This is a genomic window from Citrobacter sp. C13 (genome assembly GCF_014596815.2).
GTDB lineage: Bacteria > Pseudomonadota > Gammaproteobacteria > Enterobacterales > Enterobacteriaceae > Citrobacter > Citrobacter portucalensis.
Window position 1 is genome coordinate 570,676 of sequence record NZ_CP115024.1, and the last position, 115,343, is coordinate 686,018.

At 52.5% G+C, this 115,343-nt stretch carries 105 protein-coding genes, 1 tRNA gene, 1 other RNA gene and 1 riboswitch (2 of these 108 only partly in view); of the genes, 47 read left to right on the top strand and 60 right to left on the bottom strand.

The genetic code is table 11. From position 1 onward, the window contains the following. Together IB222_RS02820 and garD are read right to left on the bottom strand one after the other, a co-directional pair. On the bottom strand, positions 1-566 hold the 5' portion of the coding sequence (locus IB222_RS02820) for a tagatose bisphosphate family class II aldolase (protein WP_063941601.1). Its footprint begins 289 nt before the window's first position; 566 of the gene's 855 nt are visible here — the first part of the coding sequence; its start codon is at positions 564-566; its stop codon lies off the left edge, out of view. Between the two features lie 178 nt (positions 567-744). Further along, positions 745-2,316 (bottom strand): galactarate dehydratase, encoded by a 1,572-nt coding sequence (gene garD, locus IB222_RS02825; protein WP_149384974.1) that lies wholly within the window; start codon positions 2,314-2,316, stop codon positions 745-747. A 405-nt stretch (positions 2,317-2,721) separates the two neighbouring features. Between garD and garP the strand changes: the two genes are divergently transcribed. The 7 genes from garP to IB222_RS02860 all read left to right on the top strand — a co-directional run bounded on the left by garP (position 2,722) and on the right by IB222_RS02860 (position 10,088). After that, entirely contained in the window at positions 2,722-4,056 is a 1,335-nt protein-coding gene (gene garP, locus IB222_RS02830; protein WP_003828604.1) for a galactarate/glucarate/glycerate transporter GarP, read from the top strand. Positions 4,057-4,071: 15 nt separating this feature from the next. After that, positions 4,072-4,842, top strand: a complete 771-nt coding sequence (gene garL, locus IB222_RS02835) for a 2-dehydro-3-deoxyglucarate aldolase (protein ID WP_008785889.1) — start codon at positions 4,072-4,074, stop codon at positions 4,840-4,842. A gap of 30 nt (positions 4,843-4,872) precedes the next feature. Next, positions 4,873-5,763 carry a 2-hydroxy-3-oxopropionate reductase gene (gene garR / locus IB222_RS02840; protein ID WP_071696776.1) on the top strand — a complete coding sequence of 297 codons (891 nt, stop codon included), beginning with the start codon at positions 4,873-4,875 and terminating at the stop codon, positions 5,761-5,763. A 65-nt stretch (positions 5,764-5,828) separates the two neighbouring features. Then, positions 5,829-6,974, top strand: a complete 1,146-nt coding sequence (gene garK / locus IB222_RS02845; protein ID WP_079938295.1) for a glycerate 2-kinase — start codon at positions 5,829-5,831, stop codon at positions 6,972-6,974. A 32-nt stretch (positions 6,975-7,006) separates the two neighbouring features. Beyond that, positions 7,007-7,383: RNase P RNA component class A (rnpB, locus tag IB222_RS02850), an RNA gene on the top strand. Positions 7,384-7,672: 289 nt separating this feature from the next. Beyond that, positions 7,673-9,067 carry a tyrosine-type recombinase/integrase gene (locus IB222_RS02855; protein ID WP_223240830.1) on the top strand — a complete coding sequence of 465 codons (1,395 nt, stop codon included), beginning with the start codon at positions 7,673-7,675 and terminating at the stop codon, positions 9,065-9,067. A gap of 319 nt (positions 9,068-9,386) precedes the next feature. Continuing rightward, the gene (locus IB222_RS02860; protein ID WP_137360109.1) at positions 9,387-10,088 is read left to right on the top strand and encodes an inovirus-type Gp2 protein; all 702 of its coding nucleotides are present in this window, start codon (positions 9,387-9,389) and stop codon (positions 10,086-10,088) included. A 259-nt stretch (positions 10,089-10,347) separates the two neighbouring features. Here IB222_RS02860 and IB222_RS02865 read toward each other — a convergent pair. After that, positions 10,348-11,495 (bottom strand): IS3 family transposase gene (locus IB222_RS02865; protein WP_113772681.1). Its coding sequence is split into 2 segments (ribosomal slippage): positions 10,348-11,258 and positions 11,258-11,495, totalling 1,149 coding nucleotides; the frame shifts between segments, so codons are not numbered across the junction. Between the two features lie 1,101 nt (positions 11,496-12,596). Here IB222_RS02865 and tdcA point away from each other — a divergent pair. The 9 genes from tdcA to IB222_RS02910 all read left to right on the top strand — a co-directional run bounded on the left by tdcA (position 12,597) and on the right by IB222_RS02910 (position 24,416). Next, on the top strand, positions 12,597-13,535 hold the full coding sequence (gene tdcA / locus IB222_RS02870) for a transcriptional regulator TdcA (RefSeq protein WP_149384514.1): 939 nt from the start codon (positions 12,597-12,599) through the stop codon (positions 13,533-13,535). A gap of 98 nt (positions 13,536-13,633) precedes the next feature. Further along, the gene (gene tdcB, locus IB222_RS02875; protein ID WP_003828594.1) at positions 13,634-14,623 is read left to right on the top strand and encodes a bifunctional threonine ammonia-lyase/L-serine ammonia-lyase TdcB; all 990 of its coding nucleotides are present in this window, start codon (positions 13,634-13,636) and stop codon (positions 14,621-14,623) included. Between the two features lie 22 nt (positions 14,624-14,645). Next, positions 14,646-15,977 carry a threonine/serine transporter TdcC gene (gene tdcC / locus IB222_RS02880; RefSeq protein ID WP_079938296.1) on the top strand — a complete coding sequence of 444 codons (1,332 nt, stop codon included), beginning with the start codon at positions 14,646-14,648 and terminating at the stop codon, positions 15,975-15,977. 31 nt (positions 15,978-16,008) lie between these two features. Then, positions 16,009-17,217 carry a propionate kinase gene (gene tdcD / locus IB222_RS02885; protein ID WP_100271876.1) on the top strand — a complete coding sequence of 403 codons (1,209 nt, stop codon included), beginning with the start codon at positions 16,009-16,011 and terminating at the stop codon, positions 17,215-17,217. A gap of 28 nt (positions 17,218-17,245) precedes the next feature. Then, complete coding sequence (gene pflB / locus IB222_RS02890; RefSeq protein ID WP_043017750.1) at positions 17,246-19,540, top strand: formate C-acetyltransferase; 2,295 nt, start codon at positions 17,246-17,248, stop codon at positions 19,538-19,540. A 13-nt stretch (positions 19,541-19,553) separates the two neighbouring features. Beyond that, positions 19,554-19,949: an enamine/imine deaminase gene (locus tag IB222_RS02895; RefSeq protein ID WP_003828585.1), complete on the top strand. Its 396-nt coding sequence runs from the start codon at positions 19,554-19,556 to the stop codon at positions 19,947-19,949. Between the two features lie 87 nt (positions 19,950-20,036). Next, positions 20,037-21,401, top strand: coding sequence for an L-serine ammonia-lyase (tdcG, locus tag IB222_RS02900; protein ID WP_003828583.1), 1,365 nt, complete (start codon positions 20,037-20,039; stop codon positions 21,399-21,401). 348 nt (positions 21,402-21,749) lie between these two features. Next, positions 21,750-23,081 (top strand): amino acid permease, encoded by a 1,332-nt coding sequence (locus IB222_RS02905; protein ID WP_003828582.1) that lies wholly within the window; start codon positions 21,750-21,752, stop codon positions 23,079-23,081. 24 nt (positions 23,082-23,105) lie between these two features. Continuing rightward, positions 23,106-24,416 carry a serine dehydratase subunit alpha family protein gene (locus tag IB222_RS02910; protein ID WP_008785880.1) on the top strand — a complete coding sequence of 437 codons (1,311 nt, stop codon included), beginning with the start codon at positions 23,106-23,108 and terminating at the stop codon, positions 24,414-24,416. A gap of 54 nt (positions 24,417-24,470) precedes the next feature. Here the strand turns inward: IB222_RS02910 and IB222_RS02915 are convergent, their stop codons facing one another. Both IB222_RS02915 and IB222_RS02920 read right to left on the bottom strand, forming a co-directional pair. Further along, a complete protein-coding gene (locus tag IB222_RS02915; protein WP_149384515.1) occupies positions 24,471-24,620 on the bottom strand; it encodes a hypothetical protein in 150 nt (49 codons plus the stop codon). Positions 24,621-24,646: 26 nt separating this feature from the next. Then, on the bottom strand, positions 24,647-25,348 hold the full coding sequence (locus tag IB222_RS02920) for a pirin family protein (RefSeq protein WP_003024860.1): 702 nt from the start codon (positions 25,346-25,348) through the stop codon (positions 24,647-24,649). Between the two features lie 104 nt (positions 25,349-25,452). On the opposite strand from IB222_RS02920, the gene yhaJ reads away from it, so the two are divergent. After that, entirely contained in the window at positions 25,453-26,349 is an 897-nt protein-coding gene (gene yhaJ, locus IB222_RS02925) for a DNA-binding transcriptional regulator YhaJ (protein WP_003024855.1), read from the top strand. A gap of 64 nt (positions 26,350-26,413) precedes the next feature. Here yhaJ and IB222_RS02930 read toward each other — a convergent pair whose 3' ends face one another. The 11 genes from IB222_RS02930 to IB222_RS02980 form a co-directional block, all read right to left on the bottom strand. Then, complete coding sequence (locus tag IB222_RS02930) at positions 26,414-26,779, bottom strand: DUF805 domain-containing protein (protein WP_003828575.1); 366 nt, start codon at positions 26,777-26,779, stop codon at positions 26,414-26,416. Between the two features lie 125 nt (positions 26,780-26,904). Then, positions 26,905-27,891, bottom strand: a complete 987-nt coding sequence (gene yqjG, locus IB222_RS02935) for a glutathionyl-hydroquinone reductase YqjG (RefSeq protein WP_008785878.1) — start codon at positions 27,889-27,891, stop codon at positions 26,905-26,907. Between the two features lie 72 nt (positions 27,892-27,963). After that, the gene (locus IB222_RS02940; protein WP_003024847.1) at positions 27,964-28,356 is read right to left on the bottom strand and encodes a DoxX family protein; all 393 of its coding nucleotides are present in this window, start codon (positions 28,354-28,356) and stop codon (positions 27,964-27,966) included. A 173-nt stretch (positions 28,357-28,529) separates the two neighbouring features. After that, a complete protein-coding gene (locus IB222_RS02945; protein ID WP_003828569.1) occupies positions 28,530-28,829 on the bottom strand; it encodes a YqjK-like family protein in 300 nt (99 codons plus the stop codon). Further along, on the bottom strand, positions 28,829-29,224 hold the full coding sequence (locus tag IB222_RS02950; RefSeq protein ID WP_003828567.1) for a phage holin family protein: 396 nt from the start codon (positions 29,222-29,224) through the stop codon (positions 28,829-28,831). The genes IB222_RS02945 and IB222_RS02950 overlap by 1 nt, the downstream gene beginning before the upstream one ends. Positions 29,225-29,226: 2 nt before the next feature. Continuing rightward, entirely contained in the window at positions 29,227-29,532 is a 306-nt protein-coding gene (locus IB222_RS02955; RefSeq protein WP_003024832.1) for a YqjD family protein, read from the bottom strand. 33 nt (positions 29,533-29,565) lie between these two features. Further along, on the bottom strand, positions 29,566-29,934 hold the full coding sequence (locus IB222_RS02960; protein WP_032934183.1) for a DUF1090 domain-containing protein: 369 nt from the start codon (positions 29,932-29,934) through the stop codon (positions 29,566-29,568). 148 nt (positions 29,935-30,082) lie between these two features. Continuing rightward, entirely contained in the window at positions 30,083-30,451 is a 369-nt protein-coding gene (mzrA, locus tag IB222_RS02965) for an EnvZ/OmpR regulon moderator MzrA (RefSeq protein WP_162623447.1), read from the bottom strand. Between the two features lie 18 nt (positions 30,452-30,469). Beyond that, a complete protein-coding gene (gene yqjA, locus IB222_RS02970; protein ID WP_003828561.1) occupies positions 30,470-31,132 on the bottom strand; it encodes a DedA family general envelope maintenance protein YqjA in 663 nt (220 codons plus the stop codon). A 348-nt stretch (positions 31,133-31,480) separates the two neighbouring features. After that, positions 31,481-32,257 carry a transcriptional regulator ExuR gene (gene exuR, locus IB222_RS02975; RefSeq protein WP_003828559.1) on the bottom strand — a complete coding sequence of 259 codons (777 nt, stop codon included), beginning with the start codon at positions 32,255-32,257 and terminating at the stop codon, positions 31,481-31,483. A gap of 134 nt (positions 32,258-32,391) precedes the next feature. Next, a complete protein-coding gene (locus tag IB222_RS02980; RefSeq protein ID WP_003828557.1) occupies positions 32,392-33,693 on the bottom strand; it encodes an MFS transporter in 1,302 nt (433 codons plus the stop codon). 471 nt (positions 33,694-34,164) lie between these two features. Between IB222_RS02980 and uxaC the strand changes: the two genes are divergently transcribed. From uxaC to IB222_RS02995, 3 genes are all read left to right on the top strand, one after another. Beyond that, positions 34,165-35,577 (top strand): glucuronate isomerase, encoded by a 1,413-nt coding sequence (gene uxaC, locus IB222_RS02985; RefSeq protein ID WP_003828556.1) that lies wholly within the window; start codon positions 34,165-34,167, stop codon positions 35,575-35,577. A gap of 15 nt (positions 35,578-35,592) precedes the next feature. Then, the gene (locus IB222_RS02990; RefSeq protein WP_149384516.1) at positions 35,593-37,080 is read left to right on the top strand and encodes an altronate dehydratase family protein; all 1,488 of its coding nucleotides are present in this window, start codon (positions 35,593-35,595) and stop codon (positions 37,078-37,080) included. A gap of 138 nt (positions 37,081-37,218) precedes the next feature. Beyond that, positions 37,219-37,773, top strand: a complete 555-nt coding sequence (locus IB222_RS02995; RefSeq protein WP_149384517.1) for a YgjV family protein — start codon at positions 37,219-37,221, stop codon at positions 37,771-37,773. A gap of 16 nt (positions 37,774-37,789) precedes the next feature. On the opposite strand, the gene sstT is transcribed toward IB222_RS02995, so the two are convergent. The 4 genes from sstT to IB222_RS03015 all read right to left on the bottom strand — a co-directional run bounded on the left by sstT (position 37,790) and on the right by IB222_RS03015 (position 42,088). After that, entirely contained in the window at positions 37,790-39,034 is a 1,245-nt protein-coding gene (sstT, locus tag IB222_RS03000; protein WP_003828553.1) for a serine/threonine transporter SstT, read from the bottom strand. Positions 39,035-39,276: 242 nt separating this feature from the next. Beyond that, on the bottom strand, positions 39,277-40,245 hold the full coding sequence (locus IB222_RS03005; protein ID WP_003828551.1) for a TerC family protein: 969 nt from the start codon (positions 40,243-40,245) through the stop codon (positions 39,277-39,279). A gap of 271 nt (positions 40,246-40,516) precedes the next feature. Further along, positions 40,517-41,515 carry a Gfo/Idh/MocA family oxidoreductase gene (locus tag IB222_RS03010; RefSeq protein ID WP_126956998.1) on the bottom strand — a complete coding sequence of 333 codons (999 nt, stop codon included), beginning with the start codon at positions 41,513-41,515 and terminating at the stop codon, positions 40,517-40,519. 72 nt (positions 41,516-41,587) lie between these two features. Beyond that, positions 41,588-42,088, bottom strand: coding sequence for a M48 family metallopeptidase (locus IB222_RS03015; protein ID WP_003828546.1), 501 nt, complete (start codon positions 42,086-42,088; stop codon positions 41,588-41,590). A gap of 82 nt (positions 42,089-42,170) precedes the next feature. Here IB222_RS03015 and rlmG point away from each other — a divergent pair, with 82 nt between their 5' ends. Continuing rightward, positions 42,171-43,307 carry a 23S rRNA (guanine(1835)-N(2))-methyltransferase RlmG gene (gene rlmG / locus IB222_RS03020; RefSeq protein WP_003828544.1) on the top strand — a complete coding sequence of 379 codons (1,137 nt, stop codon included), beginning with the start codon at positions 42,171-42,173 and terminating at the stop codon, positions 43,305-43,307. Between the two features lie 150 nt (positions 43,308-43,457). Here the strand turns inward: rlmG and IB222_RS03025 are convergent, their stop codons facing one another. The 7 genes from IB222_RS03025 to ebgR all read right to left on the bottom strand — a co-directional run bounded on the left by IB222_RS03025 (position 43,458) and on the right by ebgR (position 55,446). Continuing rightward, the gene (locus IB222_RS03025) at positions 43,458-45,476 is read right to left on the bottom strand and encodes an NADPH-dependent 2,4-dienoyl-CoA reductase (RefSeq protein WP_149384518.1); all 2,019 of its coding nucleotides are present in this window, start codon (positions 45,474-45,476) and stop codon (positions 43,458-43,460) included. A 229-nt stretch (positions 45,477-45,705) separates the two neighbouring features. Continuing rightward, a complete protein-coding gene (ygjK, locus tag IB222_RS03030) occupies positions 45,706-48,057 on the bottom strand; it encodes an alpha-glucosidase (protein ID WP_149384519.1) in 2,352 nt (783 codons plus the stop codon). Positions 48,058-48,073: 16 nt separating this feature from the next. Next, positions 48,074-49,135 (bottom strand): protein YgjJ, encoded by a 1,062-nt coding sequence (gene ygjJ, locus IB222_RS03035; protein WP_149384520.1) that lies wholly within the window; start codon positions 49,133-49,135, stop codon positions 48,074-48,076. Between the two features lie 82 nt (positions 49,136-49,217). Continuing rightward, on the bottom strand, positions 49,218-50,651 hold the full coding sequence (locus tag IB222_RS03040; RefSeq protein ID WP_149384521.1) for an amino acid permease: 1,434 nt from the start codon (positions 50,649-50,651) through the stop codon (positions 49,218-49,220). A 65-nt stretch (positions 50,652-50,716) separates the two neighbouring features. Continuing rightward, a complete protein-coding gene (locus IB222_RS03045) occupies positions 50,717-51,166 on the bottom strand; it encodes a beta-galactosidase subunit beta (protein WP_003828536.1) in 450 nt (149 codons plus the stop codon). After that, a complete protein-coding gene (gene ebgA / locus IB222_RS03050) occupies positions 51,163-54,255 on the bottom strand; it encodes a beta-galactosidase subunit alpha (RefSeq protein WP_149384522.1) in 3,093 nt (1,030 codons plus the stop codon). Before ebgA ends, IB222_RS03045 begins: the two co-directional genes overlap by 4 nt. Before the next feature lie 207 nt (positions 54,256-54,462). Beyond that, the gene (gene ebgR / locus IB222_RS03055) at positions 54,463-55,446 is read right to left on the bottom strand and encodes a transcriptional regulator EbgR (protein WP_032945068.1); all 984 of its coding nucleotides are present in this window, start codon (positions 55,444-55,446) and stop codon (positions 54,463-54,465) included. A 209-nt stretch (positions 55,447-55,655) separates the two neighbouring features. On the opposite strand from ebgR, the gene IB222_RS03060 reads away from it, so the two are divergent. Next, on the top strand, positions 55,656-55,988 hold the full coding sequence (locus IB222_RS03060; protein ID WP_003828529.1) for a tRNA-binding protein: 333 nt from the start codon (positions 55,656-55,658) through the stop codon (positions 55,986-55,988). Positions 55,989-56,065: 77 nt separating this feature from the next. On the opposite strand, the gene ygjG is transcribed toward IB222_RS03060, so the two are convergent. After that, positions 56,066-57,445: a putrescine aminotransferase gene (gene ygjG, locus IB222_RS03065; RefSeq protein WP_057067552.1), complete on the bottom strand. Its 1,380-nt coding sequence runs from the start codon at positions 57,443-57,445 to the stop codon at positions 56,066-56,068. A 430-nt stretch (positions 57,446-57,875) separates the two neighbouring features. Here ygjG and IB222_RS03070 point away from each other — a divergent pair, with 430 nt between their 5' ends. Beyond that, positions 57,876-59,396: a PAS domain-containing methyl-accepting chemotaxis protein gene (locus tag IB222_RS03070; RefSeq protein WP_149384523.1), complete on the top strand. Its 1,521-nt coding sequence runs from the start codon at positions 57,876-57,878 to the stop codon at positions 59,394-59,396. 53 nt (positions 59,397-59,449) lie between these two features. Here IB222_RS03070 and IB222_RS03075 read toward each other — a convergent pair whose 3' ends face one another. Next, the gene (locus IB222_RS03075; RefSeq protein WP_188055355.1) at positions 59,450-60,130 is read right to left on the bottom strand and encodes a PadR family transcriptional regulator; all 681 of its coding nucleotides are present in this window, start codon (positions 60,128-60,130) and stop codon (positions 59,450-59,452) included. A 235-nt stretch (positions 60,131-60,365) separates the two neighbouring features. Here IB222_RS03075 and IB222_RS03080 point away from each other — a divergent pair, with 235 nt between their 5' ends. Further along, complete coding sequence (locus IB222_RS03080) at positions 60,366-61,139, top strand: siderophore-interacting protein (RefSeq protein WP_149384524.1); 774 nt, start codon at positions 60,366-60,368, stop codon at positions 61,137-61,139. Here IB222_RS03080 and IB222_RS03085 read toward each other — a convergent pair whose 3' ends face one another. Next, the gene (locus IB222_RS03085) at positions 61,140-61,988 is read right to left on the bottom strand and encodes a helix-turn-helix transcriptional regulator (RefSeq protein WP_003828520.1); all 849 of its coding nucleotides are present in this window, start codon (positions 61,986-61,988) and stop codon (positions 61,140-61,142) included. Positions 61,989-62,055: 67 nt separating this feature from the next. On the opposite strand from IB222_RS03085, the gene cfa reads away from it, so the two are divergent. Further along, positions 62,056-63,210: a cyclopropane fatty acyl phospholipid synthase gene (gene cfa / locus IB222_RS03090; RefSeq protein WP_032934180.1), complete on the top strand. Its 1,155-nt coding sequence runs from the start codon at positions 62,056-62,058 to the stop codon at positions 63,208-63,210. A gap of 225 nt (positions 63,211-63,435) precedes the next feature. Here cfa and IB222_RS03095 read toward each other — a convergent pair whose 3' ends face one another. Then, entirely contained in the window at positions 63,436-65,094 is a 1,659-nt protein-coding gene (locus IB222_RS03095; RefSeq protein ID WP_149384525.1) for a glycerone kinase, read from the bottom strand. Positions 65,095-65,655: 561 nt separating this feature from the next. Here IB222_RS03095 and IB222_RS03100 point away from each other — a divergent pair. Next, complete coding sequence (locus IB222_RS03100) at positions 65,656-66,753, top strand: glycerol dehydrogenase (protein ID WP_003024745.1); 1,098 nt, start codon at positions 65,656-65,658, stop codon at positions 66,751-66,753. A gap of 90 nt (positions 66,754-66,843) precedes the next feature. Then, complete coding sequence (gene dhaR / locus IB222_RS03105; protein ID WP_043017717.1) at positions 66,844-68,769, top strand: dihydroxyacetone kinase operon transcriptional regulator DhaR; 1,926 nt, start codon at positions 66,844-66,846, stop codon at positions 68,767-68,769. On the opposite strand, the gene IB222_RS03110 is transcribed toward dhaR, so the two are convergent. From IB222_RS03110 to IB222_RS03125, 4 genes are read right to left on the bottom strand one after another with little or no spacing between them, the layout of a single operon-like run. Then, complete coding sequence (locus IB222_RS03110) at positions 68,747-69,277, bottom strand: cob(I)yrinic acid a,c-diamide adenosyltransferase (RefSeq protein WP_149384527.1); 531 nt, start codon at positions 69,275-69,277, stop codon at positions 68,747-68,749. The genes dhaR and IB222_RS03110 overlap by 23 nt on opposite strands. Beyond that, positions 69,278-69,631 carry a glycerol dehydratase reactivase beta/small subunit family protein gene (locus IB222_RS03115; protein ID WP_003828507.1) on the bottom strand — a complete coding sequence of 118 codons (354 nt, stop codon included), beginning with the start codon at positions 69,629-69,631 and terminating at the stop codon, positions 69,278-69,280. A 16-nt stretch (positions 69,632-69,647) separates the two neighbouring features. Beyond that, entirely contained in the window at positions 69,648-70,811 is a 1,164-nt protein-coding gene (gene dhaT / locus IB222_RS03120; protein WP_003024734.1) for a 1,3-propanediol dehydrogenase, read from the bottom strand. 22 nt (positions 70,812-70,833) lie between these two features. Then, positions 70,834-71,262: a heme-binding protein gene (locus tag IB222_RS03125; protein ID WP_149384528.1), complete on the bottom strand. Its 429-nt coding sequence runs from the start codon at positions 71,260-71,262 to the stop codon at positions 70,834-70,836. 392 nt (positions 71,263-71,654) lie between these two features. Between IB222_RS03125 and IB222_RS03130 the strand changes: the two genes are divergently transcribed. From IB222_RS03130 to IB222_RS03150, 5 genes are all read left to right on the top strand, one after another. Further along, complete coding sequence (locus IB222_RS03130) at positions 71,655-73,322, top strand: propanediol/glycerol family dehydratase large subunit (RefSeq protein ID WP_057067396.1); 1,668 nt, start codon at positions 71,655-71,657, stop codon at positions 73,320-73,322. 11 nt (positions 73,323-73,333) lie between these two features. Beyond that, the gene (locus IB222_RS03135; RefSeq protein WP_003828500.1) at positions 73,334-73,918 is read left to right on the top strand and encodes a propanediol/glycerol family dehydratase medium subunit; all 585 of its coding nucleotides are present in this window, start codon (positions 73,334-73,336) and stop codon (positions 73,916-73,918) included. Between the two features lie 2 nt (positions 73,919-73,920). Then, complete coding sequence (locus IB222_RS03140) at positions 73,921-74,349, top strand: diol dehydratase small subunit (protein ID WP_003024721.1); 429 nt, start codon at positions 73,921-73,923, stop codon at positions 74,347-74,349. Positions 74,350-74,359: 10 nt separating this feature from the next. After that, positions 74,360-76,174, top strand: a complete 1,815-nt coding sequence (locus tag IB222_RS03145) for a diol dehydratase reactivase subunit alpha (RefSeq protein WP_149384529.1) — start codon at positions 74,360-74,362, stop codon at positions 76,172-76,174. 109 nt (positions 76,175-76,283) lie between these two features. Next, a complete protein-coding gene (locus IB222_RS03150; RefSeq protein WP_001573898.1) occupies positions 76,284-76,607 on the top strand; it encodes a DUF1889 family protein in 324 nt (107 codons plus the stop codon). 268 nt (positions 76,608-76,875) lie between these two features. Here the strand turns inward: IB222_RS03150 and IB222_RS03155 are convergent. After that, a tRNA-Ile gene (locus IB222_RS03155) sits at positions 76,876-76,951 on the bottom strand. A 125-nt stretch (positions 76,952-77,076) separates the two neighbouring features. Between IB222_RS03155 and mug the strand changes: the two genes are divergently transcribed. Further along, positions 77,077-77,583: a G/U mismatch-specific DNA glycosylase gene (gene mug, locus IB222_RS03160; RefSeq protein ID WP_149281949.1), complete on the top strand. Its 507-nt coding sequence runs from the start codon at positions 77,077-77,079 to the stop codon at positions 77,581-77,583. Between the two features lie 45 nt (positions 77,584-77,628). On the opposite strand, the gene rpoD is transcribed toward mug, so the two are convergent. The 3 genes from rpoD to rpsU form a co-directional block, all read right to left on the bottom strand. After that, a complete protein-coding gene (rpoD, locus tag IB222_RS03165) occupies positions 77,629-79,476 on the bottom strand; it encodes an RNA polymerase sigma factor RpoD (RefSeq protein ID WP_003024699.1) in 1,848 nt (615 codons plus the stop codon). A 359-nt stretch (positions 79,477-79,835) separates the two neighbouring features. Next, the gene (dnaG, locus tag IB222_RS03170; RefSeq protein ID WP_126317393.1) at positions 79,836-81,581 is read right to left on the bottom strand and encodes a DNA primase; all 1,746 of its coding nucleotides are present in this window, start codon (positions 81,579-81,581) and stop codon (positions 79,836-79,838) included. Positions 81,582-81,818: 237 nt separating this feature from the next. Further along, positions 81,819-82,034: a 30S ribosomal protein S21 gene (rpsU, locus tag IB222_RS03175; protein WP_001144069.1), complete on the bottom strand. Its 216-nt coding sequence runs from the start codon at positions 82,032-82,034 to the stop codon at positions 81,819-81,821. A 236-nt stretch (positions 82,035-82,270) separates the two neighbouring features. Here rpsU and tsaD point away from each other — a divergent pair, with 236 nt between their 5' ends. Next, positions 82,271-83,284, top strand: a complete 1,014-nt coding sequence (tsaD, locus tag IB222_RS03180) for a tRNA (adenosine(37)-N6)-threonylcarbamoyltransferase complex transferase subunit TsaD (protein WP_126317394.1) — start codon at positions 82,271-82,273, stop codon at positions 83,282-83,284. A gap of 87 nt (positions 83,285-83,371) precedes the next feature. Here the strand turns inward: tsaD and ureG are convergent, their stop codons facing one another. The 10 genes from ureG to ttdA form a co-directional block, all read right to left on the bottom strand. After that, the gene (ureG, locus tag IB222_RS03185; RefSeq protein ID WP_003828463.1) at positions 83,372-83,989 is read right to left on the bottom strand and encodes an urease accessory protein UreG; all 618 of its coding nucleotides are present in this window, start codon (positions 83,987-83,989) and stop codon (positions 83,372-83,374) included. A 9-nt stretch (positions 83,990-83,998) separates the two neighbouring features. Further along, positions 83,999-84,670, bottom strand: coding sequence for an urease accessory protein UreF (locus IB222_RS03190; protein ID WP_149384530.1), 672 nt, complete (start codon positions 84,668-84,670; stop codon positions 83,999-84,001). Next, a complete protein-coding gene (gene ureE, locus IB222_RS03195) occupies positions 84,670-85,128 on the bottom strand; it encodes an urease accessory protein UreE (RefSeq protein WP_149384531.1) in 459 nt (152 codons plus the stop codon). Before ureE ends, IB222_RS03190 begins: the two co-directional genes overlap by 1 nt. A 9-nt stretch (positions 85,129-85,137) precedes the next feature. Further along, the gene (ureC, locus tag IB222_RS03200; RefSeq protein ID WP_148361461.1) at positions 85,138-86,841 is read right to left on the bottom strand and encodes an urease subunit alpha; all 1,704 of its coding nucleotides are present in this window, start codon (positions 86,839-86,841) and stop codon (positions 85,138-85,140) included. Then, positions 86,834-87,154 (bottom strand): urease subunit beta, encoded by a 321-nt coding sequence (locus tag IB222_RS03205; RefSeq protein WP_003828455.1) that lies wholly within the window; start codon positions 87,152-87,154, stop codon positions 86,834-86,836. The genes ureC and IB222_RS03205 overlap by 8 nt, the downstream gene beginning before the upstream one ends. 9 nt (positions 87,155-87,163) lie before the next feature. Continuing rightward, positions 87,164-87,466, bottom strand: a complete 303-nt coding sequence (locus IB222_RS03210; protein ID WP_003024678.1) for an urease subunit gamma — start codon at positions 87,464-87,466, stop codon at positions 87,164-87,166. Positions 87,467-87,476: 10 nt separating this feature from the next. Beyond that, positions 87,477-88,301, bottom strand: a complete 825-nt coding sequence (locus IB222_RS03215) for an urease accessory protein UreD (RefSeq protein WP_223145829.1) — start codon at positions 88,299-88,301, stop codon at positions 87,477-87,479. 123 nt (positions 88,302-88,424) lie between these two features. Further along, entirely contained in the window at positions 88,425-89,888 is a 1,464-nt protein-coding gene (locus IB222_RS03220; protein WP_149384533.1) for an anion permease, read from the bottom strand. A gap of 48 nt (positions 89,889-89,936) precedes the next feature. Then, complete coding sequence (gene ttdB, locus IB222_RS03225; protein WP_003828447.1) at positions 89,937-90,542, bottom strand: L(+)-tartrate dehydratase subunit beta; 606 nt, start codon at positions 90,540-90,542, stop codon at positions 89,937-89,939. After that, positions 90,539-91,447 carry a L(+)-tartrate dehydratase subunit alpha gene (gene ttdA / locus IB222_RS03230; protein WP_003828445.1) on the bottom strand — a complete coding sequence of 303 codons (909 nt, stop codon included), beginning with the start codon at positions 91,445-91,447 and terminating at the stop codon, positions 90,539-90,541. The genes ttdB and ttdA overlap by 4 nt, the downstream gene beginning before the upstream one ends. A 213-nt stretch (positions 91,448-91,660) precedes the next feature. Here ttdA and IB222_RS03235 point away from each other — a divergent pair, with 213 nt between their 5' ends. After that, positions 91,661-92,602, top strand: coding sequence for a LysR family transcriptional regulator (locus IB222_RS03235; protein ID WP_063941836.1), 942 nt, complete (start codon positions 91,661-91,663; stop codon positions 92,600-92,602). 31 nt (positions 92,603-92,633) lie between these two features. Here IB222_RS03235 and plsY read toward each other — a convergent pair whose 3' ends face one another. Further along, positions 92,634-93,251: a glycerol-3-phosphate 1-O-acyltransferase PlsY gene (plsY, locus tag IB222_RS03240; RefSeq protein WP_003828443.1), complete on the bottom strand. Its 618-nt coding sequence runs from the start codon at positions 93,249-93,251 to the stop codon at positions 92,634-92,636. Between the two features lie 106 nt (positions 93,252-93,357). On the opposite strand from plsY, the gene folB reads away from it, so the two are divergent. Beyond that, a complete protein-coding gene (gene folB, locus IB222_RS03245) occupies positions 93,358-93,726 on the top strand; it encodes a bifunctional dihydroneopterin aldolase/7,8-dihydroneopterin epimerase (RefSeq protein ID WP_003828442.1) in 369 nt (122 codons plus the stop codon). Positions 93,727-93,812: 86 nt separating this feature from the next. After that, complete coding sequence (gene bacA / locus IB222_RS03250; protein WP_003828439.1) at positions 93,813-94,631, top strand: undecaprenyl-diphosphate phosphatase; 819 nt, start codon at positions 93,813-93,815, stop codon at positions 94,629-94,631. Between the two features lie 109 nt (positions 94,632-94,740). Here bacA and IB222_RS03255 read toward each other — a convergent pair whose 3' ends face one another. Together IB222_RS03255 and IB222_RS03260 are read right to left on the bottom strand one after the other, a co-directional pair. After that, a complete protein-coding gene (locus IB222_RS03255) occupies positions 94,741-95,976 on the bottom strand; it encodes a multifunctional CCA addition/repair protein (RefSeq protein WP_126317403.1) in 1,236 nt (411 codons plus the stop codon). A gap of 62 nt (positions 95,977-96,038) precedes the next feature. Then, positions 96,039-96,659, bottom strand: coding sequence for a TIGR04211 family SH3 domain-containing protein (locus IB222_RS03260; RefSeq protein WP_003828434.1), 621 nt, complete (start codon positions 96,657-96,659; stop codon positions 96,039-96,041). Positions 96,660-96,900: 241 nt separating this feature from the next. Between IB222_RS03260 and IB222_RS03265 the strand changes: the two genes are divergently transcribed. From IB222_RS03265 to glgS, 4 genes are all read left to right on the top strand, one after another. Further along, entirely contained in the window at positions 96,901-98,202 is a 1,302-nt protein-coding gene (locus tag IB222_RS03265; RefSeq protein ID WP_149384534.1) for an inorganic triphosphatase, read from the top strand. Positions 98,203-98,327: 125 nt separating this feature from the next. Then, on the top strand, positions 98,328-101,168 hold the full coding sequence (glnE, locus tag IB222_RS03270; RefSeq protein WP_149281957.1) for a bifunctional [glutamate--ammonia ligase]-adenylyl-L-tyrosine phosphorylase/[glutamate--ammonia-ligase] adenylyltransferase: 2,841 nt from the start codon (positions 98,328-98,330) through the stop codon (positions 101,166-101,168). A gap of 59 nt (positions 101,169-101,227) precedes the next feature. Continuing rightward, positions 101,228-102,661 (top strand): bifunctional D-glycero-beta-D-manno-heptose-7-phosphate kinase/D-glycero-beta-D-manno-heptose 1-phosphate adenylyltransferase HldE, encoded by a 1,434-nt coding sequence (gene hldE, locus IB222_RS03275; RefSeq protein WP_003828429.1) that lies wholly within the window; start codon positions 101,228-101,230, stop codon positions 102,659-102,661. Positions 102,662-102,957: 296 nt separating this feature from the next. Beyond that, complete coding sequence (glgS, locus tag IB222_RS03280) at positions 102,958-103,164, top strand: cell surface composition regulator GlgS (RefSeq protein ID WP_008785836.1); 207 nt, start codon at positions 102,958-102,960, stop codon at positions 103,162-103,164. 33 nt (positions 103,165-103,197) lie between these two features. Here the strand turns inward: glgS and ubiK are convergent, their stop codons facing one another. Continuing rightward, positions 103,198-103,494 carry a ubiquinone biosynthesis accessory factor UbiK gene (gene ubiK, locus IB222_RS03285; RefSeq protein ID WP_003828426.1) on the bottom strand — a complete coding sequence of 99 codons (297 nt, stop codon included), beginning with the start codon at positions 103,492-103,494 and terminating at the stop codon, positions 103,198-103,200. 132 nt (positions 103,495-103,626) lie between these two features. Continuing rightward, positions 103,627-103,776: riboswitch (FMN riboswitch) on the top strand. 106 nt (positions 103,777-103,882) lie between these two features. Between ubiK and ribB the strand changes: the two genes are divergently transcribed. Then, a complete protein-coding gene (ribB, locus tag IB222_RS03290) occupies positions 103,883-104,536 on the top strand; it encodes a 3,4-dihydroxy-2-butanone-4-phosphate synthase (protein ID WP_003828424.1) in 654 nt (217 codons plus the stop codon). A gap of 84 nt (positions 104,537-104,620) precedes the next feature. Here the strand turns inward: ribB and dsbI are convergent, their stop codons facing one another. From dsbI to IB222_RS03305, 3 genes are read right to left on the bottom strand one after another with little or no spacing between them, the layout of a single operon-like run. Then, a complete protein-coding gene (dsbI, locus tag IB222_RS03295; protein WP_149384535.1) occupies positions 104,621-105,298 on the bottom strand; it encodes a protein-disulfide oxidoreductase DsbI in 678 nt (225 codons plus the stop codon). A gap of 14 nt (positions 105,299-105,312) precedes the next feature. Next, a complete protein-coding gene (locus tag IB222_RS03300) occupies positions 105,313-105,981 on the bottom strand; it encodes a thiol:disulfide interchange protein DsbA/DsbL (RefSeq protein WP_063941833.1) in 669 nt (222 codons plus the stop codon). 23 nt (positions 105,982-106,004) lie between these two features. Beyond that, complete coding sequence (locus IB222_RS03305) at positions 106,005-107,801, bottom strand: aryl-sulfate sulfotransferase (RefSeq protein ID WP_003828419.1); 1,797 nt, start codon at positions 107,799-107,801, stop codon at positions 106,005-106,007. A gap of 397 nt (positions 107,802-108,198) precedes the next feature. Between IB222_RS03305 and IB222_RS03310 the strand changes: the two genes are divergently transcribed. After that, positions 108,199-108,375, top strand: a complete 177-nt coding sequence (locus IB222_RS03310; protein ID WP_003828416.1) for a hypothetical protein — start codon at positions 108,199-108,201, stop codon at positions 108,373-108,375. A 65-nt stretch (positions 108,376-108,440) separates the two neighbouring features. On the opposite strand, the gene zupT is transcribed toward IB222_RS03310, so the two are convergent. Next, positions 108,441-109,214: a zinc transporter ZupT gene (gene zupT, locus IB222_RS03315; protein ID WP_003024600.1), complete on the bottom strand. Its 774-nt coding sequence runs from the start codon at positions 109,212-109,214 to the stop codon at positions 108,441-108,443. A gap of 147 nt (positions 109,215-109,361) precedes the next feature. Between zupT and ygiD the strand changes: the two genes are divergently transcribed. Continuing rightward, positions 109,362-110,150 (top strand): 4,5-DOPA dioxygenase extradiol, encoded by a 789-nt coding sequence (gene ygiD / locus IB222_RS03320; protein ID WP_003828413.1) that lies wholly within the window; start codon positions 109,362-109,364, stop codon positions 110,148-110,150. Between the two features lie 85 nt (positions 110,151-110,235). Here ygiD and IB222_RS03325 read toward each other — a convergent pair whose 3' ends face one another. The 3 genes from IB222_RS03325 to tolC all read right to left on the bottom strand — a co-directional run bounded on the left by IB222_RS03325 (position 110,236) and on the right by tolC (position 113,711). Continuing rightward, the gene (locus IB222_RS03325) at positions 110,236-111,396 is read right to left on the bottom strand and encodes a glutathionylspermidine synthase family protein (protein WP_149384536.1); all 1,161 of its coding nucleotides are present in this window, start codon (positions 111,394-111,396) and stop codon (positions 110,236-110,238) included. Positions 111,397-111,401: 5 nt separating this feature from the next. Next, a complete protein-coding gene (locus IB222_RS03330; protein ID WP_149384537.1) occupies positions 111,402-112,079 on the bottom strand; it encodes a DUF1190 family protein in 678 nt (225 codons plus the stop codon). Positions 112,080-112,226: 147 nt separating this feature from the next. After that, positions 112,227-113,711 carry an outer membrane channel protein TolC gene (tolC, locus tag IB222_RS03335; RefSeq protein WP_003828407.1) on the bottom strand — a complete coding sequence of 495 codons (1,485 nt, stop codon included), beginning with the start codon at positions 113,709-113,711 and terminating at the stop codon, positions 112,227-112,229. Between the two features lie 205 nt (positions 113,712-113,916). Here tolC and nudF point away from each other — a divergent pair, with 205 nt between their 5' ends. The 3 genes in view from nudF to cpdA are tightly spaced (at most 24 nt apart) and all read left to right on the top strand, a layout consistent with a single transcriptional unit that may run on beyond the window. Continuing rightward, positions 113,917-114,549 carry an ADP-ribose diphosphatase gene (nudF, locus tag IB222_RS03340; RefSeq protein ID WP_048225550.1) on the top strand — a complete coding sequence of 211 codons (633 nt, stop codon included), beginning with the start codon at positions 113,917-113,919 and terminating at the stop codon, positions 114,547-114,549. Further along, positions 114,546-114,968, top strand: a complete 423-nt coding sequence (locus IB222_RS03345) for a DUF1249 family protein (protein WP_003024582.1) — start codon at positions 114,546-114,548, stop codon at positions 114,966-114,968. The genes nudF and IB222_RS03345 overlap by 4 nt, the downstream gene beginning before the upstream one ends. Before the next feature lie 24 nt (positions 114,969-114,992). Continuing rightward, positions 114,993-115,343, top strand: the 5' end (the start) of a protein-coding gene (gene cpdA / locus IB222_RS03350; RefSeq protein ID WP_008785825.1) for a 3',5'-cyclic-AMP phosphodiesterase. It continues 477 nt past the right edge of the window; only the first 351 of its 828 coding nucleotides appear in the window; the start codon lies at positions 114,993-114,995; its stop codon lies off the right edge, out of view.

A 115,343-nucleotide genomic window follows, 5' to 3' on the forward strand; every position in this document is an offset into this window, starting at 1 on the left:
AGTTTAGGTTCAGCGTTATACAGACCATGAGCTGTGCCAATCGCGACAGCCAGTGAGTCGATACCCGTTTTTTCCACGAACTCCCGAGCCTGTTCTGGGTGGGTATATAGCGCGTCTTTTCCGTCCACGATCAGGTCATCTTCTTGCCCACCCAGCCGTCCCAGCTCAGCTTCAACGCTAACGTCATAGCGGTGGCAGTAGTCTGTTACGTGTTTAACTAATGCAATGTTGTCGGCAAACGGCAGATGGGAACCATCGATCATCACGGAGCGAATGCCTGTAGTGACTTTCGCTTCAATATCGGTGGCGCTTTCATGGTGATCGAGATGGACGGCGAGAGGATGGTTCCAGCTTCTTGCCAGTTCACTGGCGATTGCAACGATGTTACCGACCCCGGCATAACTAAAAGTGCCAGGTGTGCCGGCGACGATCAACGGAGAGCGTAGTTCGGCTGCTGTTTCCACGACAACCTGTAAGGTCTCCAGGTTGTGAATGTTAAACGCCGGTACGGCATAGCCTTCTTGCTGCGCCTTCTTCAGCATCATTTTGCTTGAGATGATAAACATACTTCCTCCGAAGTCTTTCGATTTCTTTCTTCGAAATAAAGTATAGGGTTTCGTAACGTTTTTTTGTGATTTCGATCTGATAAATGAAAGTTTCGAAAGAAATGGGAGGTTTACGAAAGGTTGCGGCGAAAAAAAAGCATGCCCGAAGGCATGCTCATTAAGAAAATACGGTAGATAATCAGGTCACTGGCGCCGGGTTAAACACCGCCAGCTGGTTATGCAGTCCCCACTGATCCGAGAAGGTTTTCTTACGCCCGCTGGCAACGTCGAGAATAAATTCGAACAGTTTCAGACCCACGTCTTCAATGGTTTCTTCTCCGGTGGCGATGGTGCCCGCGTTAATGTCCATCAGGTCAAACCAACGGTTGGCCAGCTCGGTGCGTGTCGCCATTTTAATCACCGGTACGGCCATCAAGCCATACGGCGTAGCGCGACCGGTGGTGAACACCTGCACGGTGATCCCGGAAGCGACCTGCTGTGTACCGCAAACAAAATCACTGGCGGGGGTTGCAGCGTAAATCAGGCCACGTTTGGTTGGACGCTGACCCGGCGACAATACTTCGACAATCGCGCTCTTGCCAGACTTGGCAATCGAACCTAGCGCCTTTTCCACCACGTTTGCCAGACCGCCTTTCTTGTTGCCCGGAGAAGGGTTGGCACTGCGATCCGTTTTGCCCATATCAAGGTAGTTATCGTACCAGGCCATCTCTTCGAGCAGGCGTTTACCGACTTCTTCGTTAATCGCACGTGGGGTCAGAAGGTGGATGGCATCGCGCACTTCTGTTACTTCAGAGAACATTACGGTCGCGCCGCAGCGTACTAACAGGTCGGAGGCATAGCCCACCGCCGGGTTGGCCGTCACGCCGGAAAACGCATCGCTACCGCCGCACTGCATGCCGACCACCAGTTCTGAAGCCGGGCAAGTTTCACGTTGGCGCTGATTGAGCTTTGCCAGATGATGTTCGGCCACTTGCAGAATATCGGTGACCATTGATTGAAAGCCGACGTGCTTTTCATCCTGCAGGCTGACGATACTGGCGCTGTCGACCGGAATACTTTTCACATCGTGCGTGCCTTCCAGCAGCCGCTCTGGCTGCAGTTTTTCACAACCGAGGCCGATGACCATCACTTCGCCGCCAAAGTTCGGATTTAGCGCAATATTGTGAATGGTACGAATCGGAACGATGGCAGCTGGGGCATTAATCGCCACACCGCAGCCGTACAGATGATTGAGCCCCACCACACCGTCAACGTTCGGGTATTTGGGCAACAGATCGCGTTCAATGATTTTCACCACATAGTCCACCACGCCCGCCACACAGTGCACGCTGGTGGAGATGCCGAGCAGATTTTTGGTGCCGACGCTACCGTCTGCATTGCGGTAACCTTCAAAGGTGTAGCCCTCAAGAGGCGGCAGCGGCTCTGGCACTTTAGTTGCCAGCGGCAGCGTCTCCAGCGGCGGGGCTTTGGGCAGCTCAACCATTGATTCATCAATCCAGCTGCCACGTGGGATATGGCGAACGGCATAGCCTATCACTTCGCCATAGCGCACGATTTCGCCATGAACAGGAATATCCAATAGCGCCACTTTATGACCCTGGGGAATATGTTCAATGAGTTCCAGTCCGTCCGGAAAACGCGTTCCGGCTTTCAGACCATTGTCATTGACAATTATCGCCACATTATCTGTTTCGTGAACTTTAATATAAAACGCCGTTGGCGATTCTTGTCTGATTTCGATGTCGGCCATTGTCCAGTATTCTCCAACAAGGTGGTGATAATAGTGTGGATATTTATATTTTGAATCTAATTGTAAGTAATAAAGATTCGGTATCGTGAAATAAGAATGTCAGGAGTTTAACGTGAAGAATGTGATGATGATCACTTAAACTCAGCAAGGCCACGTCGCCAGGGGTAGCAATACGTAAATGTGTGCATTAGCGCCCAGGCATGTGTGCATATGCCCAAAACATTAATTAAATAACGCTAGTTTAATGAGCGTTTGAACAATGATTAACGTTGTGTTGATGATTATACTAAATCACGGTTTCATAACGCCTGATAAATTATTATCTATTTCTATTATCGGTAATTTATCACGAGAAATACCCACAAAATAATAATAAAAACCTTTTATGTGCCCGAGGTAAATAGAATGATATTGGATACAGTTGTCGAGAAAAAGAAAGGTACGCACACCCGTTATTTAATATTGCTGATAATATTTATTGTTACAGCCGTTAACTATGCGGACCGTGCGACGCTGTCTATTGCCGGAACTGAAGTGGCGAAAGAGTTACATCTCAGCGCCATCTCAATGGGTTACATTTTCTCCGCCTTCGGCTGGGCTTACCTGTTGATGCAAATCCCCGGCGGCTGGCTGCTGGATAAATTCGGCTCTAAGAAAGTCTACACCTACAGTTTGTTCTTCTGGTCACTGTTTACCTTCCTGCAGGGCTTTGTGGACATGTTCCCGCTGGCCTGGGCGGGTATTTCAATGTTCATCATGCGCTTTATGCTGGGCTTCTCGGAAGCGCCATCCTTCCCGGCTAATGCCCGTATCGTGGCGGCCTGGTTCCCAACGAAAGAGCGCGGTACGGCATCTGCGATTTTTAACTCTGCACAGTATTTTTCCCTGGCGCTGTTTTCCCCGCTGCTGGGCTGGCTGACCTTCGCCTGGGGCTGGGAGCACGTCTTTACCGTAATGGGCGTGATTGGTTTTGTGCTTACCGGACTGTGGGTAAAGTTTATTCATAACCCAACCGATCACCCGCGCATGTCGCAAGAAGAGTTGAAGTTTATCTCTGAAAACGGCGCGGTCGTGGATATGGACCATAAAAAGCCGGGCGATGTGAAGTCAGGTGGTCCTAAACTGCATTATATCAAGCAGTTGCTCACGAACCGTATGATGCTTGGTGTGTTCTTTGGCCAGTATTTTATCAACACAATTACCTGGTTTTTTCTCACCTGGTTCCCGATTTACCTGGTTCAGGAAAAAGGTATGTCGATCCTGAAAGTGGGCATGGTGGCTTCGATTCCGGCACTGTGCGGGTTTTTCGGTGGCGTGCTCGGCGGCGTGTTCTCTGATTATCTGATTAAACGTGGTTTCAGCATTACCCTGGCGCGAAAGCTGCCGATAGTGCTCGGCATGTTGCTCGCATCGACCATTATTCTGTGTAACTACACCGATAATACCGCTCTTGTGGTGGCGCTGATGGCGCTGGCTTTCTTCGGTAAAGGTTTCGGCGCGCTGGGTTGGCCGGTGATTTCCGATACCGCGCCGAAAGAGATTGTCGGTCTGTGCGGTGGGGTATTTAACGTATTTGGCAACGTGGCTTCCATCGTCACCCCGCTGGTGATTGGGTATCTGGTGAGCGAGCTGCACTCATTTAATGCTGCGCTGATGTTTGTAGGGTGCTCGGCGCTGATGGCAATGGTTTGCTACCTGTTTATTGTCGGTGACATTAAACGTATGGAATTGCAGAAATAAACAAAGGTATAGGCGATGAATAACACGATTTTCCCGAATAAGTTTAAAGCGGCCCTCGCGGCGCAACAAATTCAGATTGGCTGCTGGTCTGCATTGGCCAGCCCAATCAGTACCGAAGTTTTAGGTCTGGCAGGTTTTGACTGGCTGGTACTGGATGGCGAACATGCGCCGAATGATATCTCGACGTTTATTCCGCAATTAATGGCGCTGAAAGGCAGCGACAGCGCGGCGGTAGTGCGTGTACCAACCAACGAGCCAGTGATTATCAAGCGCCTGCTGGATATCGGGTTTTACAACTTCCTGATCCCGTTCGTTGAGACGGAAGAAGAAGCGGTTAACGCTGTGGCGTCGACCCGCTATCCGCCGGAAGGTATTCGTGGCGTGTCCGTATCCCATCGCGCCAATATGTTTGGCACCGTACCGGACTACTTTGCGCAGTCGAATAAGAACATCACCATCATCGTGCAGATCGAAAGTCAGCAGGGCGTTGATAACGTTGATGCAATCGCGGCGACAGAAGGCGTTGACGGTGTCTTCGTCGGACCAAGCGATCTGGCCGCGGCGCTAGGCCACCTCGGCAATGCGTCACATCCTGATGTGCAGAAAGCTATCCAGCACATTTTTGCCCGCGCGAAAGCACACGGCAAACCAAGCGGCATTCTGGCCCCGGTAGAGGCGGATGCGCGTCGTTATCTGGAGTGGGGCGCGACGTTTGTTGCCGTGGGCAGCGACCTTGGCGTGTTCCGTTCAGCCACGCAGAAACTGGCTGATTCTTTTAAGAAATAACCACCATCGACAGTAGAGAGAGATAAAGACATGACAATGAAAGTTGGTTTTATTGGCCTCGGTATTATGGGTAAACCAATGAGTAAAAACCTCCTCAAGGCAGGTTACTCGCTGGTGGTTGCTGACCGTAACCCGGAATCCATTGCGGAAGTGATTGCCGCAGGCGCTGAAACCGCCGCCACGGCGAAAGATATCGCTGAACAGTGCGACGTGATCATCACCATGCTGCCGAACTCTCCGCATGTTAAGGAAGTGGCACTGGGTGAAGGCGGCATTATTGAAGGGGCAAAACCGGGTACAGTGCTTATCGATATGAGCTCCATTGCACCGTTGGCCAGCCGTGAAATCAGCGAAGCGCTGAAAGCGAAAGGCGTGGATATGCTGGATGCGCCGGTCAGCGGCGGCGAGCCAAAAGCGATTGACGGCACGTTGTCGGTGATGGTCGGCGGTGATAAAGCGATTTTTGACAAGTATTACGATTTGCTGAAAGCGATGGCCGGATCCGTGGTACATACCGGTGAAATTGGCGCGGGTAACGTCACCAAGCTGGCGAACCAGGTGATTGTGGCGCTGAACATTGCCGCGATGTCTGAAGCGCTGACGCTGGCGACCAAAGCGGGTGTGAATCCGGATCTGGTGTATCAGGCGATTCGTGGCGGGCTGGCGGGAAGCACCGTTCTGGACGCGAAAGCGCCGATGGTGATGGACCGTAACTTTAAGCCGGGTTTCCGTATTGACCTGCATATCAAAGATCTGGCGAATGCGCTGGACACTTCTCATGGCGTTGGCGCTCAGTTGCCGCTGACTGCTGCAGTCATGGAGATGATGCAGGCGCTACGCGCAGATGGATTGGGTACTGCCGATCACAGCGCGCTCGCATGCTACTACGAAAAACTGGCGAAAGTGGAAGTCACTCGCTAACAAGAAGGGCGCGGATGCGCGCCCTGTATTTCTTGCCTTGCGCGGCACAGTCAGGCTACATAACTATGAAAATCGTAATTGCCCCAGACTCTTATAAAGAAAGCCTTTCTGCCACCGAGGTAGCTCAGGCAATAGAAAAAGGATTTCGGGAAATTTTCCCCGATGCGCAATATGTTTCTGTTCCGGTTGCCGATGGTGGCGAAGGAACGGTCGAAGCCATGATTGCCGCGACGCAAGGGAGTGAACATTCAGCGCAAGTAACGGGGCCGCTGGGCGAAAAAGTGAATGCCTGCTGGGGCATGTCCGGAGATGGTAAAACCGCGTTTATCGAAATGGCGGCAGCCAGCGGTCTGGCGTTAGTGCCTCCTGAAAAGCGCAACCCTTTAGTCACTACGTCGCGTGGCACCGGAGAGCTGATTTTGCAGGCACTGGATAGCGGTGCGCAGAGCATCATTATTGGCATCGGCGGCAGTGCGACCAACGACGGTGGCGCGGGTATGGTGCAGGCGCTGGGGGCAAAACTTTGCGACGCCAACGGGACAGAGATTGGCTACGGTGGTGGAAGCCTGATGAGTCTGAACACTATCGATATCTCGGGCCTGGATCCGCGCTTAAAAACCTGTTCCATTCGTGTGGCCTGCGATGTGACTAATCCTCTCATCGGCGATTCTGGCGCTTCGCGCATTTTTGGCCCGCAGAAAGGGGCGACGGAAGAACGCATTCTCGAACTGGACCGTAATCTGTCTCATTATGCCGACATCATTAAAAAATCGCTGCGGGTCGATGTGAAAGATGTGCCAGGCTCCGGTGCGGCAGGCGGAATGGGCGCGGCGTTAATGGCTTTTTTAGGCGCCGAGCTGCGCAGCGGTATCGAGATTGTGACCCAGGCGCTCAATCTGGAAGAGCATATTCACGACTGTACGCTGGTGGTGACCGGCGAAGGGCGGATCGACAGCCAGAGCATTCACGGCAAAGTGCCGGTCGGCGTGGCGAATGTCGCGAAGAAGTACCACAAGCCGGTCATTGGTATTGGCGGCAGCCTGACGCGCGATGTGGAGGTAGTGCATCAATATGGTATCGATGCGGTGTTTAGCGTATTGACCAGCATCAGCACGCTGGAAGAGGCCTTCCGTGGGGCATTTGATAATATTTATCGCGCCTCAAGAAACATCGCTGCCACGTTAGCGATAGGAATGCGCAGTGCGGGGTGACATTGCCCCGCAAACCCTCTATACTGCGCGCCGAAGCTGACCAGACAGTCGCCGCTTCGTCGTCGTCCTCTTCGGGGGAGACGGGCGGAGGGGAGGAAAGTCCGGGCTCCATAGGGCAGGGTGCCAGGTAACGCCTGGGGGGGAAACCCACGACCAGTGCAACAGAGAGCAAACCGCCGATGGCCCACGCAAGTGGGATCAGGTAAGGGTGAAAGGGTGCGGTAAGAGCGCACCGCGCGGCTGGTAACAGTCCGTGGCACGGTAAACTCCACCCGGAGCAAGGCCAAATAGGGGTTCACAAGGTACGGCCCGTACTGAACCCGGGTAGGCTGCTTGAGCCAGTGAGCGATTGCTGGCCTAGATGAATGACTGTCCACGACAGAACCCGGCTTATCGGTCAGCTTCAACTTCTTCTAAAACAATACGTTGGTGTGTCTCAGGCCTTAATAGGTGAAAATGTGACACAGACTGTGATACAAACGAGACATACCAACGGTTGTTCCATCCCGAATATTATTAAGCGTGGCAATCGCTACTGCCTTCATTTCAGGCTATCTACAGGCCGATTCTTTCGCATGTCTTTGGGTAGCGATTCAGCCAACAGAGCAAGATTTATATCTTCTCGCCTCTCTATGTTTATTTCTCTTGTAAAATCGTCCAAGATGGAACCAACGCTATTAATGGATATAGTGCAGAAAATGAAGAAGTTAGAACAAGACGATATTGATAAGTATTTGCTTGAAATTCAGGCAGGTTTTTATGCCGCAGCGAAAAAAATCCCCTCTACTGTACGTAGTACCTTGCGAAAATCAGGTTCATTGGCCCGTGAAAAACGTATTGCGCTTGATGTTGGATTGCTACTTGATGGAACCTTCAAACAAGATGTTGAGCCGCTATCGACAGATTCAGTTATAGAACAACTTGGTAGCCAGTTTGATCTTACGGGCATGGAGGATGAACTCGATAATGTGGCTTCACAGTATGACCTCCTCTGGAGACACTATTGCGATGCACATATAGCCTTTATGGATCAGCGACATTCTGATTACCAACAGATTGTTAACTCCATGCGCCCAGACAACCACTATGCGCCTACCGTAGCCGATAAACCTGAAGAATCATTGGCCTCTGGGATTACTTTATCTAAGGCATGGCAGGGATTTCTCGCATTTAAGTCTGATTGGGTGCCTAAGATTCGACAGGGTAATGAGAAATATTATGAAGTGATAGAGATGGTTCTTGGTGCTGATACGTTAGTTACTGAAATCACTCGGCGCGATATTAAACACTTGCTTGAAGTCGTTGAAGGTCTTCCTCGCCAAAACAAGAGGCCATACAACAGGATGACTATCCAGCAATGTTTAGATTTGGATGAAGTTCCAGAAGAAGACTTAGTTTCATCAAAAACGGTCAAAGATTATCTGAAACTTTGTCAGGGGTTATTTTCAACCTACCTGACTAAAGAAGAGGATATTCTTGAATTACCGCCTACAAACAACGTCAAGTATGAAGCAAAAAGTCACAGCTACGGCCATTACAATCGTACAGAAATGAGAAAGATGGTAGAACACTTCGCGACATTAGATGGTTGGAATAAATGGGGTTTTTTGTTGCTAGCGTATACAGGGGCCCGTCGTTCTGAAATCGCAAAACTGAGGGTTTCAGATGTGCGCTTGGACGACGATAGCCAACGGTATTACATAATGATCGGAGATAGTAAGACTGAGGCGGGGATTCGACAGGTTCCTATCTCACAACGTTTGATCAATATGGGTTTTTTGGATTATTTGGATAGCAAAAAGGCAGATACCAACTTGTTCCCAGAAATCACTAATACAAGTCAGGTAACGCGGCTTTTCCATGCGATACGTGAGCAATTGGGTATTGATTATCTTGATGATTATAAAAATAGACGTATTGTGCACAGCTTACGTCACACTTTCGTAACTGAGATTCAGGCAAAGCACACCCTCACACTTGTTCAGCAAACGATAGGCCACGAACATTCAAACCAAGGGCAAACCAAGGTTTACACGGGCAAGATGAAAGTTTCGGATTTGCTTCCAGTTGTTGATAGTGTTGATTGGTTTTAGTGATAGTCATTCTAATTCAATGGGGTTGCTGGACCGTAGCCAAGAACTTATCGCTTGTGAAGCATTGAATTAGGCTATAGCAAAAGCGGAAAAATGGCAGAAACAAACCTGAAAAATGCCGACGAAGAAAATAATCATTGAATTGGAATAAAAAAAACAATATGATTCTTGGTTAATTTCTGTTTGTGGCATGTTTTCTGAGTAAAATAAACAAACATTTCTGTCCGTAAAAGCCAGCGCCGGTGCCTGCTCGGGGGTCATCCATTATGCTCGCCGCGTACTGGTTTTTATTATTATCTTAAAGAGATATACCTGGTAAGTGGGGGTTGCTATTTCTGTTCTTAGTAAATTGTCCTTAACTCAATACATCTCACATCACCGTGACAGGGATGGTCGTTACTCTCTGATCCATAGCCCCGTTTACTCACTTGATGGTCTCGAATACCAGCTCAACCACGACCCGGATGACAAAAACAGCAACCCCATCCGTAAAGAGATCATAGATAAATTTATTACTCAGCTTCGCGCCATGCAGTCACACTACCGTGAAGTCTATGGTTTTCGCTTTGACCTATCAGTGCCGGAAGGAATGAGCGCTGAGGAAAGCAATAAATTAATCAGCGAACTGTTCGCCCGCCTGCGTGGCGAGTTTACAGCGAAAGCGTGGAGTAATCAGCCAATCAGGAAATTTGCCTACGGCTGGGTTCGCGAAAAAGAAAAGGCGAAACAGGTACACTATCACTGCTGGATTGCCCTGCCTTACTTCCAGGTCAGAACGGCAGGCTTTGGTGATGATGGAATGATCGGGCGTATCAGCCGGATATGGACTGACCTGACAAACGGAGTTTCAAGGGTTCATCTTCCACATGGCAGATATATAATCAGGCAATGTGACCATGCTTCACTGGTGGAGATGGTTAAGCGAATTTCTTATCTTGCCAAGAATCGCGGAAAATCATCTGATCAGAAAGGACAACCAAAAATGTTTTCCGGTTCCAGATTACAAATGAAAGCATCCTGAATACCATAATCGCTAAATCCTTCGTGTAACGCTCTCTACGGCCTTCAAATCAGGAAGCAGTACCTTCGCATTACCTACACCACAAAAACCGCTCACGATAGCGCTCATTGCGTTTAACGACGCCTTCTCTCATATGCTACAGCTTAACTTTTAAATATAGCACCCCATCACTATCTTTTCCACGTAGATTTAAGCTGGTGTGCGGCTCCGCTGGATTTACTGTCGCCGGAATATTTCGGATTGAATCGCCACAGATAATCTAGACACTTCCGAGCCGTTGATAATACTGGTTTTCATATTCTGTCGGTGACATCTGATCGCTAGAACCATGCCGACGCTTACTGTTATAAAACATTTCGATGTAATCAAAAATATCACTGCGGGCTTCTTCCCGCGTTCCGTAGATCTTTTTCTTTATCCGTTCGCGTTTCAACAACTGGAAAAAGCTTTCTGCAACCGCATTATCATGGCAGTTACCGCGACGGCTCATGCTGCCCTCCAGGCCGTGTGATTTCAGGAACGACTGCCACTCATGGCTTGTGTACTGACTGCCCTGATCCGAATGAACCAGCACCTGTTTTTGGGGATTACGCCGCCATACAGCCATCAGCAGTGCGTTCAGGACAATGTCCTTTGTCATCCGGGATTGCATGGACCAGCCGATAATTTTGCGTGAGAACAGATCAACAACCACAGCAAGATACAGCCAGCCTTCGTGGGTCCTGATGTAGGTTATGTCTGTTACCCAACGCTCATCAGGAGCATCCGGATTGAACTGTCGCTGGAGCCTGTTGGGCGACACGATACTGGCCTCGCCTTTACGTGCCCGCGGGCTCCGGTATCCGACCTGAGCCTTTATCCCGACACGTTTCATCAGTCGCCAGACTCTGTTCACTCCGCACTGTTGCCCGCTGTCCCGCAGATCCAGATGGATTTTGCGATAACCATAGACGCATCCCGATTCCAGCCAGAACTGTTTAATCTGTCCTGTCAGTCTCAGGTCTGCCTGATGGCGTTGAGAATGCGGCTGCTGAAGCCAGGCGTAAAAACCACTGGGATGAACATCCAGCACCCGACAGAGCAGGCGAACAGGCCAGCAACAGGTGTTGTCACGGATAAAGGCGTACCTCAGTCGGACAGCTTTGCGAAGTACGCCGCGGCTTTTTTTAATATGTCCCGTTCGTCGGTAACCCGCTTCAGCTCTTTCTGGAGACGACGGATCTCGGCCTGAGCATCTGACTGTTCTTTATTAGTGGAAGAATCCGGACCGTACTTCTTTATCCAGGCGTAAAGGCTGTGGGTGGTGATATCGAGACGTGTTGCCACGCTGGCAACAGAATAACCGCGATCAACAACCTGTTTGACTGCTTCAGTTTTAAACTCTTCGGGATAACGCTTACCGCTCATGGGCACCTCTCTTTAAGCCATCTTAAATGACTCTGAGGTGTCTGTTAAACCCGTGGCGATTCACATTGCCCGTACAGCAAAAGCTTCAATACGGCTGATAGCGAGTAAATTTCAGGACTATCGTTGTGATACAAAGTGGGATACAGTCTGTGATACAAGACAACACAAACGCCACAGATGCCTGATGTATGGTTGATTTTTCCTGACTTATCGGTCAGCTTCACTCTTTATAAAACCCCGCTTCGGCGGGGTTTTTGCTTTGTAGGTTTTGAATCACCGCACTGGTTGTTATGCCTGATGGCGCTGCGCTTATCAGGCCTACAAGGATGGCAGGAACGGGTTTTGTAGGCCGGATAAGGTGTTTACACCGCCATCCGGCAGACGTTTTCCCTGTCGCGTTATGATTGGTTTAACACGATTCTGGCGTTTATTTTCTCTTCATCTACTCTTTATTTGACCTTTATTTATGCGCTGAACGTCTTTTATTTGAGGGAATACGTTGTGGGATATTTCTAATTTTGTGACGACCAACACAAAACGCTGCGCGATACGTTTTTATCGAGAATAATCGAACGCAATCGATCGCCATCACAAAATTACTTGCTAATAAATCGCACAAAATCAGTGTTAATGTGATGTTACATATGATAATTGTTTGTGTTTTTTAGATTGAATTTTAATAAATGTAATGTTTCTTTACAAACAAATATGGCGAAAAAATGTGATGCATAACGTTATTTAATCGCCATAATCATTAAAATATAATTAAATTTGATAAGTTGTTTATTAAATTTAAGCGCCATCTTGCCTGATAATTGTTCTGTAATTGATTGAAATATAGCCTTTCATGGTTTTAAAAAATAGTGGAAAAAATGGAGGTGTTATAGCCATAAAAAATCGTTATCCCCCCATCTTTTTTTGATTAAAGTCAGGATAAAGCGAGATCGATAATTCATATCTATATGATTATTAAGTGATTTAAATTTTAACGATAGTCTTACAAAATGTAAGTCAAGGGGATTTGTGAGGGGTAGCACATATCCTTGTTCGCTTAATTTGGTACACTTCCTGCCGTCAACAAAGTAATTAACGCAGGTCGATATGAATACTATTACACTCCCTAAAACACAGCACTTAGTGGTCTTTCAGGAAGTCATTAGAAGCGGTTCTATCGGCTCAGCTGCAAAAGAATTAGGTTTAACTCAACCCGCTGTCAGTAAAATCATCAATGATGTTGAGGCTTATTTTGGTATTGAGTTGGTAGTACGTAAAAATACTGGTGTGACATTGACTCAGGCAGGTCAGGTGATGCTCTCATGGTCTGAATCTATTACCCGTGAAATGAAAAACATGGTTGATGAGATGAACAGCATGACGAGCAACGCGGTCGTTGATGTGTCGTTTGGCTTTCCTTCACTGATTGCCTTCACCATCATGTCCGGCATGATTAAAAAATTCAAAGAAGTGTTCCCGAAGGCGCAGGTTTCTATGTATGAAGCTCAGCTCTCCTCCTTCTTACCGGCGATTCGTGACGGACGTCTGGATTTCGCCATCGGTACGCTGAGTGATGAGATGAAACTGCATGATCTGCACGTTGAGCCGCTCTTTGAGTCAGACTTTATCCTGGTTGCCAGCAAGTCCCGAACATGCACCGGCATCACCTTGCTGAGCGCGTTGAAAAACGAACAGTGGGTGTTGCCACAAACGAATATGGGGTACTACAGCGAACTTCTTACCACGTTACAGAATAATGGCATCAGCAGTGAAAACATCGTTAAAACAGACTCTGTCGTTACGATTTATAATCTTGTTCTCAATGCTGATTTCTTAACAGTAATTCCCTGCGATATGACCACACCGTTTGGCTCAAACCAGTTTATTACTATCCCGGTAGAAGAAACTTTACCCGTCGCGCGTTATGCCGCCGTGTGGTCGAAAAATTATCGAATTAAAAAAGCAGCATCTATTTTGGTGGAATTAGCCAAAGAGTATTCATCATATAATTGTCGGAGACGAAGGCAATTAATTGAAATTGATTAAAAATTGAATTTGTTTTAACACGAAATAAACGCCATCTGTCTATATCTGACAATGGTCACGGCTATCTATTTACTTTAATACCCAGGTAAGAGGTTCTAATGCACATTACATACGATCTCCCAGTTGCAATTGAAGATATCCTCGAAGCGAAAAAAAGACTTGCGGGGAAAATTTATAAAACGGGAATGCCTCGCTCTAACTATTTTAGTGAACGTTGCAAAGGGGAAATTTTCCTCAAATTTGAAAACATGCAGCGTACCGGTTCATTTAAAATCCGTGGTGCTTTTAACAAGCTCAGTTCATTAACCGAAGCTGAAAGATGTAAGGGCGTGGTGGCTTGCTCTGCAGGTAACCATGCGCAAGGCGTTTCTCTCTCCTGCGCTATGCTCGGAATCGACGGCAAAGTGGTGATGCCGAAAGGCGCTCCGAAGTCTAAAGTAGCGGCAACCTGCGATTATTCTGCAGAAGTTGTACTGCACGGCGACAACTTCAACGACACCATCGCTAAGGTTAGCGAGATTGTGGAAACTGAAGGCCGTATCTTTATTCCACCCTATGATGACCCGAAAGTTATTGCTGGTCAGGGCACTATTGGTCTGGAAATTCTGGAAGATCTGTACGATGTCGATAACGTGATTGTGCCAATTGGCGGTGGCGGACTGATTGCTGGTATTGCGGTGGCAATTAAATCTATTAACCCGACCATTAAAATTATTGGCGTGCAGTCTGAAAACGTTCACGGCATGGCGGCTTCTTTCCACGCTGGAGAAATAACCACGCACCGAACGACCGGCACCCTGGCGGATGGTTGTGACGTTTCCCGCCCGGGTACTTTAACGTATGAAATTGTTCGTGAGTTGGTGGATGACATTGTCCTGGTCAGCGAAGACGAAATTCGCAACAGCATGGTGGCATTAATTCAGCGAAATAAAGTTGTGACTGAAGGTGCCGGCGCGCTGGCATGCGCAGCATTATTAAGCGGGAAATTAGATAGCTATATCCAGAACAGAAAAACAGTCAGCATTATTTCTGGCGGTAATATCGACCTTTCTCGTGTATCTCAAATTACTGGTTTAGTTGACGCTTAATATACTTCGTTGAGGATAGGATATGAGTACTACTGATAGCATTGTATCCAGCCAGACAAAACAGTCGTCCTGGCGCAAATCGGACACCACCTGGACACTGGGTTTATTTGGTACAGCCATCGGCGCTGGGGTGCTGTTCTTCCCTATCCGCGCAGGTTTTGGCGGACTGATCCCCATTCTGATCATGCTGGTGCTAGCATACCCCATCGCCTTCTATTGCCACCGTGCGCTGGCACGCCTGTGTCTTTCCGGTTCTAACCCTTCCGGCAACATCACAGAAACGGTTGAAGAGCATTTTGGTAAAACGGGTGGCGTGGTTATCACGTTCCTCTACTTCTTTGCGATTTGTCCGCTGCTGTGGATTTATGGCGTCACCATTACCAACACCTTTATGACCTTCTGGGAAAACCAGCTGCAGATGCCAGCGTTAAACCGTGGCTTCGTGGCACTCTTCCTGCTGCTGTTGATGGCATTCGTCATCTGGTTTGGTAAAGATCTGATGGTTAAAGTGATGAGCTACCTGGTATGGCCGTTCATTGCCAGCCTGGTGCTTATTTCTCTGTCCCTGATCCCATACTGGAACTCTGCGGTTATCGATCAGGTTGATCTCAGCAATATCGCACTGACCGGCCATGACGGTATCCTGGTTACCGTGTGGCTGGGTATTTCCATCATGGTGTTCTCTTTCAACTTCTCACCGATTGTTTCTTCCTTCGTGGTCTCCAAACGTGAAGAGTATGAGAAAGATTTTGGTCGCGAGTTCACCGAGCAGAAGTGTTCTAAAATCATCTCTCGCGCCAGTATGCTGATGGTTGCCGTGGTTATGTTCTTCGCCTTTAGCTGCCTGTTCACGCTGTCTCCGGCAAACATGGCGGATGCGAAAGCACAGAACATTCCAGTACTGTCTTACCTGGCAAACCACTTCGCTTCACTGTCCGGTACGAAGTCCACCTTCGCGACCGTGCTGGAGTACGGTGCTTCAATCATCGCCCTGGTTGCTATCTTCAAATCTTTCTTCGGCCACTATCTGGGCACGCTGGAAGGTCTGAACGGTCTGGTGCTGAAGTTTGGTTACAAAGGCGATAAAACGAAAGTTTCTGCCGGCAAACTTAATACCATCAGCATGATCTTCATCATGGGCTCCACCTGGGTAGTGGCTTACGCCAACCCGAACATCCTGGACCTGATTGAAGCAATGGGCGCGCCGATTATTGCCTCTCTGCTCTGCCTGCTGCCGATGTATGCCATCCGTAAAACGCCATCACTGGCGAAATACCGTGGCCGTCTGGATAACGTGTTTGTTACCGCGATTGGTCTGCTGACCATCCTGAACATCGTCTACAAACTGTTCTAATCCTTAAGCTCAGGATGAGCGGAGTAGTGAAATGAATGAGTTTCCGGTAGTACTGGTTATTAACTGTGGTTCGTCTTCTATTAAATTCTCAGTGCTGGATGCAGCAAACTGTGAAGTTTTAATGGCGGGGATCGCAGACGGTATTAACTCTGAAAATGCGTTCATAGCAATTAATGGAGGAGAGCCAGCTAAGCTGGCTCACCACAGCTACGAAGATGCATTAAAAGCAATTGCCGTTGAACTAGAGAAACGTAATTTAATGGACAGCGTGGCCTTAATTGGCCACCGCATTGCCCACGGCGGAAATATCTTTACTGAATCAGCAATTATTACTGACGAAGTTATCGATAATATTCGCCGGGTATCACCATTAGCACCGCTACATAATTATGCGAACCTGAGTGGGATCGAATCCGCTCAGCACCTTTTCCCGGGTGTGCAGCAGGTTGCGGTATTTGATACCAGCTTCCACCAGACGATGGCTCCTGAGGCCTATCTGTACGGTTTACCGTGGAAATATTTTGAGGAGTTGGGCGTTCGTCGTTATGGCTTCCACGGCACGTCGCATCGCTATGTTTCTCAGCGAGCGCATGAGCTTCTCGACCTGCAGAGTGATGACTCCGGTCTGGTTGTGGCGCACCTGGGCAACGGCGCGTCAATCTGTGCGGTACGTAATGGACAGAGCGTTGATACCTCAATGGGCATGACGCCGCTGGAAGGGCTGATGATGGGCACACGCAGCGGCGACGTCGATTTCGGCGCCATGGCGTGGATTGCCAGCGAAACCAACCAGACGCTGAGCGACCTTGAGCGCGTAGTGAATAAAGAGTCCGGTTTACTGGGTATTTCCGGTTTGTCCTCTGACTTACGTACGTTAGAAAAAGCCTGGCACGAGGGACATGAGCGTGCGCAGCTGGCGATTAAAACGTTTGTGCATCGTATTGCACGCCATATCGCCGGACATGCCGCATCGCTGCATCGTCTTGATGGGATTATTTTCACCGGCGGAATTGGTGAGAACTCGGTATTAATTCGTCGTCTGGTTATTGAACACCTTGCCGTTTTAGGTGTGAATATCGACAGCGAGATGAATAGCCTGCCAAATTCCCATGGCGAAAGAATTATCTCTAATAAAGATGCTCGTGTTATTTGTGCGGTAATTCCCACAAATGAAGAGAAAATGATTGCACGTGATGCCATTGCCTTAGGCAAAATTAATACACCAGTAGAATTTGCATAATTAATTTTCAGCAGAGAGATTATTTTTCATGAAGGTAAATATCGATACCAGCGATATGCTGTATGCCGAAGCCTGGAATGGCTTTAAAGGTACGGACTGGAAAGAAGAAATTAATGTCCGTGATTTTATTCAGCACAACTATACGCCTTATGAAGGGGATGAATCTTTCCTCGCCGAAGCAACGCCTGCGACCACTGCATTGTGGGAAAAAGTTATGGCGGGCATCCGTATTGAAAACTCGACGCACGCGCCGGTTGATTTCGATACCAATATTGCTACCACGATAACCGCGCATGATGCGGGTTACATTGAACAAGAACTGGAAAAAATCGTCGGTCTGCAAACGGATAAGCCGCTCAAGCGTGCTCTGCATCCGTTTGGTGGCATCAACATGATCAAAAGCTCTTTTGATGCTTATGGTCGCGAGATGGATGCTGATTTTGAATACCAGTTTACTGAACTGCGTAAAACCCATAACCAGGGCGTATTCGACGCCTACTCTCCGGATATGCTGCGCTGCCGTAAATCCGGGGTGCTGACCGGCCTGCCGGATGGTTACGGTCGTGGTCGTATCATCGGTGACTATCGCCGCGTCGCGCTGTACGGTATCCGCTATCTGGTGCGTGAGCGTGAACTGCAGTTTGCCGATCTCCAGTCGAACCTGGAGTGGGGCCAGAATCTTGAAGCCACGATTCGTCTGCGCGAAGAGCTGTCTGAACACCGTCGCGCCCTGCTGCAAATGCAGGAAATGGCGGCGAAATACGGCTGCGATATCTCCCGTCCGGCGCGTAATGCGCAGGAAGCGGTGCAGTGGGTGTACTTTGCTTACCTGGCTGCGGTGAAATCTCAGAACGGTGGCGCTATGTCGCTGGGCCGTACCGCATCGTTCCTCGACATCTACATTGAGCGCGATTTCAAAGCGGGAATTTTAAACGAGCAGCAGGCGCAGGAGCTGATCGACCACTTCATTATGAAGATCCGTATGGTGCGCTTCCTGCGTACGCCGGAATTCGACACCTTGTTCTCAGGCGACCCTATCTGGGCGACCGAAGTTATCGGCGGTATGGGGTTGGATGGCCGCACGCTGGTGACGAAAAACTCGTTCCGCTATCTGCATACGCTGCACACCATGGGCCCGGCACCTGAGCCGAACCTGACGGTGCTTTGGTCTGAGCAGCTACCGATTGCCTTCAAAAAGTACGCTGCCCAGGTGTCTATCATCACTTCGTCTTTGCAGTATGAAAACGACGATCTGATGCGTGCCGACTTTGACAGCGATGACTATGCCATTGCCTGCTGCGTCAGCCCGATGGTTATCGGCAAGCAAATGCAGTTCTTCGGGGCGCGTGCCAACCTCGCCAAAACGTTGCTGTATGCAATCAACGGCGGCGTGGATGAGAAGCTGAAAATCCAGGTCGGGCCGAAAACGGCACCGCTGATGGATGACGTGTTGGACTACGACACGGTGATGGAGAGCCTGGACCACTTTATGGACTGGCTGGCGGTGCAGTACATCAGCGCGCTGAACATCATCCACTATATGCACGACAAGTACAGCTACGAAGCTTCGCTGATGGCGCTGCACGATCGTGATGTCTATCGCACGATGGCCTGTGGTATGGCGGGTCTGTCCGTGGCGGCGGATTCTCTGTCGGCTATCAAATACGCTCGCGTGAAACCGATTCGCGATGAAAATGGTCTGGCGGTTGATTTCGAAATCGAAGGCGACTATCCGCAATACGGTAACAACGACGAGCGCGTAGACAGCATTGCCTGCGACTTGGTCGAACGCTTTATGAAGAAAATTAAGGTGTTGCCAACCTACCGTAACGCGGTGCCGACGCAGTCCATTCTGACCATTACCTCCAACGTGGTGTACGGACAGAAAACCGGTAACACGCCGGATGGACGTCGCGCAGGTACGCCGTTTGCGCCAGGGGCGAACCCGATGCACGGCCGCGATCGCAAAGGTGCGGTAGCGTCGTTAACCTCGGTTGCCAAACTGCCGTTCACCTATGCCAAAGACGGTATCTCGTACACCTTCTCCATTGTGCCGGCAGCGCTGGGCAAAGAGGATGGAGTGCGTAAAACCAACCTGGTCGGTCTGCTGGACGGTTACTTCCACCATGAAGCACATGTGGAAGGTGGCCAGCATCTGAACGTTAACGTTATGAACCGTGAAATGTTGATGGATGCCATTGAGCACCCGGAAAACTATCCGAACCTGACGATCCGCGTGTCTGGCTATGCGGTGCGCTTCAACGCGCTGACCCGCGAACAGCAGCAGGATGTTATTTCACGTACTTTCACCCAGGCGCTTTGACGCCGGAGGGGCTATGAGAAAAGTAATTGCAACCGAATGTGCGCCAGGGGCGATTGGGCCTTACGTACAGGGTGTGGATCTGGGCAGCATGGTGTTGACGTCAGGTCAAATCCCGGTGTGTCCACAGACCGGTGAAGTGGCAGAAAACGTGGCGGATCAGGCACGTCAAAGCCTGGAGAACGTGAAAGCGATCGTCGAGTCTGCAGGTTTGAAAGTGAGCGATATCGTGAAGACGACCGTTTTCGTTTCTGACCTGAACGACTTCGCCACCATTAACCAGGTGTACCAGCAGTTCTTTGATGAGCATAAGGCAATCTACCCCACGCGCAGCTGCGTGCAAGTCGCCCGCTTACCCAAGGATGTGAAGCTGGAGATTGAAGCCATCGCCGTACGTGGCGACACGCTGTAATCCCTTGCGGGGCGATCTCAGGATCGCCCCGATCCTTAATGAGTGTGAAACCTGGTCTTCACTGAACGGCAATCCGAGGGTGTGGATATGATTAGCGCATTCGATATTTTTAAGATTGGCATTGGACCTTCCAGCTCCCATACCGTGGGGCCAATGAACGCAGGTAAAAGCTTTATCGATCTGTTGGTCAGCAGCGGGGAACTTCCCAAAGCTACGCATATTGTGGTCGATCTTTATGGATCGCTTTCCCTGACCGGAAAAGGTCATGCGACAGATGTCGCCATCATGATGGGACTGGCCGGTAACAGTCCGCAAAACGTTAATATAGATTCTATCGCTGGTTTTACTCAGGAAGTGGCCCGTACCGGACGTTTACCGGTTGCAGAGGGCACGCATATTGTCGATTTCTCCCCAGACAAAAATATCCTCTTTCACGCCGAAACGCTGCCGCGCCATGAAAATGGCATGCGTATCACCGCATGGAACGACACCGAGACGCTATTAAGCAAAACCTATTACTCCGTCGGCGGTGGTTTTATCGTTGAAGAGGAGCAATTTGGTCAGGCGCATGATGTTGAAGCACACGTGCCCTACAATTTTCATTCCGCCAGCGAACTGCTGAAATTGTGCGAGCGCAACGGGCTATCCGTTTCCGGTCTGATGATGCAGAACGAACTGGCGATGCGTAGCAAAGAAGAAATCGATGCTGGTTTTGCCGCCATCTGGGATGTCATGCACGCCGGAATCGAGCGCGGCATGAACACCGAAGGCGTCCTGCCGGGTCCATTGAACGTCCCGCGCCGCGCCGTGGCATTACGCCGGTTGCTGGTTTCCAGCGATAATCTGTCCAGCGACCCGATGAACGTTATCGACTGGATCAACATGTTCGCGCTGGCCGTGAGCGAAGAAAACGCTGCCGGATGCCGGGTTGTGACGGCACCGACCAACGGCGCATGTGGGATTATCCCTGCCGTATTGGCCTATTACGACAAGTTCCGCCGTCCGGTAAATGCAAACTCCATTGCTCGTTATTTGCTGGCCGCTGGGGCGATAGGCGCGCTGTATAAGATGAACGCCTCTATTTCTGGTGCTGAAGTCGGCTGCCAGGGTGAAATTGGCGTAGCCTGTTCAATGGCGGCTGCCGGGCTGACCGAGTTGCTCGGCGGTAGCCCGTCGCAGGTTTGTATTGCGGCGGAAATCGCCATGGAGCATAACCTGGGGCTGACCTGCGATCCGGTTGCTGGACAGGTGCAAATACCGTGTATTGAACGCAATGCGATCAACGCGGTAAAAGCCGTCAACGCCGCACGTATGGCGCTACGTCGCACATCTGAGCCACGCGTTTCGCTCGATAAAGTGATCGAGACCATGTATGAAACGGGCAAAGATATGAACGACAAATACCGCGAAACGTCACGCGGTGGCCTGGCGATTAAAGTGGTTTGTACCTGAAGTTAAAAGCCGAGCCTGGGTTTGTAGGCCGGATAAGGCGTAAGCGCCGCCATCCGGCAATTAATGATTTAATCAACATAGCAGAATAAAAAAGGTGCACTTTAGTGCACCTTTTTTGTTGTGATCGGCTTCAAAAATAGAAATTACATTCTATATATGCATATAAAAGAGAAATTATTTCTTAACTTTTAGAAATTACAGGGGTTTGTTTGTGAAGTTTTTCTCTGATCCTGCGCGTATGATTTCTTCATTACTCCAATAGCTCACCTGCACCTAAGTACTGCGTATCGCATTGATGCAGTACGAAAAAAATATAAAAACCTCTACCTACAAATTGAGCGGAAAATTATGGAAACGGCAACGAATAGTAGCGTAATACTCGACGCATCTGCTCCGGCACGTCGGGCGGGAATGACCGAAAGCGAATGGCGCGAAGCTATTAAATTCGACAGCACGGATACCGGCTGGGTCATTATGAGTATCGGTATGGCAATTGGCGCGGGGATTGTTTTTCTTCCTGTCCAGGTAGGGCTGATGGGGCTGTGGGTGTTCTTGCTCTCCTCTATCATCGGTTACCCAGCCATGTACCTGTTCCAGCGCCTGTTTATCAACACGCTGGCTGAGTCCCCAGAGTGTAAAGACTACCCGAGCGTGATCAGCGGCTATCTGGGTAAGAACTGGGGCATCCTGTTAGGTGCGTTGTATTTTGTGATGCTGGTTATCTGGATGTTCGTTTATTCCACCGCCATCACCAATGACAGCGCCTCTTATCTGCACACGTTTGGTGTGACGGAAGGTTTACTGTCCGACAGCCCGTTCTATGGCCTGGTACTGATTTGCATCCTGGTGGCTATCTCGTCACGCGGGGAACAAATGCTGTTTAAAATCTCCACCGGTATGGTACTGACCAAGCTGCTGGTTGTGGCAGCGCTTGGCGTGTCGATGGTAGGGATGTGGCATCTGCATAACGCAGGTTCACTGCCGCCGATGGCACTGCTGATCAAAAATGCGATCATCACTCTGCCGTTTACGCTGACCTCGATTCTGTTTATTCAGACCTTAAGCCCGATGGTTATCTCATACCGTTCACGCAACAAATCCATCGAAGTGGCGCGCCATAAAGCTCTGCGTGCCATGAACATCGCGTTCGGTATTCTGTTTGTTACCGTCTTTTTCTACGCCGTTTCCTTCACATTGGCGATGGGCCACGACGAAGCGGTTAAAGCTTATGAGCAGAACATTTCCGCTCTGGCGATTGCCGCGCAATTTATCAATGGTGCGGGTGCTGGCTGGGTGAAAATCGTCAGCGTTATTCTGAACATTTTCGCCGTTATGACCGCTTTCTTCGGTGTCTACTTAGGTTTCCGTGAAGCGACTCAAGGGATCGTGATGAACATTCTGCGCCGCTATATGCCGGCTGAGAAAATCAACGAAACCTTTGTTCAGCGCGGCATTATGATTTTTGCCATCCTGCTGGCCTGGAGCGCAATTGTGCTCAACGCGCCGGTACTGAGCTTCACCTCTATTTGTAGCCCTATCTTCGGCATGGTGGGTTGTCTGATCCCGGCCTGGCTGGTCTACAAAGTTCCTGCACTGCACAAATACAAAGGCGCTTCCCTGTATCTGATTATTTTCACTGGCCTGCTGTTGTGCGTTTCTCCGTTCCTGGCATTTTCCTGAGATATTTGAGCAAAGGTTGTTGTTATGTTTGAGACTACATTGAATCCATTATGGGATAGTTTTATCCGCGCAGTGCAGGAAGAAGTTAAGCCTGCGTTGGGCTGCACAGAACCTATCTCTCTGGCTCTGGCGGCGGCGGTTGCATCCTCTGAGCTGGACGGCGCGGTTGAACGCATTGACGCGTGGGTCTCACCGAACCTGATGAAAAACGGCATGGGCGTTACCGTGCCGGGTACCGGAATGGTCGGGTTACCTGTCGCGGCGGCGCTGGGTGCGCTGGGGGGAAATGCCCGTGCCGGTTTAGAGGTACTGAAAGATGCGTCACCACAAGCGATCGCCGATGCAAAAGCGATGCTGAGCGCTGGCAAGGTTGCGGTGATGCTGCAGGAGCCTTGCGAGGATATCCTCTTTTCCCGCGCGAAGGTTTACAGCGCTGAAGGATGGGCGTGCGTGACGATTGTGGGCGGTCATACCAACATTGTGCACATCGAGACCAATAAGGGCGTAGTGTTCACCACAGAACAGAATGCTCAGGAAGAGGAACAGGAGTCGCCGCTGGCGGTGTTGTCTCACACCTCGCTGGAAGAGATTCTGGCGTTCGTGAACGCGGTACCGTTTGAGTCGATCCGCTTTATCCTCGATGCGGCAAAACTGAACGGTGCGCTGTCTCAGGAAGGACTGCGCGGTAACTGGGGATTGCACATCGGAACCACGCTTGAGAAGCAGTGTGCGCGTGGCCTGCTGGCGAACGATCTCTCCACCTCTATTCTAATCCGCACCAGTGCGGCATCGGATGCGCGAATGGGCGGGGCGACTCTGCCGGCCATGAGCAACTCCGGCTCCGGTAATCAGGGCATTACCGCGACTGTTCCAGTGATGGTGGTGGCCGAGCACTTTGGCGCGGATGAGGAGAAACTGGCACGTGCGCTAATGTTGTCTCATCTGAGCGCTATCTACATCCATCATCAGCTTCCGCGTTTGTCTGCACTGTGTGCAGCAACCACGGCGGCGATGGGGGCAGCAGCGGGGATGGCATGGATCGTAGATGGTCGCTACAACACCATCGCGATGGCGATCAGCAGCATGATTGGCGACGTGAGCGGAATGATATGCGATGGCGCTTCAAACAGCTGCGCGATGAAAGTCTCAACCAGTGCTTCCGCGGCGTGGAAAGCGGTGCTGATGGCGCTGGATGATACTGCTGTAACCGGCAACGAAGGGATTGTGGCGCATAACGTGGAACAATCTATCGCTAACCTGTGTGCGCTGGCGTGTCGTTCGATGCAGGAAACCGACAAACAGATCATTGAGATCATGGCCAGCAAGGCGCATTAATCTGTAGGCCGGGTAAGGCGTTGCCGCCACCCGGCATAAGTCTAAGCCGCCTGTTCAGGCGGCTTCTTCATCTTCAAGCCGTAGCTCGGCATCGGCCACAATTGCTTCCAGCTCTGTCAGCATTTCTTCATAGCCGAAGGCAACTGTTTCCTGTTTTTTCGGCTCAGCCTGCGGCTGGCGTTTTTTTGATGATTTCTTGCTCAATAGTCGTACTCCATTGTTTTCCCTGACTATACGGGCAAATCTATCAGCAAAGCGCGCAGCGGGGTATCGGCGACTAACGTTATGTTAGTTTCGTCACGAATAAATGCCCCATCGCCACAGGTGAGTGCTTCTTTTTCGGCGCCAGACGTCACCGCATGGAATCTGCCGTGAATCGACTGTAAATAAGCACGTGGCCCATGTAACTGAAAACTCAACGATTCACCTTGCTGCAGCTCAACGTGGTGCACCCATACCTGTTGGCGCAGATGCAGGCTGCCTTGTTCACCGTCCGGCGAGGCCAGCAACTGATGCTTACCGGTGCCCAGCGTGGCTTTCTGTACACAGGCGTTTTCACGCTGCGGGCAGGCGTCCAGCCAGAGCTGCATCCGGGTTAACGGTTTGTCTTTGCTGATATTGTGTTCGCTATAGCTAATCCCGGGCTGTGTCGCGAGCAGCAAAACTTCACCTGCTTTGGCCTTGATATGGTTGCCTTCGCTGTCTCGGTACTCCGCTTCCCCTTCGAGGATCAGATTGACGATATCCACCTTCGGATAGGTCCGTGGCTGGAAAGAGGCCCCCGGTGCCAGAACTTCCTGGTTCAGAACACGCAGCGAGGCATAACCCAGCAGTTTAGGATCAAAATAGTGTCCAAAGGAGAAGGTATAACGGGCCTGCAGCCAGCCGTAGTCTGCTTGCCCGCATTGTTTGGCTGTACGGGTAGTAATCATAGTTCTTGACCTCTCTTTACTTCCTTTTATGTTAAATGGCTAGACGCTGCATTGTTAGCCAGATATTCTGCCCGGTATGTTCAAATTTCCTGAATGAGAACGAGATGGCCAAAGAAAGGGCTTTAACGCTTGAAGCGTTACGCGTCATGGACGCAATAGACAGGCGCGGTAGTTTTGCTGCTGCGGCAGATGAACTGGGACGCGTTCCTTCCGCACTTAGCTATACCATGCAGAAGCTGGAGGAAGAGCTGGACGTGGTGCTGTTTGACCGTTCAGGCCACCGCACAAAATTCACTAACGTTGGGCGTATGCTGCTGGAGCGTGGGCGCGTACTGCTGGAAGCTGCGGATAAACTGACCACCGATGCCGAAGCATTGGCTCGCGGTTGGGAAACGCATCTGACCATAGTAACCGAAGCGCTGGTGCCGACGGCGGCGTTTTTCCCGCTGATCGACAGGCTTGCCGGGAAGGCCAATACCCAGCTTTCCGTTATTACCGAAGTTCTGGCCGGGGCGTGGGAGCGTCTTGAGCAGGGGCGGGCGGATATCGTGATTGCGCCGGATATGCATTTTCGCTCATCCTCAGAAATCAACTCGCGCAAGCTGTACTCGCTGATGAACGTCTATGTAGCGGCCCCGGATCATCCCATCCATCAGGAGCCGGAACCGTTATCGGAAGTCACCCGCGTTAAATACCGTGGGATCGCGGTGGCGGATACCGCCCGTGAACGTCCGGTGCTGACGGTTCAACTGCTGGATAAGCAGCCGCGTCTAACGGTGAGTACGATAGAAGATAAACGTCAGGCGCTGTTGGCAGGACTTGGCGTGGCGACGATGCCGTACCCGCTGGTGGAAGAGGATATTGCGGCTGGTCGGCTGCGGGTCGTTAGTCCGGAATCGACAAGCGAGATAGATATTATTATGGCCTGGCGTCGTGACAGCATGGGCGAGGCGAAATCCTGGTGTCTGCGGGAAATCCCCAAGCTGTTTGCGGGTAAATAGTCTGACTGTTCCGCCGGATGCGGTGCAATTGCACCTTATCCGGCCTACAAAAGGGTGTATGACGTCAGGATGGTTGTTTAGGGTCAGCGCCGAAGCGGTTGCTCCCTTGAGTCCCGTTTTGGCAGTTGAAAATGATGATCACCAGCCAGCCTACGATCGGGATCAGCAGCACCAGTAGCCACCAGGCTGAACGATCGGTGTCATGTAAACGCCGGAACTGTACCGCCCACCACGGAATAAAGACCAGAACCCCGTAAATCGTCGTTAATATGCCTTCTCCACCGGCGCGCTCCCAGCCAAACATTCTGTCCAGAATACCCAGCACGAACGTGAAGATGATGTTGACCAGCACAAACATCCAGTATTCTTTACGACGCGCGCGGCCACCAAAACCAAAGTAATTCTTTAATACGTTTAAATACCAATCCATTTTTGCCTCGTTCTGCATTCAATTACTTGTTTTTAAAGCAATCAAATTAAGAATAGCTGTGAATGAAATGATGGTAAATATTTGCGGTATTAATTATTTAGCCCCCAGATGGGGGCCAGTGTAAATCAGGCGAAACGCTCGTCACGCCCGTGGGGTTCGTTGAGGTCCTGCCACGGCCCAACAGAAATAATGCCGGTTGGGTTAATGGTTTTGTGGCTACGGAAGTAGTGATTGCGGATATGATCGAAATTGACGGTTTCCGCAATACCCGGCATCTGGTAGATATCACGCAGGAAACCGTACAGGTTCAGATAGTCGCTAATCCGGTGTTTGTCGCACTTGAAGTGGGTGACATACACGGGATCAAAGCGTACCAGCGTGGTCCACAGGCGAATGTCGGCCTCGGTTAACTGGTCGCCGGTCAGGTAACGATGTTGCCCAAGGATCTGCTCCAGTCGTGCCAGAGATTGAAAGACGTTATCCACGGCGTCGTCGTAGGCTTCCTGACTGGTGGCAAATCCGGCTTTATACACACCGTTATTAACGTTGTCATAAATCCAGCCGTTCAGCTCGTCGATTTTGCTTTGCAGGGCAGGGGGATAGTAATCTCCGGCTTTCGCGCCCAGCGCATCAAACGCGGTGTTAAACATGCGGATGATTTCTGCAGATTCGTTGCTGACAATGGTGTGGTTCTTTTTATCCCACAGCACAGGAACGGTCACCCGACCGCTGTAGTGCGGATCGGCGTGCAAATAGAGCTGATAAAGAAATTCGTGCTGATACAGGGTATCGCCGGTTGCCGCCGGGAAGTTATCGTCAAAGGTCCAGCCGTTTTCCAGCATCAGCGGATGCACAACAGAAACGGAAATAAACGGTTCCAGCCCTTTGAGTTTGCGCAAAATCAGCGTGCGATGCGCCCATGGACAGGCCAGAGAAACGTACAGATGATAGCGGTCTTTTTCGGCAGCAAAGCCACCTTCACCGGTCGGACCAGGCGCGCCATCCGCGGTGAGCCAGTTACGGAAAGCCGATGCAGAACGTTGAAATTTTCCACCGGTTGATTTGGTATCGTACCAGGTGTCATGCCAGACGCCGTCAATCAGTTGTCCCATGATTTTCGCCTCCTCAGATAGCAAAAGCGAGGAGATATCTCCTCGCTTTTTGATGTGTTCAGTATAGCTTGATTACCACTTTTTATTCAGCACGCGGTCGATACTAAATGCGCCTGGACCGGTGATAGCCAGCAACAGGAAACCGCCTGCGATGGTCAGGTTTTTCATGAACATCAGGGAGTTCACACCTTCCGCAAAGTTGCTGTGGAAGAGGAACGCTGTCAGCAATGTGAAGCCTGCGGTGAACAGCGCAGTTGTACGGGTCAGGAAACCGAACAGAATTGCCAGACCGCCACCAAACTCAAGCAGAATCACCAGCGGCAGCATAAATCCTGGGACGCCCATGGCTTCCATGTACTGTTGGGTACCCGCATATCCGGTGATTTTTCCCCAACCTGCGGTAATAAACAGGATTGGCATCAGAATGCGCGCTACCAGTACACCAACATCTTCTAATTTCTTCATCATACTCTCCAGGAAACCACTCAGGCGGCTTATTGTGTTTTTTTGTGCATCGACGCTGCAGAGCACGTCGTTGCTGTCGATGGAGAGAATCATAAACGTGCTTAATGAGAATTGTTAGCAAGGAAAACTGTCAGTATTTTTCAAAAATTTTGAGGTTGGGGGTAAGTAAAGGATTAGCCGCGCAGTTGCTGCTGTCTGATGGTCGATTTCACCAGACGCCAGATACTCCAGACGCTAAAGCCGCGCTTAGCCCAGCGTACCAGCAGATTCGGGTTGCGGATGGTGCGAACCGCCATAATACTGCTCCCGACCAACACCCAGCCACGCAGGTTCAGTAGCGTCTTCCAGCCACGATCGTAGACCTCGGTGGCTTCCAGCCAGTCGCGGCGAGTCGCAGACAGATCCAGCCGTTGCTGCTGGATCTGTCCAAGCAGTTGCGCCTTACGCTTTTGACGTTCGACTTTGCTGCTCATTATGCATCATCCTCCAGGGCTTGCCTGTCATTAGCGAGTTCCTGGCGTGTATGGCGTAGCAGCGTTGTTTTACGTGCTTTACGCAGCGTCCATATCCCGCCAATCAGCGCTAGCAGCAACAGCACAACGGTGGTGGCAATCATGGCGTTCAGGCGGTATTGAGGGTCAATGGCCCAGATGATAAGCACCATCAGGCTCATCAGGCCAAACGCCGCGAACAGCATAGTCAGCCCAAGCATCAGCAGGATCTGGATGAGATTGGCTTTTTCCTCTTCCAGCTCAACGACGGCCAGCCGCAGCCGTGTTTCTACGATCTCAACGAGAATCGTCAGGATCCGCTGTCCAATACCCAGTACGCCTTTGCCTGGACCTTGTGCGTGTTGAGAATCAGCCATTGTTAACGGCGCGACAGCAGTACACCAAGCACCACACCGACTGCAGCGCCAATGCCGACGCCTGTCCATGGGTTTTCGCGCACGTAGTTATCGGCTTTAGCCGCGGCCTCACGGGTCTGTTTGGCAATTACATCGCTGGTTTCACTCAGACGATGGCGGCTCTCGCGCAGCGCATGTTCGGCTTTGCTGCGAATTTTACTCATCTCTTCCTTCGACTTATCGCCAGAGGAGCTAAGTACTTCTTCAAGCGTATCCGCAAGAGATTTCAGCTCAGCGCGCAGGTTTTCCGTAGCATTATCTTTCGACATAGTTTTCTCCAGTTGAGTGGCTAGTTACCGTACTTAGTAATCGCGGGTCTCGAGTTCTTTTAGCTCTTGCTGAGCTTCAGCAAGCTTGTGTTCACGCTTTGCTACCTTCTCCGCATCGCCTTTTTGCTTAGCTTCGGCTAAGTCACGTTGACGCTCGGCAATCTCATTTTTCTGCTCGGCGATCTTTTTCTGATGGTTGGCGCGCAGTTTGCTGTCAGTACAGTTTGCTCTGACTTCGCTCAGCGCTTTGTTCAGCCCATTGATACGGCTCTGATTGTTGTGTTTTTCGGCATAGCTAATCTCCCGCTGAATGTCTTGTTCTTTTTCCTGACAGAGGGTGGTGGCGTAGCTGCCGGCACTGAGAGCGAAAAGGCTAATTGCCAAAGCGATGCGGTATTTCATTCTTGAACCTTCCATTGTGATTCGACCTCGTCGTTTAGGGTCGATGCTCCAGAATAATAAAACGTTGGGTCATAAACCCAGTTTATTAATCATAGGCGCTAAACGGTGAAATCACCAAAGTGAGTGATCTAATTCAGATTCCTGGAAATTAACCAAAACGGTGTGGGGTCTCACGTAAGCGGGATAACCACTGAACCGCCTGATTATTATCATCCTGCTGAGCGATAACGAAACCGTGCGGTAACGTTCGATCCAGTACGACCTTTGCCGCTGCGCTCTGTGCACTGGAATCAAAGGTAATCAGCAGGGCGTCATTTTGCGGAGTGATGCTTTTAAAACGAATGCCGTTGGCATCCAGGTGATGCCAGATAGAGAAGCCATCAGGCATGCTGGCTCCCTGGTTTACGGCACGAATGGCAAGCGTTGACTCCTGCTGGCGAATGACCGACCAGGTCAGGAGCAACGCGCCGATGAACAACATAAAAGTGGTGGACCAGGCAAGTCGTCGGAGCGTTATGCATGATTTCAGCATAATTTACCCTCGGTTCCCGTATTTCTTTTTCCAAAGAACAACCAGTGAACCTGCCAGACCAAACACCAGTAACACCACAGGAAGCAGCATCAGGCAAGACATCAGCTGATCTTCATATTTGAGAAACACCGGTGTTTTGCCCAGCAGATAGCCCAGCGATGTGAGAATAAGGACCCAAAGCAGTCCGCTCATCCAGTTGAAGAACTGAAAGCGCGCATTGTTCAGGCCGGACAATCCTGCGATGGTCGGCAGTAATGTTCTGACAAACGCGATAAAGCGGCCGACCAGCAGCGCAGACAAGCCATGCTTATGGAACAGATGATGCGCACGCTGATGATAATGTGCAGGAAGATGAGATAACCAGTTTTGCACGGTGCGGGTATTACCCAACCATCGACCTTGTATATAGCTGAGCCAGCAACCGAGGCTGGCTGCGGTGGTGAGTAGTAGCACCGTTTGCGGAAAACCCATTGCGCCTTTGGCAATAAGTACGCCGACCAGTACCAGTAAACTGTCGCCAGGTAAAAAGGCTGCTGGCAGCAGTCCGTTTTCCAGAAACAAAATAGTAAAGAGTACAAAATAGAGCATGCCAATCATGGAAGGATTGGCCAGCGTTTCAAAATCCTGAGCCCATAAAGCATTTAGTAATTGAGTCAGTAGTTCCATTCAATATTCCTGGAGAATCGGTTGTCGTCATGCCGGTTTTCTGGATTTTGTAACACCACGATTTTATTAATATTTTTTACATGACTTGTGGTCTGTTACAAACTCACGGCCTGAACTATTCCCTGTAAAGTTGTGAAGTTAGCAAGCTCTTAAACACAAAAATTCAAACAGCATCTAATTGTAACAAAGGTCAACGTAGTCCGTTATAGAAATTACGGTTGTTGAACTGTGATTTTGCTTATCGCAATGGAGGGAGGCGAGAGGATTTACACAGGCTGACACTTTATACCTAACGCTTACCAAGTGTCAGAAACAGGCGCGTGGTCGCGCCTGCATTGATAAGATTGTTTATTTTGCGCTGTTAGCCGCTGTATCGAGGTGAACGACCGGATTTTCGGTAAATAGATAACGGTCCGCATTGAACTCAAAATCATCGCTGGTTTCGTTAAACAGCATCTGCTTCGTGTTCTCAAGATGCTGCCACATCGCCAGTTTGGCGGCATGAGGATCTTTGCGAATCAGCGCCCGAAGGATCTGGTCATGGTCATCACACCAGTTATCAACCGTGCGCAGGTCGATGTGGTCGTGCAATTTCTTCCAGTAGGGGTTGTGAATACGCTGAGTCCACATTTTTTCAACAATCGCGGCCAGAGCCGAGTTCTGCGTTGCCAGGGCGACCTGCACATGGAACTGGAGATCCCACTCGGAGTCACGAAAGCTTTTTTCGTTACGTGATTTCTCCTGAATCTCCATCAGCTTCATGATGTCCTGTTTGGTCACCTGGGTGGCGGCAAACTCGGCAATGTTACTCTCAATGAGCTGACGCGCCTGGAGCAGCTCGAAAGGACCGTAGCTGGCAAATTCCAGGTTTTCATCTGGCGCAACATAATGTCTGGGTTGGTTGGAAATGACGTGGATCCCCGATCCTTTGCGCACCTCAACGTAGCCCTCAACCTCAAGCATGATAATTGCTTCACGAACCACGGTACGGCTGACATTTTTTTCATCGGCGATAAAGCGCTCGGCGGGGAGTTTGTCACCCACCAGATAGACGCCCTGCTCAATGCGTTCTTTCAGATCAGCAGCAAGTTGTTGGTACAAACGTCGTGGTTCGGTGATTTCCATATGCGCTCCAGGCATGATACGGCAGACTATATTTGTTATACCACTTTTGCGATTACTGCTCCACTCGCGGCGATAAAAAAGCCGCCAGATAACTGGCGGCTTCGCATTATATACCCTTGATGAACAACAGCGGGTTAATTTTGCGGAGCGGGATCGCCTGTCTGTGAGCCCGAATCGACTTCGCTGGCCGATTTATTTTGCAAGACCGTCCAGATAACGAGTGCGCCGAGCAGGTCGAATACCGCCAGTACGGCGAACAGCGGGCTAAAGCCGATAGTGTCAGCCAGTGCGCCAACAACCAGTGCAAACAGCGTACTTGCAAGCCAGGCGGACATACCGGTCAGGCCGTTTGCCGTTGCCACTTCATTACGACCAAATACGTCAGAAGAAAGCGTAATCAGCGCACCGGATAGCGCCTGGTGAGCAAAGCCGCCGACGCACAGCAGGGCGATAGCAATGTACGGGCTGGTGAACAGACCAATCATCCCTGGGCCAATCATCAGCAATGCGCCCATGGTAACGACCATTTTACGTGAAACGATCAGGTTAACGCCGAACCAGCGCTGGAACAGAGGCGGTAAGTAGCCCCCAACGATACAGCCCAGGTCAGCAAACAGCATCGGCATCCATGCAAACATCGCAATCTCTTTCAGGTTAAAGCCGTAGACTTTAAACATGAACAGCGGGATCCAGGCGTTGAAGGTACCCCAGGCCGGCTCAGCCAGGAAACGCGGCAGCGCGATGCCCCAGAACTGGCGGTTACGCAGGATCTGACCGAGCGACATTTTTTTCGAAGTCGCGTTTTTATGCTGTGATTCCTGACCATTCAGAATGTAATCACGTTCTTCATCAGACAGTTTTTTCTGGTCGCGCGGGTGTTTGTAGAACACAAGCCAGCACATCGCCCAGATGAAGCTCAACGCACCGGAAATAATGAATGCCATCTGCCAGCTGTGCATGACGATTGCCCAGACGACCAGCGGCGGAGCAATCATCGCACCGATTGAAGAGCCGACGTTAAAGTACCCCACGGCAATTGAACGTTCTTTTGCCGGGAACCACTCAGAACTGGCTTTCAGACCCGCAGGGATCATTGCGGCTTCAGCGGCACCTACTGCGCCACGTGCCAGTGCCAGTCCACCCCAACTGCCAGCCAGTGCGGTCGCGCCACAGAAGACGGCCCACAGAACGGCGAACATCGCGTAACCAACTTTTGTGCCGAGCACATCAAGCACGTAGCCGGCAACGGGTTGCATTACGGTGTAAGCAGCAGAATACGCTGCGATGATATAGGAATACTGTTGAGTGGAGATGTGTAACTCTTCCATCAGAGTTGGCGCAGCTGCCGCCACAGTGTTACGTGTCAGGTAACCCAGCACGGTGCCAAGCGTCACCAGTGCAATCATGTACCAACGTAACCCTTTAATTTTACGCATGTAAAACCTCATCGTTTTGTTATGTCCGCGAACGAGCGGTCATCTTCCAGTTCAGGGCGGAGGATGTTCTTTTACGAGGGGGGACCGAAAAAAAGCCGGTACTCCCCGAACTTTGCCATGTCAATAATTGTGCTAATTCGGTTTCCGTACCGGTCAATCCGATGGTTATACATCGGTAATTTGCATTCCGTCGGCTTATGTATCGCGACGGCCAAAAGATAACTTGTCATACAGCTTTAAAAGGTGAGTGCCATCACAAAAGTGTGAATCTTCGTGTGGTCATTATTTCGATTCAGCAAAGCCAGCACTGGCGCGGCTTGACGCGTGATTTACCTCTTTGAGAGTAATTTTTTTGTCACCATTTGTTGATCTAACTCACGAAAATATCTTCAGTGTATGGAAATTGGTGTGATAACTTTGTCAACATCAAAACATAAGCAATCTGACGCACTCGTTGAGAGGAAGACGATAATGACCCCGTTTATGACTGAAGATTTCCTGCTGGACACCGAATTTGCCCGCCGTCTGTACCATGATTACGCCAAAGACCAGCCGATCTTCGATTACCACTGCCATTTACCACCGCAACAAATCGCTGAAAACTACCGTTTTAGTAACCTGTATGACATCTGGCTGAAGGGTGATCACTACAAATGGCGTGCGATGCGTACCAATGGCGTCGCTGAGCGCTTGTGTACCGGCGATGCGTCCGATCGCGAGAAGTTTGACGCATGGGCCGCTACGGTTCCGCACACTATCGGTAACCCGCTGTACCACTGGACCCACCTCGAATTACGTCGCCCGTTTGGTATTACAGGTAAGCTGCTTTCTCCTGCGACTGCTGATGAAATCTGGAACCAATGCAACGAGCTGCTGGCGCAGGATAAATTCTCCGCGCGCGGCATCATGCAGCAGATGAATGTGAAAATGGTCGGCACTACCGATGACCCGATCGACTCTCTGGAGCATCATGCGGCCGTTGCTAAAGACGGTACCTTTGATGTGAAAGTGCTGCCGAGCTGGCGTCCGGATAAAGCCTTTAACATTGAGCTGGCGACCTTTAATGACTACATGGCGAAGCTCGGTGAAGTGTCTGACACGGATATCCGCCGCTTCAGCGATCTGCAAGCTGCACTGACCAAACGTCTGGATCACTTCGCGGCTCACGGCTGTAAGGTTTCTGACCACGCGCTGGACGTGGTGCTGTTTGCCGAATCTAACGAATCTGAACTGGATAGCATTCTGGCGCGTCGCCTGGCGGGTGAAACCCTGAGTGAGCATGAAGTTGCCCAGTTTAAAACCGCCGTGCTGGTGTTCCTTGGTGCGGAATATGCTCGTCGCGAATGGGTACAGCAGTACCACATCGGTGCGCTGCGTAATAACAACCTGCGTCAGTTCAAACTGTTGGGCGCGGATGTTGGCTTCGACTCCATCAATGACCGTCCGATGGCTGAAGAACTGTCCAAACTGCTGAGCAAGCAGAACGAACAGAACCTGCTGCCGAAAACCATTCTCTACTGCCTGAACCCGCGTGATAACGAAGTGCTGGGCACCATGATCGGCAACTTCCAGGGCGAAGGTATGCCGGGCAAGATGCAGTTCGGTTCCGGCTGGTGGTTCAACGATCAGAAAGACGGGATGGAACGTCAGATGACGCAGCTGGCCCAGCTCGGCCTGCTGAGCCGTTTCGTCGGCATGCTGACCGATAGCCGTAGCTTCTTGTCATACACGCGCCATGAATACTTCCGTCGCATTCTGTGCCAGATGATTGGCCGTTGGGTTGCTGCAGGTGAAGCACCGGCAGATATCCAGTTGCTGGGTGAAATGGTCAGAAATATTTGCTTTAACAATGCGCGTGATTACTTCGCCATTGAACTGAACTAAGGCCCGGGTGAAGGTATGCAATACATCAAGATCCATGCGCTGGATAACGTCGCGGTAGCGCTCGCTGATTTGGCTGAAGGAACCGAAGTCACCGTTGATGGGCAGGCGGTAACCCTGCGTCAGGCGGTCTCTCGTGGCCATAAATTCGCTTTACGTGATATTGCGAAAGGCGAAAACGTCATTAAATACGGTTTGCCAATTGGCCATACGCTGGTGGACGTTGCGGCGGGTGAGCATATTCATGCTCACAACACGCGCACCAATCTGAGCGACCTGGACACGTATAGCTACCACCCTGATTTTCAAGCGGAAGTTGCACAACCGGCGGATCGCGATGTGCAGATCTACCGTCGTGCCAACGGCGATGTTGGCGTGCGCAACGAACTGTGGATCCTACCGACGGTAGGCTGTGTTAACGCCATGGCGCGCCAGATGCAGAACCGTTTTCTGAAAGAGACTAACGACGCCGAAGGAATCGACGGCGTGCATCTCTTCAGCCACACCTACGGCTGTTCACAGCTCGGCGACGACCACATTAACACCCGCACCATGCTGCAAAACATGGTGCTTCACCCGAATGCGGGTGCGGTGCTGGTGGTTGGCCTTGGTTGTGAAAACAACCAGGTTGATGCCTTCCGCGAAACCTTAGGCGAGTACGATCCTGAGCGCGTTCACTTCATGGTCTGCCAACATCAGGAAGACGAAGTGGAAGCGGGGATTGAACATCTTCACCAGTTGTACAACGTGATGCGTAATGATAAGCGTGAACCGGGTAAGCTGGGCGAGCTGAAGTTTGGTCTGGAATGCGGCGGCTCTGACGGCCTGTCCGGTATTACCGCCAACCCGATGCTGGGGCGTTTTTCTGACTACGTGATTGCTAACGGCGGCACCACCGTACTGACCGAAGTACCGGAAATGTTCGGCGCCGAGCAGCTGCTGATGGACCACTGCCGCGATGAAGAAACGTTTGGCAAGCTGGTCACCATGGTCAATGACTTCAAGCAGTACTTCATTGCTCACGACCAGCCGATCTACGAGAACCCATCGCCGGGCAACAAAGCGGGCGGTATCACCACGCTGGAAGATAAATCTCTCGGCTGCACGCAAAAAGCAGGCTCCAGCCAGGTGGTGGACGTACTGCGCTACGGCGAACGCCTGAAGACGCATGGTCTGAACCTGCTGAGCGCACCGGGTAACGATGCGGTGGCGACCAGTGCCCTGGCGGGCGCGGGCTGTCATATGGTGCTGTTCAGTACCGGTCGCGGTACACCTTACGGTGGTTTTGTGCCGACGGTGAAAATTGCCACCAACAGCGAGCTGGCGGCGAAGAAAAAGCACTGGATCGATTTTGACGCTGGACAGTTGATCCATGGTAAAGCGATGCCTCAGTTGCTGGAAGAATTTGTCGATACCATCGTCGAGTTCGCCAACGGCAAGCAAACCTGCAACGAGCGGAATGATTTTAGAGAGTTAGCGATATTTAAAAGCGGCGTAACGTTGTAGTAAATACCTGATGGTACCTGCATGCAGGTCTGCGCAAACCGTAGGCCTGATAAGCGCAGCGCCATCAGGCACAAACCGTTGCCGGATGGTGGCGAACTCGCCTTATCCGGCCTACGAGATAGAATTGGGGTTGCTTGCATGACCGCGTATTGGCTGGCCCAGGGCGTAGGTGTCATCGCCTTTCTGATCGGTATTACCACCTTTTTCAATCGCGATGAGCGCCGGTTCCGGCTGCAACTCGCTGTCTATAGCGCCACTATCGGCGTGCATTTTTTCCTGATGGGTGCCTGGCCTGCGGGAATGAGCGCAGAACTCAACACCATCCGCACACTTGTCTCAATGCATACCCGCAAACTGTGGGTAATGACCGTTTTTATTGTCCTCACCCTGGTTCTCGGGCTGGCGAAATTACAGCATGCGATGGAGCTATTGCCAATAATTGGCACGCTGGCCAGCACCTGGGCGCTGTTTCGCTGCAAAGGGTTAACCGTGCGCTACGTCATGTGGTGCGCAACCGCCTGTTGGGTTATCCATAATTTCTGGCTAGGGTCGATTGGTGGGACGATGATCGAAGGGAGTTTTCTGGTAATGAACGGCCTGAACATTATTCGTTTCCGGCGGATGCAAAAACGCGGAATTGATCCGTTCAAAATTGAAAAAAGCGCACAAGAAGAGAACCCCTCCGCCCGATGATGGAGGGGAACAGCGATTAGCCGCGCAGGGCGTTATTTGCCAGACGCTCGTCTTCTGCCTGGCAGGCTGCAGCGGTAAACAGGACGTCTGTAGAAGAGTTCAACGCCGTTTCACAGGAGTCCTGCAATACGCCGATGATAAAGCCAACGGCAACAACCTGCATGGCGATGTCATTCGGGATACCGAACATGTTGCACGCCAGCGGGATCAGCAGCAGAGAACCGCCCGCCACGCCCGATGCACCACAGGCACACAGCGAAGCCACCACGCTGAGTAACAGCGCTGTCGGTAAATCGACCGGAATACCCAGCGTATTCACCGCCGCCAGCGTCAGTACGGTAATGGTGATCGCCGCGCCCGCCATATTGATGGTGGCTCCCAGCGGAATAGACACCGAATAGGTATCACGATCCAGATTCAGCTTCTCACACAGTGCCATGTTCACCGGAATATTTGCCGCCGAACTGCGGGTAAAGAAGGCATACACGCCACTTTCACGCAGACAGGCCAGCACCAGCGGGTACGGGTTACGGCGAATTTTCCAGAAGACCAGCAGCGGGTTGACCACAAATGCCACCAGCAGCATACAGCCTACCAGTACGGTCAGCAGTTGGGCGTAGCCCCAAAGCGTTGCGAAACCGGTGGTTGCCAGCGTGGAGGAGACCAGACCAAAGATACCGATTGGCGCGAAACGAATCACCAGTTTCACCATAAAGGTGACGGCGTTGGACATATCATTGACCAGATTTTTGGTCGTTTCATTACCGTGGCGCAGTGCAAAGCCCAGACCAACGGCCCATACCAGAATACCGATATAGTTAGCGTTAAGCAGGGCATCAACTGGGTTAGAAACCATGCTCATCAGCAGGCTGCGCATCACTTCAACAATCCCGGACGGCGGTACGATATCCCCCGCGCTGCTGGAAAGATGCAGTGTTGATGGGAAAGCAAAGCTGAAGACAACGGCGGTTAATGCCGCTGAAAATGTTCCGAGCAGGTAGAGGAACAGAATAGGGCGGATATTGGTTTTTTGCCCGTGCTGGTGGTTGGCGATAGAAGCCATCACCAGCATCAGAACCAGAATTGGCGCGACGGCTTTTAATGCGCCGACGAACAGCGTACCCAGCAAACCAGCGGCTTCAGCCGCAGGTTTTGACACCAGTGCCAGTAAAATCCCCAGTACCAAACCGATCAAAATTTGTTTAACCAGGCTCCCTTGCGCCAAACGCGAGAGTAGCCCCGATGAACGTTGCGTAGTCATGTCGTGATCCTTTCATTGTGTTGTTGCCTTACCTTTGTGCGTTCTGTTGACGCATCTTTCTGGATGGGGCAAATGTTTGCTTGGCTGAGTATAAGGAAAGAACGGGGTTCTGGAAGCGAAATATCCTGGATTCCGCGTTGAGATCATATTTTATAACTTTAACTTAACATTATTTTGACATGATAAACAAAAAGCCCGACGCACGCAGTGTGCTGTCGGGCTTTTCAGCTAGCAGATGAAACTTACTGTATTTGCTGTTTTTTATCGTGCTGGTGGTTGACCCACGCGTTAACAATCAGCGTCACAAACAGAATGCCAAATACCACGCCTAACGAGATAGCGATCGGGATATGGTAGAAATCGACGATCAGCATCTTAATACCGATAAACACCAGAATGACCGACAAGCCGTACTTCAGCATGGAGAAACGCTCCGCCACGCCCGCCAGCAGGAAGTACATCGCACGCAGACCCAAAATAGCAAACAGGTTCGAGGTCAGCACGATGAACGGGTCGGTGGTCACGGCAAAGATAGCCGGAATACTGTCGACGGCAAAAATCACATCGCTCAGCTCAACCAGAATCAACACCAGCATCAGCGGCGTAACAAACAGCAGGCCGTTTTTACGCACGAAGAATTTTTCATCTTCGATGGTATCGGTCATGCGCAAATGACCGCGCAGCCAGCGTACTAACGGTCTGTCGCCAATACCGGAGGCATCTTCTTTCGCCAGCGCCATCTTCACGCCGGTAAACAGCAGGAACGCGCCGAACACGTACAACAGCCACTCAAACTGGGTGATAAGCCAGCTGCCCGCGAAGATCATGATCGTACGCAGCACAATCGCACCCAGCACGCCATACACCAGTACCCGACGCTGCAACGCAGGCGGCACGGAGAAGTAGCTGAAGAGCATCAACCAGACAAAGACGTTATCTACTGCCAGTGATTTTTCGATCAAATAGCCGGTAAGGAACGCCAGCGCCTGTGGGTCGGCAACGGCGCGCCCCTGGGTTTCTGCCAGGTACCACCAGAAGGCGGCGTTAAACAGTAACGACAGCGTTACCCAGACGATTGACCAGGCCGCAGCCTGCTTCATTGACATCGTATGTGCGCCACGACGACCCTGCAACAGCAGGTCGATGGCCAGCATAATTACCACTACGACAGCGAAGCCACCCCATAACAACGGTGTGCCGACAGTATTCATTGTATTTCCCCATGCATAAAAAAAACGGCCAACGCCGAATGGCATTAGCCGCTGCTTTTTATGCATAGACCTTGCCATTCGGCAAGGTCTCACTTACAACAACAAAGGAATACGGTGGCGTATTCCTTTGTTATCGCCCGGCGACCGGATGTGGTTTTTCACACATCGTAATGACGATCAACCGACAACGAAGTTACTCCCCTTTGCGGGTTACAAAATATTACAGGCCATCCATTCAGTCAATGGCCTGCAACATTCGTTTTACACACCTTTACGCAGTCAGCGATGTTTCCGCTTCGTCTGCCGGGAAAAACACGCCGGTCTGGCGGCGAATCTCCGTTTGCAGTTTGGCGGTGATACGGCTGACGGCCAGTGCCGGGTGATCCACTTCGCCGGATTCAACCAAATGAGCAAAAGCCTCTGCCTCATACAGCATAGTATTGATGTGCTGAGGCGTCGTCAGATCCTGCGTTTTCCCTCCACGTGGCACGAAGCACACTTTCTGACACTCGGAGATATGCTCGATGACCAGCGATCCCGACTCACCCTGAATTTCACTGGCTAATACCGAGTCGCTTACTTTTGAGTGCTGGAGCGTAACGCTGAAATCACCGTAATTCAGCACTACCACACCGTGGGCATCCACGCCGCTTTCCAGCAGGCTGGCGCTGGCCTGAACGCTCTGCGGTTCGCCCCACAGCGCAACCGCTGAGGCCAGGCAGTAAAAACCGATATCCATAATCGAGCCATTGGAGAACGCCGGATTAAACGTGTTCGGGTTTTCACCGTCCAGATAGCGCTGATAGCGCGAGGAGTACTGGCAGTAATTGATAAACGCTTTCCTGATTTTTCCAACTTTTGGGAGCGATTGCTGTAACAGCAGGAAGTTAGGCAGGTAGGCGGTTTTAAACGCTTCAAATAGCACGACCTGATTTTGACGCGCGCAGGTGATAGCGGCTTCAGCTTGCGCCAGGTTGGAGGCCAGCGGCTTTTCGCAAATAACATGCTTTTTGTGCCGCAAAAACAGCTCAGTCTGCGGGAAATGCAAAGAGTTTGGACTGGCGATGTAGACGGCGTCGATCGCCTCGCTTTGCGCCATCGCTTCCAGCGAGGTAAACAGATGTTCGACTGGGTAATCGTTGGCGAAGGTCTGCGCCTGCTCAAGGCTACGAGAATAGACTGCGGTTAACTTATATTTGCCGGTTTCATGGGCGGCATCGACAAACTGGCGGGTGATCCAGTTTGTGCCAATTACTGCGAAACGTATCATAAAGGCCTTCAGGCTGCGAAATGGGATTCTTTCGTCAATTTAGCATGCCCTGAAGACAAAGCCAGTGCGCGACTACGCAGTTTGCTTTAACGATTGTTGCGTTAACCACAGGCGGGTATCGAACTCCAGTTGATGATACTGAGGCTCCATATGACAGCACAGCTGGTAAAACGCTTTGTCGTGCTCTTTTTCCTTCAGATGCGCCAGTTCATGAACGACGATCATGCGTAAAAAGGGTTCTGGGGCGCTGCGAAACACGGTGGCGACGCGGATCTCCGCTTTGGCTTTGAGCTTACCGCCCTGCACGCGAGAGACGGCGGTATGCAGCCCCAACGCATTATTCAGAACGTGGATCTTGCTGTCATACATGACTTTATTTAGCGGCGGGGCGTTACGCAGAAACTGATTTTTCAGATCCTGGGTATATTGCCAGAGCGCTTTGTCGGTCGCGAAGTCATGCGTACCCGGATAGCGCTTCTCCAGCACAGCGCCCAGGCGCTGCTCAGCAATCAGCGTTCTCACTTGAGAAAGCAAATGTTCCGGGTAGCCCTGGAGGTAAGTTAGTTGGTTCATTCATGTCCACGCAAATCATAAAAGTGTATACTCACGCACCCTTTTCAGGGATACGCCGAAATTTTACCATTCAGGAGGGCCGATGAGCCACATAGACAACGGTTTCCGTTCGCTGTCACTTAAACGTTTCCCGGAAACGGATGACGTTAACCCGCTGCTGGCGTGGGAAGCTGCAGATGAATATCTGCTGCAACAGCTGGACGATACCGAGATTAGCGGCCCGGTGCTGATCCTGAATGATACCTTCGGCGCGCTGGGCTGTGCGCTGGCGGAACATACGCCGTACAGCATTGGCGACTCCTATCTCAGCGAGCTTGCCACGCGTGAGAACCTGCGTCACAACGACATTGCCGAGTCGAGCGTCAAGTTCCTCGACAGTACCGCTGATTATCCGCAGGCGCCGGGCGTGGTGCTGATTAAGCTGCCAAAAACCATGGCGCTGCTGGAGCAGCAACTGCGTGCGCTGCGCGAAGTGGTAACGCCAGAAACGCGCATCATCGCCGGGGCAAAAGCGCGTGATGTACATACCTCGACGCTGGAACTGTTTGAAAAAGTGCTGGGTCCAACCACCACTACGCTGGCGTGGAAAAAAGCCCGATTGATCAACTGTACGTTCAGCAAACCGGAGCTGGCCGCTGCCTCGCAGACGCTCAGCTGGAAGCTGGAAGGCACCGACTGGACTATCCATAACCACGCCAACGTCTTCTCCCGTACCGGACTGGATATCGGCGCGCGCTTTTTTATCGAGCATCTGCCGGAAAACCTCGAAGGGGAGATTGTTGATCTCGGCTGCGGTAACGGTGTTATCGGTATGACGCTGCTGGCGAAGAACCCGGAAGCCAGCGTGGTATTTGTTGATGAATCGCCGATGGCGGTGGCTTCAAGCCGTTTGAACGTGGAAAGCAACATGCCTGAAGCGTTGGATCGCTGCGAGTTTATGATTAACAACGCGCTGTCTGGCGTCGAACCTTTCCGCTTTAACGCCGTGCTGTGCAACCCACCGTTCCATCAGAAGCATGCGCTGACGGATAACATTGCCTGGGAAATGTTCCACCACGCCCGCCGCTGCCTGAAAATCAACGGCGAGCTGTACATTGTGGCTAACCGTCACCTCGACTACTTCCACAAGCTGAAGAAGATTTTCGGCAACTGCGAAACCATCGCCACCAATAATAAATTCGTGGTGCTGAAGGCGGTTAAAACCGGTCGTCGTCGGTAATAGCGGGTGCCGGATGCGGCTAACGCCTTATCCGGCCTACAGTAAAAATCTGCCTGATTCTGTAGGCCTGAAAGCTGCGCGCCATCAGGCAAATCGGTGCAGAGTGCCGGATGCGGCTAACGCCTTATCCGGCCTACGAAAGACATGACGTTAAATTTCCAGCGCCAGCCTGGTGCCCTGCGCAATAGCGCGTCGGGCATCCAGTTCCATCGCCACATCGCAGCCGCCGATCAGATGCACCGTTTTACCTGCCGCGTGCAGCGGATCGACCAGTTCACGGCGCGGCTCTTGTCCGGCACAAATCACCACGTTATCCACGTTAAAGATCACCGGTTCACCGTTCAACACAACGTGTAACCCATCATCATCAATCTTCTGATAGCTGACTGCCGGGATCATTTTCACACCGCGTGAGAGCAGGGTGGCGCGATGGATCCAGCCCGTCGTTTTACCTAAACCTTGCCCCGGTTTGCTGGCTTTTCGCTGCAGCATCACTATCTGGCGCGGGCTGCGGGATAAGTGCGGACCTTCCGGGCGTAAGCCGCCTGGCTGTTGCAGGCTGGTGTCGATCCCCCATTCCACGCAGAACTCCGCTATGTTCTGGCTGGTGGGTTCGCCGGGCTGACTCAGATACATTGCGGTATCAAAACCGATCCCGCCGCAGCCCACGATCGCCACGCGTTTACCCACTGGCGTTTTATCGCGCAGAACGTCGAGATAGCTCAGTACTTTTGGATGATCGATCCCCTCGATCGGCGGCATACGAGGCTCGATCCCACTGGCGAGGATCACTTCGTCGAAGGTGTGCAGATCGTGTGCGCTGACAAAGTGATTCAGCTTCAGCGTCACGCCAGTCACGTCGATCATCTGGCGGTAGTAGCGCAGGGTTTCATAGAATTCTTCTTTGCCGGGGATCTGTTTGGCGATATTAAACTGCCCGCCAATCTCGCCATGTGCGTCAAATAGCGTCACGTGATGCCCGCGCGCTGCGGCATTTATGGCGAAGGCGAGGCCCGCAGGACCCGCGCCAACAACCGCCAGGTTCTTTGGCACAGCTGCCGCAACAATCGGCATTTTGGTTTCATGGCAGGCGCGCGGATTGACCAGGCAAGAGGTGACTTTGCCGACGAAGATCTGATCCAGACAGGCCTGGTTACAGCCGATACAGGTGTTGATCTCATCTGCTCGTCCGGTTTGCGCTTTTGACAGCAGTTCGGCATCGGCGAGGAACGGACGGGCCATCGACACCATATCTGCATCCCCACGGGCCAGAATGTCGTCGGCAACCTGAGGATCGTTAATCCGGTTGGTGGTGACCAGTGGGATCGTCACATGCCCTTTCAGCTTACGCGTCACCCAACTAAACGCGCCGCGGGGTACCGGGGTCGCGATAGTGGGAATTCGCGCCTCATGCCAGCCAATACCGGTGTTAATAATGGTGGCCCCGGCGGCTTCTATAGCCTGCGCCAGCTGGACGGTTTCGTCGAAGGTTCCGCCATTTTCCACCAGATCGAGCATCGACAGGCGGAAGATAATAATAAAGTCATTCCCGGCACGCTGGCGTACCGCTCGCACCACCTCAACGGCAAAACGCATGCGGTTGGCATACTCACCGCCCCATTGGTCATCGCGCTGGTTGGTACGCAGAGTCAGGAATTCGTTGATGAGATACCCTTCCGACCCCATCACTTCCACGCCATCGTAGCCCGCTTCCCGCGCCAGCTGTGCGCAGTGGGCAAAATCTTCAATCAACTGCAGCACTTCATCGTGCGTTAATTCATGTGGCGTAAAGCGGTTAATGGGTGCTTGAATGGCAGAAGGCGCCACCAGATGCGTCTGGTAGCTGTAACGCCCGGTGTGCAGGATTTGCAGGGCGATTTTGCCGCCTTCATCATGCACAGCATCGGTAATGACGCGATGGTGAGCAAGCTGGCTGGTGTCGTTCAGCATCGCACCGCCTTCCATTCCCACGCCGGAAAGCGCAGGCGCAATACCTCCACTCACAATTAACGCTACGCCGTGACGGGCGCGCTCGGCGTAGAACGCGGCCAGCCGTTCTGCACCATCGGGATATTCCTCCAGTCCGGTATGCATTGAACCCATCAGCACGCGGTTTTTAAGCGTGGTGAAGCCTAAATCGAGCGGAGCGAACAGCGACGGATAGCTCATAAAGGTGTCCAGTATGTAAAATTATTGTTATGTGGTCGGATGAGTTAATAATTTAGCCGTCGCCGCGTAAAAGGGAAAAGAGGAATGCCGTGATTGTGATGGGATTCAAAAAAGGAGTGGAGCCAGAGGACGAATATGCCGGATGGCAGTGCAAGCACCTAATCCGGCCGGTGAAAATGTGTCTTTGTAGGCCGGATAAGCGAAGCGCCATCCGGCGTTATGTCACAGATTACTGTTTTTTAAGAAAATCGTTATACAGCATATAGAGATGCGCCGCGCTCCAGGAGAAATTCGGTGCGCCCTGCTGTGCGCCGGTCAGCGGGTTATAGTTTTCCTGAATCGGACCGTCGGCGGTGAGGCCTTTGGCGTGGCTGAAGAAGGTATCCGCCAGTTTTAACGCGTCATCGCGATAGCCGTAACGCTCCATCCCTTTTAGCCCGAACCAGAACTGATCCACCCAGACGCGCCCGCGCCAGTAGATATCCGCGCCGAAAGCCGGGTTGGTCAGCGCCGCCGTGCCAAGCGGGACAAAGGTGTTGAACTCTTTGGGGTCGAGCATCACCTTAACCACCGCGTCCGCATGGGGCTGCGTTGCTGCACCGTTAAACAGCGGCGACCAGCCTTCCGGCCCTTTGCCACGTTCGACGATCGGTTTACCCGCGCAGCCGTTTGCCAGCGGTTGCTCCTCAATACTAACGTCGTAAAAGAATTTTGTTTCCGGGTCGAACATGCAGGTGTTGATGTAATTTGCGAGGTTTTGCGCCAGTTGGCGATAGCGCTGCGCCTCTTCGTGTTTGCCGAGCAGGGTCGCCATCTGCGCCAGATAATGGTTGTCGCTGTACATGTAGCTGGCCTGATCGACTGACTCCTGCAACAGCGAGTAACCCAGCAAATTACCGTCTTTACTGCGATTTTCGGCAAATTTCACCACCCAGTCGCTGCGTTTTCCACCGCCCGCGACGTATTTATCCAGTTGATCTTTATCGATAAAACCGAATACAGCCGCATCGTCACGACCGGACTCCCACGAGGCGGCAACCTGCGCTGGGATCTCCAGGCTGTCATACTGGCCCTTATCGATCACGGTGGCGTAGTTGTTAAGCCCGGAGAGCGTTTCTTCCTTGTCGCCTTTTTTCACCGTAAACAACATTTCGCCGCGGTCGGTATTGTGGGCTTTATCGCGGGTAGCGCCGTATTCCGGCACGCCGTTGCCGTTATGATCGCGGTTACGCAGCCACCAGTCGTGATACGCAACCAGCTTTGGATACATCTCTTCGAGCCAGGCCTTGTCTTTGGTGACGTAGTAGACTTCCATCACCGACCAGGCCGCCAGGCTGGGTTTGGTGTTGCGCTCGTTCCAGTTACCGCCGTCGCCGCCGCGTTCTGGGCTGAGATTCCAGGCAATCAGGTCGGGGATGAATCCGGCATCCTGCGGGCGAACCGGATCACCGGGTTTAACCTGCCATGAAAAGACGGCGCGAATATTCTCTTTGGCAATCTCCGGGTTAAAGTGCGCCATAGCGAAGGCCTGCTTCCAGGTGTCCCACGGCCAGGTTTGGTTGCCGGAGAACCAGCGGCCGGTGACCGATGGCGTCACGGTATTGTGTTTTACCGCACCGCCTGGCGAGCGCCAGTTGCCGTTTAGCGTTTCAATAGCTTTTACCGCGACCCGGGTTTGTTCCGTTGTGGCATCCGGATTGGTTAAGCCTTTTTGCAGATAATCCGCCCAGCGCTTTTGTGATGCAGCAAGATACCAGGCCGGGCGCGCCAGAATATCGCGGATCTGCGGCTGCTCTTTCGCTACATCCTCGGCGGTAAGCAGATGAGACCAGGTGGTGTAAATGGTTGTCGAACCGCTGATATGGGCCTTCCCCGTAAAGTGATGACCGTTAACCGTGGTTTTCATAGCGACAGATTTATGCACCTGATACTCCGACTCACCGGAGGTGAGCAGATCCCAGGTTGAGCGCACTTTGCCGAAGGTGACTTTCAGACCGTCGTGCGTGGCGGTGATTTTGCGCTGATAGCCAAGGAATTCGCTATCAATGGTTTTATCCGACAGCGCTTTTCCCTCTTTGGCTTCCAGTTTCTCCAGCAGCTCGCCGTCCCACACCAGATCCAGCGGCGTGTTGCTGGTGATTTTGGTTTCCAGCAGCGAGGTGCGCGGGCTGGCAAAACGCAGCGTCATCTCTATTTGCACATGCTTAGATGACAGCTTTTGCACCAGCGCGCCGGGAATGCTGTAGGCCTCAAGCGCGAAATCGACCTTTTTACCGTGCTGGTACACCGTCAGACGGTCAAAATTATTGGCCATAAAATTGATGTATTCTTCGGTCAGCAACGCCACGCCTGGAAAGCCGCCCATCGTTGCAGGGCCGTCCGGGAGCAAATGACCGTGCCAGGCGCCAAGATCGAAAAATGGATTAAAGCGCTGGTGGTCGTCGTGATCGTAGTCATGCATGTAGCCCGGCGCACCGGTGCGATTAATGATGTTTTTAAAGTCGTTAGCACTGGCGGCATGTGCGGAGAAGTTCATCAGCAGAATACAGGCCAGCGGCGTGAGAATAGGTTTCATGTTCATGGTATTCCGGTCCTTGTTACCAATAGAAATATTGCATCAGGAAGATTTGGTCGCTCGGGTCGCCGGATGCATTCTGCATATAGAACCGACTGTCGAAGGCGGTAGCGAAACGGCCGCCGCCGTATTCATACCAGATACCAAACTGCATAAAGGAAGTGGTTTCGTCCTCATAGCTATCCGGTCGGTGTTTGGCGTAGCTATAAGCTGTGGAGAGGTAAACGCCTTTTAGCGCTTCATACATCGCGCTGACCATATAGCCGGTTTCGGTGCCGGACACATCCAGTCCGTCGGCGCGGCCCGTGTGGTGCCAGGCGCGGGCGGCGAAGTTGGGCGAGAGGATGCCGGTCAGGAATAGTTGTCCGGTGCCATCCGTTATCTCCAGGCCGTTCATCCAGGTTACGCCTTCGGTCAGGTCGTACTGGATGTAGCCGTTCATCATGGCCGGATAGGTATATTTATCGTCGTAGCGATCGTATTTACCAAAGTGCAGCCAGGCTTTGCTCTCGTCGTGGTGTCCGGCGGGCGTTGCTGTCACGCTGTAGCGCAAAGGACCGGTCAGGTTTTGCACCTTAATGGCAGTCATGATGTCACGGGTGTTGGGAATAACGTAGCCCAGGTCTGGAGTGAAATCCCCCCACCATTGCAGGTCATCCAGCGAAGAGTCCTGGCGCAGGCTGAGCATCAGCTCCGTTCCGTCATTGGTACGATAACCGCCGTAAAAGCGGTTGATCCCGCCCTCGAATCCGCCCCAGCTATGGTCAGGAACCCAGGCATTGCCCTGATGGTCGGCCTGCACGGTCCAGCCCTCGCCGTAGATCAGACCAAACCAAGAGCCGTGTTTTATCTCCAGGCCACCTTCTATATAGGTACCATCACTGTATTTATGTTTGTCTTGTCCTTCTAAATCCATATATCCCCCCATGCCCAATTCGCCATAAAAGCGAAATGAGGGGGAAGATATTTCTGGCGTTTTCGTGTCGTCGTGTTCTGCAGGGCGAACTTCTTCTGCACCCAGAGAGGAGACGCAGAAAAAGGGCAGGGAAATAATTGCCCTGCAACAATGGCTAATGTTTTTCATGCTTCGATCCTAAGCAAATAAAATTTAATTTTTATTGTTATAGCCTTGGCGAATATTGTTTATTGTTATTATGTTTTAGTCATTAATTGATATCTGAAGCAGGGGCCGCCTCAATAGCTTTTTCTTCTTTGGTTAGCCCTTTGATATATTTACTGTATTTCCACCAGGCAAAACCGAGGAAAATAACAATCCCACCGACGTTATAGAAAATAATGGTCATGATATTGCCGCCGGTTGGGAAGGTAGAGGCAATAAATCCGATGGTGAAAAGAACGATCAGCATCGACACCACAACAATGCCGGTTTTTTGCGAACCCATACGGAAGTCGCGCGGTAAGTGGTCCAGTTTTGCACGCAGATTCAGGTAAGCCAGCATAATAAACAGCGGCGGCAGCATCGAGGCGGCGGCGGTCATGTTGATGATGGTGTTCATTAAATCCTGCACGGTATTGGAGCCGAGCGTCGGGATAATCATCAGCGGGATAACGATCAGGAACTGGATCCATGCTGCACGGGCCGGGACGCCGTTTTCATTCAGTTCGACGGTTTTTTTACCGAAAATACCCGCCGGAATTTCAGAGAAGAAGATCTTCACCGGCGTTGCGGTCCAAATCAGCAGGGAGCCGAACATCGCGGTAAAGGAGACCAGGCCGACAAAGCGGTTAACGACCAGCTCCGGCAGGCCGAAATATGCCGCCAGGCCGTGGAATACCTGCACCGAACCACCGGTAAACTTCAGCTCTTTGCTGCTGACGAATACGTTAATCAACACCGAGGAGATGGAATAGAGCACGCCGATAAAAATTCCGGCAATGATAATGACCTTCACGAACGATTTGGAGCCGCCCTTGACGTCGTTGACGTACACCGCCACCGACTCCGCGCCGCCTGCCGCCATAAAAATCCAGGTGGTGATACCGAGGAAGGCCCAGTTAAAATTCGGGATCATTGCGTCTACGGTGATAGGGTCAGCAGGCTGTACGCCGCCAACCAGCGCCGTACCTGCCAGTAAAATATAGGACAGCGTCAGCAGCAGCATCAACGTGGAGGTGACCGAGGTAATCGGCCCTAACATTTTTGCACCATTGGTCGAAACCCAGGTGGAGAAGGCAAACAACACCATACTTAACACGGTGGTTGCGAACGGCGTCAGAATGTATTCGTAGCCTAAAAATGCATATGAGGCGTAGGCAATAACGCGGGGCAAAAGCGAGGTAAAAAAGAACAGGTTAACGAACCAGTAGGTGTAGGCAGTAATAAATGCCCAACGCCCACCCAGCGAACTTTTTACCCATGCGTAGACACCGGCTTCGGAGTTTTTATTCAGCGAAACAAATTCAGCGATGATTAAGCAAAACGGAATAAAGTAGAAAATCGTCGCGAGGAAAAACATCGGTGCGGATGCCAGACCAAGCTCAATATTATTGTTGATTACGTTATTAAAACTATAAACCGCGGCAAAGGTGAGTGAAAGTAAGCCGAACTTGCCGATGGTATTACGTTTGGTATCAGACATAGCACATCTCCGATTCCTGATTATTATAGGGTACTGGCGGCGCAACGTCGGCGCCGCCTGTGTTTTTATTTATTATGAAAATAACCATCTTCGATGGTGACTTTGAGTACGACTTTTTTCACTGCGTTATTACAAATAAAACGATAGGCTTCATGGTTGTCACAAATAACCATTTGTCCTTCGTGCACTTCGACGGTTTTTCCACAACCTTTCAGATATTCGCGATCGGTTTCATCGCGATAATATTCAACCACCTGGAGATCCTCTTTGGCGGCATACTCTATTTTTTGCTGCCCTTGCAGGTAGTAATGGATCTCAAAATAACGACGATGACCGGTAAACAGCGCATCGGTCGCGGAGTCTGTCTCCACGCGGTAGCTCAGGGAATCACCGATAGAGTGGGCGACGCCTGGCTGAATATTGTCAATATTTTCAATAGCCTCGACGCAGCGTTGCCATTTCCGACCTGAAGCATAGCGTTGCTGGAACTGCTCTAAGTTGTCGATGATCCTCATTTTGTATTCTCGCTGTGCATATTCGTGGAAAAGAACCCGGTGCCAAAGGCGCGGTTGGCGGTGGTTTGAGCGCCAGATTCGCTGCCGGAAACCGGCAACAACGTGAAGCCGTAGCTGAATGACGTAAACCAGACGCGCCAGGAATCGAGTACTTCACTTCCCCACGAGTTGGAACCTAAGCCCAGCAACTGGTGGTCCAGATTCAGGGTGATGTCATCGCTACGTTGCAGCGCGTTGCAGTGCTGTGCGGCAAAGATATTTTCCTGCGTATAGCGCCAGGCGCTCAGGTTGACAGGGCGCTGCGGGACCACCAGCAGGCCGTTGCCGTGGCGGTTGGTTAGCATTGCCCAACGCACGTCCTGACGATTGCCGTTGTTTTGCGGGAACGGATAGTTTTCGAACATCTCATCCACGCTGCTGCGCCAGATGTCGATGATGTTGGCCTGCTGGCTATCGGCATAGTTTTCACCGGGACCACGTCCGTAATACGCCACCTGGCCCAAATCACCGTTGATGCCCATCGTGAAACCGATGCACGGAATAATGTCCCGGTACTCGCCGTAAGGCTGGCCAGAAAGTTCCACATTCAGCTGACCGTCCGCGGCAATGCGCCAGCGATAAGTGCAGCGCATACCGAAATCGAATACCGGTGGGGCGATAATGGTCTGGCTGGTTATCAGCAGCGCATCATCGGTTTGCTCAAGGGTAAACTCGCGCAGATGCTCCTGCATAATCTGTAAATGATTCGGCTGCCAGAGGCCTTCGAACTCTTGTTTGTGGTTATCAATGGTCGGTTTGAAGAAATTAATCTTCGGCTCGCGGGTAATCAGCTCTTCGCCATTGACGTTCCAGGCGATCGGTTTACCTGTCAGCTTTGAGAAGGTCAGATGGAAGTTATAACCGCGAACGGTGCAGCTCTGGCGGCTGTCTTCCAGCGTCAGAGGGTTGGCGTTTTGCAGGCTAAACGGTACGGCAGCCGCCGTTCTGGCCTTCAGCGGGAACTGATAAGTCGCGATGTGATGCCCGGCTTCGCTGTATGACGTTCGGGAATCTTTCGTCACGGTGACGTTAAGGAACGCTTCGCGCGCATCCAGCTCCGGCAGTGCGCATTGCAGCAGCGCGTCGCTGTTGGGAGGAACGTCGCGCAGTTTTATCTGCTGAACAGAGAGCGTATCTCCTTCGGCGCGAACCTCAATATGCAAGGTGTAGTCGTCAAGCGTGGTGAACCAGAGTTTGTTTTCTACCCGTAGCTCGCCGCGGGCCAGATCCTGTGCGCGCACTTTCACCGGCGCAATTACCTGCTTGTACTCTTTCAGTCCCGGTCCTGGGGTTTGATCGGAATAAATCAGGCCATCAAGGCAGAAGTTGTAGTTGTTCGGATAGTCGCCGTAGTCGCCGCCATATTTGTACCAGACGTTGCCGTCGTCATCTTTAGCCTGAATCCCGTGATCGCACCACTCCCATACATAGTGCCCCTGGATGCAATCATGCTGATAGAAGACGTTCTGATATTCCGTTAGCCCGCCGGGACCGTTGCCCATGGCGTGCGCATACTCGCAGATGATGCGCGGCTTAGGATGCGGATATTCACCAAACTCATTCATCAGCGGCACGCGGGTGTACATGGTGGAGATGATATCCACCACTTCGGCGTCACGATCTTCTTCGTAATGGATCAGACGCGTGTCATCCAGCGCTTTCGCAGCGTGATACATGGCGCGGATGTTACAGCCGTATCCGGATTCGTTACCGAGCGACCAGATGATGATCGAAGGGTGGTTTTTCTGCGCATGGACGTGGCGCACGATGCGCTCAACGTAGACATTTTCCCACAGTGGATCGTCGGTGATCCGACTGATATCGCCGATATTGGCGAAGCCGTGAGATTCAACGTCTGTTTCGGCCATCACGAACAGGCCGTAGATATCGCACAATTCATAGAAGCGCGGATCGTTCGGGTAATGGGCGGTGCGTACGGAGTTGATGTTGTGCTGCTTCATTAACAGCAGATCTTTTTCAACGCGATCCATACCGACAGCACGGCCCTTAAGATGATCGTTATCGTGGCGGTTAACACCATGCAGCATCACGTAGCGGTTATTGATGTAAAACAGACCTTCGCGAACTTTAATATCGCGGAATCCAACGCGCTGTGGCACGACCTCAAGGATGTTGCCGCTGGCATCTTTCAGTGTCATCACCAGATGGTAGAGATACGGCGATTCCGCCGACCACTGCTGCGGCGCGCTAACCTTGAAATGAAAAGCGGTCTGCGTTTGTTTATCCACCTTCAGAGTGTTAATCACACCGCTATGCAGCGCCTTCTCACCGTCAAACAAGGTGTATTCGAGCGACGCTATCGCTGGCGTGGAGGCCAGGTTTTCCAGCGCAATGTCGCAGGAGAGGGTGGCGTCGCGATAGTCATCATCGAACTCGGTGCGAACGGTAAAATCCTGAATGTGGGTCGCCTGTTTGCCGACCAGATAGACGTCGCGGAAAATTCCCGCCGACCACCACATATCCTGGTCTTCAACGTAGGTGGAATCAGCCCATTGCATTACGCGAACGCACAGCAGGTTATCACCGGTCTTCACCACCGCGCTGATATCAAATTCGGCCGTCAGGCGGCTGCCTTTGCTGAAGCCAACGTATTGACCATTCACGTAAACTTCGAAGTAGGTTTCTACGCCATCAAACTTAATCAGTGTCTGTTTGCCCTGCCAGCCTTCGCTGAGGGTGAAAATACGCTGATAGGCCCCGGTGGGGTTATTGGTCGGAACGTAGGGGATATCAATCGGGAAAGGAAAACCTTCGTCGGTATACTGCAGCTTGCCGTGTCCTTCCATCTGCCACATGCCGGGGACGGTGATGCTGCCCCAGTCACTCATAAACTGCGACGTAAAGGCTTCCGGCACCAGCAGCGGATGCTCAAAGAACTGAAAATTCCACTGACCGCTTAGCAGCTGAAAGAGGCTGCTGGTTTCGCGGGCAAACGAGCGAGCCTGCGCAACGGAGTCGTAAGAGAAAAAATATGCGCGTGGCGCCAGTCGATTTTCGTGGGTGAGCTGAATGTTTTCCCAGCGATTCATAAGGCCTCCCGGTGGAGAAAAATCGGAACCATTCATTGTAATGGTGGGTAAGTGTAATTGATGGTGATTTTAGTAAAAGTTTTACTAAAATATAGCGAGTGAAGTGATTTACTTTAACTGGATCACGAAAATAATTCGGACGCGGAAAAGAATGCATGACAATGCGCGCCCGGCATCAGAAGAAACCGGGCGGGTTAACGGGGGATTTCAGCGGGTGGTGCCGCGCAGTTTCAGCTTGCTGGGAACAAAAACCAGCAGGGGGAGCGCACGCCCGTCACGGGCTTTTTCGAACAGCAGGTTGACGCCCTGACTGCCCATCATTTCCGAATGGATGCGAACGGTGGAAAGCGGAGGAAAGGTGAAACGCGCCGTTGGGATATCATTAACGCTAATCAGCGAAATATCCTGCGGAATATTCAGACCGCGCTCGTGGATGGCGCGCAGAACGCCAATGGCAATCGAGTCTGAAGCCACAAACAGGGCGCTGGGATAGTCGGGTTTCGCCAGCATTTCTTTAGCCAGTTCATAGCCTGATGAACTGGAGAAACCGCCGCGATAGATGTCCTGTTCAGAAACGACCTGCTGCAGACGACCGTATTCGACAAACGCGGCTTCGCGGATATCGGCCTTGCCTGGCTGGTCTTCGCCACCGATGAAGCCAATGCGGGTGACGCCCTGGGCAATGAAGAAGTCGATGCTCTCTTTGCTGATGCGGGCCAGATCGATATCGACGGCGTCATATTCGCTGCCGGATTCATGGAAATCGATAAAGCAGATATTGTCGGTAAGTGCTGTTGCCGCCTCGCGCAGAGCGGGAGAAGGCTTGCCGACAATAAGAATGCCGGTAATGTGTTTGCTCTCCGGCAGACCACTGTGCTCATAGCAGTTGGTCAGTTCGATCCCGAGTTTCTCACACTGGGTTTCAATCCCATGGCGGATCGCGAGGTAGTAAGGATCGTTGATTTCCAAATCTTGCTGATAGCTGTAGAGCGCCAGAATATGCTGGGGGCCGAGCGCGCTGGTCTGGTTCTTTCGGGCGCTGCTGGTTTTGTACTCCAGCTTTTCCGCGATCTCCAGAATGCGATGCTTAGTCTCTTCTTTTACATTCAGCGTGGGGTCATCGTTTAAAACCCGGGACACTGTCGCCAGGGACACGCCAGCTTCGATTGCGATGTCTTTAAGTGTTGCCATGTTTGCCTTTTCCCTGAGTTACCTGCGCATTGTAAATGAAGTGCTTATCTATTCATCTGTTTTCAGTAAAAAAAGCATGATTAATTGACATGCTCGGGGTAAAACTGGGCTTTCAGAGTGTGATGAGTACGTCATTTTCCCGCTTTTGAGAACAATGCTCGGAAAATATTTTGCTAATATTTAGTAAAATTTTATCAAAGGAGAAAATAATGGATACCGTCGCATTTGCTGATTTTGCCCGAATGGAAATACGTGTTGGAAAAATCGCACAGGTAAAGCGCCATGACAATGCCGATAAGCTGTATATCGTACAGGTAGATGTGGGAGAGCGTACGCTGCAAACCGTAACCAGCCTGGTGCCTTACTACAGAGAAGAGGAGCTGATGGGCAAAACGGTGGTGGTGCTGTGTAATCTGCAAAAGGCCAAAATGCGCGGTGAGACATCAGAGTGCATGCTGCTGTGCGCGGAAACCGACGATGGCAGTGAAAGCGTACTGTTGACGCCAGAACGCCTTATGCCTGCTGGTGTGCGGATTGTTTAAGTCAGGCTAATTGCCGGATGGCGGCTACGCCTTATCCGGCCTACAAAAGATTGTCTTTTATAGGCCGGGTAAGGTTGTTACATTTGCTCCACGCTCACCCGTAATGCTGCCAGGGCTTTGCGCGTCGATCGCAATACCAGATCGCATTGCTCGATCGTTAACGTCAACGGCGGTTCGATGCGGATCGTCTTTGCATTGTTAAGCGTGCCGGCAACCAGCACCCGTTGGCGGAACATCTCACTGGCAAAGTTGTAGCCGATTTCATTATCGACAAACTCAATCGCCATCAGCATGCCCTTACCGCGTACATCATGCACCAGGTCTGGGTATTCCCGCGCAAGCTGGCGGAAACCATCCAGCAACATATCGCCTTTCTGCTCCGCCTGAGCCGGTAAATTTTGCTCCAGCAGGACGTTAATGGTGGCCAGCGCAGCTGCACAAGCGAGCGGGTTGCCGCCAAAGGTGGTGGTATGCAGGAAAGGATTGTCGAACAGGACGGAGAACACCTCTTCGGTGGCAATGGTCGCGCCAATGGGCATCACACCGCCGCCCAACGCTTTGGCCAGACACATAATGTCGGGCTGCACGTTTTCGTGTTCGCAGGCGAACATTTTGCCGGTACGCCCCATGCCGGTTTGCACTTCGTCAAGGATCATCAGCGCGCCAAACTCATCGCAAAGTTTACGAACGGCAGTCAAATAACCTTGCGGCGGCAGGATCACCCCACCTTCACCCTGGATGGGTTCGAGGATCACAGCTGCGACATCGTCACCGGTCTTTTTACACTCGCTGAGCATGGTGCGCATCGCGTTAATATCGCCAAACGGCACATGACGGAAGCCCGGCAGCAGCGGCATAAAGGGTTTACGGAAGGTAGATTTAGCCGTGGCAGACAGCGCGCCCAGTGATTTACCGTGGAATGCGCCGCTGGTGGCAATAAACGTAAATTTACCGCGCGGCGATTGATACGCTTTCGCCAGCTTCAGGGCGGCTTCAACCGACTCGGTCCCGCTGTTACAGAAAAAACTGTATTTCAGTTTACCGGGCGCCAGTGCGGCGAGAGTTTTTGCCAGCATAGCCCGAAGAGGGTCAAGTAACTCCTGGCTGTGCAGAGGTTGTTTCGCGAGTTGATTCTGTACGGCGGAAACCACGACTGGATTACGGTGCCCCACGTTGAAAATTCCAAAACCACCCAGGCAATCGACGAACTCTTGCCCCTGGGTGTCGACAAGCGTATTCAGGCTTCCCGCTTGCCACTCTACGGCTCCGTAATCCCCGCCTGCAGTTACAGATTTTCGATACTCTAAGAACCCCGGATTGACATGCTCCTTGAAGTACTCAATCACCTCTTTGTTCAATGATTTCATTTCCTCATGATCAAGCGTGCGCTTTTCGATGAGATTCAGTGCGTGTGCGCTGCAGGCCAGGGCCGATGCGCTGGAAGGTAACCTGTTCAAAATATGCTCCCGGAGCTCGCGTATCACATGATACTGATTTAAGTATTGCAGGGATTGCGCCATTCCGGCGCGCTTAGCAAAAATCGGGATAAACACCAGGAAACATCTCATTTGCGCAACATTTAATGCCGTGATTTAACATTTGCTGGCATTTTGCCCAAGTAAGGAGCCTGAAAACAGATCGAATAAACGTAAATTTGCGCTAAAAATGGGCAAGATTTGCACTGTGACGGTGCGCTGGTAGAAGTGACGTTGAATAGTTACTAGATGAAAGTATTTTAAATCAATGGATTAGAATGCGTACAGATTTTGAGGTTTAATCGCAAATTGCGATCTAAATCAAATTTAACAACTAAAGATAAAAAAATTATCGCCGAAATAACATAAGCCGAAAGAGTTAACAACCAGATAACCTGCACAGGACGCAATCATGTCTTCTCATCCCTACGTTAGTCAGCAAAATACACCGCTGGATGATGATATCACCCTCATGTCTACCACCGATTTACAAAGCTATATCACCCATGCGAACGATACATTTGTCCAGGTCAGTGGCTATCAGCTGAATGAATTGCTCGATAAGCCGCACAATCAGGTTCGTCATCCGGACATGCCAAAAGCGGCGTTTGCGGATATGTGGTACACCCTGAAGCAGGGCGAGCCATGGAGCGGGATTGTGAAAAACCGGCGTAAGAATGGCGATCACTACTGGGTGAGGGCCAATGCGGTGCCGATGGTGCGGGAAGGACGCGTGACCGGGTATATGTCGATTCGTACCCGGGCAACTGACGAGGAAATTGCGGCAGTAGAGCCTTTATATAAAGCGCTGAACGAAGGGCGTTGCAACCGGCGTATTCATAAAGGGCTGGTGGTACGCAAAGGCTGGCTGGGTAAACTGCCGGCGATGCCGATTCGCTGGCGGGTACGCAGCGTGATGGCATTCATGTTTGTCCTGCTAGCGGCCACATTGCAGCAGATGGGCGCCGAATGGCCGTTACTGCTGATGAGTGCGCTGGTGATGATGTTGGGAACGGCTATTTTCGAATGGCAGATTGTGCGTCCTATTGAGAATGTCACCCGTCAGGCGCTGAAAGTGGCGACCGGTGAGCGGAACAGCGTGTCGCATCTTAACCGTAGTGATGAACTGGGCCTGATGCTGCGAGCAGTGGGCCAACTGGGATTAATGTGTCGCTGGCTCATACACGACGTCTCCAGCCAGGTGAGTTGCGTGCGCAGTGACAGCGAAACTCTGGCGAAAGGCAGCGACGATTTAAACAAGCATACGCAGCAGACCGTCGAGAACGTGCAGGAAACGGTGACCACCATGAATCAGATGGCGGCATCGGTGAAACAAAACTCAGAGACCGCTGCCGCAGCCGATAAGCTCTCTATTGCCGCCAGCAGCGCGGCAACGCACGGCGGTGAGGCAATGGATACCGTCATCAAAACCATGGACGATATCGCCAACAGCACCCAGCGGATCGGCACTATTACGACGCTGATTAACGATATTGCCTTCCAGACTAACATTCTGGCTTTGAACGCCGCTGTTGAAGCCGCGCGGGCGGGCGAGCAGGGGAAAGGGTTCGCCGTGGTGGCGGGAGAAGTGCGTCATCTTGCTAGCCGCAGCGCCAGTGCGGCCAATGATATCCGCAAGCTGATTGATGCCAGCGCTGACAAGGTGCAGTCCGGATCCGACCAGGTTCACGCCGCAGGACGCACGATGGACGATATTGTGGCGCAGGTGCAAAACGTCACTCAACTGATCGCCCAAATCAGCCACTCCACGCTGGAACAGTCAGATGGTCTTTCCAGCCTGACCCGCGCGGTGAATGAGCTGAGCAACATTACGCAGAAAAACGCCGAACTGGTTGAAGAGAGTGCGCAGATTTCCGCGATGGTGAAACATCGCGCGGGTCGTCTGGAAGATGCGGTTACGGTGCTGCATTAATACTAAAAATACAGGCGGAACGTCGGTTATACGGGTTCCGTCTGCTGTGCAGATTAATCCAGCTGAGTAATATCCAGCGCAGCGCGATCGATAATACCGATGATTTTTTTGATCTGTGCATCGCTGGTATCACCATAATTGACGCGTAGATCCAGCACGGCTTTAAAGTTTTCCAGCGCGCGTTTCATCTGTGGATTTTTGCGTAATTCAAAACCCACGCAGCGGGCTTTAATCCGTTCGTGGATATGTTCCAGATGTTCACGGTTCTCATCCAGCCACTGCTGGCCCTGGGTCGTGATCGCAATCTGTTTACGCCCACCTTCCTCGTCGCTGACGGTGATCAGTGCCTGATCCTGCAAGAAATCCAGTGTTGGATAGATAACGCCCGGGCTTGGGGTGTAATTACCCTGGGTCAGGGTTTCAATCGCTTTAATCAGCTCATAGCCGTGGCTGGCGTCGCGGGTCAAGATATCCAGAATCACCAGGCGTAATTCGCCGTGGCCGAAGAACCGCTGACGACGACCACCGCCGCCGCCACGACCGTGGCGATGCCCGCAACCCTGCTCGTGGTGGTGTTCTTTGTTACAGCCTTCATGGCGATGTTCTTCACCTTTGCAGCAACCTGCATGGTGCTCGTTGTGGCGGCCTTCATGGTGATGTCCTTCACCCTTGCAGCAGCCTTCGTGTTGGTGCTCTGTGTGCTTACAGCAACCTTCATGATGGTTTTGCATCATCGTCTCCTGATGTTGTTTAGATATATCTAATTTATATCTAAAAATTATCAGTTTGCAAGTCTACAAAATAATTTTTGTTTAATGCGATGATTATTAAGTGTTTTTATGTGAATGTGATAGCGGGGTATTCATAACTCAACTATATCAAAAAGTGCTTGCAATCTTTTTGATTAGCAATCATTATCATTTGAAAATGAGTTTAGATATATCTTATTATTTTCACGAAGGCGAAAAAATGACAAAAAACACCTCACGCTACCCACAGCGCGTTCGCAATGAACTGCGTTTTCGAGAACTTACTGTCCTGCGGGTAGAGCGTATTAGCGCGGGCTTTCAGCGTATTGTACTGGGCGGTGACGCTCTGGACGGTTTTAGCTCACGCGGCTTTGACGACCATACCAAGGTCTTTTTCCCTGAACCGGGCAGCCATTTTGTACCGCCGGTTGTCACCGATGAAGGCATTGTCTGGGCTGACGGCGTACGTCCGTTATCCCGTGACTACACGCCGTTGTATGACGAAACGCGCCATGAGCTGGCACTGGATTTCTATATTCATGACGGCGGCGTGGCAAGTACATGGGCGATGAATGCCCGTGAGGGTGACAAGCTTACGATCGGCGGGCCGCGCGGTTCTTTGGTGGTACCAGAGGACTATGCGTATCAGGTTTACGTGTGTGATGAGTCGGGAATGCCCGCGTTGCGCCGACGCCTGGAGTCGCTCTGCCGTTTGGCGGTACGTCCGCACGTTACGGCGCTGGTTAGCGTGCAGGATGCGGCGTACCAGGACTATTTAGCCCATCTCGACGGGTTTACCATTCAGTGGTTTATCGGTCATGACGAGCAGGCGGTGAATGAACACTTATCGCGGCTAAGCGTGCCCGCAGACGATTATTACATCTGGATCACTGGTGAAGGCAAGGTGGTTAAAAACCTGAGTGCTCGCTTTGAAACCGAGGCGTTCGATCAGCAACGGGTTCGCGCAGCGGCATACTGGCATCAACGTCGTTAATCAGTAATTAGACGGCGGAACGCCAAACGCCTGGCGGAATGCGTAGCTAAATGCCGCGGTGCTTGAATACCCCACGTCGAGCGCCACGGCGGTTACGCTTTTATTTTTCTTCAGCATTAATACCGATTCAAGTATGCGCATTTTTTGCTTCCAGACGCTGAAAGGCAATCCAGTTTCTTTTTTGAAATGGCGTGAAAAGGTACGGGCAGACATACCCAGATGCTGCGCCCAGTATTCAACCGAATGCTCCAGTGCGGGGGATTCTTGTATTGTTCGACAGACTTTGGTTAATTCGCGATCCTGCGGCCAGGGTAATACAAAGGCGACTTCCGGGAGTTGCAGAATAATATCGACGAGCACACTAACCAGCTTGCCCTCTTTTGACTGACTATCATAATGGCCTGAAATTGAATTCGTGGCGTAATGAATAAACTCTCTGGCGAAATCACTGATAGCCACTACTTTGCATTCATTGATGCTCTCTTCAAGAAAGCCCGGTTTAATATCCAGATTTTCTAAATACACATCATCTAATGCCCAAACCGCATGCTCCGTATTATTTGGGATCCAAATGCCATAATGCGCCGGGATTATCCAGCACTTACCGGCAACATCAATGCGCATGCTGCCTTTGCGGGCGAAATGAAACTGCATAAAAGAGTGTGAATGCTGCGGTACATGGTGGTTGGCTTCCAGGACATATGAGCGAAAGAATACGTCCTGCGGCAGTTCGGTCATGGAGTTATCCGGGAAGGAGTTCCACTGTTTTTGCGCGAGAGTTTCCATAAATGAATCGTCAATACTCCCGATGGTGTGTCCGCTACTCGATAGATCTTGTCCGCGGATCATAATACATACACTCTTTTTTCCATAATAATCTTGCGTAATAATTTTTAGCCCACTTTTGGTAAATACCATGAACTCGCTTTGTTCAGATGCTGTCATCGTCAATGAAACAAATGATAACTGGACCCGAATGGGAAAAGAGCTGCTTTCGCAAGCGGATATCAGAATTAATGGCTCGCGCGCCTGGGACATTCAACTTCATCATACCGGTTTCTTTAAACGGGTATTGCAACAAGGCTCGTTAGGGCTTGGCGAAAGCTATATGGAAGGCTGGTGGGACTGCGAACGGCTCGATATTCTGTTCTGTAAAATCCTGAGAGCAAAACTCGACCAGCAGATGCCTGGTAATCTGAAAGATATTTTACGCATTGCCAGCGCGCGCCTGTTTAATTTGCAGTCACGTAGCCGTGCATGGATCGTCGGTAAAGAACATTATGATATTGGTAACGATCTCTTTGCACTGATGCTTGATCCGCATATGCAATATTCCTGCGGTTACTGGAAAGACGCGACCACATTAGACGATGCGCAAAATGCCAAATTAAAAATGATCTGCGAGAAGCTGCAGCTTAAACCGGGTATGCGTTTACTCGATATCGGTTGTGGCTGGGGCGGGCTGGCGGAATATGCGGCGCGTCATTATGGCGTGGCGGTAGAAGGCGTTACCATTTCCAAAGAGCAGCAGAAAATGGCGCAGCAGCGCTGTGAAGGGCTGGACGTTAACATTCTGCTGCAGGATTATCGCGATCTTGATAAACACTACGATCGTATTGTCTCCGTGGGGATGTTTGAACATGTCGGGCCTAAAAACTACGACACCTATTTCAGCATCGCCGACCGTTGTTTAAAACCGGACGGACTGTTCCTGCTGCATACCATTGGTAGCAATAAAAAAGGGATGAGCGTCGATCCGTGGATCAATAAATACATTTTCCCGAACGGCTGCTTACCGGCAATTTCCCATATTGCCGAGGCCAGCGAATCACGGTTTGTGATGGAGGACTGGCATAACTTCGGCAGCGATTATGATAAAACGCTGATGGCCTGGCATGAGCGCTTTAATCAGGCCTGGCCGGAGCTGTCATCACGTTATTCCGCCACCTTCAGAAGAATGTTTAATTATTATTTATGTGCCTGCGCAGGGGCTTTCCGCGCCAGAGATATTGAGCTTTGGCAGGTGCTGTTTAGCCGCGGCGTAGAGGGCGGGATCCGCGTTTATCGTTAACGTTCTGCCGGATGGCGGCGTTGCCTTATCCGGCCTACAAAGGTTTGCACTCGTAGGCCTGATAACGCCTTATCCGGCCTACACAGGTTTGCACTCGTAGGCCTGATAAGCGCAGCGCATCAGGCACGGCGCACATTGCCGGATGGCGGCGCAAACACCTTATCCGGCCTACAAAGATTTGTACTCCGTAGGCCGGATAAGCGCAGCGCATCAGGCACTTATGGCTTAGCCCAATTCACTCTCTGCCAACGCTTTAAACACCATAGCGACGGCGTGCGCGCCGGGGTCCATATTTCCGAGCAGGCTTTCGCTACTGAGATACGATGCGCGACCCGCATTGGCTTTACTCGACAAACAGGTTCGTTCGGCTCCCGCTTGTGCGGCGTCGAATGCGGCCTGCAAATTTTTCGGTTGTGCGAGCAGCGAAGTCAGGGCCGGTTGCAGCGCATCAATCATGGTGCGATCGCCTTCGTCTGCGCCGCCGTAAAACTTCATCTGCGCCAGTCCCGTATTCAGGGCTTCGGCAACGTTAGCTCCCTGTTCCAGTTTCTGCCCTGCGGCAGTAAAGAAAATAGACATCAGCACACCGCTGGAACCGCCCATCACCACGGTCAGACGTTCGCCAATCAGCGCGAACAGCGTGGCAAGGTTATCCAGCGGCAACTGCTGACGATGCAGCAGGCTGGCAATTTCCCGCGCGCCTGCGGCAAAGGTTGAACCGGTATCGCCATCGCCGACTTTGGCATCCAGCGCATTAAGATGGGTCTCCAGATCGGAAAGGGTTGTGGTGACAAGCTCCACAATCCCGGCCACCAGGGCGTTCGCCGAAGGCTGGAATTCCACGCGTGCGCTACGCTGAGATGACGGTACACAGCTGATTTCACGCGGTGGGACCGGCGTCGGCCAGTTACTGGTTTCCACCTCGGTGAGCAGCGCTTTTTCGATGCTCTCTTCCAGCACGATGGCCGTCAGTGAAAAGCCTTTCATATCCAGCGCGGTGACCAGTGAGGCCGGGCCAATCAGCCAGTCGATACGCGGGTGCAGCGGGCTGCTGGCCAGTTCGCGGGTAATGATGGCCATTTCGGCAACAGAAACGCCGCCAAGATTGTTAATCATCACCGCCAGACGGCCGGTTTCAGGCAGGGCTGCCAGCAGTTTATCCACCATCAGGCTCACCACCTGCGCACTGTTCTGGGTGTCGATGACCGAGGCACCTGGTTCGCCGTGAATGCCCATGCCCAGTTCCGCGTGGCCCGGATGATGACGCGGGGCGGCGTCGGTTTCTTGCGGCAGATGACAGCTGGAAAGCGCAACGCCCAGACTGAAGGTGTTATTGGCCGCGTACTGCGCTTCACGCAGGACGGTGGCGAGGTTGTAGCCGCGTTCGGCAAAATAGCCTGCGATTTTATGCACCAGGATGGTTCCCGCAATGCCGCGCGGGTGTTTGTTATCCGGCAGGGAGATGTCGTCGCCAACAATCAGCATTTCAACGTTGTAACCAAGGCGACGGGCTTTCTCGGCAGCGAGACCGAAATTAAGACGGTCCCCGGTGTAATTTTTCACGATCAATAAACAGCCCGCCTCACCGGTCACCGCCTGAATGGCGGTCAGTACCGCATCCACGCTCGGGGAGGCGAACACGTCGCCGCAGACGGCAGCGGTTAGCATGCCTTTACCGATAAACCCAACGTGCGCGGGTTCGTGCCCTGAACCGCCGCCGGAAATGACCGCCACGTTATTTTTGTTGAGGTCACGACGGACCACGATGCGAATGGCCGGATCGCTTTCCAGACGCGCCAGGTTATTCCACGGGCTGGCGATAATCGTACCGTCGATGACGTCGCTCACGAGATGGGTACGTTGATTAAAAAAGAATTGAGACATAACGGCTCCTTGAGGTTGAGTGTAAGACAAACCCCCGGAAGCATGGTCATGGTGCGGAGGCGATAGAGAGATTCTGGCGAAGTCAGCGCGGAAAAAAACAACCTTAAAATGAGTTTCATTACGGAACGTTGTTGTTGTTTTTTGTTCCGAAATGAAACTTAAAAGAACGGAGAACAACCACAATGCGAGCTCGCTCGACTTTTTTCTCTCGCGATGAATGCAGCTGACACGGCACTGTCAGCTTTTTTTTGCCGGTTTTTTGGCAAGTGAGTGGGCAAAAGAGAAAGTGAGATTCGTCTGTGCCGGAGATTTGGCGGCAAATGAACGGATCGGGATCGCAAACCTTATATTTTTTATGGTTAAGCGTTCCAATATGGAACATGTGTCGTTTTTATCTGTTTCATATCAGAACAAAAAGACGAAAGATTTTTTTGTGCACGCCTCGCCATACAGTTATTGCATCGCTCCGGTATCTCCCGTTTTCGCCGTCAGCATCAGGCCAAACAGGTTAACGCCAGGGCTCACCATGTAAAAACATGTACTTATTTGAGGATGAAAGGAATGCTAAAAGTTATTCAATCTCCAGCCAAATATCTCCAGGGTCCTGACGCTTCCACCTTGTTTGGTCAATACGCTAAAAATCTGGCGGACAGCTTTTTCGTGATTGCGGATGACTTCGTGATGAAACTGGCGGGAGAGAAAGTACTCAACGGCCTGCACAGCCACGACATTAGCTGCCATGCGGAACGCTTTAACGGTGAATGTAGCCATGTTGAAATTAATCGCCTGATTGCCATTCTGAAACAGCACGGTTGCCGCGGCGTGGTTGGGATTGGCGGCGGGAAAACGCTGGATACCGCCAAAGCGATTGGTTACTACCAGAAGTTGCCGGTGGTGGTGATCCCGACTATCGCGTCTACCGACGCGCCAACCAGCGCGCTGTCCGTTATCTATACCGAAGCCGGTGAGTTTGAAGAGTATCTGATCTACCCGAAAAACCCGGATATGGTGGTGATGGATACTGCAATCATTGCCAAAGCGCCGGTACGTCTGCTGGTGGCCGGGATGGGCGATGCGCTCTCAACCTGGTTTGAAGCGAAAGCCTGTTATGACGCCAGAGCGACCAGCATGGCGGGCGGACAGTCCACCGTGGCGGCGCTGAGCCTGGCGCGCCTGTGCTATGATACTCTGCTGGCGGAAGGCGAGAAGGCACGCTTTGCCGCGCAGGCTGGCGTGGTGACCGATGCGCTGGAGCGTATTGTTGAAGCCAACACCTACCTCAGCGGCATCGGCTTTGAAAGCAGCGGTCTGGCTGGGGCGCATGCGATCCACAACGGCTTTACGATTCTGGAAGAGTGTCACCATTTGTACCACGGTGAAAAAGTCGCCTTTGGTACGCTGGCGCAACTGGTGCTGCAAAACAGCCCGATGGAAGAGATCGAAACCGTGCTGAATTTCTGCCAGAAAGTAGGCCTGCCGGTAACGTTAGCGGAAATGGGTGTGAAAGAAGACGTTGACGGCAAGATCATGGCGGTGGCGAAAGCGACCTGTGCAGAAGGTGAAACCATCCACAATATGCCGTTCCCGGTAACGCCAGAAAGCGTACATGCCGCTATTTTGACGGCAGATCTGCTGGGACAGCAGTGGCTGGCGCGTTAATCAGTCGTCGGTAAGTTTTATCCGGCATCTTCTCCCCCTCTGACAGTCTCTGCCGGAGGGGTTGTCTATGGTTAAACAGCGGAAAGGGATATGACGGCGCACACGCATAGCATCGGGAAGGAAGTCTCTTCAGTCATTGCCCAGTCATGGCATCGTTGCAGCAAGTTTATGCAGCGGGAAACCTGGCAGGCGCCGCATCAGGCGCAAGGGCTGACCTTTGAGTCGATTTGTCGTCGCAAGACGGCGCTGCTGACGATTGCTCAGGCTGCGCTGGAAGATGCCTGGGAGTTTATGGACGGCCGACCGTGCGCGCTGCTGATTCTGGATGAATCAGCCTGTATTCTCAGCCGTTGCGGTGATCCGCAGACGGTGGAACAGCTGGCGGAGCTTGGGTTTCGTGACGGCAGCTACTGTGCAGAAAGCATTATTGGCAGCTGTGCGCTTTCTCTGGCGACGATGCCGGGGCAGCCGACAAAAACTTCTGGCGATCAGCACTTTAAACAGGCGCTACATCCGTGGTCGTTCTGCTCTACGCCGGTCTTCGATAATCATGGTCGACTGTTCGGCTCCATCTCGCTGTGCTGTCTGGTGGAACATGAGTGCGTTTCTGATTTATCCCTGACGCTGGCGATTGCCAGAGAAGTCGGCAACTCTTTGCTGACCGACAGCCTGCTGGCTGAATCCAACCGCCATCTGAACCAGATGTACGGGCTGCTGGAGAGTATGGATGATGGTGTGATGGCCTGGAACGAACAGGGCGTATTGCAGTTCCTCAATGCGCGTGCGGCGCTGCTTTTGCATCTCGACGCGCAGGCCAGTCAGGGGAAAAACATTCACGATCTGCTCAATCTCCCCATGCTGCTGCGCCGGGCGATCAAACATGCCCGCGGCCTGAATCACGTCGAAGTTACCTTTGAAAGCCAACATCAGTTTGTTGATGCCGTCATCACCCTGAAACCGATTGTTGAGGAGCAGGGCAACAGCTTTATCCTGCTGCTGCATCCGGTAGAGCAAATGCGCCAGCTGATGACCAGCCAGCTCGGCAAGGTGAGTCACACCTTTGAGCAGATGTCGACTGACGATCCGGAAACCCGCCGCTTGATCCACTTTGGACGCCAGGCAGCGAGGGGGAGTTTCCCGATCCTGCTGTGCGGAGAAGAGGGCGTTGGTAAGGAGCTGCTGAGTCAGGCCATTCACAATGAAAGCGAGCGCGCCAGCGGGCCGTATATCGCCGTGAACTGTCAGCTGTATGCCAACAGCGTGCTGGGGCAGGATTTTATGGGCAGTGCGCCCACCGACGATGAAAATGGCCGGTTGAGCCGTCTTGAACTGGCGAACGGCGGCACGCTGTTTCTGGAAAAAATTGAATATCTGGCGCCGGAGCTGCAATCCGCGCTGTTACAGGTGATCAAGCAGGGGGTATTAACCCGCCTGGATGCCCGTCGGTTGATTCCGGTGGATGTCAAAGTGATCGCCACCACCACGGTTGATCTCGCCAATCTGGTGGAGCAAAACCGCTTTAGCCGTCAGCTGTATTATGCGCTGCACTCTTTTGAGATAGTGATCCCCCCGCTGCGGGCGCGGCGTAACAGTATTCCCTCGCTGATTTATACGCGGCTGAATAGCCTGAAAAAACGCTTTTCATCCAGTCTGAAGATCGACGACGACGCGTTGGCACAACTGGTGGCCTATTCGTGGCCGGGCAATGACTTTGAGCTGAACAGCATTATCGAAAACATCGCCATCAGCAGTGATAACGGCCATATTCGGCTGAGCAATCTACCGGATTATCTGTTTGCCGAACGTCCGGGTCTGGAGACGGCGTCTTCACTGCTGCCAGCCAGCCTGACCTTTACCGCTATCGAAAAAGAGGCGATTATCCATGCTGCCCGCGTCACCAGCGGGCGCGTGCAGGAGATGTCGCAACTGCTGAATATTGGTCGCACCACCCTGTGGCGCAAGATGAAGCAGTACGACATTGATGCCAGCCAGTTTAAGCGCAAGCATCTGGAGTAGTTTCTTCAATTCTCGCCATCGAAAACAGCGCGTCCGACAGTCGGTTGATATAACGCCTGGGTTCATCGCGTAACGTCAGCGTTCTGCTCATTGCGATGAGGATCCGCTCCAGTCGACGCGTCAGAGTTCGCGCAACGTGTAGCTGTGCCGATGGCAGATTTTTCCCCGGAATAACAAACTCTTTGAGCGGGCCGCTTTGCGCCATATTGCGGTCAATAAGCTGCTCCAGCGCCTGAATATCCTCTTCGCCAATACGCTGTTGTAAGCGAGCGAGTCCTTTCTCATCGCTGGCGAGTTCCGCACCCAGTACAAACAGCATCTTTTGCATGTCGTGCAGATCCTGGCGTAGTTCAGCCTGGTGCGTGCTGGCATAGCAGACGCCAAGCTGGGAAATCAGTTCATCCACCGTGCCATAGGCCTCAACGCGGATGTCGTCTTTGTCGATACGGCTGCCGCCAAACAGCGCGGTCGTGCCTTTATCGCCGGTTCGGGTATAGATGCGGTACATTTAATTTATCTCGCTGAAGGGAAGTACTTTAACCAGTTGACCAGCATTAGCACCGAGGACGCGGAGCTGGGCTGCTCCGGCGCGGATATGCCCACGGATCAGCGCCCGATCTTCGGGCAACTGGGCGTGGGTTAACGCAATATCACCCGTGGCGTTAAGACCCAGACCGACACGTAGCGTTGAGCTTTTGGCCGCAAGTTTGCTCAATGCCAGCGCGCAGTCATGCTCGTCGCAACAGATTGCCCGGCAAGGGACGCCTTGCTCTTCCAGTCCCCAGCACAGCTCATCAAGTACGCGAGTATCCTGCCAGCGTGAGTGATAAAACAGATGTACGCCCGGTGATGAAAGTGACATTGCGCCCCCTGCGTTATCAGAATGCCTGACGGAAGATCTCGGCAATTTCTTTCTCGTTCCCTTTGCGCGGGTTAGAGAAGGCGTTGCCGTCCTTCAGCGCCATTTCCGCCATGTACGGGAAATCGGCTTCTTTGACGCCCAGATCGCGCAAATGCTGCGGAATGCCGATGTCAGCGGAGAGACGGGCAATGGCGTGAATGGCCAGTTCGGCGGCATCCATGGTGGAAAGTCCGTCAGTGTTTTCGCCCATAAATTCTGCGATATCGGCAAATTTCTCCGGGTTAGCGATCAGGTTATAGCGCGCCACGTGCGGGAGCAGTACGGCATTCGCCACGCCGTGTGGCATGTCGTACAGACCGCCAAGCTGATGCGCCATTGCGTGAACGTAGCCGAGGTTGGCGTTGTTGAAAGCCATACCCGCCAGCAGAGAAGCGTAGGCCATGTTCTCGCGAGCTTTCAGGTTGCTGCCCAGCGCTACGGCCTGACGCAAGTTGCGTGCGATCAGGCGAATAGCCTGAATAGCGGCGGCGTCAGTGACCGGGTTGGCATCTTTGGAAATATAAGCTTCCACGGCGTGGGTCAGGGCATCCATCCCGGTCGCGGCGGTCAGCGGGGCGGGTTTGCCGAGCATCAGCAGCGGATCGTTAATGGAGACCGACGGCAGGTTGCGCCAGCTGACAATCACAAACTTCACTTTGGTTTTGGTATTGGTCAGCACGCAGTGGCGGGTGACTTCGCTGGCGGTACCGGCAGTGGTATTCACCGCAACGATAGGCGGCAGCGGGTTGGTCAGGGTTTCAATCCCGGCATAGCTGTAGAGATCTCCTTCGTGAGTCGCCGCGATACCGATGCCTTTACCGCAGTCATGCGGGCTACCGCCGCCGACGGTAACAATGATATCGCAATGCTCTTTGCGAAAGACTTCCAGACCGTCACGCACGTTGGTGTCTTTTGGGTTGGGTTCAACGCCGTCAAAAACCACCACGTCAATACCGGCCTCACGCAGATGGGCGAGGGTTTTATCTACCGCACCGTCTTTAATAGCCCGCAGACCTTTATCAGTAACCAGCAGCGCTTTTTTACCGCCTAACAGTTTGCAGCGTTCGCCGACAACGGAAATAGCATTGGGACCAAAGAAGTTCACATTTGGCACCAGGTAATCAAACATACGATAGCTCATAATATACCTTCTTAGATTTAAATTATAATTCAGAGAAACAATTCAATGCGGTTTCTGCTAATAATTTGTCTTGTTCGACGGTGCCGCCACTCACGCCAACGGCACCAATTAATTTACCGTTTAATATGACAGGTAAGCCGCCGCCGAAAATAACAATTCGTTGTTGGTTGGTAAGCTGCAAACCATATAGCGAAGCACCCGGTTGTACCGCGTCGGTAATTTCATGGGTACCCTGGCGCAGGCAGCAGGCGGTATACGCTTTATTAAGAGAGATATCACAGCTGGTGACAAACGCATCGTCCATGCGTTGCATTAGCAGCGTATTCCCGCCGCGATCCACCACGGAAAAGACCACCGGAACGTTGATCTCAAGCGCTTTAGCCTCAACGGCCTGCGCCATTTTTTTTGCAGCCGCCAGCGTAATGGTGGCAATTTGTTGGCTCTTATTCACAGTCTCTCCTGAAAATATTGTAGGGCTGAGGTCACGAAACATATCGCGCAACAGCTATTTTTATCATTGGCTTTACCTTATTTTCTCGCCGTACGTTATTAAGTCAATAGGACGGAAATTTCAGGAATATCAAATTCACCTTCCCGGTTTTGTGTTTATTGATAATGATCATTTAACTTCGTCACAATTCACGATGGATATTCCTGAATTGCGTTTCAATATGAAACGATGCGTTTTTATTAGGTGCCAAATTGGAACGTAATTAATTTTATTTTTTTATTGCTCTGCTCATTTAGAGTTCGCCCATTGCTGATGAAAGGAGAATGCCGGGTGTTGTGTCCCCGGCAATATGGCCCAGCGTCCCTATTTTTTATCTTTTGAGTCAATAAATCATGAGAAGATCAAAACGATTCGAAGTGCTTGCGAAGCGGCCTGTAAATCAGGATGGGCTGATTGGCGAATGGCCTGAAGAGGGGCTGATCGCCATGGAAAGCCCCTACGATCCGGCGTCGTCGGTGAAGGTGGAAAATGGTCGTATTGTTGAGCTGGACGGTAAGAGCCGCGCCGAGTTCGACATGATCGACCGTTTCATTGCCGACTATGCGATTAACGTGGCCGAGGCGGAGCGCGCCATGCAGCTCGATGCGCTGGAGATCGCCAGAATGCTGGTGGATATCCATGTCAGTCGGGAAGAAATTATTGCCATTACCACCGCCATCACCCCGGCGAAAGCGGTGGAAGTGATGGCGCAAATGAACGTGGTGGAGATGATGATGGCGCTACAAAAAATGCGCGCCAGACGCACTCCCTCCAACCAGTGCCACGTGACTAACCTGAAAGATAACCCGGTACAGATTGCCGCCGACGCTGCTGAAGCGGGGATCCGCGGCTTTTCCGAGCAGGAAACGACGGTCGGGATTGCCCGCTACGCGCCGTTTAACGCCCTGGCACTGCTGGTGGGTTCCCAGTGCGGTCGCCCCGGTGTGCTGACGCAATGTTCCGTTGAAGAGGCCACGGAGCTGGAGCTGGGCATGCGTGGGCTTACCAGCTACGCCGAAACGGTGTCGGTATATGGCACAGAATCGGTGTTTACCGACGGTGATGACACGCCGTGGTCCAAAGCATTTCTCGCCTCGGCTTATGCGTCGCGTGGCCTGAAGATGCGCTACACCTCCGGCACCGGCTCGGAGGCGCTGATGGGCTATTCCGAAAGTAAATCGATGCTTTATCTGGAGTCACGCTGCATTTTTATCACTAAAGGTGCGGGCGTACAGGGGCTGCAAAACGGTGCGGTCAGCTGTATCGGCATGACCGGCGCTGTGCCGTCAGGGATCCGCGCGGTGCTGGCGGAAAACCTGATTGCCTCAATGCTCGACCTTGAAGTGGCCTCCGCCAATGACCAAACCTTTTCCCACTCCGATATTCGCCGTACTGCCCGTACCCTGATGCAGATGCTGCCGGGTACCGACTTTATTTTCTCCGGTTACAGCGCGGTACCCAACTACGACAACATGTTTGCCGGATCGAACTTCGACGCTGAAGATTTCGATGATTACAACATTCTGCAACGCGATCTGATGGTTGACGGCGGTCTGCGGCCGGTCACGGAAGAGGAAACCATCGCCATTCGCAATAAGGCCGCACGCGCCATTCAGGCGGTGTTCCGCGAACTGGGCCTGCCGCTGATTAGCGATGAAGAAGTCGAAGCCGCTACTTATGCTCACGGCAGCAAAGATATGCCTGCGCGTAATGTGGTTGAGGATTTGGCTGCCGTGGAAGAGATGATGAAGCGCAATATCACCGGGCTGGATATCGTCGGCGCGTTGAGTTGCAGCGGCTTCGAAGACATCGCCAGCAATATCCTCAACATGCTGAGACAGCGTGTTACCGGTGATTACCTGCAAACGTCGGCCATTCTGGATCGCCAGTTCGACGTCGTCAGCGCCGTCAACGACATCAATGATTATCAGGGACCAGGTACCGGCTATCGCATCAGTGCCGAACGCTGGGCGGAAATTAAAAATATTGCGGGCGTGGTTCAGCCCGGCTCGATCGAATAAGGCGGTACACAGTGGAATGCACAACTGAACGTAAGCCGGTTTTCACCTTACAGGTGAGCGAAGGCGAGGCGGCTAACGCGGATGAACGCGTGGATGAGGTGGTGATTGGCGTCGGCCCGGCCTTTGCTAAGTATCAGCATAAAACCTTGATTGATATGCCGCACAACGCGATTTTGAAAGAGCTGGTTGCAGGCATTGAAGAAGAGGGGTTACATGCGCGGGTAGTGAGGATCCTGCGCACCTCGGATGTTTCTTTTATGGCATGGGATGCGGCAAATCTCAGCGGCTCAGGCATTGGGATTGGTATCCAGTCGAAAGGAACCACGGTGATTCATCAGCGCGATCTGCTGCCGCTAAGTAACCTGGAACTGTTTTCTCAGGCTCCGCTGCTGACGCTGGAAACCTATCGTCAGATTGGTAAAAACGCCGCGCGCTATGCACGTAAAGAGTCGCCTTCGCCGGTGCCAGTGGTCAATGACCAGATGGTGCGCCCTAAATTTATGGCCAAGGCCGCGCTGTTTCATATCAAAGAAACCAAACACGTGGTGCAGGATGCTGCGCCTGTCACGTTGCATATTGCACTGGTAAGGGAATGACCATGAACGACAACATCATGACCGCGCAGGATTATCCATTAGCCACCCGCTGCCCGGAGAAAATCCAGACGCCTACCGGTAAGCCGCTAACCGACATTACCCTTGAGAATGTGCTGGCGGGCCGCGTAGGACCACAGGATGTGCGTATTTCTCAGCAAACGCTGGAGTACCAGGCGCAGATTGCCGAGCAGATGCAGCGTCATGCCGTGGCGCGCAATTTTCGTCGTGCGGCAGAACTGATTGCGATCCCGGATGCCCGCATTCTGGAGATCTACAACGCGCTACGGCCGTTTCGTTCTTCGTTTGCCGAGTTGCAGGCCATTGCCGATGAACTGGAACACACCTGGCATGCCACGGTGAACGCCGGGTTTGTCCGCGAATCGGCAGAGGTATACCAGCAGAGAAATAAGCTGCGTAAAGGCAGTCAGTGACGGAGGCAGCATGCCGTTAATTGCAGGGATCGATATCGGCAACGCCACTACCGAAGTGGCGTTGGCGCAGGATGGCCGGTTTATCGGCAGCGGGATTGTCGCCACGACCGGGATGAAAGGCACGCGGGATAATATCGCCGGGGTAGTCGCGTCCCTGCAGCAGGCGCTGGATAAAACGCCGTGGTCGCTGCAGGACGTGGCAAAAATCTGCATCAACGAGGCCGCACCAGTGATTGGCGATGTGGCGATGGAAACCATCACTGAAACCATCATTACCGAATCAACAATGATTGGCCATAACCCGCAAACGCCCGGCGGCGCTGGCGTGGGTATGGGAACCACCATCGCTGTGGAGAAGTTGGCAGCGTTGAGCGAGGATCGATTTGCCCAGGGCTGGATACCGTTGGTGGGTGAGGAGATGGATTTCCTTGAGGCGGTTTGGTTTATCAATGAAGCGCTGGATCGCGGCGTCAACGTGGTGGCGGCCATCCTGAAAAAAGATGATGGTGTGCTGGTGAATAATCGCCTGCGTCGGCCAATGCCGGTGGTTGATGAAGTCACTCTGCTGGAGAAGGTACCGGAAGGCGTGCTGGCGGCGGTGGAAGTGGCGGCCCCGGGACAGGTGGTGCGGGTGCTGTCGAATCCTTACGGTATCGCGACCTTCTTTGCCCTGACCCCTGAGGAAACGCAAACTATCGTCCCCATCGCCAGAGCGCTGATTGGCAACCGTTCCGCCGTGGTGCTGAAAACCCCGCAGGGCGATGTGCGATCAAGAGTGATCCCGGCGGGTAAGATCTTTATCCGTGGTGAAAAGCGTGACGGTGAAGCCGACGTAGCGCAAGGCGCGCAGGCTATTATGCAGGCGATGAGCGCCTGCGCGCCCGTGTGTGATATTCGTGGTGAAGCAGGCACGCATGCAGGCGGCATGCTGGAGCGGGTGCGTAAGGTGATGGCCTCGCTGACCGGTCATGACATGAACACGGTGCATATTCAGGATCTGTTGGCGGTCGATACATTTATTCCGCGCAAGGTGCAGGGCGGCATCGCCGGAGAGTGTTCAATGGAGAACGCCGTGGGCATTGCGGCGATGGTGAAAGCCGATCGTTTACAGATGCAGGCCATCGCCAGTGAGCTGAGCGTCCGGTTAAACACTCTGGTTGAGGTGGGTGGCGTGGAGGCCAACATGGCCGTGGCGGGGGCGTTAACTACGCCCGGATGCGCTGCACCGCTGGCGATCCTCGACTTAGGCGCAGGATCTACCGATGCCGCCGTCATCAATAGCGACGGCGTAGTGAAAGCGGTACATCTGGCCGGCGCGGGGAATATGGTCAGCCTGTTGATTCAAACTGAGCTGGGCTTAAGCGATGCCTTTCTGGCGGAGGAAATTAAAAAATACCCGCTGGCAAAAGTGGAGAGCCTGTTTAGCATTCGCCATGAGAATGGCGCGGTAGAGTTTTTCCGCGAACCGCTCAGCCCGTCGGTGTTTGCCAAAGTGGTGTATTTGAAAGACGGTGAGCTGATCCCGGTAGATAACCAGACTTCGCTGGAAAAAATCCGTCTGGTGCGCCGACAGGCTAAAGAGAAGGTTTTTGTGACCAACTGCCTGCGCGCGTTACGCCAGGTGTCACCCGGAGGCTCTATTCGCGATATGACGTTCGTGGTGCTGGTAGGCGGTTCTTCGCTGGATTTCGAAATCCCGCAGATGATCACCGATGCGCTGGCGCATTACGGCGCTGTCGCCGGGCAGGGCAATATTCGAGGTACCGAAGGGCCGCGTAATGCGGTGGCAACAGGACTGGTTTTAGCCGGAGAAGCAAAAAAATAGCGCAGAAAACAGCCGCGCAAGCGTTTAGCTGCGGGGTAAGTCAAATAAAGGCGATGTTCTCTTTGATATCCCGGCGGAGTTGGGTACATAGTATAAACGTGTCTCTCACGTGGTTAATTTTAAGGATAAGAGCATGCCAACAGCAATTGAGAAAGCATTGGATTTTATTGGTGGTATGAACACTTCGGCGTCAGTACCCCATTCAATGGATGAAAGCACCGCTAAGGGAATCTTAAAGTATTTGCATGACTTAGGTGTGCCAGCGAGTCCGGAAGTTGTGATGGCACGGGGTGAGCAAGAGGGATGGAATCCCGAGTTCACGAAAAAAGTGGCCGGATGGGCAGAGAAAGTCGCCTCCGGTAACCGCATCCTTATCAAGAACCCAGAGTATTTTTCAACCTATATGCAGGAGCAGCTCAAAGAGCTAGTGTGAGCTGACTATCGAATTAAACTCTAACGGACGTTTCCATCCCAGGATGGCGGCGTCCAAATGGGGTTGCCATTAACATGCTGTTTTCTGAACAGGTGTATCGCGTAAATAGCTTTAGTCCCCGCCAGCCATTTTCTTCCGTGTACTCATTCAACATATTGATGCAAGAAAGTATTGATTTTTCCAGGACAAACTCTTTTTTGCTACATACCAATTTCTACGGAATACCCATAAAAAAAGGACCTGCGATTTCTCGCAAGTCCTTGAAATTTGGTGGCCCCTGCTGGACTTGAACCAGCGACCAAGCGATTATGAGTCGCCTGCTCTAACCACTGAGCTAAGGGGCCGTGGCGGTGGATTATAAAGTAACTCCGCGTTGCAATCCAGACATAAGCGTACGGATGCTGTTTTTATAAACAATGTATTTTCAGTCCGTTATACTTGTTCCCTTGATGTATTGTTCGGAGTAATTATGGTTAAGGACATACTGGCACCGGGGCTGCGGGTGGTATTTTGCGGCATCAATCCGGGGCTATCTTCCGCAGGTACAGGATTCCCCTTTGCACATCCCGCCAATCGCTTCTGGAAGGTCATCCATCAGGCGGGATTCACCGAGCGCCAGCTTAAACCTGAAGAGGCACAGCATCTGTTGGACTTTCGCTGCGGCGTGACTAAGTTTGTCGACAGACCAACGGTGCAAGCCAATGAAGTGAAGCTACAGGAGATGCGTAACGGTGGTCGTCTGCTCATTGAGAAAATAGAAGAGTATCAGCCAGCCGCGCTCGCTATCCTTGGGAAGCAGGCATTTGAGCAGGGGCTTAGCCAGCGTGGGGCGCAGTGGGGAAAACAGACGCTGACCATTGGCGCGACGCAAATATGGGTATTGCCGAATCCCAGCGGGTTAAGCCGGATCACGCTGGATAAACTGGTAGAGGCGTATCGGGAAGTGAATGACGCCCTGGTCAGGCGGGGACTATAAAGAAAAACGCCACCTTGCGGTGGCGTTTATGCTTATGCGGCGAGATTAATCGTCCAGGAAGCTACGCAGTACTTCAGAGCGGCTCGGGTGGCGCAGTTTACGCAGCGCCTTCGCTTCGATCTGACGGATACGTTCGCGGGTAACGTCGAACTGTTTACCCACTTCTTCCAGCGTGTGGTCGGTGTTCATATCGATACCGAAACGCATACGCAGAACTTTCGCTTCACGGGCGGTCAGGCCAGCCAGAACGTCGTGCGTTGCGGCACGCAGGCTCTCGGTGGTCGCAGAGTCCAGCGGCAGCTCGAGGGTGGTATCCTCGATGAAATCACCCAGATGCGAATCTTCATCGTCGCCGATCGGCGTTTCCATGGAGATAGGTTCTTTAGCGATTTTCAGCACTTTACGGATCTTGTCTTCCGGCATCAGCATGCGCTCAGCCAGTTCTTCTGGCGTCGGCTCGCGGCCCATCTCTTGCAGCATCTGACGGGAGATACGGTTGAGCTTGTTGATAGTCTCAATCATATGTACCGGGATACGGATGGTACGCGCCTGATCCGCGATCGAACGGGTGATCGCCTGACGGATCCACCAGGTTGCATAGGTGGAAAACTTGTAACCACGACGGTATTCAAACTTATCAACCGCTTTCATCAGACCGATGTTACCTTCCTGAATCAGATCCAGGAACTGCAAGCCACGGTTGGTGTATTTTTTAGCGATAGAGATAACCAGACGTAAGTTCGCTTCAACCATCTCTTTTTTCGCACGGCGGGCTTTCGCTTCACCGATGGACATGCGACGGTTGATATCTTTAACCTGCTCGATGGTCAGGCCGGTTTCTTCTTCAATCTGCTGCAGTTTCTGCAGGCCGCGGTGAACGTCATCTGCAACGTCATGCAGTTTTTCAGACCACGGTTTGTTCATCGCGATTGCCGCGTTGAACCAGGTTTCGCTGGTTTCGTTGCCAGTGAACAGGGTGATGAAGTTTTTCTTCGGCATTTTGCACTGCTCAACGCAGAGCTTCATGATCAGACGTTCCTGAGTACGCACGCGGTCCATCATGACGCGCATGCTGTTTACCAGGTAGTCGAACTGCTTCGGCACCAGGCGGAACTGTTTGAACACTTCGGACAGCTTCTGAATTTCTTCCTGCGCGGCAGCATGGCTGCGGCCTTTCGCTTTGATGGTGTCGCGAGTGATTTCGTACTGAGTACGCAGTTCACCGAATTTTTCACGCGCTAACTCAGGGTCGATGCTGTTGTCATCATCGCTGCTGTCGTCGTCGCCATCTTCTTCATCTTCGTCTTCATCGTCATCCATCTCTTCCTGAGAGAGTTCAGAACCGACGTGGGTCGCCGTTGGCGCCATGTCTTCTTCCGCGTTTGGATCGACAAAGCCAGTGATCAGATCGGAAAGACGTGCTTCTTCAGCTTCTACGCGATCGTACTGCTCAAGCAGGTAGGTGATAGCTTCCGGGTATTCGGCAACGGAGCATTGAACCTGGTTAATCCCGTCTTCGATGCGTTTAGCGATGTCGATTTCGCCTTCGCGGGTTAACAGTTCAACGGTACCCATTTCACGCATGTACATGCGGACCGGGTCAGTCGTACGACCGATTTCGGACTCAACGCTGGACAGAACCTGGGCAGCCGCTTCTTCCGCGTCTTCATCGGTGCTGTTGGAGGTTTCAGCAAGCAGCAGATCATCGGCATCAGGTGCTTCTTCCATCACCTGAATACCCATGTCATTGATCATTTGGATGATGTCTTCGATTTGATCTGAATCGACGATATCTTCCGGCAGATGGTCATTGACCTCGGCATAGGTCAGATAGCCTTGCTCCTTACCACGTTGGACAAGAAGCTTCAGCTGTGACTGCGGGTTTTGCTCCATAAGACGGTATCCACACTTAATTCGTTTGATTGGTGTTGGGCGGTAAAACCGCCAACGGCAAAACGAGGGCATACTTATATTTTGCCGCTGCCTCTCCGTGCGGCTGTCGGGGGCTTCCCGATCGATATTCGGCAGTTAAGCCGTTAAATACTTCATCTTTCACGTTGTCTCTGCGTTAGCTGCGTTCGTTACTCGGCTCATCCTGAGCCTCGCCCCTTACGGGGCCGCCGCAAGCAGCGTTCAAATCCGCTCCCGGCGGATTTGTCATCCTGGTCATGTACTTATGTACACTCCCAGGCGTTCGTTCACTTGCTGCCTTGATACAACGCGAATGATTTTGTCTTTGTTTTGTCTTTCTCTTATTTCTTGGCCAGTTCCTGGTTCAGTGTCCAGAGTTCCCGGCGTTCTTCGCTGCTTAAACCGTGTGTGCGCTCACGAGCTATCAACTCTTCCTGGCGCAGTTCAAGCATCGAATCAAACATATGGTTGAGTGAGTCGGTGAAGGTTTTTTCCGCGATATCTTTATCTGCTATATCGTCCCACATCGACAGTTTTTCAAGGGTCGCAGCATCATTTGTGCCACGGTAGTGTTCTAAAAGTTGCCCGGTGGTCAGACCTGGCTGAGCCAGACAAGTGTTGACCAGTTCTCTGAATAAGCCAAGTCCAGGCAGCTTATTACTATCCAGTGCGCCTAACGGTGGAACCAGCGGGGCGAGGCCCGGGTTCTGTACCAGCAACCCTATAAGTATACGCATGGTCGTACGTTTTAGCTGTGGAACAGGGCGGGAAGCTCCATTTTCTGCCAGTTTAGGCATTAAACGTTCAAGCTGGCTGTCATCCAGAATGCCGAGCTTGTTCCCCAACTCCTGTCGCAGGTAAATGCGCAACGTTTCGCCTGGTACCTGAGTAATCAACGGTAATGCCAGCGTACTGAGCTGTGCGCGTCCGTCCGGGGTACTCAAATCAACCTGCGGCAGCAGGCTGTTAAATAAAAACGCGGAGAGCGGCAGCGCCTGCTCCATCCGGGCTTCAAAGGCCTCTTTCCCTTCTTTACGCACCAGCGTATCGGGGTCTTCGCCGTCAGGTAAAAACATAAAGCGTAGCTGGCGTCCGTCTGTCATATAGGGCAGTGCGGTTTCCAGCGCGCGCCATGCTGCGTCACGTCCGGCACGGTCGCCGTCGTAACAGCAAATTACGTTGTTCGTCGCGCGGAACAACAGTTGGATGTGATCGGCGGTAGTTGACGTCCCAAGGGATGCCACGGCGTAGTTAATGCCGTATTGCGCCAGCGCCACCACATCCATATAGCCTTCTACCACTAACAGGCGCTGTGGATCGGCGTTATCCTGCTGGGCTTCATAAAGGCCATACAGCTGGCGACCTTTATGGAAAATATCGGTTTCCGGGGAGTTCAGATATTTCGGCAGGGCATCGCCCAGCACGCGTCCACCAAAACCAATGACCCGACCACGTTTGTCGCGGATGGGGAACATCACCCGTTCGCGGAAGCGATCGTAACTGCGTCCCTGATCGTTGGTGACCAACATCCCCGCATCGACCAGCGATTTGCGATTCTCAGCATTGCCGCCAAACCGTTTCAGGACGTTGTCCCAGCCGGGGGGCGCAAAACCAATAGCAAAACGGGTGATAACGTCGCTACTTAATCCTCGCTTTTCCAGGTACTGGCGCGCAGGGGTAGCGGCGGGCTGCATCAAAGACTGTTGATAAAAAGTGTTCAGGCCGTCCATCAATTGATAAAGACTTTGCCGTTGATGGCGCTCTATCTGACTGGGGCCATTGCCTGCTTCATAGGGCACTTCAAGGTTGTGCATTGCGGCCAGTTCTTCGACGGTTTCCACAAACTCGAGCTTGTCGTAGTTCATCAGAAAGTCGACGGCGTTGCCATGCGCGCCACACCCAAAGCAGTGATAAAACTGTTTTTCACCGTTTACGGTGAAAGAGGGGGTTTTTTCGTTATGGAACGGACAGCACGCGTGATAATTTTTGCCCTGCTTTTTCAGCTTTACCCGCGCGTCGATGAGATCGACGATGTCGGTTCTTGCCAGCAGGTCATTGATAAAAACGCGAGGAATTCGTCCAGCCATAAGCCCCTGTTTTTTGATGACTCATATACACAAAATCATTCAGGATGCATCAAGGCGGCAAGGAAGCGAATCCTCAGGAGCGTACAGCAGTACGTGACTGGGGTGAGCGACTGCAGCCAACACTGAGGCAGCTTGAATGATGACGTGTATAAACGAAAATAAGCCGCGCATTCCTTCCGGAAGCACGGCCTTACAACTACAACTCAGTCTGAATTGAGAGCTTTGGCTCTCAATGGATTAGTACAGACGAGTACGGCGTGCGTTTTCGCGAGCCAGTTTCTTCGCGTGACGTTTCACAGCAGAAGCTTTAGCGCGCTTACGTTCGGTAGTCGGTTTTTCATAGAACTCACGACGACGAACTTCCGCCAGAACACCTGCTTTTTCGCATGAACGCTTGAAGCGACGCAGTGCTACGTCGAACGGCTCGTTTTCACGTACTTTAATTACCGGCATGTAACTCTCACCTTTAATAAATTCGGTTTGCCGCTGGCATCAACGCCAGCTTATTTCAAAATGGTGCGGAATTTTACTGCAATTGCTGCTGCTTTGTAAAGCACCGACGCGATTTTGAAAGGGACTTTTATAAGGACAAGGAGTATACACGAGCGAAACTCCTGGGGCGAACAAAGTTTTACATCAACCCGCATTGGTCCTACACTGCGCGGTAATAAAGCGAGGTAAAACAAGTCATGCGTGTACTGGGTATTGAAACATCCTGCGATGAAACCGGCATCGCCATTTACGACGATGAAAAAGGTCTTTTAGCCAACCAATTGTATAGTCAGGTGAAATTACATGCTGACTACGGCGGCGTAGTGCCAGAACTGGCCTCGCGCGATCACGTACGTAAAACCGTACCGTTGATCCAGGCCGCGCTGAAAGAAGCGGGACTGACGGCAAAAGAGATCGATGCGGTGGCGTATACCGCAGGTCCTGGTCTGGTTGGTGCGCTGCTGGTTGGCGCTACCGTAGGACGTTCGCTGGCGTTCGCCTGGGGCGTACCGGCAATTCCTGTGCACCACATGGAAGGGCATCTGCTGGCGCCAATGCTGGAAGATAATCCCCCTGCGTTCCCGTTCGTCGCGCTGCTGGTTTCCGGCGGTCACACTCAGTTGATCAGCGTCACCGGTATCGGTCAGTATGAATTGCTGGGCGAATCGATTGATGATGCTGCCGGTGAAGCGTTTGACAAAACCGCCAAGCTGCTGGGGCTGGATTATCCTGGCGGCCCAATGTTGTCAAAGCTGGCATCACAAGGTGTTGAAAAACGCTTTGTCTTCCCGCGTCCGATGACTGACCGTCCGGGGCTGGACTTCAGCTTCTCTGGCCTGAAAACCTTTGCCGCGAATACCATTCGTAATAACAAAAATGACGATCAGACCCGCGCTGATATCGCCCGTGCGTTTGAAGACGCGGTAGTTGATACGCTGATGATCAAGTGCAAACGCGCGCTGGATCAAACCGGTTTTAAACGTCTGGTGATGGCGGGGGGCGTGAGTGCGAACCGTACGCTGCGCGCAAAACTGGCCGAGATGATGCAAAAACGTCGTGGCGAAGTGTTTTACGCGCGTCCGGAATTTTGTACCGATAACGGGGCGATGATCGCCTACGCGGGCATGGTGCGCTTTAAAGCGGGTGCAACGGCGGATCTTGGCGTGACCGTGCGTCCACGCTGGCCGCTGGCGGAATTACCGGCAGCATAAGTTTTTTTGCCCGGTGGCGCTGCGTTTACCGGGCTTACAAAACCGTAGGCCGGGTCAGGCGAATCCGCCGCCCGGCGATAGCTCTCACTACATCCGCAACATTCCTTTCTCTTCCAGAAACGCGATAATTTTTTCCAGGCCTTCTCCAGATTTTAAATTACTAAACGTCCATGGACGCTCGCCGCGCATGCGCAAGGTATCGCGCTCCATCACCTCCAGCGATGCGCCGACGTAAGGGGCCAGATCGGTTTTATTGATCACCAGAAAATCGGATTTGGTGATCCCCGGACCACCTTTACGCGGGATCTTCTCGCCTTCAGCAACATCGATCACATAGATCGTCAGATCCGCGAGTTCCGGGCTGAAGGTGGCGCTCAGGTTATCGCCGCCGCTTTCCACAAAAATCAGATCCAGATTACCGAATTTCTCGCTCAGCGCTTCTACGGCGGCCAGATTCATCGACGCATCTTCGCGGATGGCGGTATGCGGGCAGCCACCGGTTTCCACGCCGACGATCCTCTCTGGCTCCAGCGCGCCCGCCTCGGTGAGAATGCGCTGATCTTCTTTGGTGTAGATATCGTTGGTCACCACCGCCAATTGATAGCTGCTGCGCATGGCTTTGCATAGCGCTTCCAGCAGCGCCGTTTTGCCCGAGCCAACCGGGCCGCCAACGCCCACGCGCAGGGGATGCTTGTAGTTACTCATTTTTTCTCCTCAGGAGCGGAATAATCGGGAATATTGGGTTTCATGCCGGGCAGACGCGATAGCGGCCAACGGCGTTGCGGAGCCGAGGCTGGTGTCAGGACACGTCAGCGCCTGTGCCAAACCCTGCGCATAGCGATCGCAGAGCGCAATAATCAAACGCTGGGCCGCCTGTTGTCCAAAAGGAACCAGCTTGACGCCAGCCATGACAGCGCTCTCAATCCAGCTGTAGCCGAGGCTTAATGCCAGCTCCGTCAGCGGAATTTTCCAGCGTACGCCCAGCCAGGCCATGCCGCAGAGTTGGCTGTCGACAAAGAGGGTGCGCCATTCTCGCGAGCAATCCGACTCCCAGTCGGTGACCAGCCGCGTAAACGCTGCACCCCGACTGCGTTCTTCATCCCGCAGTTCGCGGGTTTCGCGACAGGCCAGCAGGTAAGCGCTCCAGCGGCGTGCTGCGTCGAGATCGTCCAGCTCGCAGGCGCGATACAGTCTCGCCAGCAGCGGTAGGTCAACGGTAAAAAAGTTTTGCTCCATCTGCTGGATTTGCCAGGCAGAGAAGTCAGCGACGCTTTTCACCCAGCCGATTTCCACCGCCCACTCCAGACCCTGGGACCAGGTAAACGACCCCACCGGGAGCGCGCTGCTGGCGAGCTGCATCAGACGTAGCTGTTGGCTGTTATGCATCAGTGCGCATGGCCGTGGTGATGCCCGTGTGATTCACTGGCATAAGCGCCTGCTTCAGGTTCAAACGGCAACTGGGCGAAGGTCACCTCAAGGTTGAACTGGCGCAGCATGTCGTCCAGCACATGATCGTGGTGGTAACGCAGTTCGTCCGGCAGGATTTGCAGCGGAACGTGGCGATTGCCGAGGTGATAACAGGCTTTGGCGAGCAGGAAAGGATCAGCGCAGCGCACCACGGAAACCGACTCCGGTGCGGCGATCACTTCGATCACTTCGCTGCCATCTTCGGTACTTAGCAGATCGCCACCGCGCAGCAGCAAACCACGCGGTAGCATTAGCCCGGCTTCGCGACCGTCGTTCAGTGCTACCCTGGCGCGACTTTTTACCCGGGAATCAATGGGCAGCGTGACGCTTGCAGTAACGTGGTGAGAGTGGTCAAGGCGTTGGGTCAGATAGATCATCGTCACTCCTCAAAACAGGAAATAGCGTTGCGCCATCGGCAAAACATCTGCCGGTTCGCTGGTGATAAGTTCGCCATCAATACGCACCTCGTAAGTCTGAGCATCGACGGTGATATTGGGTTGCAGGCCGTTGTGGATCATGTCGACCTTTTTCACCGTCCGACAGCCTTTGACGACGGCGATAGCGCTTTGCAGATTGAGCTGCTGCGGGATGTTTTGCGCGTCAGCGGCCTGCGAAATAAAGGTCAGCCGGGTGTGGTGCCGTGCCGCGCCAAGCGCGCCGAACATCATGCGATAATGCACCGGCTGCGGGGTGGGGATCGAGGCGTTGATATCGCCCATTGGCGCGCAGGCAATCATCCCGCCCTTGACGATCGTCGCCGGTTTTACGCCAAAAAAGGCGGGCGACCACAGCACCAGATCGGCCAGTTTGCCAGGCTCAACGGAGCCGACTTCATGGGCGATACCGTGGGTTAATGCCGGGTTGATGGTGTATTTGGCGACGTAGCGTTTAACGCGCAGGTTGTCGTTGTCACCGGTTTCTTCTGCCAACGGGCCACGCTGAACCCTCATGCGGTGCGCCACCTGCCAGGTACGCAGGATCACTTCGCCCACTCGCCCCATCGCCTGTGAATCGGACGAGGTCAGGGAAAACGCGCCAATGTCATGCAGCACATCTTCGGCAGCGATTGTTTCCCGGCGAATACGGGATTCGGCAAAGGCCACGTCTTCGGCGATATCCGGATCGAGGTGGTGGCAAACCATCAGCATGTCGAGATGCTCGTCGATAGTGTTGACGGTATAGGGCAGCGTCGGATTCGTGGAGGAGGGCAGAATATTCGGATGCGCGCAGGCGGTGATGATATCCGGCGCATGGCCGCCGCCCGCGCCTTCGGTGTGAAAGGTATGAATGGTGCGATCGCCAATCGCCGCCAGCGTATCTTCAACGAAACCGGACTCATTGAGCGTATCGCTGTGCAACGCGACCTGGATGTCCATCTCGTCGGCCACGGTCAGCGCGCAGTCGATAGCGGCAGGCGTGGCGCCCCAGTCTTCATGGATTTTCAGGCCAATTGCGCCCGCGCTGATTTGCTCGCGCAGGGCGTCTGGATTTGAGCCATTGCCTTTACCCAGCAAACCAATGTTAACCGGCAACGTGTCTGCCGCCTGCAGCATACGCGCGATGTACCACGGACCCGGCGTACAGGTGGTGGCGTGAGTGCCTGCCGCCGGACCGGTACCGCCGCCGATCATCGTCGTCACGCCAGAAACCAGCGCCTCCTGCGCCTGCTGTGGGCAGATCCAGTGAATATGCGTATCCACGCCGCCCGCGGTGACGATCTTGCCTTCCCCGGCAATGACTTCAGTTCCTACGCCTATCGGGATCGTCACGTTGGGTTGAATATCGGGATTACCTGCTTTGCCGATGGCGAAGATCCTGCCGTTTTTGATGCCGATATCCGCTTTCACGATCCCCCAGTGATCGACGATCAGCGCGTTGGTGATCACCAGATCCACGCATGCATCGGTGCGCATTTGTCCCTGGCCCATGCCGTCGCGGATCACTTTTCCGCCGCCGAATTTGACCTCTTCCCCGTAGGTGGTGAAGTCTTGTTCCACCTCGATCCACAGGTCGGTATCCGCCAGGCGCACTTTATCGCCGGTGGTTGGGCCAAACATGTCGGCGTACGCCTGCCGGGAAATGTCACTCATTATCTGCCTCCAGTGCGCCCATCACTTCGCTGCGAAAACCCACGATCCTTTGTGCACCAGCAACGCGCACCAGTTCGACTTCGCGTTTTTGTCCCGGCTCAAAACGTACTGCCGTGCCCGCAGCAATGTTCAGACGAAAGCCGCGTGCGGCCAGCCTGTCAAAGCGCAGCGCCGGGTTCACTTCGTAAAAGTGATAGTGCGATCCCACCTGTATGGGTCTGTCGCCATGATTTTCCACCACGATCGTGCAGATCTCCCGCCCTTGATTAAGCGCAATATTGCCTTTTGCGATCTGATATTCACCTGGGATCATTGCTGCTCCTTAGACGATCGGGTTGTGGACAGTGACCAGCTTCGATCCGTCCGGAAATGTGGCTTCAACCTGAATATCCGGGATCATCTCCGGTACGCCTTCCATCACCTGATCGCGGCGCAGGACGTGACGCCCGTCTTCCATCAGCGCGGCCACGGTTTGCCCGTCCCGTGCCCCTTCCATGATGAAAGCGCTAATCAGCGCCACCGATTCCGGGTAGTTCAGCTTCAGCCCGCGGGCCAGGCGACGTTCCGCCACCAGCGCGGCGGTAAACAGCAACAGCTTGTCTTTTTCTCTGGGAGTCAGTTCCATTAGGGTTCTCTTAGGTTTGCCAGATTCGCGGGAGTACGGGCGCTTTGTGTGTCAGCAGCGGGCGCAGAAATTGCCAGATGTCGCGCATAACGCGCTGGACAACCAGGTTGTCGTTAGCAAGAAAACGGATTGTCAGCAGCGAATCGTTAAGCGTTGCCCCGGCGTAATCGCCAAGCGCCGTAAGCCGCTCCCGCGTGCCCTCGAGCATGTGCTCGCTGGCCGGATAACACAGTAACGTACCGACCCAGGGATGATGTGCGATCCCATGCAGATCCCCTGCCTGCACCTGCAAACGCTCTATCAGCAGTGGCTGCCCATCTCGCCACACTTCCAGGCGGTTTTGCAGCGTGCCGTAACTGAAAGTCTCTTGCATAACCGGTCGGCCAAGACACAGCAGATCCCAGGCCAGCAGGCGGCTTGCGGATGTCAGATGAAAGACGGTCTGAATAGCGGCGTTGGCGCCGGGAAAGAGGATCGTATCCTGCGGCAGCCACTCCAGCGTCGAGTGGGGGGCGAGGGTAAAATGCTGGCGCAGCAATGCCTGCGGTCCGCGGCTGCGGTAAAACTTACCCGCACCAGGCTGGGTGATTAACGCGTGGCTGTTTTCGTCGAGCGTTACGGCGATATGGAGCTCATCCCCGCCGACGATCCCCGCCGGTGGATGAAGCAAATAGAGATGGCAAACGTCCTCTTCCGGGTAAAACGGGCGCTGAACCGTCAATGGACCATGATGACGCGCCGAGGCGAGCACCGTTTTATGCCCGGTGCAGGTAAAATGCAGATCCAGTTCGGCCTGCCAGCCCCGTGTGAGTGTCTCGTGCGCAACCGTGTCCAGAGCGTTTCCCTTATCAGCATGAGGGTGTTTGCATACAAAAAAGTATGCCTCAGCGCATCGGGAAATCGATCATATGAGAAGCTTATGGATAAAGGGGCGACAATACGTCGCCCCACCAGGGTTTTACAGTAAAACGAGGGGCATCCAGACCAGACCGGTAATCACCAGCAGCACGAGGAAAATCAGGCCAAAAATAGCACCGAGTCGCCAGTAATCCACCGTTGGCAAATAGCCGCTGCCGTAGTAGATAGGGCTAGGGCCGGTGGCGTACGGGGTCAGAATGCTGCCCAGACCAATGGCGGCGCCGACCATCAGGCAGAAGACCGGTAGCGGGATTTCCGGCATCGCCAGCGCGGCGGCAATCATCATCGGCGCGAGGGCGGAGGTATAGGCCGTGGCGCTGGCAAAGAAGTAACGCAACAGATAGAACACTACGATGAGTGCTACCATCACCATCATCGGCGAATAACCGCTCAGCCCGTTTGCCAGCAGCTTACCGAACCAGGTAATAAAACCGGTGTTATTGAGCCCGGTGGCCAGCGTGATCAGTGAGGCCAGCCAGAAAAAGACGTTCCACGCGGCTTTATTGCTGACGATGTCATCCCAGCTAATGATGCGCAATACCAGCATCAACGCTACCACGCTGTATCCGACCATCGCGGCGTCAATATAGTCACCGCCGAAGATCCACAGCACCAGCGCGCCGACCATCAGCACCAGCATCTTTTTCTCGCGAGCGCAGAGCGGTCCCATCGCTTTTAGCTCCGCATCCGCCCAGCGTGGCACCTGATCGCCGGATTTCAGCACCGGTGGATATAACACGTACGCCAGCCACGGCACGATCAGCACCAGTAAAATGCTCAGCGGCAGCATGCCTAAGAACCAGTTCCCCCAGCTCAGCGCGGTGTGGGACGCGCCTTTCATCAGGCCGATCAACAGCAGGTTCGGTGCCATTGCCGTTAAGAAAATAGCGCTGGTAACGCAGTCGGCGACAATCCCCATCCACATGATGTACGAGCCAATGGAGCGTGAACTAGCGCTATTGGGCTGTGAGTTATACAGCGGCGGCAGGTTGCGGATAATCGGGTAGATTATTCCTGCCCCACGGGCGGAGTTGGAAGGCGTGACGGGAGCGAGGATAAGTTCGGAGAACATCACCGCATAGCCGAGAAACAGCGTCCGGTGCCCCATCTTTTTCACCAGCATCAGCGCGATACGCCGACCGAGTCCGGTTTTCTCATAGCCAGTGCCAAACATAAAGGCCGCGAAGATCAGCCAGATGACCGAGTTTGAAAAGCCAGATACCGCCCACGACAGCGATTTGGCGGTAAATTTAAAACCGTCCTGAGCGAGTTGCTCTGGGCTGAACAGCAGCCACGGTGAAAGGACGGCGATGATCGAAATACCAATCATCGCCACCACCGCGCCCGGTACAGGTTCCAGAATAAGTCCGACAATCACACCGGTAAAGACGGCAAAATAGAGCCAGGTGTGGCTCTCAAGACCGGTGGGAACGGGCAGAACAGCAATAATGGCGATGACCACCAGCGGAGCCAGGTATCGCCACCAACCAGCTAAAGGTGCCATTGTTGTATCCCTGCGAAAGGGGAGAGGCGTAGCGCCTCTCCGGGAGGGTTATTTGATGTAGTGCACGTGCTCGCAGATTTCATCGACGATAGGGTCGCGACGTTCAGCGAACAGCTTTTTGTTTTCAGCGATCAGGTTATTGCCGTGGGTATCGATGGAAACGATCAGCGGGCCGAACTCTTTTACCCGACACACCCACAGGGACTCCGGCATGCCGAGTTCCGTCCAGTGCACCTCTTCGATCTCCTCAACCTGGGTTGCCGCCACGACTGCGCAGCCTGCCGGGAAGATGACGTGCAGCGCTTTAAACTGCTTGCAGCCTTCTTCCGTCAGCGGTCCCATGCCGCCCTTGCCGACCACCAGTTTGACGCCAGTCTGTTCGATAAAGTCTTTCTCAAACGCTTCCATACGCATGCTGGTGGTTGGGCCGACGGAAACCATTTCCCATTTTTCACCGTTCTTGCGTACGATCGGGCCCGCGTGGAAAATGGCTTTGCCGTTCAGGTCATAAGGAATCGGGCGCTTCAGTTCGATCAGGCGGCGGTGGCAAACGTCACGGCAGGTCACCAGCGTACCGGTCAGGTAAATGACATCGCCAACGCGAATGTCTGCCAGATCTTCGGCTTTGATCGGGGTTGTGAGGATCTTTTTCATAACGCGCTCCGGGTGTGAGACAGGTTTTCGAAGGAGAGGTCAGCATGAACCAACAGCGTGCCGCGACGGTGGGCCCAGCAGCCGGTAGAGACGGCAACGCCGATAGTCGACGGGTGGCGCGCGGCGGATTCGATATGCACGCCCATCACCGAGCTATTACCGGTCAATCCTTGCGGACCAATGCCCAGACGGTTAAGTCCTTCTTCCAGACGCAGTTCCAGTTCGGCCGCTTTCGGATTCGGATGACGTGAGCCGATAGGGCGCAGCACCGCTTTACGAGAAAGAACGGCGGCGGTTTCTACGGAGGTGGCAATACCTACGCCCACCAGCACTGGCGGACAGGCGTTGACTGCCAGCGTGGAGATATTTTCAAAAACAAATTTCACGACGCCTTCGTATCCCTCAGAAGGCATTAACACTTTTGAGCGTCCCGGCAGCGTACAGCCGCCGCCTGCCATGTAGACTTCGATTTCCGCGTCATCGTTATCAGGGATGATGTCCCAGGTGACCCACGGCACACCGGTACCGGTATTTTTGCCGGTATTCACTTCGTCAAAAATCTCGACCGCGTTATGGCGCAGCGGTGCTTTTACCGTGGCGTCTTCAACGGCCTGCTTCAGGATGCTTTGCAGTTCGCCGAGGAGTGGAAAACGGGAACCGACCTTCACGAAGAACATAATCTCCCCGGTGTCCTGACAGGCAGGGCGGTTCAGGTCGATAGCTTTCTGCATGTTGTCAAACATGGTGTGGTAGATGATTTTACCCATCGGCGAGGTTTCGCCTTCACGCAGCTGTTTTAATTTATCCACGACGTCATCGGGCATGCGGGTAGAAATCATGGCGGTAAAATCAGCGACAATGTTCGTCAGCGTATTTATCGCATTTTGGTTATTTTGATTGCTCATCTTGTTAACTCCAGTTCTTTTATTTATCTGGAAATAAATTCTCCGCCACAAACTACCACTAAAAATGTGGATTAATATTATTTGCCACTGTGAATATCCAATTAACAGTTCGTGAATGATGTCCGGATAAGGCAATAAAAATTGCGCAAAGGCAGGGTTTAAGACGCATGAGAGAATTACACTGCGGTGAACAACATTACGGATAGACCGATCATGCTGAACACGTATCCCCTGGCGAAAGACCTGCAGGTGTTGGTTGAAATTGTGCATAGCGGCAGCTTCAGCGCCGCAGCCGCGACGCTGGGACAAACGCCGGCGTTTGTGACAAAACGCATTCAGATCCTAGAGTCCACGCTGGGGACGACGCTGCTAAGCCGCTCAGCGCGTGGCGTGGCGCTCACGGAGAGTGGTCAACGTTGCTATGAACATGCGCAGGCGATCCTCGCGAGTTATCAGCATCTGGTCGATGACGTCACGCAACTCAAAACGCGCCCGGCAGGGATGATTCGTATTGGCTGTAGTTTTGGCTTTGGGCGCAGTTATATTGCACCGGCAATTACCGAATTGATGCATAGCTACCCTGAATTACAGGTGCATTTTGAGCTTTACGATCGGCAAATTGATTTGGCACAGGATAATATAGATTTGGATATTCGTATTAATGATGAGATTCCGGATTATTATATTGCGCATTTGTTAACGAAAAACAAAAGAATATTGTGTGCGGCCCCACCGTATTTACAAAAATACGGTGAGCCGACGACGTTACAGGAATTAAGTCGTCATGATTGTCTGGTCACTAAAGAACGCGATATGACTCACGGGGTGTGGGAACTGGACAATGGTCAGGAGAAAAAGTCGGTCAAGGTGGCGGGACATCTTTCCTCTAACAGCGGTGAGATTGTGTTGCAGTGGGCGCTACAGGGAAAAGGGATTATGTTGCGTTCCGAATGGGATGTGCAGCCTTTTCTGGCCAGCGGTGAACTGGTGCGTGTGCTGCCGGACTATGCGCAGAGCGCTAATATCTGGGCGGTTTATCAGGAGCCTCTGTATCGCAGCGTGAAGCTGCGCGTGTGCGTGGAATTTCTGGCGATGTGGTGTCAGAACCGATTAGGCAAGCCAGTGGAGGGGTATCACATCCCCCACGCCGGATAAGACGCCGTTGCGTCGCTATCCGACAATAAAATCACTCGGGGTCTCGTTCGCGTTTTTTCTTCAGCTTGGTCCAGATCTTCGGCTCCTGACGACGCCACAGACGCTGAATGTTGTCATGGTGACGAAGCAGAATTAAGCACGACAGCATGGACACCGGAAAAGTGAACTGGGGATTGAACCACCAGACGTAAAAAGGGGCGATCAGCGCGCTGACGATAGCGCCTAACGACGAGTAGCCGCTTAATAAGACGGTCAGCAGCCAGGTCCCGGCCATCACGCCGGTTAAGTCCCAACCAATCGGCGCAATCGCGCCAAAAGCGGTGGCAACGCCTTTCCCACCTTTAAAGCCGAAGAATACCGGCCAAATGTGGCCCAGACAGGCGGCGATTGCGATCAATCCCAGCCAGAAGGGGCTGACGCCTAGCGCATAGGCCCCCCAGACGGGTAACATACCTTTCAGGACGTCGAAAATCAGCACCGCGACGGCGGCTCCCTTGCCACCGATGCGCAGCACGTTTGTCGCGCCCGGATTCCCAGAGCCGCTGTCGCGCGGGTCCGGCAATCCAGCAAGGCGGCATACCAGAATAGCACTGGAAATTGAGCCACAGAGGTACGCGAAGATAATCATTCCAGGCGCGATTGCACTCATAAGCTGTTCCGTTTTGAAAATGTCGTGTAAAACGCTACTTCTGTGGATAATACGCATATTTCGCCGGAAGTGGTATCCGGGTTAGCCAAAAAGCAGGCAGGTCGTGATGGATATTGTATTTATAGAGCAACTTTCTGTAATCACCACTATTGGTGTTTACGATTGGGAACAAACGATCGAACAACAGTTGGTGTTCGATATCGAAATGGCATGGGATAACCGCAAATCGGCTAAAAGCGATGATGTGGCTGATTGCCTGAGCTATGCTGATATTGCTCAAACGGTTGTTAATCATGTGGAAGGTGGGCGCTTTGCGCTGGTAGAACGGGTTGCGGAAGAGGTGGCGGATCTGCTGCTTAGCCGCTTTAATTCTCCCTGGGTACGGATCAAACTCAGTAAACCTGGCGCGGTAGCCCGTGCGGCGAACGTCGGGGTTATCATTGAGCGTGGCAATAATCTGAAAGAAAATAATTAATTTAATAATTTCTAAAACAAACGGGTATAAAAGGGTCCTTTCGTCGGCTCTTTTTTGCCGTGGTTTCTCTATCTAGGGGTTTATTAATGAGTGATATGCACTCGCTGCTGGTAGCGGCAATTTTGGGTGTGGTCGAAGGATTGACGGAATTTTTACCCGTTTCCAGTACCGGCCATATGATTATTGTTGGCCACCTGTTGGGTTTTGAGGGTGACACTGCAAAAACATTCGAAGTGGTTATCCAGTTAGGTTCTATCCTGGCCGTAGTGGTCATGTTCTGGCGACGTCTGTTTGGCCTGATCGGTATTCACTTCGGCAAGGCTCCGCATGAAGGCACTGGCAAAGGTCGACTGACGCTGGGACATATCCTGTTGGGGATGATTCCAGCCGTGGTACTGGGGCTAATCTTCCACGACACTATCAAATCGCTGTTTAACCCGATCAACGTGATGTATGCGCTGGTGGTGGGTGGTGTACTGCTGATTGCCGCAGAATGCCTGAAGCCGAAGGAGCCGCGTGCGCCGGGGCTGGATGATATGACCTATCGCCAGGCGTTTATGATTGGCTGTTTCCAGTGTCTGGCGCTGTGGCCGGGTTTTTCTCGCTCCGGGGCGACGATTTCTGGCGGCATGCTGATGGGCGTGAGTCGTTACGCGGCCTCGGAATTCTCCTTCCTACTGGCTGTGCCGATGATGATGGGCGCGACGGCGCTGGATCTCTACAAGAGCTGGTCTTTCCTCAGCGCATCAGATATCCCGATGTTTGCAGTCGGATTTGTGACGGCGTTTATCGTGGCGCTGGTGGCGATCAAAACCTTCCTGCAACTGATTAAACGCATCTCGTTCATTCCGTTTGCGATTTACCGCTTTATTGTGGCGGCTGCCGTTTACGTCGTGTTCTTCTGATGACTTACCGTGGTGCCGGATGGCGGCGTTCTGCCTTATCCGGCCTACGGGTTATATCCGTGTCGAACCTGTAGGCCGGATAAGCACAGCGCATTCGGCAACGCACTGTCTACGCTTTCGGGCAACGCTGCTCCTTCCAACTGGCTACCGCCGCGATGCGACGCCGGGTCAGTTCTTCACGAATTGCCTGACCTTTGAATCCAGCTTCAACTACGTCTTTCGTTGGCACCGCCTGCGCAACCTGCCAGGCTTCGCGCAACAGTCTGCCTTGCGGATAATCTGCCGCTTCAAAACCGGTTCGCCCACGCACATCAGCCTCGCTGGTGAGGGCGATTTGCTCCACGCGCTGCGGTTTGCGCCAGGCATCTATGGAATCAAACAGCTTAACGATGGTTTTTGGCTGCAGGATCGGGAAGGTATGAATGAGGTCGTGGAACTCGGAAACCAGTTTGGCTAAATCACGGATGTCATTCGGTACGCGCAGGCGCTGGCACAGTTGTTCGACAAGCTTAACACCCGCCGGACCGTGGCCGTGATGGCGCGGCCACAGCGCTTTAGGCGTCAATGCTTTGCCAAGATCGTGGCACAGCGTAGCAAAACGCACGTCGACTTCCGGACTTAACATGGCTGCCATCGACAGCGTCATCAGCGTATGAATACCGGTGTCGATTTCCGGATGCCACTGCGCGGGGGCAGGAACGCCAAACAAAGCATCTACTTCCGGAAACAGGACGCGCAGTGCGTCGCAGTCGCGCAGGACCTGAAAAAATATCTGTGGGTTACGGGTGGTTAATGCGCCTTCGGTTTCTTTCCACACCCGCTCTGGTGTCAGATGCTCCAGTTCACCAGCGATGGTCATGTCACGCATCAGCGTCATGGTTTCTTCAGCGATACGAAAACCGAGGTGCGCATAGCGGGCAGCAAAACGCGCCACGCGCAGCACGCGCAGCGGATCTTCGCTAAAGGCAGATGAAACATGGCGCAGCAGACGGTTTTCCAGATCGTCGCGTCCGTTATACGGGTCGATAATCTCCCCGTTGTCATCGCGGGCCATTGCGTTGATGGTCAGGTCACGACGCTGAAGATCGGCCTCCAGCGTGACATCTGCGGCGGCATAGCAGGTGAATCCGGTGTACCCCGAGCCTGACTTACGTTCGGTACGCGCCAGCGCATACTCTTCGCGGGTTTGCGGATGCAGAAACACGGGAAAATCGCGGCCTACCTGCTGGTAGCCCGCGTCGAGCATTTCTTGCGGCGTGGCGCCAACAACAACCCAATCTTTATCTTTAATCGGTAGCCCTAATAACGCATCCCGAACAGCACCACCGACCAGATAAATCTTCACGCCACTTTCCTTTTGAAAACTATGATCCCTTAATCATATGTCAGTGTGGCGGAGAAGGCGATTCAGTTCATCCAGCGATCTTTGCGTTTACGGCTTGGGATCATGTGTGGCAGAACCAGGCCGAGCAGCAGACCAAGACCCAACACGCCGCCACCGTACATAAACCACTGCATGATGATGGTGCGCTGTTTGTCATCAAGCTGAAGGTTGGCTGCGCTGACCTTCTTTTGCGCCACGATAAGCTCGTTTTTCAGCTTCTGGTTTTCTTGTTTCAGCCCGTCGATCACGCTGTCGCTTTGCGCTACCTTTTGCTGCATATCGGCGGTGCGCTGGTTCCACGTGGTATCGATATTATTGAGCTTATCGGTCAAGGTCTTAACCTGGTTTTCCAGGTCGGGAACGCGGGTACGCAGGCTCGGCGTACTGTTCAGCTCTTTCAGCGGGATCCAGGCGGTACGTCCGGTGCTGTCTTTCACCTGGCCGTAGTTAGTGTTGGCATCAGTCTGTAATAGCGTGACTTCCTCGCCGGCGTTAACCGTACCCACGAGGCGATAATTATCTCCCGGACCGCTGCGGACCCAGGTGTTCAGTTCGTCAGAGACATAGCGCTTTTCTTCGGCATGAGAGACTGCAGTGGCGCTAAGTGCGAGTAAAGTTAATCCAATCAGGCGTAATTTTGGCATCAGGCTGTCGTTATTGTCATAGAAAGTGGAACGATAGTAGTGGCATCAGTGTCTCTACGCAAAGCATTCGACATCAATCGGAATCATCTGTGTCCTTTTTGCCACCACTCGAAACTTTTACGCCCGTCAAATTGCTCGTTGCATGGCAATTTGGCGCAAAATACTATCTACTGACCATAAAGAACGAACTTAGTTCGCAGTCAGTTTTCTCAACTGTGACATAACCCATAAGTACAAGACCATGGCCCAGGAAATCGAATTAAAATTTATCGTCAATAGTGACGCTGTAGATGCGCTACGTGAACGTCTGAATACGCTGGGGGGAGAGCATCATGCGCCCAGTCAGTTGCTGAATATCTACTACGAAACACCGGATGCGTGGTTGCGTGGTCACGATATGGGGCTGCGTATTCGCGGTGAAAATGGTCATTACGAAATGACCATGAAAATTGCCGGACGCGTGACGGGCGGACTGCACCAGCGGCCAGAATATAACGTTGCGCTAAACGCGCCTGAGCTGGACCTCACCTTGTTTCCAACGGAAGTCTGGCCTGATGGCGAGCTGCCTGCTGAACTTGCTTCTCAAGTGCAGCCGTTGTTCAGCACCGATTTTTACCGTGAGAAATGGTTGGTTGATGTTGATGGCAGCCGGATTGAAATGGCCCTCGATCTGGGGGAGGTGAAAGCGGGCGAGTTTGCAGAACCTATCTGTGAGCTTGAACTTGAACTGCTAAGCGGCGATACCCGTGCGGTACTGAAGCTGGCAAACCAGCTGGTTTCGCAAACCGGTTTACGCCAGGGTAGCTTGAGCAAAGCAGCGCGCGGTTATCACCTGGCTCAGGGGAATGCGCCGCGCGAACTCAAACCGACACGCATTTTGAAAGTTCCGGCGAAAGCGAGTATTGAGCAGGGGCTGGAAGCGGCGCTGGAGCTGGCATTATCACAGTGGCAGTACCATGAAGAGCTGTGGGTGCGCGGCGTTAAAGGGGCGAAAGCCGAGGTGCTGGCGGCTATGGGCCTGGTGCGTCACATTCTGATGCTTTTTGGCGGTAATGTGCCGCGAAAAGCGAGCGCTCACTTACGTGATTTTTTGACCCAGTCGGAAGCGATCATTTCGTCGGACGTTTCTGCTATTTCGGCGGTTTACAGCACGCAAACGGCAATGGCCAAGCTGGCGCTGACCGAATGGCTGGTGACCAAAGGATGGCAGCCGTTCCTTGATGCGAAGGCGCAGGGAAAAATTGCCGACTCCTTTAAGCGTTTCTCGGATACCCATCTTTCACGCCATGCCGCTGAGCTGAAGACCGCTTTTGCGCAGCCGCTGGGCGATCAGTACGCCGATCAGCTTCCTCGTTTGACGCGCAACATTGATAGCATGCTGATGCTGGCGGGATACTACGATGAAAATGTCGCATCAGAATGGATCGCCAACTGGCAGGGTTTGCGCCACGCCATTGCGGCCAACCAATATATTGAAATTGAACACTTCCGTAACGAGGCAATTGCACTGGAACCGTTCTGGCTGCACAGCGGAAAACGATAATCAGGGCCGAGGCCGGGATGCCTGATGGCGCTGCGCTTATCAGGCCTACGCGATGTGTGTAACTGTCATGTAGGCCGGATAAGGCGAAAAGACGCATCCGGCACCATTCAAAGGATAACCCGTAAATGAAGCAGCTCTCTTCACCGTTACAGCAGTACTGGCCGACCGTTGTTGAGCGGCTGCCAGCAGCAATATCTGAGTCCTCGCTTAGCGTTCAGGCGAAGTCAGTACTTACATTCAGTGATTTTGTCCGTGACAGCATTATTGCCCATCCCGAATGGCTGGCTGAGCTGGAAAGCACCCCACCCCTGGCAGATGAATGGCAACACTATGCCGACTGGTTACAGCAAGCATTGGCTGACGTTAGTGACGAAAACACGCTGATGCGTGAGTTACGCCTGTTTCGCCGTCGCATTATGGTGCGTATCGCCTGGGCACAGACGCTGTCGCTGGTGACCGAAGAGAGTATTTTGCAGCAGCTAAGCCATCTGGCTGAAACGTTGATCGTCGCCGCGCGTGACTGGTTATACGCCGCCTGCTGTCGCGAATGGGGTACGCCCTGTAATCCTGAAGGTGTGGCGCAGCCGCTGCTGATTTTAGGCATGGGGAAACTGGGTGGCGGCGAGCTGAATTTTTCCTCCGATATCGATCTGATTTTTGCCTGGCCAGAACATGGCAGCACACAGGGCGGGCGCCGCGAGCTGGATAACGCCCAATTCTTTACCCGTATGGGCCAGCGGCTCATCAAGGTATTAGATCAGCCCACAATGGATGGGTTTGTCTATCGGGTGGATATGCGTTTACGCCCGTTTGGCGACAGCGGTCCGTTGGTACTGAGCTTCTCTGCGCTGGAGGATTATTACCAGGAGCAAGGGCGCGACTGGGAACGCTATGCGATGGTCAAAGCCCGCATTATGGGCGATGCCGACGGCACTTACGTCAGCGAGCTTCGTGCCATGCTGCGGCCTTTTGTTTTCCGTCGCTATATTGATTTCAGCGTGATCCAGTCGTTGCGTAACATGAAAGGGATGATTGCGCGTGAAGTGCGCCGCCGTGGTCTGAAAGACAACATCAAGCTGGGGGCGGGCGGTATTCGCGAAATTGAATTTATCGTGCAGGTATTCCAGCTTATTCGCGGTGGGCGCGAGCCGTCGCTGCAATCCCGCTCGCTGTTACCGACGCTTAGCGCCATCAATGCGCTGCACCTGCTGTCTGATACCGATACGGAACAACTGCGAGCAGCCTATCTCTATTTACGCCGCCTGGAAAACCTGCTGCAAAGCATCAATGATGAACAGACCCAAACGCTGCCAGGCGATGAACTGAATCGCGCGCGGCTGGCGTGGGGGATGAACGTTGATGACTGGCAGCAATTAACTGATGTGCTGGCCAATCATATGGACAACGTACGCCGGGTATTTAACGAGCTGATTGGCGATGACGAGGCCGAAACTCAGGAAGAGTCGCTCTCAGAACAGTGGCGCGAACTGTGGCAGGATGCATTACAGGAAGATGACACCACGCCGGTGCTGACGCATCTGGCGGATGACGATCGTCGGCGCGTGCTGTCTCTGATAGCCGATTTCCGCAAAGAGCTGGATAAACGCACTATTGGCCCACGCGGACGCCAGGTGCTGGACCATTTAATGCCGCATCTGCTGAGCGATGTCTGTACGCGTGACGACGCCTCAGTCCCGCTGTCGCGCATTACCCCTCTGCTGGTGGGGATTGTTACCCGTACGACCTATCTGGAACTACTAAGCGAATTCCCCGGGGCGCTGAAGCATCTGATATCGCTCTGTGCGGCCTCGCCGATGGTCGCCAGCCAGCTGGCGCGGTATCCGCTGTTGCTCGATGAACTGCTGGATCCGAACACCCTGTATCAACCCACCGCGACGGACGCCTACCGTGATGAGCTGCGCCAGTATTTGCTGCGCGTGCCTGAAGATGATGAAGAGCAGCAACTGGAGGCTCTGCGCCAGTTTAAGCAAACGCAGCTACTGCGTATTGCCGCGGCTGATATCGCCGGTACACTGCCGGTGATGAAGGTGAGCGACCATTTAACCTGGCTGGCGGAAGCTATTATTGATGCGGTAGTCCAGCAGGCGTGGACGCAGATGGTCGCGCGCTACGGTCAACCCACTCATCTTAGCGAACGCGAGGGGCGTGGTTTTGCCGTCGTCGGTTATGGCAAGCTGGGCGGCTGGGAACTGGGGTACAGCTCGGATCTCGATTTGATCTTCCTGCATGACTGTCCGATGGACGTGATGACGGACGGTGAGCGTGAGATTGACGGGCGACAGTTCTATCTGCGTCTGGCGCAGCGCATTATGCACCTCTTTAGTACCCGTACTTCGTCCGGTATTTTATACGAAGTGGATGCGCGTTTGCGTCCGTCAGGGGCGGCGGGGATGCTGGTGACATCAGCTGACGCTTTCGCCGATTATCAGCGTAACGAAGCCTGGACATGGGAGCATCAGGCGCTGGTGCGTGCTCGCGTAGTGTACGGCGACCCGCAGTTGACCTCTCAGTTTGATGCGATTCGTCGCGATATCATGACCCTCGTCCGTGATGGGAAAACCTTGCAGACCGAGGTGCGCGAAATGCGTGAGAAAATGCGTGCCCATTTGGGTAATAAGCATCGCGATCGTTTTGATATCAAAGCGGATGAAGGCGGCATCACAGATATTGAGTTTATTACGCAGTATCTGGTGCTGCGCTATGCGCATGAAAAACCGAAGCTGACGCGCTGGTCGGATAACGTGCGCATTCTGGAATTACTGGCGCAAAACGACATTATGGACGAGCAGGAAGCGCTGGCGCTTACCCGTGCTTATACGACGTTGCGTGATGAACTTCACCATCTTGCATTGCAGGAACTTCCGGGCCATGTGGCGCCGGAGCACTTCGACGCTGAACGTACACTGGTGCGTGACAGCTGGCAGAAGTGGCTGGGTGCCGAGTGAAGTGTGCTATTATCGCGCGCAAATTTTAAGACACTCAGAGAATCTCTCAGGAGACAGGAATGAAAGTAACTCTGCCAGAGTTTGAACGTGCAGGAGTCATGGTTGTCGGTGATGTGATGCTGGATCGCTACTGGTACGGTCCTACCAGCCGTATTTCACCTGAAGCGCCTGTTCCGGTGGTAAAAGTGGATACCATCGAAGAACGTCCCGGTGGTGCAGCAAACGTGGCGATGAACATTGCCTCTCTGGGAGCGAATTCGCGCCTGGTGGGCCTGACCGGTATTGACGACGCGGCGCGTGCGCTGAGCAAAACGCTGACGGATGTAAACGTAAAATGCGATTTCGTATCCGTGCCGACCCATCCGACGATCACCAAACTGCGCGTGCTTTCCCGCAATCAGCAGCTGATTCGCTTGGATTTCGAAGAAGGTTTTGAAGGTGTGGATCCGCAGCCGCTGCACGAGCGTATTAACCAGGCGCTGGGTTCTATCGGTGCTCTGGTGCTCTCCGACTACGCCAAAGGCGCGTTGGCAAGCGTGCAGCAGATGATTGCTCTGGCGCGTAAGGCTGGGGTGCCGGTGCTTATCGATCCGAAAGGAACCGATTTTGAACGCTACCGTGGCGCAACGCTGCTGACGCCGAACCTGTCTGAGTTTGAAGCGGTGGCGGGCAAGTGCAAAAGCGAAGATGAACTGGTTGAACGCGGCATGAAAGTGATTGCTGATTTCGATCTTTCCGCACTGCTGATCACGCGATCCGAGCAGGGGATGACGTTACTGCAACCGGGCAAATCGCCGCTGCATATGCCGACGCAGGCGCAGGAAGTGTATGACGTGACCGGTGCAGGCGATACGGTTATTGGCGTGCTGGCGGCGACGCTGGCGGCGGGTAACTCACTGGAAGAGGCGTGCTATTTTGCTAACGCCGCAGCCGGTGTTGTCGTTGGTAAGCTGGGGACCTCTACCGTTTCACCGATCGAGCTGGAAAACGCCGTGCGCGGTCGGGCTGATACTGGCTTTGGCGTGATGAGCGAATCTGAGCTGAAACAGGCCGTTGCCAGCGCCCGCAAGCGCGGCGAGAAAGTGGTAATGACCAACGGTGTGTTCGACATCCTGCATGCGGGCCATGTTTCCTATCTGGCGAATGCGCGCAAGCTGGGCGATCGCCTGATCGTGGCGGTCAACAGCGATGCTTCGACCAAACGTCTGAAAGGTGAAACGCGTCCGGTCAACCCGCTGGAACAGCGTATGATCGTACTGGGCGCGCTGGAATCTGTCGACTGGGTGGTCTCTTTTGAAGAAGATACGCCGCAGCGTCTGATTGCTGGCATTCTGCCGGATCTGCTGGTCAAAGGCGGCGACTATAAGCCGGAGCAGATTGCGGGCAGTGAAGAGGTGTGGGCGAACGGCGGTGAAGTGCTGGTGCTGAACTTCGAAGATGGCTGCTCCACGACTAATATCATCAAGAAGATCCAGAAAGACAGCGATAAGTGAACCCTGACCTGATAGCCGGATAAGCGAAGTTCCTTCAGGCTTACAGGATGTACCGATTACAGGCCGGATAAGACGTTTGCGCGTCACAATCCGGCTTTTTTTCGCTTTATTCTTCAGCCGCTGCGCCTCTTTCCCTGATATACCCGCCATACTTCAAGCCTTCTTAGATTTCATAGGAAACTGTGAACCCGCGCAGTAGTTTTGCGCACAATATGTACAGAATAACTTCGTATCCAGGGAAATACTGAAATTAGAAAAAGCATATGGCCTTAGCAGATATTCAATAACTGGAGGGTATGCTCATGAACAGCAATATGTATTCACTAAACAATTTCGATTTCCTGGCCCGTAGTTTTGCCAGGATGCAGGCTGAGGGCCATCCCATTGATATCCAGGCAATAACCGGGAACATGGATGAAGAACATCGTAGCTGGTTTTGCAAACGCTATGCGCTGTACTGCCAGCAGGCGACGGAAGCCAGGAAGCTAGAACTGGAACACTAACAGAAAAACGGGCCTTGCGGCCCGTTGTCGTTTTTACTCTTGCGGATCGACTGACGGGATCGCGGGGGCAGGTTTAATTTCTGCCGTTTTATCACGTGATTCAAGCTCAGTCAGACGTTGCTCAAGCATCGCCAGCTTTTCGCGCGTGCGCAATAAAACCTGAGTCTGTACATCGAATTCTTCGCGGCTTACCAGATCCAGACGGGTCAGCTGTGACTGCAGCGTTTGACGAATTTTCTTCTCGACGTCTTCGCCAAACTCGCGGATCCCTTTCGGCATCGACTCGTGAACCTGACGAGCAATCTGCTCAATTTTTTTCGGGTCAATCATTGTGGTTTCCCTGAACTGGTACGTGTTGCTGCCTATTGTAGTGCGAACTGGCACAGGCATAAACCAGAATTGTGTGAAGCTAAGACGAGTAAAGGCGTTGATGAAGGTAATCAATAGCGTTATAGTTAACCCGCTTATTCTCAGGGCGGGGCGAAATTCCCCACCGGCGGTAAATCAACTGATGTTGAAAGCCCGCGAGCGCTTTTTGTTACGGCAAAAAGGTCAGCAGATCCGGTGTAATTCCGGGGCCGACGGTTAGAGTCCGGATGGGAGAGAGTAACGATCCAGTCGGGCATGGACCCGCTCACGTTATTTTTTTGCCGCTTAGACGGTACTCCTAAGACTGCCCTGATTCTGGTAACCATAATTTTAGTGAGGTTTTTTTACCATGAATCAGACGCTACTTTCCTCTTTTGGTACGCCTTTCGAACGTGTTGAACATGCGCTGTCTGCGCTGCGTGAAGGACGCGGTGTAATGGTGCTTGACGACGAAGACCGTGAAAACGAAGGCGATATGATTTTCCCGGCAGAAACCATGACTGTTGAACAGATGGCGCTGACCATCCGTCACGGTAGCGGTATTGTATGCCTATGCATCACTGAAGACCGACGCAAACAGCTCGATCTGCCAATGATGGTGGAAAACAACACCAGCGCTTACGGTACCGGTTTTACCGTGACCATTGAAGCCGCAGAAGGCGTGACCACCGGCGTTTCCGCTGCAGACCGTGTTACTACGGTACGTGCGGCAATTAAGGATGGCGCTAAACCTTCCGATCTTAACCGTCCGGGGCACGTTTTCCCGCTGCGTGCTCAGGCAGGTGGCGTGTTGACCCGCGGTGGTCATACTGAAGCAACCATCGACCTGATGACGCTGGCAGGGTTTAAACCGGCGGGTGTGCTGTGCGAACTGACCAATGACGATGGCACCATGGCGCGTGCGCCAGAATGCATCGAATTTGCCGGTAAGCATAATATGGCTGTGGTTACTATCGAAGACCTGGTGGCTTACCGTCAGGCGCATGAGCGCAAAGCCAGCTAATTGCTGACTACCGCGACAACCGTGGTAGGGATAAAAAAACCGAAGTCAGTTTTCTGGCTTCGGTTTTTTGTTATTGCGGCCTGGCTATTTTTTTCTGGCCAGTTTAAGTGCCCAGGCTCCGCTCATTACCAGCAACAGCACTAAACACAAACCAAAGGCGAGCAGGCAGGCCTGCGCCATATTCATAAAATGCCATGGCGGGAGCAGATACCAGCCTTCGGACTGCTGGTACAGATCGACAAACCACTTTTGCGTACTGCTGACCGCTACGCCATCGGGAACGACAGGTGCGTCATAGCCGCAATCTCCAGTGGGCTTAAACCATTCTGGAGCCCAGTTTGCCAGCGGCAAATTGAAAGGGAATGTCGGATCGGTGGAACATCCCTGTACACCAAAGAGTGAATCCGGGTCCGGGTTATGTACTGCATAATGGATGCCATTAAGTTTGATTGAAAACTTAATGCCCATAATGCTGCCATAAAATGCCGCAATGCAGCCGACCAGTTTTAGGATGAGGTTTTTAGGGTTTATTGCCGCGATCAGCCCACCGAAAACCATCACAAACATGGCAAAGCGGATGTATACACATTGCTCGCAAGGGGCCATGTAGAGATAGATTTGGAAGAACGAGTGCGCCAGAATAATTAACCCACCCATGGCACAAGCCATTAGCAACCACAAAAAGCGACGCTCCTGCCATCTCACCAGGGTATCAACCGGTGCGGTAAATAAGTCTCGCCACAATCCTTTGATAAAATCCATAGCCGGTTCCCTGTTTATTTTGTCGCCAGCTCTCTGACAAGCTCAGCCATGGAATCAATCGATTTGATGCTTTTGGTGTAGATCAGGTACTTACCATTGACGACGTAAGCCGGAACCCCCTGGATTTTGGCAACATCATAGGCCGCTTTCCATTTTTCCAAGGTCTCCTGAACTACGGGTTCTTTTAAGGCGTTCTCGAAGTCTGCTTGACTCATACCCGCAGCATCCAGCCCTGTTTTGATGAATGAAGCGGGATCTTTACCGTCAGACCAGCGTTCCTTCTTGTCGTGGTAGGCAGTGTAGTAAGCAAACTTGGCTTTTTTGAACTGTGATTTGGCGTCAAACAATGAGACCCCTGCGGCCTGATCCTTCGCAATCATTACTGCAAATACTTCACTGGCCTGTTTACCGTATTCTCCTTTGGTCTCGAGATGAAAAGGTGTGAAGGCGACGAGATCGGCAACTTTTTCTGACACCGGGCCGGTCACGGCTTTATCATATTTGTAGCAGAATGGGCAGGCATAGCTGAATACTTTGATCAACGTTTTATCAGCATTGGGAATCGGTTTCTCCAGCACCATATAGTCAGTACCTTCAGTAAAAGCCGATGCTGCAAATGGTGTTACCAGCGCCGCCGTTAATACCACGCTTTTAAATAATGAAGTAATCCATTTAGATGACATAATTAATCCTTAATCTAACGATACTATTTAAACATTTGTTGTGGGCGAACCAGTAATGCGCGGTAGTGCGTTTGGTTTGGTTTATCGGAAAGGACATCAATTTCGACTTTGACTTCTTTTGTTTTGTAGTCAATTTCGTTGATTTTGCCGGTGGTTGGCTGTCCAACGTCAAATAAATTAATAGAACCACCAAATCCAAACATGGTGTCGCGGTCTTTTTGATATTCAATTACCGACGTGATAGGACTGTAGAAATCATAACCGCGCTCTTTCCCGTACTCCCAAATTTGCTGAACGGTTCCTTTTTTCTCGTCAATTTTATATTCGACGAACCGGGAATATTTCATTGTTGGTAGCGCCGGTTGTTCGAGTCCACGCCCATCGCCATTGTCAAAGATGGTTAGCGTTCCTTTGCTGGAGAGCCAGGCGGTGTGTTGGGTGTAGGTAAAATCGAAATCAGTATTCTCGCACTTACCGTTTTCATCACACTTCAGCGCATTGCCCTTATCATCAACCGGTTTTAACAATTTGCTTGCCAGCGACTTATTCCAGCCTTTAGACGGTGCCAGAATCCATTTCACCTGTTTATCGCGACCGATTTTGACGACACCCTGATGGCGGGAAGAAAGAATGATGGAGTCATCTTTAGCGTCATAGGCAATGGAGTTGACGTGAGCCCAGTTACGGCCCGCACCAACGCCGAGGGCGTCACCATAGGGGGTATCTGGCTCCAGTTTCGCCTGTTGGCCTGCGTGAGCGAGATCCACGTTGACGCATACCGCGCCTGCGTCCAGCGCACCCAGCAGCGCGTCACGCATCGGGTCGAGAATTTTGGTTAGATCCCACACGTCAACAACACGTCCAGATTTATCGACTTCAATAATCTGGTCGCGGATGGTATGCACGTGAAGACCATCCTCTTTGCGATAGTCGCGTTTACCTACGCGCAGCAATACAGTGTTATTGACCGTTTCGATCGATTCATGTGATGCATCCATGAATCCGCGCGGTAGTTTATGGTCGGCCAGAATCTGGCCCAGCATATCGAATTCATACCAGTGCTGGCCTTGTACGGCGGTGAATGTGCCGCGCGGTGTCTCACGAATACCCATCAGGTAGCCGCGCTTGTTGATATCCATGTCGTGGCCGTCATAGAAGGTGTCCTGATCCAGCCACCACCGATATTCGCCTTCCGTATCGACGACAAAGGTAAAGGGTGCGATATCAAAAGGGAGTGCGCCGCCAGCCGGACCCGCATCCAGGATGCCGGCATTTTTATCTTTTTCACCATGCCAGTGGAATTCTGCACCCTGCGGGGTAAAGGTATGGGTATTCACCAGATAAAGGCGATCTTCAAAACCCGGTGCTACTTTAATCACTTTTGTTTGCTGTAAATCAGATATAGAGCGGTTATCCATATAGTGATTAACGATAGCGGATGTTTGCACCACGTAATCATCTTTCATGGTTTTGCCATTTTCTTTATATTCAACGGTTACCTTATTTGCGAACTTTTGATAAAGGCCAAAAATAGGAATGCCATCGTACGTGGCGAGCGACTCTTTGCCGACGGTATAAGTCACCGGAACGCCTTTTTCACCTTTACCATGGACGGTAACTTTAACATCTGAAATAACGTGGCTATCTAATTCAACCAGCGCAGTAAGCGGGGCATTTCCATAAGGGTCAACTACTATTGCGCCCAATTTTCCTGCAGGCTGGGCCGGTTGAAAACCAGCGGCAAGAGAGTTTCCTGCTGCCAATCCAAATGTCAGTGCCAGAGTCCCAGCCAGAAGTGTTTTTCGGTATTGTGTAAACATGGATATATCTCCTTATATTACCTATAAATATAATTTTGCTGAATATATTATGTTTTTACTATTTTGATAAAATAAAATGGTATTACTAATGCTACATTTCACAATGTATTAATTAATGTTGATGAAATGTATTATTCTGCAGGAGCTAATTTTTATTATTTTCTGGATAGTATGAGTGCGATATTTTAAGAACAATATTTATTATTGCGTAGTGTGATCTTGTCGACATTGTTTTAATTGTTTATAACGAGTTTGGCTAATAGCTTAGCCGCTGATTTATATGATCGAAATCATATATTTGTTTCTGAAATATGCCACTATATGAGTATGTCAGAATAAGGTTGTGTAAAATTTTAACGTTAAATGTTTAATGATGTTAAATTTTAAGGGTAGAAGAATGTTTATTGCCTGGTATTGGATTGTATTAATTGCACTCGTTGCGGTGGGTTATTATTGTCATATGAAACGTTATTGTCGGGCATTCCGCCAGGACAGAGATGCCTTACTTGAAGCGCGAAACAAACTCTTTCGCCGTTCTGGTGAAGATAACAGCGCGATTAAGGAACAGGATTAGTCCTTCATATTCTGCTATGGATGAGCGGATGCTGTAAATTTGCAGAGTGGCATCCGCCCTCTGGATTATCCGATTCCCATCGACTGGAGGATGACGAGGCTTAACCCCATCACCGACATTCCACATAACACCCCATAGCTGGGATTATTATTGGGATCGATCTCTTTTGCCAACGGCATCAATTCATCGACGGACAGCGCCACCATAATACCTGCGACAGCCGCCATTATTGCCGCCATCACCACCGGTGATATAAGGCTACCGAGAATTAACCACGCCAGTACGCCGCCCAGTATTTCTGCCATACCTGAAATCCCTGCCCAGAATATCGCCGTACGTTTGGAGCCTGTGGCGGCATAGACGGGACCCGCCACCGCTAATCCTTCAGGAATATTGTGCAATGCAACGGCGAGGGCAATACCAAAGCCCAGCTCAAGGTTGCTACTGGCGGTAACAAACGTCGCAATCCCTTCAGGAAAGTTGTGCAGGCTGATGCCGAGCGTTAATAAAATCGCGGTGCGTTTAATAGAGCCGGGTAGAGGCTGCGTTGTTTTTTGTACCAGATCCTGAGGGTGCGCGTGCGGCAATAGACGGTCCAGACCAAAGTAGCCCAGTAAGCCGACGATAAACATTCCGTAGCCCAGCACTGGCGACATACCTTCAGCGGCCAGCGCAGCAGGTAGCATCTCCATAAGGGAGATCAGTAGCATAATCCCGGCGGCGAAGCCTAAAGAAAAGGCGAGAACGCGGTTAGACGGTTTTTGCCCTAACACGCCGAGAAATGCGCCGATAAACGTGGCGGCACCTGCCAGTAAAGTCAGAAGTAAAGGTACTGACATCGACAAATAAAACTCCTTATCAATCTGCTGTCCGGGTTGGATCGTCAAAATAACTGATGATCTTCATCATGGTTATCTGAGTTCTTCATCAACCGAATAAGCGTATTGTGGTGGTATCAAAATGACTCCCTCAGTAAGGATATCATCATGTCTTCAACTCGTATGCCAGCATTGTTTTTGGGCCACGGTAGCCCGATGAATGTTCTGGAAGATAACGTTTATACCCGTGCCTGGCAGCAACTGGGGGAAACGTTGCCGCGTCCGAAAGCCATTGTGGTGGTCTCGGCGCACTGGTTCACCCGTGGAACGGGTGTGACTGCGATGGAAGCCCCCAAAACGATCCACGATTTTGGCGGTTTTCCGCAAGCATTATATGACACCCATTACCCGGCTCCTGGTTCTCCTGAACTGGCGCAGCATCTGGTTGACTTACTTGCTCCAGTGCCTGTGACCCTGGACAAAGAAGCCTGGGGTTTTGACCACGGTTCCTGGGGCGTGCTGATCAAGATGTACCCGAATGCGGATATTCCGATGGTGCAACTGAGCATTGATAGCACCAAACCCGCGGCATGGCATTTTGAGATGGGCCGTAAGCTGGCGGCGCTGCGTGATGAGGGCATTATGCTGGTGGCCAGTGGTAACGTGGTGCATAATCTGCGCACTGCGCGCTGGCACGGTGAGAACACGCCTTATCCGTGGGCGACTTCATTCAATGATTATGTTAAGGCAAACCTGACATGGCAGGGACCGGTTGAGCAGCACCCATTGGTGAACTATCTCGATCATGAAGGTGGATCGTTATCAAACCCGACGCCGGATCACTATCTGCCGCTGCTGTATGTACTCGGGGCATGGGACGGTAAAGAGTCTGTCACGATCCCGGTAGATGGTATTGAGATGGGAAGTTTAAGTATGTTGTCGGTGCAGGTTGGATGATGAATGCCCGATGGCACTGCGCTTATCGGGCAATAAGTTCATGCTGAAGGCCGGGTAAGGCGGAGCCGCCACCCGGCACTCTCAATTATTCGACAAAAATATGCGGATAGAAACGTGACAGATCCTGTGTGATCAACGCGCGGTCTTCACGAATGCCGATCCCGGCTGGTTGATCGTTGATCAGCCAGCTGCCAATCAGCATATAGCTGTCGCCAAACTTCGGTAGCTGATGGAACTCCTGCACGATCATACCTTCTTCACCGTACGGTCCTTCCACTGCTTCGATCGTTTTACCGTTCTCAACAATGGAGACGTTAGCCCCCTCGCGTGAGAAGATCGGTTTGACGACGAATTTATCCATATGCGGATGATCGTCTTCGGCGAAGTACGCTGGCAGCAGGTTCGGATGGTCCGGGAACATTTCCCATAACAGCGGCAACAGTGCTTTATTGGAGATAATGCTCTTCCAGGCCGGTTCCAGCCAGCGAACGCCAGCATCTTCCAGCTTGGTGGAGAACATTTCACGCAGCATGAATTCCCATGGATAGAGCTTGAACAGGTTAGCGATTACCTGATCCTGCATGTCGGTGAACTGACCTTTTTCACCAAGACCAATATCTTCTACATAGAGGAATTCTGTAGCGATCTCAGCTTCGGCCGCGCAATCCTGTAGATACTGGATCGTACCGCGATCTTCCACCGTATCACGACAGCAGGTCAGATGAAGCAGTTGAAAACCATACTGCTCACGCAGCTCGGTGAAACGCTCGATCAGTTTTTCCTGCAGACTGTTGAACTGATCGCTGCCTTCCGGCAGGTTGCCCGCATTGAGCTGATCTTCCAGCCAGATCCACTGGAAAAACGCGGCTTCGTACAGCGAGGTTGGCGTATCGGCGTTGTTTTCTAAAAGCTTGGGTTCACCCGTGCCGTCCCATGCCAGATCGAGACGTGAATAGAGCGACGGTTGCTGCGTCTGCCAGGACTGGCGGACAAAGCCCCAGGTATGCTTCGGAATGCGAAACTTGGTCATCAACTCATCGCTGGCGATGACCTTTTCCACCACCTTGAGGCACATTTGATGCAGCTCTGCGGTGACCTCTTCCAGCTTTTCGACCTGAGCAAGGGTGAGCTTATAGTACGCGTCTTCACACCAGTACGGCTCGCCGTACATCGTGTGAAAATTGAAACCGTATTCGGTGGCTTTGTCGCGCCAGTCCGGGCGCTCAACAATACTGACTCTTTCCATGACGATCAGCCACCCATTGAACGTGTGGTGGTGCCGCTTGCGCTACGCTGCATGGTGCTCTGTTTGGCCACAGACTCACCAAATCCGCCGCGGGTTACGGTAGAGGTGGTGGCAGGTTTCGGTGCCATAGCGGTTTTCGGTACGGTCATGGTGCGACCCGGCGTTGCTGCACCGTAGTTTTTACCGCTGGCATCCGTGTATTTGCCGTAAGCCGGGCTGGCTGGGTTTTTCGAGCTGAACAGCGGTTGCTGAGCGCCCATTCCGCCGCCCATCAGTCGGCCCATCATGTAGCCCGCCATCAGCGGCATCCAGAAGCTGCCGCTGCTTTGATTCTGCGCCTGAGCCTGGCCTTCACCGGTCGGCGCCATACCTGCTTGCGCAGGAGCCTGCTGGCACTCGCCTTCGCCGAATTCAGCGATACAGTCTTCACGAGTGGCGTATTTTGGCGCGGTACGTTCAGCTTCTTTCAGCGCATTGTTAAACGCAGTAGTACATTCGGCGCTTTTACCCGGGTTAGCTGCAGAGCAGTCGTCAGCGTTCTGATAAAGCGAAACCGTTTCGTCGCTCTTTTCACAGCCCGCGAGCATAAACACAGCGGTAACTGCCAGGGCGACAGGAGTCAGATGGCGCGCGCTCCAGCTTTTGCGGAACGAGGCGTGATGTATAGATTTTGTCCGTTTCATTTATGTCTTCCAGTACCCAGTGGTAACTCTGCTCAGAATAGAGGATGACTGGTCGAAATTGAAGCGGGAAGAGGCGAGAATGCGGAAGAAGAGGCGGATCTTTACGTTGTCTTACGTTCAGACGGGGCCGAAGCCCCGTCATCAGCATCAGTTACGGAACGGGTTGTTGCCGTTGCTGCTGGTTGAACGCGCGGCCGTTGGCTGAGCCGCAGGCGTCGCGCTGTTGGACGTATAACCGTCCGCCGCGGCATCTTGCTGCGCGTTTTCCGGCGCGATCGTATCCGGAGTCGTGGATACGGGTTTACCCAGCGTATTGTTCAGTGCTACCAGATCCTGCTCGTTCAGCGTACCGAGCGCAGATTTGACGTTTAACTGGTTAATAAGATAGGTATAACGCGCATTCGCCAGTTGCTGCTTGGCGTTGTACAGCGTGGTGGTGGCATCCAACACATCCACGATGGTACGTGTACCTACGGAATAGCCGGCTTCCATCGCATCCAAAGAGCTTTGGGCCGAGACAACCGCTTGTTTGTACGCGTTAATGCTACTGATAGACGCATTAATGTTGTTGAACGAAGAACGCACGGTCTGCACCACGCTGCGGTGCGCGCTTTCCAGCTGTTCGCTCGCGCCAACAAAGTTGTACTGCGCTTGTTTCACCTGCGAGTTAACCATTCCACCCTGATACAGCGGCAGCGAGAAGCTCAGACCAATTTTGTTCTGGCCCATATTGCTGTCGTCGTACTGATTACCCGTCGCGCCACCGTGGGTTTTTGACCCGCTGTAGGAGGTGTCAGATACCCCGGTAGAGGCGGTCAGGTCCAGAGTCGGTAAATGACCATCCTGCGCCAGACGAATCTGCTCACGCGCCAGATCCTGGCTCAAACGGGCCTGCAATAATGACAGGTTGCGGTTTTCTGCTTCTTTCAGCAGCGCGTTCACCGCCTGCGGTTTGTTGGTTTTAAAACCATCAACGTTCAGTGAAGCCAGTTCCGGGTAGTAGTTACCGGTTACCTGGCGCAGCTGTTCTACCGCGTTATCCAGATTGTTACGCGCGGTAACTTCGTTCGCCAGTACAGTATCGTATTGTGAACGGGCATTCTGTACGTCAGTGATGGCAACCAGGCCAACGTTAAAACGCTGAGTGGTCTGATCTAACTGACGATAGACCGCATCTTTCTGTGCCTGGGTATAAGAAAGCACGTCAATTGCGTTCAATACGTTAAAATAGGCTGTGGCGGTATTCAGGATCAGCGTTTGCTGATCGGTCTGATAGGTCACGTCCTGGATGCCCGCTGATTTTTCTTGCAGCGTCAGGGCACGCCATTTAGACATGTCAAAAATAGACTGAGTTAACTGCAAAGATGCGCTGGTTGCATTGGAGTTGACGCCATTTGCATCACGGTAGCCATTGCTGTAGGTGTAATCGGCACCTAAACCCAGTTGCGGCAGCAATGGACTACGCGCTTCGTTAATTTTTTCGAATGCAGCATCGCGATCGGCGGCGGATTTACGCAATTCCGGGTTGCTCAGGCGTGCTTGCTGATAAACCTGCATCAGGTTTTCTGCCTGGCTCAAAGTACTGAACCCCGACAGGCTCAGGCCGATAAGGATGGGGAGCAATTTCTTCATTTGCATTCCTTGTTGTGAAGCAGTATTTAGCGCTGATCAAATTGTAAAAATATTTGCTGATTCTAGCAGAATCCGCCACTTCAAAAAGTTGGCGTTACGTGCCATACGGCGTTAATTTGCATCAATTTAACACAAGGACGTTCAAACATCAGTCAAACGACCTTGAAATTCACATTTTAATCACTATTGGTTTCAGGACAGCACAATGCGTAAACCAGACAACTTGCCAATGACTTTCACTAAAAATGATGTAGAAATTATTGCACGAGAAACGCTATACCGCGGTTTTTTTTCACTGGATCTTTATCGGTTTCGCCACCGCCTGTTTAACGGGGGGATGAGCGGTGAGGTAACGCGCGAAATTTTTGAGCGCGGACACGCGGCTGTCTTGCTACCCTTTGACCCTGAGCGGGATGAAGTTGTGCTGGTCGAGCAGATTCGTATTGCGGCATTTGATACCAGCGAAAGCCCGTGGCTACTGGAAATGGTAGCCGGAATGATCGAAGAGGGCGAAACCGTTGAAGATGTCGCCCGTCGTGAAGCAATGGAAGAGGCCGGGCTGGAAGTTAAAAGGACGAAACCCGTTCTGAGCTATCTGGCAAGCCCGGGTGGCACCAGTGAGCGTCTGTCTATTTTAGTCGGCGAAGTGGACGCCACGACCGCGAGCGGAATACACGGTCTGGCTGATGAAAACGAAGATATTCGTGTTCATGTGGTAAGCCGGGAACAGGCTTACCAATGGGTAGAAGAGGGGAAAATCGACAACGCAGCGTCTGTCATCGCCTTGCAATGGTTACAGCTGCACTATCAAGAGTTAAAAACTGAGTGGAAAAAATGAAGCGTTACACACCTGACTTCCCTGAAATGATGCGTCTGTGCGAAACCAACTATTCGCAATTGCGCCGCCTGCTGCCACGTAATGATGCAGCCGGTGAAACAGTGAGCTATCAGGTAGCAAACGCACAATATCGGTTAACGATCGTTGAATCGACCCGATACACTACGCTTGTCGCGATCGAACAAACGGCACCGGCCGTCACCTACTGGAGCCTGCCGTCATTGACTGTGCGCCTGTATCATGACGCAAGGGTGGCTGAAGTGTGTTCAAGTCAGCAGATCTTTCGCTTCAAAGCGCGGTATGATTATCCAAATAAAAAGTTGCATCAACGCGACGAAAAGCATCAAATTAATCAGTTTCTGGCCGACTGGTTACGGTACTGTTTAGCACATGGAGCGATGGCGATTCCGGTTTATTAGCGTCGTGAAACCTAAGGACACCATTTGGAAAGCCTGTTAACCCTTCCTTTGGCTGGTGAGGCCAGAGTCAGGATCTTACAAATTACAGACACTCACCTGTTTGCCGAAAAGCATGAAACGCTGCTGGGTGTGAACACCTGGGACAGCTATCAATCCGTACTGGATGCAATACATGCAGAGTCGCCTGAGTACGATCTGATCGTCGCGACGGGTGATTTGGCGCAGGATCAATCCGCTGCGGCTTATCAGCATTTTGCTGAGGGCATCGCAAGTTTTCGTGCGCCTTGCGTTTGGCTACCGGGCAATCACGATTTTCAGCCGGCAATGTACAGCGCGCTGCAGGATGCGGGCATTTCCCCGGCCAAACGCGTTTTC

Excerpts from the sequence above, each read along its gene's own strand:
- garD (WP_149384974.1), bottom strand. The coding sequence starts at position 2,316 with ATGGCCGACATCGAAATCAGACAAGAATCGCCAACGGCGTTTTATATT.
- garP (WP_003828604.1), top strand. The coding sequence starts at position 2,722 with ATGATATTGGATACAGTTGTCGAGAAAAAGAAAGGTACGCACACCCGT.
- garL (WP_008785889.1), top strand. The coding sequence starts at position 4,072 with ATGAATAACACGATTTTCCCGAATAAGTTTAAAGCGGCCCTCGCGGCG.
- garR (WP_071696776.1), top strand. The coding sequence starts at position 4,873 with ATGACAATGAAAGTTGGTTTTATTGGCCTCGGTATTATGGGTAAACCA.
- garK (WP_079938295.1), top strand. The coding sequence starts at position 5,829 with ATGAAAATCGTAATTGCCCCAGACTCTTATAAAGAAAGCCTTTCTGCC.
- IB222_RS02855 (WP_223240830.1), top strand. The coding sequence starts at position 7,673 with ATGAAGAAGTTAGAACAAGACGATATTGATAAGTATTTGCTTGAAATT.
- tdcA (WP_149384514.1), top strand. The coding sequence starts at position 12,597 with ATGAATACTATTACACTCCCTAAAACACAGCACTTAGTGGTCTTTCAG.
- tdcB (WP_003828594.1), top strand. The coding sequence starts at position 13,634 with ATGCACATTACATACGATCTCCCAGTTGCAATTGAAGATATCCTCGAA.
- tdcC (WP_079938296.1), top strand. The coding sequence starts at position 14,646 with ATGAGTACTACTGATAGCATTGTATCCAGCCAGACAAAACAGTCGTCC.
- tdcD (WP_100271876.1), top strand. The coding sequence starts at position 16,009 with ATGAATGAGTTTCCGGTAGTACTGGTTATTAACTGTGGTTCGTCTTCT.
- pflB (WP_043017750.1), top strand. The coding sequence starts at position 17,246 with ATGAAGGTAAATATCGATACCAGCGATATGCTGTATGCCGAAGCCTGG.
- IB222_RS02895 (WP_003828585.1), top strand. The coding sequence starts at position 19,554 with ATGAGAAAAGTAATTGCAACCGAATGTGCGCCAGGGGCGATTGGGCCT.
- tdcG (WP_003828583.1), top strand. The coding sequence starts at position 20,037 with ATGATTAGCGCATTCGATATTTTTAAGATTGGCATTGGACCTTCCAGC.
- IB222_RS02905 (WP_003828582.1), top strand. The coding sequence starts at position 21,750 with ATGGAAACGGCAACGAATAGTAGCGTAATACTCGACGCATCTGCTCCG.
- IB222_RS02910 (WP_008785880.1), top strand. The coding sequence starts at position 23,106 with ATGTTTGAGACTACATTGAATCCATTATGGGATAGTTTTATCCGCGCA.
- IB222_RS02920 (WP_003024860.1), bottom strand. The coding sequence starts at position 25,348 with ATGATTACTACCCGTACAGCCAAACAATGCGGGCAAGCAGACTACGGC.
- yhaJ (WP_003024855.1), top strand. The coding sequence starts at position 25,453 with ATGGCCAAAGAAAGGGCTTTAACGCTTGAAGCGTTACGCGTCATGGAC.
- IB222_RS02930 (WP_003828575.1), bottom strand. The coding sequence starts at position 26,779 with ATGGATTGGTATTTAAACGTATTAAAGAATTACTTTGGTTTTGGTGGC.
- yqjG (WP_008785878.1), bottom strand. The coding sequence starts at position 27,891 with ATGGGACAACTGATTGACGGCGTCTGGCATGACACCTGGTACGATACC.
- IB222_RS02940 (WP_003024847.1), bottom strand. The coding sequence starts at position 28,356 with ATGAAGAAATTAGAAGATGTTGGTGTACTGGTAGCGCGCATTCTGATG.
- IB222_RS02945 (WP_003828569.1), bottom strand. The coding sequence starts at position 28,829 with ATGAGCAGCAAAGTCGAACGTCAAAAGCGTAAGGCGCAACTGCTTGGA.
- IB222_RS02950 (WP_003828567.1), bottom strand. The coding sequence starts at position 29,224 with ATGGCTGATTCTCAACACGCACAAGGTCCAGGCAAAGGCGTACTGGGT.
- IB222_RS02955 (WP_003024832.1), bottom strand. The coding sequence starts at position 29,532 with ATGTCGAAAGATAATGCTACGGAAAACCTGCGCGCTGAGCTGAAATCT.
- IB222_RS02960 (WP_032934183.1), bottom strand. The coding sequence starts at position 29,934 with ATGAAATACCGCATCGCTTTGGCAATTAGCCTTTTCGCTCTCAGTGCC.
- yqjA (WP_003828561.1), bottom strand. The coding sequence starts at position 31,132 with ATGGAACTACTGACTCAATTACTAAATGCTTTATGGGCTCAGGATTTT.
- exuR (WP_003828559.1), bottom strand. The coding sequence starts at position 32,257 with ATGGAAATCACCGAACCACGACGTTTGTACCAACAACTTGCTGCTGAT.
- IB222_RS02980 (WP_003828557.1), bottom strand. The coding sequence starts at position 33,693 with ATGCGTAAAATTAAAGGGTTACGTTGGTACATGATTGCACTGGTGACG.
- uxaC (WP_003828556.1), top strand. The coding sequence starts at position 34,165 with ATGACCCCGTTTATGACTGAAGATTTCCTGCTGGACACCGAATTTGCC.
- IB222_RS02990 (WP_149384516.1), top strand. The coding sequence starts at position 35,593 with ATGCAATACATCAAGATCCATGCGCTGGATAACGTCGCGGTAGCGCTC.
- IB222_RS02995 (WP_149384517.1), top strand. The coding sequence starts at position 37,219 with ATGACCGCGTATTGGCTGGCCCAGGGCGTAGGTGTCATCGCCTTTCTG.
- sstT (WP_003828553.1), bottom strand. The coding sequence starts at position 39,034 with ATGACTACGCAACGTTCATCGGGGCTACTCTCGCGTTTGGCGCAAGGG.
- IB222_RS03005 (WP_003828551.1), bottom strand. The coding sequence starts at position 40,245 with ATGAATACTGTCGGCACACCGTTGTTATGGGGTGGCTTCGCTGTCGTA.
- IB222_RS03010 (WP_126956998.1), bottom strand. The coding sequence starts at position 41,515 with ATGATACGTTTCGCAGTAATTGGCACAAACTGGATCACCCGCCAGTTT.
- IB222_RS03015 (WP_003828546.1), bottom strand. The coding sequence starts at position 42,088 with ATGAACCAACTAACTTACCTCCAGGGCTACCCGGAACATTTGCTTTCT.
- rlmG (WP_003828544.1), top strand. The coding sequence starts at position 42,171 with ATGAGCCACATAGACAACGGTTTCCGTTCGCTGTCACTTAAACGTTTC.
- IB222_RS03025 (WP_149384518.1), bottom strand. The coding sequence starts at position 45,476 with ATGAGCTATCCGTCGCTGTTCGCTCCGCTCGATTTAGGCTTCACCACG.
- ygjK (WP_149384519.1), bottom strand. The coding sequence starts at position 48,057 with ATGAACATGAAACCTATTCTCACGCCGCTGGCCTGTATTCTGCTGATG.
- ygjJ (WP_149384520.1), bottom strand. The coding sequence starts at position 49,135 with ATGAAAAACATTAGCCATTGTTGCAGGGCAATTATTTCCCTGCCCTTT.
- IB222_RS03040 (WP_149384521.1), bottom strand. The coding sequence starts at position 50,651 with ATGTCTGATACCAAACGTAATACCATCGGCAAGTTCGGCTTACTTTCA.
- IB222_RS03045 (WP_003828536.1), bottom strand. The coding sequence starts at position 51,166 with ATGAGGATCATCGACAACTTAGAGCAGTTCCAGCAACGCTATGCTTCA.
- ebgA (WP_149384522.1), bottom strand. The coding sequence starts at position 54,255 with ATGAATCGCTGGGAAAACATTCAGCTCACCCACGAAAATCGACTGGCG.
- ebgR (WP_032945068.1), bottom strand. The coding sequence starts at position 55,446 with ATGGCAACACTTAAAGACATCGCAATCGAAGCTGGCGTGTCCCTGGCG.
- IB222_RS03060 (WP_003828529.1), top strand. The coding sequence starts at position 55,656 with ATGGATACCGTCGCATTTGCTGATTTTGCCCGAATGGAAATACGTGTT.
- IB222_RS03070 (WP_149384523.1), top strand. The coding sequence starts at position 57,876 with ATGTCTTCTCATCCCTACGTTAGTCAGCAAAATACACCGCTGGATGAT.
- IB222_RS03075 (WP_188055355.1), bottom strand. The coding sequence starts at position 60,130 with ATGATGCAAAACCATCATGAAGGTTGCTGTAAGCACACAGAGCACCAA.
- IB222_RS03080 (WP_149384524.1), top strand. The coding sequence starts at position 60,366 with ATGACAAAAAACACCTCACGCTACCCACAGCGCGTTCGCAATGAACTG.
- IB222_RS03085 (WP_003828520.1), bottom strand. The coding sequence starts at position 61,988 with ATGATCCGCGGACAAGATCTATCGAGTAGCGGACACACCATCGGGAGT.
- cfa (WP_032934180.1), top strand. The coding sequence starts at position 62,056 with ATGAACTCGCTTTGTTCAGATGCTGTCATCGTCAATGAAACAAATGAT.
- IB222_RS03095 (WP_149384525.1), bottom strand. The coding sequence starts at position 65,094 with ATGTCTCAATTCTTTTTTAATCAACGTACCCATCTCGTGAGCGACGTC.
- IB222_RS03100 (WP_003024745.1), top strand. The coding sequence starts at position 65,656 with ATGCTAAAAGTTATTCAATCTCCAGCCAAATATCTCCAGGGTCCTGAC.
- dhaR (WP_043017717.1), top strand. The coding sequence starts at position 66,844 with ATGACGGCGCACACGCATAGCATCGGGAAGGAAGTCTCTTCAGTCATT.
- IB222_RS03110 (WP_149384527.1), bottom strand. The coding sequence starts at position 69,277 with ATGTACCGCATCTATACCCGAACCGGCGATAAAGGCACGACCGCGCTG.
- IB222_RS03115 (WP_003828507.1), bottom strand. The coding sequence starts at position 69,631 with ATGTCACTTTCATCACCGGGCGTACATCTGTTTTATCACTCACGCTGG.
- dhaT (WP_003024734.1), bottom strand. The coding sequence starts at position 70,811 with ATGAGCTATCGTATGTTTGATTACCTGGTGCCAAATGTGAACTTCTTT.
- IB222_RS03130 (WP_057067396.1), top strand. The coding sequence starts at position 71,655 with ATGAGAAGATCAAAACGATTCGAAGTGCTTGCGAAGCGGCCTGTAAAT.
- IB222_RS03140 (WP_003024721.1), top strand. The coding sequence starts at position 73,921 with ATGAACGACAACATCATGACCGCGCAGGATTATCCATTAGCCACCCGC.
- IB222_RS03145 (WP_149384529.1), top strand. The coding sequence starts at position 74,360 with ATGCCGTTAATTGCAGGGATCGATATCGGCAACGCCACTACCGAAGTG.
- mug (WP_149281949.1), top strand. The coding sequence starts at position 77,077 with ATGGTTAAGGACATACTGGCACCGGGGCTGCGGGTGGTATTTTGCGGC.
- rpoD (WP_003024699.1), bottom strand. The coding sequence starts at position 79,476 with ATGGAGCAAAACCCGCAGTCACAGCTGAAGCTTCTTGTCCAACGTGGT.
- dnaG (WP_126317393.1), bottom strand. The coding sequence starts at position 81,581 with ATGGCTGGACGAATTCCTCGCGTTTTTATCAATGACCTGCTGGCAAGA.
- rpsU (WP_001144069.1), bottom strand. The coding sequence starts at position 82,034 with ATGCCGGTAATTAAAGTACGTGAAAACGAGCCGTTCGACGTAGCACTG.
- tsaD (WP_126317394.1), top strand. The coding sequence starts at position 82,271 with ATGCGTGTACTGGGTATTGAAACATCCTGCGATGAAACCGGCATCGCC.
- ureG (WP_003828463.1), bottom strand. The coding sequence starts at position 83,989 with ATGAGTAACTACAAGCATCCCCTGCGCGTGGGCGTTGGCGGCCCGGTT.
- IB222_RS03190 (WP_149384530.1), bottom strand. The coding sequence starts at position 84,670 with ATGCATAACAGCCAACAGCTACGTCTGATGCAGCTCGCCAGCAGCGCG.
- ureE (WP_149384531.1), bottom strand. The coding sequence starts at position 85,128 with ATGATCTATCTGACCCAACGCCTTGACCACTCTCACCACGTTACTGCA.
- ureC (WP_148361461.1), bottom strand. The coding sequence starts at position 86,841 with ATGAGTGACATTTCCCGGCAGGCGTACGCCGACATGTTTGGCCCAACC.
- IB222_RS03205 (WP_003828455.1), bottom strand. The coding sequence starts at position 87,154 with ATGATCCCAGGTGAATATCAGATCGCAAAAGGCAATATTGCGCTTAAT.
- IB222_RS03210 (WP_003024678.1), bottom strand. The coding sequence starts at position 87,466 with ATGGAACTGACTCCCAGAGAAAAAGACAAGCTGTTGCTGTTTACCGCC.
- IB222_RS03220 (WP_149384533.1), bottom strand. The coding sequence starts at position 89,888 with ATGGCACCTTTAGCTGGTTGGTGGCGATACCTGGCTCCGCTGGTGGTC.
- ttdB (WP_003828447.1), bottom strand. The coding sequence starts at position 90,542 with ATGAAAAAGATCCTCACAACCCCGATCAAAGCCGAAGATCTGGCAGAC.
- ttdA (WP_003828445.1), bottom strand. The coding sequence starts at position 91,447 with ATGAGCAATCAAAATAACCAAAATGCGATAAATACGCTGACGAACATT.
- IB222_RS03235 (WP_063941836.1), top strand. The coding sequence starts at position 91,661 with ATGCTGAACACGTATCCCCTGGCGAAAGACCTGCAGGTGTTGGTTGAA.
- plsY (WP_003828443.1), bottom strand. The coding sequence starts at position 93,251 with ATGAGTGCAATCGCGCCTGGAATGATTATCTTCGCGTACCTCTGTGGC.
- folB (WP_003828442.1), top strand. The coding sequence starts at position 93,358 with ATGGATATTGTATTTATAGAGCAACTTTCTGTAATCACCACTATTGGT.
- bacA (WP_003828439.1), top strand. The coding sequence starts at position 93,813 with ATGAGTGATATGCACTCGCTGCTGGTAGCGGCAATTTTGGGTGTGGTC.
- IB222_RS03260 (WP_003828434.1), bottom strand. The coding sequence starts at position 96,659 with ATGCCAAAATTACGCCTGATTGGATTAACTTTACTCGCACTTAGCGCC.
- IB222_RS03265 (WP_149384534.1), top strand. The coding sequence starts at position 96,901 with ATGGCCCAGGAAATCGAATTAAAATTTATCGTCAATAGTGACGCTGTA.
- glnE (WP_149281957.1), top strand. The coding sequence starts at position 98,328 with ATGAAGCAGCTCTCTTCACCGTTACAGCAGTACTGGCCGACCGTTGTT.
- hldE (WP_003828429.1), top strand. The coding sequence starts at position 101,228 with ATGAAAGTAACTCTGCCAGAGTTTGAACGTGCAGGAGTCATGGTTGTC.
- glgS (WP_008785836.1), top strand. The coding sequence starts at position 102,958 with ATGCTCATGAACAGCAATATGTATTCACTAAACAATTTCGATTTCCTG.
- ubiK (WP_003828426.1), bottom strand. The coding sequence starts at position 103,494 with ATGATTGACCCGAAAAAAATTGAGCAGATTGCTCGTCAGGTTCACGAG.
- ribB (WP_003828424.1), top strand. The coding sequence starts at position 103,883 with ATGAATCAGACGCTACTTTCCTCTTTTGGTACGCCTTTCGAACGTGTT.
- dsbI (WP_149384535.1), bottom strand. The coding sequence starts at position 105,298 with ATGGATTTTATCAAAGGATTGTGGCGAGACTTATTTACCGCACCGGTT.
- IB222_RS03300 (WP_063941833.1), bottom strand. The coding sequence starts at position 105,981 with ATGTCATCTAAATGGATTACTTCATTATTTAAAAGCGTGGTATTAACG.
- IB222_RS03305 (WP_003828419.1), bottom strand. The coding sequence starts at position 107,801 with ATGTTTACACAATACCGAAAAACACTTCTGGCTGGGACTCTGGCACTG.
- IB222_RS03310 (WP_003828416.1), top strand. The coding sequence starts at position 108,199 with ATGTTTATTGCCTGGTATTGGATTGTATTAATTGCACTCGTTGCGGTG.
- zupT (WP_003024600.1), bottom strand. The coding sequence starts at position 109,214 with ATGTCAGTACCTTTACTTCTGACTTTACTGGCAGGTGCCGCCACGTTT.
- ygiD (WP_003828413.1), top strand. The coding sequence starts at position 109,362 with ATGTCTTCAACTCGTATGCCAGCATTGTTTTTGGGCCACGGTAGCCCG.
- IB222_RS03325 (WP_149384536.1), bottom strand. The coding sequence starts at position 111,396 with ATGGAAAGAGTCAGTATTGTTGAGCGCCCGGACTGGCGCGACAAAGCC.
- IB222_RS03330 (WP_149384537.1), bottom strand. The coding sequence starts at position 112,079 with ATGAAACGGACAAAATCTATACATCACGCCTCGTTCCGCAAAAGCTGG.
- tolC (WP_003828407.1), bottom strand. The coding sequence starts at position 113,711 with ATGAAGAAATTGCTCCCCATCCTTATCGGCCTGAGCCTGTCGGGGTTC.
- nudF (WP_048225550.1), top strand. The coding sequence starts at position 113,917 with ATGCGTAAACCAGACAACTTGCCAATGACTTTCACTAAAAATGATGTA.
- IB222_RS03345 (WP_003024582.1), top strand. The coding sequence starts at position 114,546 with ATGAAGCGTTACACACCTGACTTCCCTGAAATGATGCGTCTGTGCGAA.